At 69.9% G+C, this 111,029-nt stretch carries 109 protein-coding genes and 1 riboswitch (2 of these 110 only partly in view); of the genes, 64 read left to right on the top strand and 45 right to left on the bottom strand.

Features of this window, described 5'->3' with window-relative positions:
- The 7 genes from HLB44_RS01850 to HLB44_RS01820 form a co-directional block, all read left to right on the top strand.
- Window positions 1–120: the end of an aspartate/glutamate racemase family protein gene (locus HLB44_RS01850; RefSeq protein WP_173120007.1), read on the top strand. It extends 603 nt beyond the left edge of the window; the window shows 120 of its 723 coding nt (coding positions 604–723); its start codon lies off the left edge, out of view; the stop codon is at window positions 118–120.
- Window positions 121–141: 21 nt separating this feature from the next.
- Entirely contained in the window at window positions 142–354 is a 213-nt protein-coding gene (locus HLB44_RS01845) for a hypothetical protein (RefSeq protein WP_173120005.1), read from the top strand.
- A 101-nt stretch (window positions 355–455) separates the two neighbouring features.
- Window positions 456–1,439 (top strand): Bug family tripartite tricarboxylate transporter substrate binding protein, encoded by a 984-nt coding sequence (locus HLB44_RS01840; RefSeq protein ID WP_173120003.1) that lies wholly within the window; start codon window positions 456–458, stop codon window positions 1,437–1,439.
- A 99-nt stretch (window positions 1,440–1,538) separates the two neighbouring features.
- The gene (locus HLB44_RS01835; protein WP_173120001.1) at window positions 1,539–2,819 is read left to right on the top strand and encodes a toll/interleukin-1 receptor domain-containing protein; all 1,281 of its coding nucleotides are present in this window, start codon (window positions 1,539–1,541) and stop codon (window positions 2,817–2,819) included.
- Window positions 2,820–2,845: 26 nt separating this feature from the next.
- Window positions 2,846–3,817 carry an AAA family ATPase gene (locus HLB44_RS01830; RefSeq protein WP_173119999.1) on the top strand — a complete coding sequence of 324 codons (972 nt, stop codon included), beginning with the start codon at window positions 2,846–2,848 and terminating at the stop codon, window positions 3,815–3,817.
- A 2-nt stretch (window positions 3,818–3,819) separates the two neighbouring features.
- Complete coding sequence (locus HLB44_RS01825; protein WP_173119997.1) at window positions 3,820–7,797, top strand: DUF7379 domain-containing protein; 3,978 nt, start codon at window positions 3,820–3,822, stop codon at window positions 7,795–7,797.
- Between the two features lie 2 nt (window positions 7,798–7,799).
- The gene (locus HLB44_RS01820) at window positions 7,800–9,020 is read left to right on the top strand and encodes a DUF2252 domain-containing protein (protein ID WP_173119995.1); all 1,221 of its coding nucleotides are present in this window, start codon (window positions 7,800–7,802) and stop codon (window positions 9,018–9,020) included.
- Here HLB44_RS01820 and HLB44_RS01815 read toward each other — a convergent pair.
- Window positions 9,010–9,975, bottom strand: a complete 966-nt coding sequence (locus tag HLB44_RS01815) for a LysR family transcriptional regulator (protein ID WP_173119993.1) — start codon at window positions 9,973–9,975, stop codon at window positions 9,010–9,012. The genes HLB44_RS01820 and HLB44_RS01815 overlap by 11 nt on opposite strands.
- Before the next feature lie 143 nt (window positions 9,976–10,118).
- Between HLB44_RS01815 and HLB44_RS01810 the strand changes: the two genes are divergently transcribed.
- Window positions 10,119–10,868 carry a hypothetical protein gene (locus HLB44_RS01810; protein ID WP_173119991.1) on the top strand — a complete coding sequence of 250 codons (750 nt, stop codon included), beginning with the start codon at window positions 10,119–10,121 and terminating at the stop codon, window positions 10,866–10,868.
- 12 nt (window positions 10,869–10,880) lie between these two features.
- Complete coding sequence (locus HLB44_RS01805; protein WP_173119989.1) at window positions 10,881–11,492, top strand: class I SAM-dependent methyltransferase; 612 nt, start codon at window positions 10,881–10,883, stop codon at window positions 11,490–11,492.
- A gap of 36 nt (window positions 11,493–11,528) precedes the next feature.
- Here the strand turns inward: HLB44_RS01805 and HLB44_RS01800 are convergent, their stop codons facing one another.
- The gene (locus HLB44_RS01800) at window positions 11,529–12,404 is read right to left on the bottom strand and encodes a GGDEF domain-containing protein (protein WP_173119987.1); all 876 of its coding nucleotides are present in this window, start codon (window positions 12,402–12,404) and stop codon (window positions 11,529–11,531) included.
- A gap of 222 nt (window positions 12,405–12,626) precedes the next feature.
- On the opposite strand from HLB44_RS01800, the gene HLB44_RS01795 reads away from it, so the two are divergent.
- The 9 genes from HLB44_RS01795 to HLB44_RS38105 all read left to right on the top strand — a co-directional run bounded on the left by HLB44_RS01795 (window position 12,627) and on the right by HLB44_RS38105 (window position 23,254).
- On the top strand, window positions 12,627–16,238 hold the full coding sequence (locus tag HLB44_RS01795; RefSeq protein WP_173119985.1) for a PAS domain-containing protein: 3,612 nt from the start codon (window positions 12,627–12,629) through the stop codon (window positions 16,236–16,238).
- Between the two features lie 58 nt (window positions 16,239–16,296).
- Window positions 16,297–17,481, top strand: a complete 1,185-nt coding sequence (locus tag HLB44_RS01790; RefSeq protein ID WP_173119983.1) for an EAL domain-containing response regulator — start codon at window positions 16,297–16,299, stop codon at window positions 17,479–17,481.
- Window positions 17,478–18,428, top strand: a complete 951-nt coding sequence (locus HLB44_RS01785; RefSeq protein WP_173119981.1) for a sigma-70 family RNA polymerase sigma factor — start codon at window positions 17,478–17,480, stop codon at window positions 18,426–18,428. The genes HLB44_RS01790 and HLB44_RS01785 overlap by 4 nt, the downstream gene beginning before the upstream one ends.
- Window positions 18,428–18,883, top strand: a complete 456-nt coding sequence (locus tag HLB44_RS01780; RefSeq protein WP_173119979.1) for a hypothetical protein — start codon at window positions 18,428–18,430, stop codon at window positions 18,881–18,883. Before HLB44_RS01785 ends, HLB44_RS01780 begins: the two co-directional genes overlap by 1 nt.
- A gap of 251 nt (window positions 18,884–19,134) precedes the next feature.
- Window positions 19,135–20,964 carry a GAF domain-containing protein gene (locus tag HLB44_RS01775; RefSeq protein ID WP_173119977.1) on the top strand — a complete coding sequence of 610 codons (1,830 nt, stop codon included), beginning with the start codon at window positions 19,135–19,137 and terminating at the stop codon, window positions 20,962–20,964.
- Window positions 20,943–21,158, top strand: coding sequence for a hypothetical protein (locus HLB44_RS01770; RefSeq protein ID WP_173119975.1), 216 nt, complete (start codon window positions 20,943–20,945; stop codon window positions 21,156–21,158). The genes HLB44_RS01775 and HLB44_RS01770 overlap by 22 nt, the downstream gene beginning before the upstream one ends.
- A 143-nt stretch (window positions 21,159–21,301) precedes the next feature.
- Complete coding sequence (locus tag HLB44_RS01765) at window positions 21,302–21,460, top strand: hypothetical protein (RefSeq protein WP_173119973.1); 159 nt, start codon at window positions 21,302–21,304, stop codon at window positions 21,458–21,460.
- Window positions 21,461–21,500: 40 nt separating this feature from the next.
- Complete coding sequence (locus tag HLB44_RS01760; RefSeq protein ID WP_173119971.1) at window positions 21,501–22,580, top strand: hybrid sensor histidine kinase/response regulator; 1,080 nt, start codon at window positions 21,501–21,503, stop codon at window positions 22,578–22,580.
- Window positions 22,581–22,588: 8 nt separating this feature from the next.
- Window positions 22,589–23,254: a response regulator gene (locus HLB44_RS38105; RefSeq protein WP_173119969.1), complete on the top strand. Its 666-nt coding sequence runs from the start codon at window positions 22,589–22,591 to the stop codon at window positions 23,252–23,254.
- Here HLB44_RS38105 and HLB44_RS01750 read toward each other — a convergent pair.
- Entirely contained in the window at window positions 23,251–23,472 is a 222-nt protein-coding gene (locus HLB44_RS01750; protein ID WP_173119967.1) for a hypothetical protein, read from the bottom strand. The two genes, HLB44_RS38105 and HLB44_RS01750, sit on opposite strands and share 4 nt — an antisense overlap.
- Before the next feature lie 290 nt (window positions 23,473–23,762).
- Between HLB44_RS01750 and HLB44_RS01745 the strand changes: the two genes are divergently transcribed.
- From HLB44_RS01745 to HLB44_RS01700, 10 genes are all read left to right on the top strand, one after another.
- Window positions 23,763–25,886 (top strand): putative bifunctional diguanylate cyclase/phosphodiesterase, encoded by a 2,124-nt coding sequence (locus tag HLB44_RS01745; RefSeq protein ID WP_173119965.1) that lies wholly within the window; start codon window positions 23,763–23,765, stop codon window positions 25,884–25,886.
- Between the two features lie 27 nt (window positions 25,887–25,913).
- On the top strand, window positions 25,914–29,303 hold the full coding sequence (locus HLB44_RS01740) for a bifunctional diguanylate cyclase/phosphodiesterase (protein ID WP_246312005.1): 3,390 nt from the start codon (window positions 25,914–25,916) through the stop codon (window positions 29,301–29,303).
- A 119-nt stretch (window positions 29,304–29,422) separates the two neighbouring features.
- Entirely contained in the window at window positions 29,423–29,845 is a 423-nt protein-coding gene (locus HLB44_RS01735) for a hypothetical protein (RefSeq protein ID WP_173119964.1), read from the top strand.
- On the top strand, window positions 29,842–31,329 hold the full coding sequence (locus HLB44_RS01730; RefSeq protein ID WP_173119963.1) for an ATPase domain-containing protein: 1,488 nt from the start codon (window positions 29,842–29,844) through the stop codon (window positions 31,327–31,329). Before HLB44_RS01735 ends, HLB44_RS01730 begins: the two co-directional genes overlap by 4 nt.
- Window positions 31,322–32,488 (top strand): sensor histidine kinase, encoded by a 1,167-nt coding sequence (locus HLB44_RS01725; RefSeq protein ID WP_173119962.1) that lies wholly within the window; start codon window positions 31,322–31,324, stop codon window positions 32,486–32,488. Before HLB44_RS01730 ends, HLB44_RS01725 begins: the two co-directional genes overlap by 8 nt.
- Window positions 32,489–32,708: 220 nt before the next feature.
- Window positions 32,709–33,383, top strand: coding sequence for a Crp/Fnr family transcriptional regulator (locus HLB44_RS01720; protein ID WP_343051228.1), 675 nt, complete (start codon window positions 32,709–32,711; stop codon window positions 33,381–33,383).
- Window positions 33,384–33,475: 92 nt separating this feature from the next.
- On the top strand, window positions 33,476–34,066 hold the full coding sequence (locus tag HLB44_RS01715; protein ID WP_217283501.1) for a hypothetical protein: 591 nt from the start codon (window positions 33,476–33,478) through the stop codon (window positions 34,064–34,066).
- Entirely contained in the window at window positions 34,063–34,476 is a 414-nt protein-coding gene (locus HLB44_RS01710; protein ID WP_173119961.1) for a hypothetical protein, read from the top strand. Before HLB44_RS01715 ends, HLB44_RS01710 begins: the two co-directional genes overlap by 4 nt.
- A 139-nt stretch (window positions 34,477–34,615) precedes the next feature.
- On the top strand, window positions 34,616–35,893 hold the full coding sequence (locus HLB44_RS01705; protein ID WP_173119960.1) for a c-type cytochrome: 1,278 nt from the start codon (window positions 34,616–34,618) through the stop codon (window positions 35,891–35,893).
- Between the two features lie 206 nt (window positions 35,894–36,099).
- A complete protein-coding gene (locus HLB44_RS01700) occupies window positions 36,100–36,585 on the top strand; it encodes an SPFH domain-containing protein (RefSeq protein ID WP_173119958.1) in 486 nt (161 codons plus the stop codon).
- 20 nt (window positions 36,586–36,605) lie between these two features.
- On the opposite strand, the gene HLB44_RS01695 is transcribed toward HLB44_RS01700, so the two are convergent.
- The 4 genes from HLB44_RS01695 to HLB44_RS01680 form a co-directional block, all read right to left on the bottom strand.
- On the bottom strand, window positions 36,606–37,211 hold the full coding sequence (locus HLB44_RS01695) for a DUF6064 family protein (protein ID WP_173119956.1): 606 nt from the start codon (window positions 37,209–37,211) through the stop codon (window positions 36,606–36,608).
- An 18-nt stretch (window positions 37,212–37,229) separates the two neighbouring features.
- Window positions 37,230–38,123 (bottom strand): aldo/keto reductase, encoded by an 894-nt coding sequence (locus tag HLB44_RS01690; protein ID WP_173119954.1) that lies wholly within the window; start codon window positions 38,121–38,123, stop codon window positions 37,230–37,232.
- 19 nt (window positions 38,124–38,142) lie between these two features.
- The gene (locus HLB44_RS01685) at window positions 38,143–38,535 is read right to left on the bottom strand and encodes a VOC family protein (RefSeq protein ID WP_173119952.1); all 393 of its coding nucleotides are present in this window, start codon (window positions 38,533–38,535) and stop codon (window positions 38,143–38,145) included.
- A 134-nt stretch (window positions 38,536–38,669) separates the two neighbouring features.
- The gene (locus tag HLB44_RS01680; RefSeq protein WP_173119950.1) at window positions 38,670–39,185 is read right to left on the bottom strand and encodes an Lrp/AsnC family transcriptional regulator; all 516 of its coding nucleotides are present in this window, start codon (window positions 39,183–39,185) and stop codon (window positions 38,670–38,672) included.
- Between the two features lie 140 nt (window positions 39,186–39,325).
- Between HLB44_RS01680 and HLB44_RS01675 the strand changes: the two genes are divergently transcribed.
- From HLB44_RS01675 to HLB44_RS01655, 5 genes are all read left to right on the top strand, one after another.
- Entirely contained in the window at window positions 39,326–40,342 is a 1,017-nt protein-coding gene (locus tag HLB44_RS01675; protein WP_173119948.1) for a 1-aminocyclopropane-1-carboxylate deaminase, read from the top strand.
- A 110-nt stretch (window positions 40,343–40,452) separates the two neighbouring features.
- Window positions 40,453–40,995: a hypothetical protein gene (locus HLB44_RS01670; protein WP_173119946.1), complete on the top strand. Its 543-nt coding sequence runs from the start codon at window positions 40,453–40,455 to the stop codon at window positions 40,993–40,995.
- Window positions 40,992–41,567: a DUF4123 domain-containing protein gene (locus tag HLB44_RS01665; protein WP_173119944.1), complete on the top strand. Its 576-nt coding sequence runs from the start codon at window positions 40,992–40,994 to the stop codon at window positions 41,565–41,567. Before HLB44_RS01670 ends, HLB44_RS01665 begins: the two co-directional genes overlap by 4 nt.
- Window positions 41,561–41,797, top strand: coding sequence for a hypothetical protein (locus HLB44_RS01660; RefSeq protein WP_173119942.1), 237 nt, complete (start codon window positions 41,561–41,563; stop codon window positions 41,795–41,797). The genes HLB44_RS01665 and HLB44_RS01660 overlap by 7 nt, the downstream gene beginning before the upstream one ends.
- A gap of 3 nt (window positions 41,798–41,800) precedes the next feature.
- The gene (locus HLB44_RS01655) at window positions 41,801–43,318 is read left to right on the top strand and encodes a hypothetical protein (RefSeq protein ID WP_173119940.1); all 1,518 of its coding nucleotides are present in this window, start codon (window positions 41,801–41,803) and stop codon (window positions 43,316–43,318) included.
- A gap of 10 nt (window positions 43,319–43,328) precedes the next feature.
- Here HLB44_RS01655 and HLB44_RS01650 read toward each other — a convergent pair whose 3' ends face one another.
- On the bottom strand, window positions 43,329–44,129 hold the full coding sequence (locus HLB44_RS01650; protein WP_173119938.1) for an IclR family transcriptional regulator: 801 nt from the start codon (window positions 44,127–44,129) through the stop codon (window positions 43,329–43,331).
- Window positions 44,130–44,217: 88 nt separating this feature from the next.
- Between HLB44_RS01650 and HLB44_RS01645 the strand changes: the two genes are divergently transcribed.
- The 8 genes from HLB44_RS01645 (at window position 44,218) to HLB44_RS01610 (ending at window position 52,784) form a co-directional block, all read left to right on the top strand.
- A complete protein-coding gene (locus tag HLB44_RS01645) occupies window positions 44,218–45,171 on the top strand; it encodes an MBL fold metallo-hydrolase (RefSeq protein WP_173119936.1) in 954 nt (317 codons plus the stop codon).
- Window positions 45,172–45,183: 12 nt separating this feature from the next.
- On the top strand, window positions 45,184–46,935 hold the full coding sequence (locus tag HLB44_RS01640; protein WP_173119934.1) for an FAD-dependent oxidoreductase: 1,752 nt from the start codon (window positions 45,184–45,186) through the stop codon (window positions 46,933–46,935).
- A 17-nt stretch (window positions 46,936–46,952) separates the two neighbouring features.
- Window positions 46,953–47,147, top strand: coding sequence for a DUF2783 domain-containing protein (locus tag HLB44_RS01635; protein WP_173119932.1), 195 nt, complete (start codon window positions 46,953–46,955; stop codon window positions 47,145–47,147).
- Between the two features lie 38 nt (window positions 47,148–47,185).
- On the top strand, window positions 47,186–48,160 hold the full coding sequence (locus HLB44_RS01630) for a Bug family tripartite tricarboxylate transporter substrate binding protein (protein ID WP_173119930.1): 975 nt from the start codon (window positions 47,186–47,188) through the stop codon (window positions 48,158–48,160).
- Window position 48,161: 1 nt separating this feature from the next.
- Window positions 48,162–49,466 carry a homogentisate 1,2-dioxygenase gene (hmgA, locus tag HLB44_RS01625; protein ID WP_173119928.1) on the top strand — a complete coding sequence of 435 codons (1,305 nt, stop codon included), beginning with the start codon at window positions 48,162–48,164 and terminating at the stop codon, window positions 49,464–49,466.
- Window positions 49,463–50,791: a fumarylacetoacetase gene (gene fahA / locus HLB44_RS01620; RefSeq protein ID WP_173119926.1), complete on the top strand. Its 1,329-nt coding sequence runs from the start codon at window positions 49,463–49,465 to the stop codon at window positions 50,789–50,791. Before hmgA ends, fahA begins: the two co-directional genes overlap by 4 nt.
- Window positions 50,792–50,799: 8 nt before the next feature.
- Window positions 50,800–51,330 (top strand): hypothetical protein, encoded by a 531-nt coding sequence (locus tag HLB44_RS01615; protein ID WP_173119924.1) that lies wholly within the window; start codon window positions 50,800–50,802, stop codon window positions 51,328–51,330.
- Window positions 51,331–51,419: 89 nt separating this feature from the next.
- Entirely contained in the window at window positions 51,420–52,784 is a 1,365-nt protein-coding gene (locus HLB44_RS01610; protein ID WP_173119922.1) for a HipA domain-containing protein, read from the top strand.
- 7 nt (window positions 52,785–52,791) lie between these two features.
- Here HLB44_RS01610 and HLB44_RS01605 read toward each other — a convergent pair whose 3' ends face one another.
- Genes HLB44_RS01605 through HLB44_RS01580 form a run of 6 tightly spaced genes read right to left on the bottom strand, consistent with a single transcriptional unit; the run spans window position 52,792 to window position 57,302 of the window.
- Window positions 52,792–53,286, bottom strand: a complete 495-nt coding sequence (locus HLB44_RS01605) for a GNAT family N-acetyltransferase (RefSeq protein ID WP_173119921.1) — start codon at window positions 53,284–53,286, stop codon at window positions 52,792–52,794.
- A 22-nt stretch (window positions 53,287–53,308) separates the two neighbouring features.
- The gene (locus HLB44_RS01600) at window positions 53,309–53,794 is read right to left on the bottom strand and encodes a DUF456 domain-containing protein (RefSeq protein WP_173119919.1); all 486 of its coding nucleotides are present in this window, start codon (window positions 53,792–53,794) and stop codon (window positions 53,309–53,311) included.
- Window positions 53,791–54,426 (bottom strand): ABC-type transport auxiliary lipoprotein family protein, encoded by a 636-nt coding sequence (locus HLB44_RS01595; protein ID WP_173119916.1) that lies wholly within the window; start codon window positions 54,424–54,426, stop codon window positions 53,791–53,793. Before HLB44_RS01595 ends, HLB44_RS01600 begins: the two co-directional genes overlap by 4 nt.
- Window positions 54,423–55,412: an MlaD family protein gene (locus tag HLB44_RS01590; protein ID WP_173119914.1), complete on the bottom strand. Its 990-nt coding sequence runs from the start codon at window positions 55,410–55,412 to the stop codon at window positions 54,423–54,425. Before HLB44_RS01590 ends, HLB44_RS01595 begins: the two co-directional genes overlap by 4 nt.
- A complete protein-coding gene (locus tag HLB44_RS01585) occupies window positions 55,402–56,175 on the bottom strand; it encodes an ABC transporter ATP-binding protein (protein WP_343051198.1) in 774 nt (257 codons plus the stop codon). The genes HLB44_RS01590 and HLB44_RS01585 overlap by 11 nt, the downstream gene beginning before the upstream one ends.
- Window positions 56,172–57,302: an MlaE family ABC transporter permease gene (locus HLB44_RS01580; RefSeq protein ID WP_173119912.1), complete on the bottom strand. Its 1,131-nt coding sequence runs from the start codon at window positions 57,300–57,302 to the stop codon at window positions 56,172–56,174. The genes HLB44_RS01585 and HLB44_RS01580 overlap by 4 nt, the downstream gene beginning before the upstream one ends.
- Before the next feature lie 118 nt (window positions 57,303–57,420).
- Between HLB44_RS01580 and HLB44_RS01575 the strand changes: the two genes are divergently transcribed.
- A complete protein-coding gene (locus tag HLB44_RS01575; RefSeq protein ID WP_173119910.1) occupies window positions 57,421–58,389 on the top strand; it encodes a peptidoglycan-binding domain-containing protein in 969 nt (322 codons plus the stop codon).
- Between the two features lie 23 nt (window positions 58,390–58,412).
- Window positions 58,413–59,582, top strand: coding sequence for a patatin-like phospholipase family protein (locus HLB44_RS01570; RefSeq protein ID WP_173119908.1), 1,170 nt, complete (start codon window positions 58,413–58,415; stop codon window positions 59,580–59,582).
- 70 nt (window positions 59,583–59,652) lie between these two features.
- Here the strand turns inward: HLB44_RS01570 and HLB44_RS01565 are convergent, their stop codons facing one another.
- Window positions 59,653–61,686 (bottom strand): tetratricopeptide repeat-containing protein, encoded by a 2,034-nt coding sequence (locus HLB44_RS01565; protein WP_173119906.1) that lies wholly within the window; start codon window positions 61,684–61,686, stop codon window positions 59,653–59,655.
- Window positions 61,687–61,841: 155 nt separating this feature from the next.
- On the opposite strand from HLB44_RS01565, the gene HLB44_RS01560 reads away from it, so the two are divergent.
- Complete coding sequence (locus HLB44_RS01560) at window positions 61,842–62,933, top strand: ComEC/Rec2 family competence protein (protein ID WP_173119904.1); 1,092 nt, start codon at window positions 61,842–61,844, stop codon at window positions 62,931–62,933.
- Window positions 62,934–62,938: 5 nt separating this feature from the next.
- Window positions 62,939–66,445, top strand: coding sequence for a CHAT domain-containing protein (locus tag HLB44_RS01555; protein WP_173119903.1), 3,507 nt, complete (start codon window positions 62,939–62,941; stop codon window positions 66,443–66,445).
- Between the two features lie 16 nt (window positions 66,446–66,461).
- Here HLB44_RS01555 and HLB44_RS01550 read toward each other — a convergent pair whose 3' ends face one another.
- The gene (locus HLB44_RS01550; RefSeq protein WP_173119901.1) at window positions 66,462–66,824 is read right to left on the bottom strand and encodes a DUF1428 domain-containing protein; all 363 of its coding nucleotides are present in this window, start codon (window positions 66,822–66,824) and stop codon (window positions 66,462–66,464) included.
- Window positions 66,825–67,008: 184 nt separating this feature from the next.
- On the opposite strand from HLB44_RS01550, the gene HLB44_RS01545 reads away from it, so the two are divergent.
- Both HLB44_RS01545 and HLB44_RS01540 read left to right on the top strand, forming a co-directional pair.
- Complete coding sequence (locus HLB44_RS01545; RefSeq protein WP_343051197.1) at window positions 67,009–67,854, top strand: class I SAM-dependent methyltransferase; 846 nt, start codon at window positions 67,009–67,011, stop codon at window positions 67,852–67,854.
- Between the two features lie 32 nt (window positions 67,855–67,886).
- Window positions 67,887–68,207: a hypothetical protein gene (locus tag HLB44_RS01540; RefSeq protein ID WP_173119897.1), complete on the top strand. Its 321-nt coding sequence runs from the start codon at window positions 67,887–67,889 to the stop codon at window positions 68,205–68,207.
- Window positions 68,208–68,217: 10 nt separating this feature from the next.
- On the opposite strand, the gene HLB44_RS01535 is transcribed toward HLB44_RS01540, so the two are convergent.
- The 15 genes from HLB44_RS01535 to HLB44_RS01465 all read right to left on the bottom strand — a co-directional run bounded on the left by HLB44_RS01535 (window position 68,218) and on the right by HLB44_RS01465 (window position 83,886).
- Window positions 68,218–68,901, bottom strand: a complete 684-nt coding sequence (locus tag HLB44_RS01535; protein WP_173119895.1) for a tetratricopeptide repeat protein — start codon at window positions 68,899–68,901, stop codon at window positions 68,218–68,220.
- A 77-nt stretch (window positions 68,902–68,978) separates the two neighbouring features.
- On the bottom strand, window positions 68,979–69,908 hold the full coding sequence (locus HLB44_RS01530) for a DMT family transporter (protein WP_173119893.1): 930 nt from the start codon (window positions 69,906–69,908) through the stop codon (window positions 68,979–68,981).
- A 43-nt stretch (window positions 69,909–69,951) separates the two neighbouring features.
- Window positions 69,952–70,746: a helix-turn-helix transcriptional regulator gene (locus HLB44_RS01525; RefSeq protein ID WP_173119891.1), complete on the bottom strand. Its 795-nt coding sequence runs from the start codon at window positions 70,744–70,746 to the stop codon at window positions 69,952–69,954.
- Between the two features lie 24 nt (window positions 70,747–70,770).
- Complete coding sequence (locus tag HLB44_RS01520) at window positions 70,771–71,199, bottom strand: VOC family protein (RefSeq protein WP_173119889.1); 429 nt, start codon at window positions 71,197–71,199, stop codon at window positions 70,771–70,773.
- 19 nt (window positions 71,200–71,218) lie between these two features.
- Window positions 71,219–72,700 (bottom strand): RNB domain-containing ribonuclease, encoded by a 1,482-nt coding sequence (locus HLB44_RS01515; RefSeq protein WP_217283500.1) that lies wholly within the window; start codon window positions 72,698–72,700, stop codon window positions 71,219–71,221.
- 74 nt (window positions 72,701–72,774) lie between these two features.
- Window positions 72,775–73,179, bottom strand: coding sequence for a hypothetical protein (locus tag HLB44_RS01510; RefSeq protein ID WP_173119887.1), 405 nt, complete (start codon window positions 73,177–73,179; stop codon window positions 72,775–72,777).
- A gap of 207 nt (window positions 73,180–73,386) precedes the next feature.
- Complete coding sequence (locus HLB44_RS01505) at window positions 73,387–75,186, bottom strand: feruloyl-CoA synthase (RefSeq protein ID WP_173119885.1); 1,800 nt, start codon at window positions 75,184–75,186, stop codon at window positions 73,387–73,389.
- Window positions 75,187–75,211: 25 nt separating this feature from the next.
- Window positions 75,212–75,961, bottom strand: coding sequence for an ABC transporter ATP-binding protein (locus tag HLB44_RS01500; protein ID WP_173119883.1), 750 nt, complete (start codon window positions 75,959–75,961; stop codon window positions 75,212–75,214).
- 15 nt (window positions 75,962–75,976) lie between these two features.
- Window positions 75,977–76,723 carry an ABC transporter ATP-binding protein gene (locus tag HLB44_RS01495; RefSeq protein WP_173119881.1) on the bottom strand — a complete coding sequence of 249 codons (747 nt, stop codon included), beginning with the start codon at window positions 76,721–76,723 and terminating at the stop codon, window positions 75,977–75,979.
- Window positions 76,716–77,735 (bottom strand): branched-chain amino acid ABC transporter permease, encoded by a 1,020-nt coding sequence (locus HLB44_RS01490; RefSeq protein WP_425500756.1) that lies wholly within the window; start codon window positions 77,733–77,735, stop codon window positions 76,716–76,718. The genes HLB44_RS01495 and HLB44_RS01490 overlap by 8 nt, the downstream gene beginning before the upstream one ends.
- Window positions 77,736–77,738: 3 nt before the next feature.
- The gene (locus tag HLB44_RS01485; protein WP_173119879.1) at window positions 77,739–78,620 is read right to left on the bottom strand and encodes a branched-chain amino acid ABC transporter permease; all 882 of its coding nucleotides are present in this window, start codon (window positions 78,618–78,620) and stop codon (window positions 77,739–77,741) included.
- A gap of 82 nt (window positions 78,621–78,702) precedes the next feature.
- Window positions 78,703–79,878 carry an ABC transporter substrate-binding protein gene (locus HLB44_RS01480; protein ID WP_173119877.1) on the bottom strand — a complete coding sequence of 392 codons (1,176 nt, stop codon included), beginning with the start codon at window positions 79,876–79,878 and terminating at the stop codon, window positions 78,703–78,705.
- Window positions 79,879–79,919: 41 nt separating this feature from the next.
- Window positions 79,920–80,714: an alpha/beta fold hydrolase gene (locus tag HLB44_RS01475; protein ID WP_343051196.1), complete on the bottom strand. Its 795-nt coding sequence runs from the start codon at window positions 80,712–80,714 to the stop codon at window positions 79,920–79,922.
- Window positions 80,711–82,324 carry a benzoate-CoA ligase family protein gene (locus tag HLB44_RS01470; protein WP_173119875.1) on the bottom strand — a complete coding sequence of 538 codons (1,614 nt, stop codon included), beginning with the start codon at window positions 82,322–82,324 and terminating at the stop codon, window positions 80,711–80,713. Before HLB44_RS01470 ends, HLB44_RS01475 begins: the two co-directional genes overlap by 4 nt.
- Window positions 82,325–82,338: 14 nt before the next feature.
- On the bottom strand, window positions 82,339–83,886 hold the full coding sequence (locus HLB44_RS01465; protein WP_173119873.1) for a 3,4-dehydroadipyl-CoA semialdehyde dehydrogenase: 1,548 nt from the start codon (window positions 83,884–83,886) through the stop codon (window positions 82,339–82,341).
- A 75-nt stretch (window positions 83,887–83,961) separates the two neighbouring features.
- Here HLB44_RS01465 and HLB44_RS01460 point away from each other — a divergent pair, with 75 nt between their 5' ends.
- The 4 genes from HLB44_RS01460 to boxA all read left to right on the top strand — a co-directional run bounded on the left by HLB44_RS01460 (window position 83,962) and on the right by boxA (window position 89,405).
- Complete coding sequence (locus tag HLB44_RS01460) at window positions 83,962–84,909, top strand: shikimate kinase (protein WP_173119871.1); 948 nt, start codon at window positions 83,962–83,964, stop codon at window positions 84,907–84,909.
- A 91-nt stretch (window positions 84,910–85,000) separates the two neighbouring features.
- Window positions 85,001–86,659 carry a 2,3-epoxybenzoyl-CoA dihydrolase gene (boxC, locus tag HLB44_RS01455; RefSeq protein WP_173119869.1) on the top strand — a complete coding sequence of 553 codons (1,659 nt, stop codon included), beginning with the start codon at window positions 85,001–85,003 and terminating at the stop codon, window positions 86,657–86,659.
- Window positions 86,660–86,671: 12 nt separating this feature from the next.
- Window positions 86,672–88,099 (top strand): benzoyl-CoA 2,3-epoxidase subunit BoxB, encoded by a 1,428-nt coding sequence (gene boxB / locus HLB44_RS01450; protein WP_173119867.1) that lies wholly within the window; start codon window positions 86,672–86,674, stop codon window positions 88,097–88,099.
- 10 nt (window positions 88,100–88,109) lie between these two features.
- Window positions 88,110–89,405: a benzoyl-CoA 2,3-epoxidase subunit BoxA gene (gene boxA, locus HLB44_RS01445; protein ID WP_173119865.1), complete on the top strand. Its 1,296-nt coding sequence runs from the start codon at window positions 88,110–88,112 to the stop codon at window positions 89,403–89,405.
- A gap of 9 nt (window positions 89,406–89,414) precedes the next feature.
- Here the strand turns inward: boxA and HLB44_RS01440 are convergent, their stop codons facing one another.
- The 3 genes from HLB44_RS01440 to HLB44_RS01430 form a co-directional block, all read right to left on the bottom strand.
- Window positions 89,415–90,035 carry a cation efflux transmembrane domain-containing protein gene (locus HLB44_RS01440; protein ID WP_173119863.1) on the bottom strand — a complete coding sequence of 207 codons (621 nt, stop codon included), beginning with the start codon at window positions 90,033–90,035 and terminating at the stop codon, window positions 89,415–89,417.
- 85 nt (window positions 90,036–90,120) lie between these two features.
- Window positions 90,121–90,465, bottom strand: a complete 345-nt coding sequence (locus tag HLB44_RS01435; protein WP_173119861.1) for an antibiotic biosynthesis monooxygenase family protein — start codon at window positions 90,463–90,465, stop codon at window positions 90,121–90,123.
- Window positions 90,462–90,809 (bottom strand): NIPSNAP family protein, encoded by a 348-nt coding sequence (locus HLB44_RS01430; protein ID WP_173119860.1) that lies wholly within the window; start codon window positions 90,807–90,809, stop codon window positions 90,462–90,464. Before HLB44_RS01430 ends, HLB44_RS01435 begins: the two co-directional genes overlap by 4 nt.
- Before the next feature lie 108 nt (window positions 90,810–90,917).
- On the opposite strand from HLB44_RS01430, the gene HLB44_RS01425 reads away from it, so the two are divergent.
- Window positions 90,918–91,655: an ArsR/SmtB family transcription factor gene (locus HLB44_RS01425; RefSeq protein WP_173119858.1), complete on the top strand. Its 738-nt coding sequence runs from the start codon at window positions 90,918–90,920 to the stop codon at window positions 91,653–91,655.
- 3 nt (window positions 91,656–91,658) lie between these two features.
- Here the strand turns inward: HLB44_RS01425 and atpE are convergent, their stop codons facing one another.
- Together atpE and HLB44_RS01415 are read right to left on the bottom strand one after the other, a co-directional pair.
- Entirely contained in the window at window positions 91,659–91,904 is a 246-nt protein-coding gene (gene atpE, locus HLB44_RS01420) for a F0F1 ATP synthase subunit C (protein ID WP_173119856.1), read from the bottom strand.
- A gap of 37 nt (window positions 91,905–91,941) precedes the next feature.
- Window positions 91,942–92,364, bottom strand: a complete 423-nt coding sequence (locus tag HLB44_RS01415) for a hypothetical protein (RefSeq protein ID WP_173119854.1) — start codon at window positions 92,362–92,364, stop codon at window positions 91,942–91,944.
- Window positions 92,365–92,465: 101 nt separating this feature from the next.
- Between HLB44_RS01415 and HLB44_RS01410 the strand changes: the two genes are divergently transcribed.
- Window positions 92,466–93,296, top strand: a complete 831-nt coding sequence (locus tag HLB44_RS01410; RefSeq protein ID WP_173119852.1) for a helix-turn-helix domain-containing protein — start codon at window positions 92,466–92,468, stop codon at window positions 93,294–93,296.
- 26 nt (window positions 93,297–93,322) lie between these two features.
- Here HLB44_RS01410 and HLB44_RS01405 read toward each other — a convergent pair whose 3' ends face one another.
- The 3 genes from HLB44_RS01405 to ribD form a co-directional block, all read right to left on the bottom strand.
- A complete protein-coding gene (locus HLB44_RS01405; protein WP_173119850.1) occupies window positions 93,323–93,886 on the bottom strand; it encodes an H-NS histone family protein in 564 nt (187 codons plus the stop codon).
- A 151-nt stretch (window positions 93,887–94,037) separates the two neighbouring features.
- The gene (locus tag HLB44_RS01400) at window positions 94,038–94,238 is read right to left on the bottom strand and encodes a heavy-metal-associated domain-containing protein (protein WP_173119848.1); all 201 of its coding nucleotides are present in this window, start codon (window positions 94,236–94,238) and stop codon (window positions 94,038–94,040) included.
- Entirely contained in the window at window positions 94,235–95,362 is a 1,128-nt protein-coding gene (gene ribD / locus HLB44_RS01395; protein WP_246312003.1) for a bifunctional diaminohydroxyphosphoribosylaminopyrimidine deaminase/5-amino-6-(5-phosphoribosylamino)uracil reductase RibD, read from the bottom strand. The genes HLB44_RS01400 and ribD overlap by 4 nt, the downstream gene beginning before the upstream one ends.
- A 142-nt stretch (window positions 95,363–95,504) precedes the next feature.
- Here ribD and HLB44_RS01390 point away from each other — a divergent pair, with 142 nt between their 5' ends.
- Window positions 95,505–95,675 carry a hypothetical protein gene (locus tag HLB44_RS01390; protein WP_173119846.1) on the top strand — a complete coding sequence of 57 codons (171 nt, stop codon included), beginning with the start codon at window positions 95,505–95,507 and terminating at the stop codon, window positions 95,673–95,675.
- Between the two features lie 74 nt (window positions 95,676–95,749).
- Here HLB44_RS01390 and HLB44_RS01385 read toward each other — a convergent pair whose 3' ends face one another.
- Window positions 95,750–96,790 carry a tyrosine-type recombinase/integrase gene (locus HLB44_RS01385; protein ID WP_173119844.1) on the bottom strand — a complete coding sequence of 347 codons (1,041 nt, stop codon included), beginning with the start codon at window positions 96,788–96,790 and terminating at the stop codon, window positions 95,750–95,752.
- A gap of 228 nt (window positions 96,791–97,018) precedes the next feature.
- On the opposite strand from HLB44_RS01385, the gene crcB reads away from it, so the two are divergent.
- From crcB to HLB44_RS01365, 4 genes are all read left to right on the top strand, one after another.
- Window positions 97,019–97,408, top strand: a complete 390-nt coding sequence (gene crcB / locus HLB44_RS01380; protein ID WP_173119842.1) for a fluoride efflux transporter CrcB — start codon at window positions 97,019–97,021, stop codon at window positions 97,406–97,408.
- Between the two features lie 32 nt (window positions 97,409–97,440).
- Complete coding sequence (locus HLB44_RS01375) at window positions 97,441–97,806, top strand: YciI family protein (protein ID WP_173119840.1); 366 nt, start codon at window positions 97,441–97,443, stop codon at window positions 97,804–97,806.
- Between the two features lie 122 nt (window positions 97,807–97,928).
- Window positions 97,929–98,345, top strand: coding sequence for a YciI family protein (locus HLB44_RS01370; protein WP_173119838.1), 417 nt, complete (start codon window positions 97,929–97,931; stop codon window positions 98,343–98,345).
- Window positions 98,346–98,357: 12 nt separating this feature from the next.
- Window positions 98,358–99,671 carry an RNA polymerase sigma factor gene (locus tag HLB44_RS01365; RefSeq protein ID WP_173119836.1) on the top strand — a complete coding sequence of 438 codons (1,314 nt, stop codon included), beginning with the start codon at window positions 98,358–98,360 and terminating at the stop codon, window positions 99,669–99,671.
- Window positions 99,672–99,681: 10 nt separating this feature from the next.
- Here HLB44_RS01365 and HLB44_RS01360 read toward each other — a convergent pair whose 3' ends face one another.
- On the bottom strand, window positions 99,682–100,299 hold the full coding sequence (locus HLB44_RS01360; RefSeq protein ID WP_173119834.1) for a thioredoxin family protein: 618 nt from the start codon (window positions 100,297–100,299) through the stop codon (window positions 99,682–99,684).
- A complete protein-coding gene (locus HLB44_RS01355) occupies window positions 100,296–102,548 on the bottom strand; it encodes a protein-disulfide reductase DsbD family protein (RefSeq protein WP_173119832.1) in 2,253 nt (750 codons plus the stop codon). The genes HLB44_RS01360 and HLB44_RS01355 overlap by 4 nt, the downstream gene beginning before the upstream one ends.
- Window positions 102,549–102,676: 128 nt before the next feature.
- Between HLB44_RS01355 and HLB44_RS01350 the strand changes: the two genes are divergently transcribed.
- From HLB44_RS01350 to HLB44_RS01335, 4 genes are all read left to right on the top strand, one after another.
- Window positions 102,677–103,036, top strand: a complete 360-nt coding sequence (locus HLB44_RS01350; RefSeq protein WP_173119830.1) for a cupin domain-containing protein — start codon at window positions 102,677–102,679, stop codon at window positions 103,034–103,036.
- Window positions 103,037–103,043: 7 nt separating this feature from the next.
- On the top strand, window positions 103,044–105,941 hold the full coding sequence (locus tag HLB44_RS01345) for an adenosylcobalamin-dependent ribonucleoside-diphosphate reductase (protein WP_173119828.1): 2,898 nt from the start codon (window positions 103,044–103,046) through the stop codon (window positions 105,939–105,941).
- Window positions 105,942–106,000: 59 nt separating this feature from the next.
- A riboswitch (yybP-ykoY riboswitch) is annotated at window positions 106,001–106,181 on the top strand.
- A 14-nt stretch (window positions 106,182–106,195) separates the two neighbouring features.
- On the top strand, window positions 106,196–106,753 hold the full coding sequence (locus tag HLB44_RS01340) for a TMEM165/GDT1 family protein (protein ID WP_173119826.1): 558 nt from the start codon (window positions 106,196–106,198) through the stop codon (window positions 106,751–106,753).
- 114 nt (window positions 106,754–106,867) lie between these two features.
- Entirely contained in the window at window positions 106,868–107,293 is a 426-nt protein-coding gene (locus tag HLB44_RS01335; protein ID WP_173119824.1) for a PXPV repeat protein, read from the top strand.
- On the opposite strand, the gene HLB44_RS37710 is transcribed toward HLB44_RS01335, so the two are convergent.
- The 3 genes from HLB44_RS37710 to HLB44_RS01325 are packed head-to-tail and all read right to left on the bottom strand — an operon-like array spanning window position 107,290 to window position 109,370.
- Complete coding sequence (locus HLB44_RS37710; RefSeq protein WP_281375074.1) at window positions 107,290–107,412, bottom strand: hypothetical protein; 123 nt, start codon at window positions 107,410–107,412, stop codon at window positions 107,290–107,292. The two genes, HLB44_RS01335 and HLB44_RS37710, sit on opposite strands and share 4 nt — an antisense overlap.
- A gap of 18 nt (window positions 107,413–107,430) precedes the next feature.
- Window positions 107,431–108,420, bottom strand: a complete 990-nt coding sequence (locus tag HLB44_RS01330) for an isopenicillin N synthase family dioxygenase (RefSeq protein WP_173119822.1) — start codon at window positions 108,418–108,420, stop codon at window positions 107,431–107,433.
- 23 nt (window positions 108,421–108,443) lie between these two features.
- A complete protein-coding gene (locus HLB44_RS01325) occupies window positions 108,444–109,370 on the bottom strand; it encodes a LysR family transcriptional regulator (protein ID WP_173119820.1) in 927 nt (308 codons plus the stop codon).
- A gap of 82 nt (window positions 109,371–109,452) precedes the next feature.
- Between HLB44_RS01325 and HLB44_RS01320 the strand changes: the two genes are divergently transcribed.
- Both HLB44_RS01320 and HLB44_RS01315 read left to right on the top strand, forming a co-directional pair.
- Window positions 109,453–110,403, top strand: coding sequence for a 3-hydroxyacyl-CoA dehydrogenase family protein (locus tag HLB44_RS01320; RefSeq protein ID WP_173119818.1), 951 nt, complete (start codon window positions 109,453–109,455; stop codon window positions 110,401–110,403).
- Window positions 110,400–111,029 carry the 5' portion of a beta-keto acid cleavage family enzyme gene (locus tag HLB44_RS01315; RefSeq protein ID WP_173119816.1) on the top strand. It continues 198 nt past the right edge of the window, so 630 of the gene's 828 nt are visible here — the first part of the coding sequence; the start codon lies at window positions 110,400–110,402; its stop codon lies beyond the right edge, outside the window. The genes HLB44_RS01320 and HLB44_RS01315 overlap by 4 nt, the downstream gene beginning before the upstream one ends.

Below are 111,029 nucleotides of genomic sequence, written 5' to 3'. Positions count from 1 at the left end.
TGCACCGAGATCCCGCTGCTGATCGACGACGGCAATTCGCCGCTGCCGACGCTGGACTCGACGCGGCTGCTGGCGCGCGCGGCGCTGCGGCGGGCGGTGGCTGCGACTAACGACGCATAACTCGGCGGCGCCGCCGCGTGCATGCTGCCGATGCCTTACGCGCCGCTGCCCGGCGGCGAAGTGCCCGCGCGCAGCTTCGAACCACCGCTGCCGCGCCCGCCACAGCGCCCGGCCTGCGAGGCGGCGCTCGCGTTCTGGGCGCACGCCGCCGCCGACACCCGCATCGGCGCCGACTTCCGCGCGATCTGCGCCGCAAACGGCCGGCGCCTGCGGGTCGTCGCCGAGCACGCCTGACTTCTCCGCCCGGAAAGCCCGCCTTCGCCAAATACCGCTTGCGACGTTGCGCGGATTGCCTAGAGTGGGGCGGATAAATACACCCCCTCCGGAGACACCGCATGAACCGCTTCGCCCCTCCATTGACCCGCCGTCGCACGCTGCAGGGCCTGGCCGCGCTCGGCGCTGGTGCGCTGCTGCCAGAGGCCCGGGCGCAGGACAAGGTGGTCAAGTTCATCCTGCCGAATGCCACCGGTTCGGGCGTCGACGCGATCACGCGCGCGGCGCAGAACGCGCTGGGCAAGGCGCTCGGCGCGTCGGTGATCGTCGACAACCAGCCCGGCGCCGGCGGCATCGTCGGATTGCAGGCGCTGGCGCGTTCGGCGCCCGATGGCACGACGCTGTCGGTGGTGTCGAACAACGTCGTGATCTTTCCCAGCGTCTACAAGTCGCTGCCCTTCAACATGCCGGGCGACTTCACGCCGATTGCCATCTGCGGCTTCACGCCGGTGGTGCTGGTCGTCAACCCGAAGGTGGCGGCGAGCAACGCGAAGGAGTTCACCGCGCTGTTGAAGGCCAAGCCCGGCGAGCTGAACTTCGGCTCCGGCGGCAACGGCACGATCCTGCACCTGGCCGCCGAGATGTACCTGGACGCAGTCGGCGCGAAGGCGCGGCACATTCCGTACAAGGGCGTCGGGCCGATGGTCACCGACCTGATCGGCGGCCAGATCGAATTCGGCACCGTCGCGCTGCCGAGCGTGCAGGGACACCTGAAGAGCGGTGCGCTGCGGGCGATCGGCGTCGCCACGCAGCAGCGCATTCCGGCCGCGCCCGAGATCTCCACCTTTGTCGAGCAGGGCGTCCCGAGTTACGTCGTCGAAGCCTGGTTCGCGGTGATCGGGCCGAAGGGCCTGCCGGCCGCTGAAGTCAAGCGCGTGCACGACGCCGTGGTTGCGGCCTTCGCCGCGCCCGACGTCAAGGAAACGATGGCCAAGCAGGGCAATGTGATCGACGTCAGCAGCACGGAGTACGCCCAGCAGTTCTTCAGGAGCGAGCTCGCGAAGTACGCGGCGCTGGTGAAGAAGGCGGGCGTCGAGTTGCAGTGACGGCGTTGCCGCGTCGTACGAACGGCTGACGCCGCGGCAGCGCCGCGCCGCACGGCGCGCGGCACCGCGCCTACACTCGGGCGCGCCTGGTGCCGCGCGATGAAACCGGTCGTCTTCCTCAGCCACTCGTCCGACGACAACCCGCGCGCCATCGCCTTGCAGCAGGCGCTGGTGGCCGCCGGTTGCTTCGACACGGCCTTCGACGTCCAGAACCTGCGCCAGGGCGTCGAATACCGCCCCGAGCTCTACCGCTGGATGGCGCGTTGCCACGGCGCCGTGTTGCTGATCACCCAGGCCGTGATGAACCGGCCCGACTGGGTGCTGCAGGAAGCCACGCTGCTGCGCGCACGCACGATGCTCGAAGGCGCGCAAGCGTTCCGGCTGTTCCTGCTGGTCGATCAGCCGGTGCTCGCGCACGAGGTGTGGACCACCCGCTTCGCCCCGCTGGAGCTGGATGCGCTGCAGCGCGCGACGCTGGCCGCGCCGGCCGACTCGATCGCCGCCTTCGTGGCGCAGGTCAACGCCGGCATGCAGGAGGTGGCCGTCTTCGGCAGCGACCACCAGGCGCGGCTGGCCGAACTGATCTTCGACCGGCTCGAGCCCTTCATGGCCGAGCGCGCCGGCGAGCGCGTGCTGGCCGAATGCCTGCAGGTCGACGACGCGTTGTGGCGCGGCATCGTGCCGGCGGAGCGGGCGCTGCAGGCGCTGTACGCGCGGCGCCTGGCCTCGGGCGACCTGTGCGCTTTCGGCGGATTGGAGCGGCTGTTCGAGAAGCTGCAGGACAAGGCCGATCGGTCCAAGCGGCTGCAGCTGCTGAACGCGCTGCGCAGCCATTGGGTGCCGCTGGCCAATGCCGCGCGGCTGGCCGACGCGCTGGCGCGGCTGCGCCAGCCGCAGGACGACGAGCCGCCCGGCAACGTGCTGGTGCTGCACACCGAGTACAGCGCCGCCGACAAGGTCGCGCTGCTGCATCGCGACCGGCGCTTCCAGCCCTTCGGCGAGCTCGGCCACTGGATCCCGGTGACGCCGGGCAACGAGACCGCGCCGATGTTCGCGGCCAAGCTGCGCCAGGCCTTGCAGGCCCATCTGTTCCCGGACGAACCGGAGATCAGCGCCAAGGACATCATCGAGGACCTGGCCGACGACCTCGCCGCCGGCAAGCGCTGCTTCGTGCACCTGGCGGGCGTGCAGTCGATGCAGCACGTGCTGCCGGTGGTGCGCGCGTACTGGCCTTGCCTGTTCCTGATCACCGCGCGCGCCGACGTCTGCGAACGCCTGTCGAGGGAGTTGCAGATCGCGCCGATCGCGCCGCCCCATGCCGACGAAGTGCGCCGCATGCGCGACCTGGGCAAGGCCCAGGCCCACATCGGCGCTGCCTAGCCGATCCGCTTCGAGGAGGACCCGACATGCAATTCAATCGCCAGCTGTTCCCCGGCCTCGCGCCCCCGCCGGGCTGCCGCAGCGAGCCGGACGGGTCCTTGATCACGCACTTCACGCCGCCAGGTGCTGCGGCATCGACCTACGTTTACGACCCGCGGCTGGTGCTGGCGCTGAACGTCGCGCTGGCGACCGGCCGGCCGCTGCTGGTGGCGGGTGAACCCGGCAGCGGCAAGACAACGCTGGCCTACAACGCCTCGCTGGTGCTCGGCTGGGCCAGCTACCGCTACACCGTCAGCTCGCGCAGCCAGGCCTCCGAGCTGCTGTGGGAGCTCGACACGCTGCGCCGGCTGAACGACGCCTACGACCCCGACCGCCGGTTGCTCGGCGAGGATCGTTACGTCGAGCCCGGCATGTTGTGGTGGGCGCTGGCACCGGCCTCGGCGCGCCGGCGCGGCCTCGATGTCGAGCCCGAAGATGCCGCGATCGCACCGCCCGGCCACCGCGATGCCGGCGGCGCGGTGCTGCTGATCGACGAGATCGACAAGGCCGAGCCCGACGTGCCGAACGACCTGCTGGAGGTGCTGGACACGCGCAGCTTCTCGGTGCGCGGCCGCAGCGTGCAGGCCGAACGCGAGCAGGTGCTGGTGATCATCACGACCAACCTCGAACGCGAGTTGCCCGGCGCGTTCATGCGGCGCTGCGTGGTGCACCGCCTGCCCGAGGCGGTGCCGCCGTGGTTCAGCCAGATCGCGGCCGAGCGCTATCCGGAGATCTCCGCGGCCCTCGCGCAGACGCTCGAGAAGCGGCTGGTGGTCTACCGCGACGAAGCGCGCCGCCGCGGCACGCGCTTGCCCGGCACCGCGGAATACCTCGATGCGCTGCAGGCGCTGGTCAAGCTCGACGTGCTCGACGTGCAGGCCGCCGACCAGAATCCCGCCTGGGCGCAGATCGAGCGCTGCGTGTTCGGCAAGCAAGCGCAGCTGGAAGCCGCTGGCTGACCATGCTCACGCGCGAGCCCTGGCTCGGCGACGCGCTGCGCGCGCTGGCGGCCGTGCAGCCGGCGGACGATGCCACGACGGCCGCGGTGCTGGAGCTGCTGTCGCTGCCGCAGGCGCGGCGGGTGGTGGCCGAGCCGGTGCTGCAGCCGGACGGTCCCGTGGCACCCACCGATCAGCCGCACCGAGCGGACGAGGACGGCGTGCGCGACGAGGCGCCGCCGCCGCCCTCCCCCGAGCCGCCGGACGATGCCGGCAGCCACCGCCTGCCGAGCGCGTTGCAGTCCACCGAGCCGGCGCCGACGGTGTCGCCGCCGCCGTGGCTGGGTTCGGTGGCCGCGCTGCAGATCGATCCGGCGCTCGCGCCGCAGCCCGTCCCGCCGCTGCTGCCGCGCCAGCGCCGGCGCGCGATCCTCGCCGCAGCGCTGTCGACGCAGGTGGCCGAAGGGGCGCCGGACTTGCGACGCGTTCTTCGCGAGTTAGGCCACGGTCGCCCGCTGAAGCGCGTGCCGCGCCTGCCGAGGCGCACGCTGCGGCACGGTGCCGAGCTGCGCATCGATCGCGCGCCGTGGCTGCGCCCGTTCCACGAGGACCAGCTGCAGCTGCGCGATGCGCTGATCGCGCTGCTCGGCGCCGAGCGTCTGCACACCGTCGTGCTCGAAGGCGGCCCGCAGCCGCTGGCGCCACGCCCGCGCCGCCGCCGCGAACGCGCGGCCGAACCGGTGCCGCTGCCCGAGCGGCCGCCGGGCGCGCCGACGCCGGTGCTGGTGTTGAGCGACCTGGGCTCCGGCTGGCGCGGCGACGGCGAGCCACCGGCGCCGTGGTCGAGCTGGCGCGATGCCTTCGCAGCCTTGCGCCGGCAGGGGCGGCATGCGGTGGTCTTCACACCGCTGCCCGATGCGGCCTTGCCGCCGCTGCCCGGCCTGGCACTCGTGGCGTGGAGCGAACGCACCTCGCTGGGCGATACGCTGCGCGCCCGCGGTGGCCAGGGTCTGGCGCCGGTGCGGGCGGTCACCGCGGCCGACCTGCTGGCGCTGGCGCGCGAGCTGAGCCCGGCCGTGGTCGTCGAGCCGGCCTTGCTGCGGCGGGCGCGACGCGAGCTGGCGCTGCCGCCGCGGGCCGAAGCCGAGCTCGCCGCCAGCGACCTCGTGCACAGCCACGGCGGCGGCGGGCTGGTCTTCGATGCAGAGGTGCTGCGCAGGCTGCGCGCCGAACTGGCCGAGAGCCCGCAGCGCGAGCGGGCGCTGCGGCGCATCGAAGAGCTGCGCGGCGCACGCCGCGACGGCACGGCGATCGAGGAGGCGCTGATCGCGCTGGCGCTGCGCGGCAGGCTCGACGGCGAGGCGGTCGATGAGGTGCTGCGGCCGGCACTGAAAGCCCTGGCCGCCGGCGGCGACGGCGCGGCCGAGGTGGCCAGCTGGGCCGCGCACGCGTGGACGCGCATGTCGCCTGAAGTGCGCGAGACCGAGGCCGCGCGCGCGCTGGCGTTTGCCGCCAGCCGGCACACGGCGCAGCCCGGCTGGCTGCACGGCGGTGACGGCGACGGGCCGGCGCTGCCGTCGGCGCGCTGGTTGTTCGGCGCCGGCGTGGCGCGGCGTGTCTTCAGCGTCGAGTTGCGGCGTTACGGCGATGGCTCGACGAACCTGGTCTTCGGCCCCGAGCAGCCGGCCACCTGCGCGCTGCACCGCGTCGAGCTGCCGGCCGGGGCCGCGGCGTGGCTGCAGGTGGAGCATGCGGGGCGTCGGCAGGTGCTGGCGTTGCCGGCCGAGGGGTCCGTGCAGGTGGACCTGGCGCCGTTCGAGATCGATCAGGCGATCGTGCTGCGGACCCTGGCGGGCGAGCAGGTCGAGATGATGCCGCTGGGATCGGTGCGGGAGGGGTTGCAGGCTTCGGTGCTGCGCTGGGGCCTGATGGGCGACAGGGCGCTGCTCGTCGCGCCCGACTTGGCGCTGGCGGTCGTCGAGAACGACAACCCGTCGCGCTGGCCCCAACCGGGCGAGCGCCTCGAAATGCGCTTCGGGGAGATGCCCGAGGACATGCTGACCTGCGTGGGCCGCGTCGTCAGCGAGAAGGACAGGCTGCCCGTTGTGATCACGCTGGTTGAACCGCCCCTGCCGATCACCCCACTCGACGGCGCCCTGGGTATCGCGGGTCCGGGGGACGACGTCTTGGAGATTGAGAGCGAAGGCGCGTTGGTCGAGAAACGGTACCAGCACCACACGCCGGCGCCATTCATGCATCGCGGCGAGCTGAAGCTGATGGTGGCGCTGCTCCGCAGCGATGCAGTCGCCAAGACGGCCGACGCCTTCGCACGCCACGGCTTCAGGCCGCCCCTACCGATCAACTGGTGGGTCGACGTAGCCGAACGCACGGCGCGACGTCAATGGCGCTGCCTGATCGTGCCGACTGTCAATGGTCGGCGCGCGGCGGACGAGTTGTCGTACCAACTGAGCAAAGACGGCATGCCGAATTGGCGCGTGGCCTATGTCCCCGACGGCCGTTCGCCCGACTTGTCCGAAGCGATGGCCGAGTTCGCAGGACGCTTCGCCGTGCTGCTGTTGGTCGGCGTCGGTCCGCTGCACGAGGCCTGGCTCGACGTTGCGCAGCACGCAGCGGCGGCCGGCCGAACCATCGGCTGGGCGCCGGATGCCGACGCGACGAACGAGGAGCTCGAGCGCAGCCTGGCGGCCTGGCCGCCGGAGGTCGCAGACGCTGTCCGGCGGCGCCAATGGTTCCGCCTGATGCCGCCGGACATGCTGGCGCGCGCAGTGGCCTCTTGGTCGCCGTTCGCCGACCCGTCGGCCGTGGTGGAGCAGCAAACCACACCTCCACCCGCAACAAGCGAAGCGCCCGCGGCCCCCCCACCCCGCCCGCCCGGCCCCTTGTCCAGCCTGCGCGCCCGCCTGATCGCCCTGCTCGAAACCCGCGAGGAAAGCGCGCTGGGCCTGTTCACCATCGATCTCGCCCGCCGCGGGTTCGAGCTGAAGCGCACCGAGCCGCAGCCGGCGATCAGCCCGGAGCAGCCGATGCTGCTCTTCCTCCACGGCACCTCCGGCGACGTCGAGATGAACTTCGGTGCGCTGCTGAAGGACGACCGCGTGCAGCGCCAGCGCCTGCACGAGCGCTACGCTGACGCGTGCTTTGCGTGGCAGTACCGCAGCCTGACGGTCGGCCCGCTCGCCAACGCCGTGGCCTTGATGCGCGCGCTGCCCGCGTTCGCGCGCCTGCACCTCGTCACCTACTCCGGCGGCGGCATCGTCGCCGAGCTGCTGTGCCGCGGCATGCGGCCCTCGCGACCGCCGGCCTTCGATGAAGACGACTTCGCGCTGCTCGACGCACAGGCGTCGATCGAGCCCGACCATCGCCGCCTGCTCGCCGAGCTGAACGAGCTGCTGCAGGCCAAGGCGCCGACGATCGAACGCTTCGTGCGCATCTCGGCCCCGATCGAAGGCTCCAGCATCTACCGCGGCGGCGGCCGCACCAGCGTGCGGCTGGCGCGCGCGATGCCGTGGGTCGGCGGCGTGCTGTCGGTGCTGCCGGGCATCGACGCGCTGCTGACCGATGCCAGCGTGGTGCCCGGCCCGGCCGCGCTGGTGCCCGGCGCCGGCGTGCAGCCGCTGCTGACGCGGCGCGTCGAGGTCGAGGCGCCGCTGACGGTGATCACCGGTATCAGCGAACCCGGCGGCCTCGTCACGCGGATGAACGACTGGATCGCGCGCACGCTCGGCTCCCCCGACGACGACAGCGAGGGCGACCATTGGGTCTCGGTGGCCTCGGCCTTCGGCGGCATGGAGCGTACGCGCGGCGTCGACTACCTGATCGAACGCGGCGAGCAGGTCGAGCACGCGGCGTACCTCGGCATCGAGCGCCTGCGCCGCGCGGTCGTCGACGCGCTGCTGAACGAGTCCACGCCGCCCGGCTTCGGGCATTCCCGCACCCTCGGCGAGCTGCAGCAGCGCTTCGCCGCTCACAAGGCACCCTGACCATGGCCACAACGTCCGCACTCGACGTCGTCGAGACGATCCGCAGTTTCAACGCCGGGCGCGACGCCGAGCGCTTGGCGATGAAGTACGCGGCCATGCATCGCGATCCCTTCACCTTCCTGCGCGGCAGCTGCCACCTGTCCTGCGACCGGCTGGCGGCGCTCGGCCTCGATGTCGGTGCGCCGCCCGCCTGGTGCTGCGGCGACCTGCACCTGGAGAACTTCGGCAGTTATCAAGGCGACAACCGGCTCGTCTATTTCGACATCGCCGACTTCGACGAATCCGCGCTGGCGCCGGCCCAGTGGGATGTCGTGCGGCTGCTCACCAGCCTGCTGGTCGGCGCCGACACCTTGTCGCTGAAGACCGGCGAGGCGAAGGCGCTGTGCCGCGACGCGCTCGCCGCCTACGCCGAAGCCCTCGCCACCGGCCAGGCGCGCTACCTGGAGCGCGACACGGCCCAGGGCCTGGTCAAGCGCTTGCTCGTCGACCTGCGCGACCGCGACCACGCCGACTGGCTGGACAAGCGCACCGAACGCCGCAAGCGCCGGCGCCGCCTGCGCAGCGACGGCAAATACGCGCTGCCGGTGAATGAACGCGGCCGCGCGCGCGCCGAAGCGCTGGTGCGGGCCTTTGCCGCGACGCGCGACGATCCGCGCTTCTTCGAGGTGCTCGACGTCGCGCGCCGCATCGCCGGCACCGGCTCGCTCGGCGTCGAACGCTACGCCGTGCTGATCCGCGGCAAGGGCGGCGCCGACGGCCAGCGGCTGCTCGACGTCAAGCAGGCGCTGCCATCGGCGCTCGGCCGCCATGCGGGCATCGCGCAGCCGGACTGGCATTCCGACGCGCACCGCATCGTCGCCGTCGAGACGCGCATGCAGGCGCTGCCGCCCGCCTTCCTGGCGCCGATCGCGCGGCGGAGCAAGTCCTACGTGCTGCGCGCGATGCAGCCGAGCAAGGACCGCGTGGCGCTCGACGCGCCGCGTGTCGCCACCACCGACCTGCGCCGCGCCGTGCTCGACATGGCGCGCCTGCTGGCCTGGGCGCAGCTGCGCAGCGCAGGCCGCCAGGGCTCGGCGACGGCCGATGCGCTGATCGACTGGGGCAGCGCGCGACCGCGCTGGCAGCGCGCGCTGCTCGACGCCGCGCGTGACTGCGCGAAGCAGACCGAGCGCGACTGGCGTGCCTACGCAGGCGCCTTCGATCGCGGCGCATTCAAAGAGTGATCCGCGCTCGGAGGCCAGCGAGCCACGGGTCGCCTTCGCCGCCGCCGAAGTGCTCGATGAGGAAGTCGACGAAGGCCCGCGTGCGGGCCGGCAGGTGCCGGCGCGTCGGCATCGCGGCGTAGATCGTCAGCGCGCCGCCATGCCAGTGCGGCAGCACGCGCTCGAGCCGGCCATCGCGCAACGCGGCGGCGGCGAGAAAGCTCGGCAGCCCGGCGATGCCGAGGCCGGCCAGCGCGGCGGCGAGCAGCAGCTCGAGCTGGCTGGTCGACAGCACCGCGCGTGGTGCCGGCAGCTCGACCAACGGCGGCATGGCCTTTGCGCTGGCCGCTGATTTGTCGTGATAGAGGCGCAGGCCTTGGCGCACCGCGTCGACCGCCGGCAGCAGCCCGGCGTGCGGCAGCAGCGCGTCGGGCGCATCGGGCCGGCCGTGGCGGTCGAGGTAGGCCGGCGCCGCGCACAGCACGAAGGTCGACACAGCCAGCCGACGCGCGATGAAGTCGCCCTGCAGCGGCTGCTGGCCGAGCGAGACGATCGAGACGTCGAAGTTCGCGTCGGCCGCTTCGACCGGACCCGGCGTCGCCACGTCGAGCACCAGCTGCGGATGGCGCGCGCGCAGCGCCGGCAGCAGCGGCGCCAGCTGGTGCACCGCGAAGGCCGGCGGCGCCAGCACGCGCAGGCTGCCGTGCGCCTGCGCGCTCGCCGCGCCGGCCTCGGCGTCGGCCTCGTCGAGTTCGGCGAGGATGCGGCGCGCGTTCGCCAGGTAGTTCTCTCCCGCCTCGGTCAGCGCGAGGCGGCGCGTGGTGCGGTGCATCAGCCGCGTGCCCAGGTGCGCTTCCAGCTCGGCCAGCGTGCGGGTGACCACGGCCGGAGCGAGGTCGAGCACGCGTGCGGCGCCGGCCAGGCTGCCCTCGGCCGCCACCTGCACGAAGACACGCAATGCGCGCAATTGATCCATCAGGGGAACGCAGTGAGCGGGGGGTCGGTCATGTCGGCGATTCTTCCATTGCCGTCAAGAGTGCCTTCGCCGGCTACGGCTGGGTGCCGGGCGGGCAGCTGCCTACAGTGGCGGCACCGATCCACGACACCCCCATGCACGCCATGACCACTGCCCTGACCGATGCCGCCGCCACCCTGCTCCACACGCTGCACGAGGCGCCCGACGCGGCCGGCGCGTGGGTCTACGACGGGGAGGTCTTCCCGCGTGGCGTCGCGGCTCCCGACACGGCGATGCTGTTCAGCTACCAGCGCCGCGTGCGCGAGACGCCGGACGGCCTGGGCGCCTCGCACATCACGCGCGACGGCCGGTTGCCCGGCGGCGCACCGATCATCGTCGAGTCGGCGCGCATGGGCAGCGACTACACGTTGCGCCGTTTCGACGCGGTGAACGGCCAGCAAGGCTTCAGCGGCTCGGTCGAGGTCAGCGCCGACGGGCGGCAGCTGCACTACCGGCTGCAGCGCGGCAGCCGGTTGCGCGAGTCGACCGAACGCATCGACGCACCCGCCGTCAGCGGCCCTTCCTTGCACGGCCACATCCTCGCGCACTGGGACGCGCTCGCCGCTGGCGAGGTGTCGACAGTGCGCATGATCGTGCTGGCGCAGCGCACGAGCTACGCGTTCCAGATCCGCCAGGATCCCGCGGCCGCGCGTGGACGGCGGGCGTTTACGATCACGCCGGCGCGCTGGTGGGTGCGGCTGGCGGTCGCGCCGTTGCGCGTGGCGTTCGACGAGTCCACTCGCCAGGTGCTGCGCTACGAAGGCCGCGTGCCGCCGCTGCGTGCGGTTCGCGGGCGGCTGAAGGCCTTCGATGCCTGCGTGAACTACCCGCGACATGCCGCGCACTATCGCTGATAGCAACTGCCGATGACCGACGACGACCGCTGGCTGGACCCCTGGCTCCCGACCCTCGCGCAGCATGCCGCCGGACGGCCGCTGCTCGAGCTCGGCTGCGGCGATGGCCGCGACAGCCGTACGCTGTCGCGCGCCGGTTTCGAGGTGCAGGCGATCGACCGCTCTGCCACCTGGCTGATGGCCGCGCGCTGGCGCGTGCGCGGCTGGCGCTGGTGGAATCGACGCGGCGTGCACTTCCATCGCCGTGACCTGCGCGACGCCTGGCCGCCCGGGCCGTTCGGCGCGGTGCTGGCGAGCCTGTCGCTGCACTACTTCGACTGGCCGATGACCGAGACCCTGGTGCGACGCATCGCTGCGTCATTGGCGCCGGGCGGGCTGCTGTTGTGCCGCCTGAATTCCACCGCTGACCACCACTTCGGCGCCAACGGTCACCCGCGGCTCGACGATGGCCATTTCTACCTGGTCGACGGCCAGCCGAAGCGCTTTTTCGACCGCGCGGCCGTCGAGCGGCTGTTCGACGAGCGCCGCTGGCAGCGCCTGGCGCTGGAGGAGCAGGTGATCGATCGGTATCGGCAACCCAAGGTGGCGTGGATGCTGGCGGCGCGGCCGATCGCCGGCACCTGACAGTCCCCCCGGATCCTTGCCAGGCGCTCGCCGCCGTCAGTCCGCCTGTTGCCGCGAAGCCGCGCTCGAAGCCATCGATGGATCGAAGAATTCGCAATGGCTGCGAAGCTGCTTGGCCCGGTACATCGCGGCGTCGGCATGGGCGATCAGCGTCTGCCCGCTCATGCCGTGCTCGGGATAGAGCGCGATGCCGATACTCGGCGTGATGGCGAATTGCAGTGCACCCACATCGATGGGCGACTCGATCGCCTGGCGAACCAGGCCTGCGATGCGCGCAACGGTCTTGCGACCCGTCGGATTGATCAACAGGTACAGGAACTCGTCGCCGCCATTGCGGCAGACGGTGTCCTCGTCGCGTGCATTGCGCATCAGGCGTTGTGCCACGACCGTCAGCACGCAGTCGCCGGCGGCATGGCCATGGGTGTCGTTGACGAGCTTGAAGCGATCGAGGTCCAGGAACATCACCGCGAGCATCCAGCCATGGCGCTCGGCGCCTGCAATGGCCTGCGCCAGACGGTCATCGAACAGCGTGCGGTTGGGCAAACCCGTCTTCTGATCGTGCATGGCAAGCTGGCTCGCGGTGCGCTCGGCGTTGCGGGACACCTCCAGCGCAGCCTCCGACTCTGCCAGCGCCGCGCGTGACCGGTTCAAGGCCTGTTCCACCGCCTTGACCTCATCCACGCCGTGGGCCAGGTTGTCCGTCACCTGCTGCAAATCGTCGGCACAACTCTGTACCCTGCGTTCGACGGCCAGACCGTTGCGCAGCGCCTGCGCGGCGGGCAGCGCGCTCGCCCCACCCGCGATTCGAGCTTTCACGAGCGCGTTCGCCGATGCAAGATCGTCGGCACACCCCTCCACCTCGGCCTTGACCTCGTGGCTCTGGTCGAGCGCCGTGTCCAGCGCGTGCAGCATGCGAGAGGACGTGGCAGCGTCGGGAATCTGCTGGGTCATACGTTTGGGACGATAGACGCTGGCGCCGGCGGCGTCTGTGCGGCAGGGCGCAAATCCTCGCGCGCGCGGACGCGGCTGCACCACGGCTTGCGAGCGCTAGCGCACAGACGACGCGGACTGCGCCGCTTACTTTGCGCAAAACGTCCGGTGCGAACACCTGCGATCGGGCAGCAAGGGAGTTCCATGAGTCATCCTGCGGGCGATCCGGAGAGGGATGCAGCGCCTTGGGCGCCGGCCCTCGAGCCGACCGCGCGCGGCACGCCGACGCCCCCCAGCGCGCCACCGCAAGAGCGCAGGCTGCTGCGCACGCTGATCGAGGCGCTGCCGGACATCGTCTACACCAAGGACGCGGCCGGGCGCTTCGTGTTGTGCAACCGGGCCGCGCTGGTGCTGCTCGGCGCCGACCGCGAACGGGAGCTCGCCGGCAAGACCGTGTTCGACATCCTCGCGCCCGACGTCGCCGCGGCGCTGCATGCCGACGACCTGCGGGTGCTGGGCGGCCAGAAGGTGGTGGATCGCGAGGAACGCAGCACCGATCCGGCCGGCGTGCCGCAATGGCACCTGACGACCAAGATACCGCTGCGCGATGCAGCCGGCGAGGTGACCGGCCTGGTCGGCATCAGCCGCAACATCACCGAGCGCAAGCGGGCGCAGCAGGAGTCGCGCGAGCTTGTCGAGCGCCTGGGCAGCACGCTCGAGGGTCTGAGCGACGGCTTCTGCACGCTCGATCACAACTGGCGCCTCACCTACGTGAATCGCCAGGCCGAACGCATGCTCCGGCGGCCGCGCGCGGAGTTGCTCGGTCTCGTGGTCTGGGAGCGCTTCCCGAAGCTGGCTGGCAGCCCTTTCGGTCCGGCCCTGCGGCGGGCGCTGGCCGACGGCGCCGACGTCCAGCTGGTCGCGCCCTTCGGACCGCCCCGCCGCTGGTTCGAGGTGCGCATCCACCCGTCGCGCCGCGGCTTGGGCGTCTACATGCGCGACGTCACCCGCCAATGCAGGCTGGCCGAGCAACTGAAGGCGGAGCGCAAGCAGGCCGAGCGCGAGACACGCGAGCTCGCGGCGCGGCTGACCACCACGCTGGAGAGCCTGACCTCGGGCTTCTACATGCTGGACCGGGACTGGCGGTTCACCTACGTCAACGGCCAGGCCGAACGCATGCTGGCGCGGCAGCGCGAGGGCCTGCTCGGCCGCGTGCTGTGGGATGAATTCCCGCTGCTGCGGGGGACCGAGTTCGAACACGGCTACCGATACGCGATGGCGCACGGCAGTGCGACCACGGTGGAAGCTTTCTACGCGCCGCTGCAGGTCTGGGTGCGGGTCAACTGCTACCCGTCCGAGGAAGGCCTGGGGGTGTACTTCCGCAACACCTCGACGGAACGCGCCGCGCGCCAGCGGCTCGAGCTGCTGGAGGCCAGCGTCTCGCAGCTCAACGACATCGTGCTGATCACCGAGGCGGCGCCGTTGACCGAACCTGGCCCGCGCATCCTGTTCGTCAACGACGCCTTCCTGCGCGTCACCGGCTACGCACGCGAAGACGTGCTCGGCAAGTCGCCTCGGCTGCTGCAGGGCCCGCTCACCGACCGCGTCGAGCTCGAGCGCGTGCACCGGGCCCTGGCTCGCCTGGAGCCGGTCCACACCGAACTGGTCAACTACACCAAGCGCGGCGAGCCCTACTGGATCGAGATGGACATCCTGCCGGTGGGCGCGCAGGGCGATGGCTACTCCCATTTCGTGGCGGTCGAGCGCGACATCACCGGGCGCAAGCGCGACCAGGACGCGCTGCGCGAGCTGAATGCGCAGCTGGAGGCCCGTGTCGATCTGCGCACCGTCGAACTGACCCAGGCGCGCGAAGAGGCCGAACAGGCCAATCAGGCGAAGTCGGCCTTCCTCGCCACCATGAGCCACGAGATCCGCACGCCGATGAACGGTGTCATCGGCATGATCGACGTGCTGCACCAGACCAGCCTCGAAAGCCACCAGCTGGAGATGGTCGAGCTGATCCGCGAGTCGGCGTTCTCGCTGCTGAGGATCATCGAGGACATCCTGGACTTCTCCAAGATCGAAGCCGGCCGGCTGCGTGTCGAGCGCGAGCCGATGCAGCCCGGCCGGGCGATCGAAAAGGTCTGCGCCATGCTGGACCCCATGGCGACCGACCAGGACGTCCGGCTGACGGTGTTCGTTGATCCGGCCATTCCGCAAACGGTCCTGGGCGACGCGATGCGCCTGCGCCAGGTGCTCGTGAACCTGGCCGGCAATGCGATCAAGTTCTCCAGCGGTCGCGCGGTGCCGGGGCGCGTCTCGGTGCGGGCCGTGCTGGCGCAGCGCCTCGCGCAGAGCGCGACGGTGGAGCTGTCGGTCGCCGACAACGGCATCGGCATGTCGCCGGCGACGGTGGCCCAGCTGTTCACGCCGTTCACGCAGGCCGACGCCTCGACGACGCGGCGCTTCGGCGGCACCGGCCTCGGCCTGGCGATCTCCGACATGCTGGTGCGGGTGATGGGCGGCGACATGTCGGTGCGCAGCGAACCCGGGCTCGGCTCGGTGTTCAGCGTGCGCCTGGTGTTTCCGCTGGTCGAGGCCGTCGACGCCAGCGCCCCGCCGCCGGCGTCGCCTCCGCAGCTGCCGCCGGGGCTGCAATGCCGCATCGTCGGCAGCGAGTTGCCGCTGGCCGCCGATCTCGCCACCAGCCTGTCGGCGGCCGGCGTGCGCGTCGAGCGCTCGGCCGACCTCGCCGCCGCGTCGGCGTCCCCGCCGGCGCGCGGCCAGTGGCTGTGGCTGATCCTGCCGGGTGAGCAGGCTCCCGGCCTGCCCGAGTTGCGCAAGATGGTGACCGCGCCCGAGGCGCTGCGAACGCGTTTCGTCGTGCTCGGCTGGGGCCGGCGAAGGCGGCCGCGCGTCGAAGCGCTCGAGCTGGTCTGCCTCGATGCCAATGCGTTGCTGCCCCGGGTCCTGTTCAAGGCGTTGATCCTGGCCTCGCGCAGCGAACGTGATGACACCGAAAACGAGCACGCCGACTCGGCGTCTGGGCCCCTACCCCTGTCGGTGCAACCCGCCGCCCGACATCCAGGCCCGCCGATCCTGGTGGCCGAGGACAACGCCACCAACCGCAAGGTGATCCAGCAGCAGCTGCACCTGATCGGCTACGCCGCCGATGTCGTCGGCAACGGCCGCGAAGCGCTCGAACGCTGGCGCAGCGGCCATGTCGCGCTGGTGCTGACGGATCTGCACATGCCCGAGATGGACGGCTATGCGCTGGCAGCGGCGATTCGCAAGGAAGAACGCGCTGCGCAGCACACGCCCATCATCGCGCTCAGCGCCAACGTGCTGCGCGACGAAGAATTGCGCTGCCGCGCGGCGGGCATGGATGCCTACCTGCGCAAGCCGGTGCTGTTGCCGCAGCTGAAAGCGGCCCTCGAACGCTGGCTCGGTCCGGGCGCACCCGAGCCCGCCCCCGCGCCTGCGCCGACCCCACCGGTGAACCTGAGTGTGCTGGTGGCACTGGTGGGCAGCGATGAGAAGGTGCTCGACGACATCGTGCAGGCCTTCCGCGTGACCGCCGCGCAATCGAGTGCGGAAATGACCCGCGGCGTGCTCGCCGGCTCGGCGCCGGCGGTGGCGGCCGTCGCGCACAAGCTGGTGTCCGCCGCCCGTGCGATCGGCGCGCTGCCCCTGGGCGATCTCTGCGCCCGGCTGGAGCAGGCCGCCCGGGCGGGCAAGACCGATCTGCTGAACGCCATCCTGCCGTCGCTCCAGGCCGAGATGCAGGCCGTGCAGCATTTCCTCGCCGCGAGATAGCGGCAAGCACGCGATGTCATCCCTCATGCACGCCCTGCGGTCCGAACCGGGCATCCTGATGCTTGACGACGACCCCTTCATGCTCGGCGTGTTATCGAGCATGTTGCGCAGCATGGGCTACGGGCAGCTGCGCACGGCGGATTCGGCCCAGGCCGCGCTGACGCTGATGCAGCAGGAACCGAGGGCGGTCGATGTGATCGTCTGCGACCTGAACATGCCCGGCATGGACGGCATCGAGTTCCTGCAGATCCTGAACGCGCGCGGCCAGCACTGCAGCGTGATCCTGCTGAGCGCCGAAGGGGCCCGCATCATGCACACGGTGCAGCGGCTGCTGGCCGGCGGCCACCTGCTGATCCTCGGCGCGCTGGAAAAGCCCGCCGCGCGCGCCTCGCTGGGCGCCTTGCTCGACTGCTGGCAGCCCTTGCACGCGGCGGCGCCCGTCGCGACCCTGCCCTTGTTCACCGTGCCCGAGGTGATCACCGCCGGCCACGAGCAGCCGTGGGTGCTGCACTACCAGCCCAAGGTGGACCTGCGAAACGGCGCGCTCACGGGTCTGGAGGCGTTGGTGCGCTGGAACCACCCGATGCATGGGCTGGTGCTGCCCGACCGGTTCATCGGCCTGGCCGAGGACTGCGGGATCATCGACAGCCTGACCGACTGGGTGCTGCACGAGGCGCTGCGCCAGCTGGCGCAATGGCAAGCCCAGGGCTGGCCGGTCACGATGGCGGTCAACCTCTCGATGGAGAACCTGCGCTCGCCGGGCTTCGCGGAACGCGTCGCCGGCTGGGCCCGCGACACCGGGGCCGCGCCGCAGGACGTGACGCTGGAGCTCACCGAGAGCCGCCTGCTGTCCCCGTCGCCGATGCCGCTGGAAAGCCTGGTGCGCCTGCGCCTGCAGCGTTTCGGCCTGTCGATCGACGACTTCGGCACCGGGCACTCGTCGCTGGTGCAACTGCGCGACATCCCGTTCACCGAGCTGAAGGTCGACCGCGGCTTCGTCAGCGGTGCGCGGCACAACCAGATCATTCGCCCGATTCTCCAGGGCAGCATCGGCATCGCCAAGCAGATGGGCATGGCCGTGGTGGCCGAAGGCGTCGAGACCGAGGACGACTGGCAGCTGCTGCGCCAGCTCGAGTGCGATCTCGCGCAGGGCTGGTTCATCGGCCGCGCCATGGCACCGGACCAGGTGCCGTCGTGGCTGGAAACCTGGCGTTCACGAACTCGAGGGCTGGTCAACTCATGATCTCCATGCAAGGCGTCAGCTCGGCGCTCATCGCACGCAACGCGTCCTGGGTGCGCAAGCAAGCCAACACCTTGGCGCGCCGGATGCCTGCCAACGTGCAGAGGGCGGACCTGATCCAGGCGGGCCTGATCGCCGTGGCGCAGGCGGCGCTGGGCTTTCGCTGGGAGGGTGACCGCGATACCGCCGAAGCGCGCGACGCCTTCTTGCGCTACGCGAGGATGCGCGTCAAGGGCGCCATGATGGACGAGCTGCGCCAGATGGATCACCTGGGGCGCGAGCAGCGGCGCAAGTGCACGGTGCTTCAGATCGCGCGCGAACGCTGGCGTTCGCTCAACGGTGCGAGTCCGCGGCTGTCCGAACTCAGCGGCGTGACCGGACTCGGGATCGACGAGATCGCGAGCCTCGATCTGGCGGCATGGTCGGCGCAGGCGGAAAGCCTTGTCCAGGACTCGAACCCGGACGATCACCCGGTGGCACAGCAACCGGCGACGGAAAGGGACGAGGTGGAGGCCCGCGTGGACACCGCCATCGTCCTGCGGCGGCTGGAGACGTTCTTCGCCACACTGCCCGAACGTGACCGCCAGGTGATCGACGCGTACCTGGGCGTTGGCATGAGTCCGGTGGAATTGGCCGGCAGCCTGAACGTGACCGTGTCACGCGTGTCGCAGCTGTACAAGAACGTGTGCGGCCGCGTCGCGCGGCATTTCGGGCACGCCGAACGGCGCTCGCTCGACCGGCCGGGCGCCGCTGCCACCGTGGCCTTCGACGAACTGGTCGTGTCGCGGGAAGCGCAACTTGCGCGATCGACGGCGGCGCCGCCGTGGAGCGAACTGGTGGAAGCGGCCCTCACGACACCCGACGAGCGCTTCAGCCCGCGCGTCCCCGCAGTCGCAGCAGTCCGGATTCCCGCCGATCGCATCACCCGCAAGTTCAAGGAGCCGACCTGATGGCCGCTCCGCGGCGCAAAGCACCCTGGCCCGACTACGATCGCCGCGACATCCACGAGGGCGACAGGATCGTGCATCCGTCCGGCCAGCGCGGGACTGTCGTATTCCTCGCCGCGGGGATCGACCCGTGGCGCGTCGACTATGGCGATGGCCTGCTGAGCCGGCTCGTGCTGCAGCTGGGCATCAAGGGACGCGCCGTCGTCGTGATGGAGCATTACGCCACCCAGAAGGCCGCCGATGCAGCCCTGGAACCCGTGCTGACGGACGAGTTCCTGGCGATTCTGGTTCGCGCGGCCCGCACGGTCGGCTGGGAATGCGACCACGTCGCGACGTGCGACTTCGTTCGCAAAGCCTTCGGGATCGCCGCGAAGCCGGAGCCCCAGCGCGATGACCTGGAACCCTACATCGAGACAGCGAGCCAACGCGATGAAGCCCGGCGTCGAACGAAGCACTGAAACTCCATGCTGCCGCCCATGAAACCGCCGTTCGTCCTCGCCGTCTGCGGGCAAGTTTCTGCAGCGTCTGCGCCAGACCAGGGAAGGTTCGGCGCGATGGCTGCATCCGTCGTCGGTCCTCCAGCCGGTTAGGAATATTGCCTAGCCGGCCTTGCGCAATCGCCTCAAGGCCGCAGTCGCCGCCGGCCACAAGCTGCACTGGCGCAACACGCAAGCCTTCCAGGATGCAATACCGCCACGTGGACACCCCAATGGAACCAGCGACACCCGACATCACCCGGCGACGGCAGCCAGGCTTTCTCGACGAGGGCCGCACGTTGCACAGCACGGCGCTACTCGTGGGCATGATGGTGTGCACCCTGGGCTTGATGCTGATGAGCGGGGGGAGCCCGCACGCGTTGCAGGCGCTGTTCTCCCGCGGCCTCTCGGCACCCGTGGCGCTTGCGCCGGCGCTCGGCATCACGCTGCTCGGCGGCGCTGCGCTGCTGCAGCTTGTGCGCCGCCCATTCGCGGCGGCATTGCTCGCGCTGCCGGTACTCGCGTTGGCGTCGATGACCTTGCTGCCGTGGATGCTGAACGCCGTCGTGCCGGCCGGCTGGCCGTCGACGAGCGGCCACTCGCAGAGCCCCATCGAGCCCGTGCTCGCGTCCCTGCGCATGGCACCCGATGCGGCGTTCCCGATGGCACTGCTGGCGCTGGCCGCCGTGGCGGGGCTCGGCAAGCGCCTGCCAGCCCGGCCGGCCGCGCTCGCGTTCAGCCTGCTCGCCGCTGCCCTCGCGCTGCTCGTGCTGACCGGCTGGCGCGGCGGCGCGACGCCGGCAACCGCCACCGCCACAGTCTCCACCGCAACTGCCGCTTCGCTGCTGGCACTGAGCCTGGCCTTCGCGGTCTCGCTGAGCGTACGTCGAGTTCCCGTACCGCCACCGATCGAACGCTCGGTGGCCGGGCTCGCGCTGGTCGGCACGGTACTGACGCTCGGGATCTGGGTGAGTCTTTCGGGCGCACAGCCCAGCGGCCTGGTACTGATGCTCGGGCTGGTGCTGACCCTGGCCCTCGCGATGTCGAGGCGACTCAGCGTTGCGTCCACTTGCCGCATCGAACGCGCATTGCGTGTCCAGAACAACTTGCGCGCCGAGACCCAGCGACACGAAGTGACCCGCGTCGCGCTCGATCAATCCGAGGTCCGCCTGCACCACACGCTGGGGCACATGGGCGAGGCCCTCTATGTGCTCGATCGCGACTGTCGCATCAGCTTCGTCAATGCGGCCGCGGCGCAGCTCCTGCAGCGCCCGGCGAGCGAACTCGTGGGACAAGTCGTGTGGGACGAGCTGCCGGTCGCTTGCGCGACCGCATTTCGCAGCCGCATTCTGCAGGCCATGGCGTGCGGCGAACCGTTCACCCTCGAGCAAGCCGACGAGCCTGGGCAGCGCTGGTTCGAAGTGCGCGGCTTTCCGAGCCCGAACGGCCTGGAGATCTTTCTCCGCGACATCACCTCGCAGCGCTTCAACGAGCACCTGCAGCGCACGCAATCGGAGGTGCTGGCGCGGATGGTTGCCGGCGCAACGCTGCACGAGACGCTGGCCGCCGTGGCCGACATCTGCGCCTACTATCCGGGGCGGCTCGGCTCGGTATTGGTACTCGATGCGGTATCGGGAACATGCTACGTGGGCGCCGCGCCCAACATGCCTGCGGCCTACAACCACGCGCTGGCAGGCTTGCTGCCGGGCCCGAACGGCGGCTGCTCGTGCCTCGCTGCCATGCACCGCAAGGCCGCGGTTCTCGTCGAAGACATCGCCACCGACCCGCTGTGGCAGGGCTATCGGCAGCTCGCGTTGGCGTACGGCCTGAGGGCCTGCTGGTCGGTGCCGGTCCTGGATCGCACCGGCCGTGTGCTCGGCTGCATTGCCGTCTACAACGACCACCCCGCGTCGCCGGGCAAGGACGATTTCGCCGTGATGGCAGCGGCGGCGCGCCTCGCTGGGTTGGCGATCGAACGCCATGGCCTGGCCGCTCGGCATCGCGGTGTGATCGTCTCAGCCAGCGGCGAGAAAGGAATGTCATGGAAACCAGCGTGGGTCTGACCGGCCACCTGCGAGCCAATCGAATCTGCAGGCTTCTGGCGAAGGTGGCTGAGCTGCCGATCCGGCGTGCCCCGAGGGCGGCTCTGCTGACGGACTTTCGCGAATTGCGTTTCTTGATGCGCGACATCGAACAGGAGCTGCAGGCCTTCGAAGTGGCCACCGACCACGCCCCTTCGGACGAGGCATGCGGATGACTCTGTCGTCCGCGATGTCGGCCGGCCGAAGGTGTCATCGGAGCGCTACCGCACAGACGCGATCCTCGTCGGCGACTTATCCCTGCAGCAGCGCAACAGCAACCGACGATCCGTCATTCGACTCCGCCACGCGACCTCAGACGATGAACCTCAATCTGCCCCTCCCGCGTACATTGCTCGGCACGCTCGAGCGCATGCTCGAGCGCAGGACCGCGCGCGAGCTGCTGGCCCGCAACGCGCGGCTCGAAGCCACGGTGGTGGAACACGCCGCCGAGCTGGCTCGCCGTGAACGGCCGGCATGACCTGCTGGCTCGAGACCGATCTCATCGGTCAGATGTGATCATGGCCGCCGTGATGCTGCGCATCATCTGCATCGAGGACGAACCGGACGATGTCGAACTGATCCGGCTCGCACTCGCACGGGCGGGCATGCCGGCCACGCTGACCCGGGTCGACAGCGAGGCAGCGTTGCTTGGCTGCCTGCCCCCGGCAGCGGCCGAGCCCGATGTGCTTCTGTGCGACTGCTGCATGGCGGGCTTTACGGCCGAGCGCGCACTGGCGATGCTGGACGAGGGCGTTCACGACGTGCCGCTGGTGTTGGTGACGGGGGTGATCGACGAAAACGCGGTGGTCAATCTGTTTCGCGCCGGCGCGAAGGACTATGTCGCCAAGCACAAGCTGGCGCTGCTGCCGGCGGTGATCGAGCGGGTTCTGCGCGACCGCCGCTTCCTGCTCGAGCGCCTGCGCAGTGCCGACACGCTGGCGCGCGCCAACTCGCGGTTGCGCCTGCTGTCGGCACGCCTGGTGGGGGCTCAGGAGCGCGAATGCACGCGCATCGCTCGCGAGCTTCACGACGGGCTCGGTCAGGTGCTCACGGGCATCGTGATGCAGCTGCACGCGGCCAAACGCAGCGCCTCTGCCGAGCAGACATCGCGCTGCCACGAGAGCGCGCTCGAGCTGGCGCAGCACGCCATCCAGCAGATCAAGTCGATGTCGTTCCAGCTGCGCCCGGCGCAGCTCGAGCTGCTGGGATTCGTGGCCGCCGTCAAGGCCACGCTCGACCGCCAACGCGACGCCACCGGTCTGCAGAGCTTCGTTCGGCTGCGCGGCACTCCGCCGCAGCGCGTGTGGCCGACGCATGGGGTGGCGCTGCGCATTCTGCAGGAAGCCGTCACCAATGTGCTGCGGCACGCCGGCGCAGGCCGCCTGGTGGTGCGGCTGCGCTTCACGGGCGGCGAACACCTGGTGATGACGGTCGGCGACGATGGCCGCGGTTACGACGTTCGTGCCGTGCTCGCAGGTGGCATGAGCGAGAAGAACATCGGCCTGCACGGCATGCTCGAACGCGCCGAGCTGATGGGCGGACGCCTGCGCTTCCGCTCCAGCCTGAACCGCGGCAGCGTCATGAGGTTGTCGCTGTGAACCCCGCCGTGCCACTTGCGCACGACACCCGCGAGGCCGTGCGCATCGTGCTTGCCGATGACCACGAGCTGGTGCGCTCGGGCCTCAAGCTGCTGCTCGAGATGGTGGCCGGCGTCACCGTCGTCAGCCAGGCGCGCAACGGCGAGGAGCTGCTCGCCGACGTGCGGCGCCACGCACCCGATCTGGTGGTCACGGATCTGTCGATGCCCGGCATGGACGGCCTGACGGCGCTGGCCGAGCTGCGCGCGATGGCCAAGCCGCCGAAGGTGCTGGTGGTGTCGATGCACGACTCGCCAGACTTCATCCGCCGCGCGCTGCAACTCGGCGCCAGCGGCTACGTCATGAAGGAGAGCTCTCCGCTCGAGCTCGAGCACGCGGTGCGTGCAGTGATGGCCGGCCTGCCGTACTACAGCGCTCAGGTCTCGAAGCGCCTGATCCAGGCGCGCGAACGCGGTCCGGAAGAAATGCTGACCGGCCGCCAGCTCGAGATCCTGGTGATGATCGCCCGCGGCCAGGCCGCCAAGGAGATCGCCTTCACGCTCAAGCTCAGTTCAAAGACAGTCGATGTGCACCGGGCACGCATCATGGAACGGCTGGGCATCAACGATCTGCCCGGGCTGACGCTGTACTGCGTGCGCCATGGACTGGTCGACTCGATGCGCGAAGCGCTCTAAGAGGGCGTCGTGAACGAGCCCAGGATGTTGGGATTCATGCGCAGGAACCTCGCCATCTCGCCAGCCTTGGCGCGATTGGCGGCCAACTGCGCATCCAGGTCCGCGGTTGCCTCGCCGCGGCCCTGGCGGGCGTTGATCAGGGTGGCAAGTCGGCATTTGGTCGCATGCAAGGCAATCAGGATGTCGATGTTGGTCTCGCGACGATCAGGCAGGTCCATGAATGGCATATGGGGGTGAAACCGCCATCGACCATGCGTGAGTGTGACCGAACGTCGATTCCGTCGCGCCAGCAGAGCCAGGTAAGGGAAGCTCGTACCTGCGCCATCTCGAGTCCCTGACTGGTGCGAGCGCCGAGCGTCCTCTACAGTCCTCTGGAGACTCGTGGGCCTTGGGCTCTCGAAGTCATTTCCCTGAACCAGGTCGAGCCGCCGTTCAGCCTAACAGGGCCACACCGAGCATCATGCCGAGTGCGCCCATTGCGGTTCCTCATCGCCTGCGAAGGGCCACCATGTTCCATCCGAAATCCGTGACGCTGGCCACCGTGCTTGCGCTGTTCGCTATCGGGGCGCTGAGCTGGGAGGCCCACCGAGACTACCGCCATGCCGAGGTGCAGCTGCCAGCAATAGCCCGCATGGAAAAGACCCGGGCCGACATCGTCCATTTCGACGAGGTCCTGACCATGTCGGCACGGATGGCCGCGGCCACTGGCAACCCGGCTTGGGAGGCGCGCTATCGCCGGTTCGAGCCTCGATTGGACGAGGCCATCAAGGAGGCAATGCGCCTCGATCCGGACGGGCTTCAGGGCTCCGCTGCTGCGAAGACTCACGCTGCCAACGTTGCGCTTGTCGCCATGGAACATCGCGCATTCGAAATGGTACGACGAGGGGAAACCGGGGAGGCGCAACGACTCCTCTCGGCCGCGGAATACGAGGGCTACAAGGGGATCTACGCGGCCGGCATGACGGAGTTCAACCGGCGCCTGTCGCAAGCCAGCGGCTCGATGCGTTCGCAACGGGAGGCAAACATGCGCCGCAGCGCCATCGCAACCACCGCCCGCGCTGTGTTCCTGATCCTCGGCGCGTCGTATGTATTCGTGCTGGTGCGCAGATGGCAGGCTTTCATTGTCGAGCGCAACCGGCAGTTGAGCGACAAATCGGCGGCATTGACCGAGATGAACGACCAACTCGACAGGAAGGTGAGCCAGCGAACCAACGAGCTCACCGAGGCCGTTCGACAGCACAAGCTCACGGCCGAGCACGCCGAGTTTCTCGCTTATAACGACAGCCTCACCCTGCTGCCGAATCGCAGCATGTTCAGCAAATTGCTGAACCAATCGGTCAGCCTGGCACAGCGCGAGGGCAAACAACTGGCTGTGCTCTTCGTCGATCTGGACCGCTTCAAGAACGTCAACGACACCCTGGGTCACGAGGCCGGCGACCTGCTGCTTCAGGAGATGGCGGCAAGACTCAAGTCATGCCTCAGGGCAACCGACTGCGTGGCCCGGCTTGGCGGGGACGAATTCGTCCTCATGGCACCGAGCTTGAACGGCACGGAACAACTGGCGGCGCTGGCACACAAGATCCTGGGTGCCGTGGCCCGGCCGTTCACCTTGCGCGACCATGAGTTCCATGTCACGGCCAGCGTCGGGATCAGCGTGTACCCGAGCGATGGCGATGACGAGCGTACGCTGATGAAGAACGCCGACATTGCCATGTACCAGGCGAAGGAAGAAGGGAAGAACACCTTCGCGTTTTATTGCGCCGAACTCAACACGCATACGCTCGAACGTCTGGCCTTCGAATCGAGCCTGAGGCGGGCGCTGGAGGGGCAGCAGTTTCGGGTCCATTACCAGCCGAAAGTCGACTGCAAGACCGGCCACATCATCGGTGTGGAGGCCTTGCTGCGCTGGAAGCATCCGGACTTCGGACCGGTGCCGCCGTCGAAATTCATTCCCGTGGCAGAGGAGAACGGCCTGATCGTGCCCATCGGCCGCTGGGTTCTCGAGACCGCGTGCCGGCAACATGTGTCGTGGCGCGAAATGGGACTTCCCCCGTTGCGCATGGCCGTCAACCTGTCGGCGCGCCAGTTCTATCATGAAGCGCTGTTGTCCGATGTGCGCTCGATCCTCGCGGAGACGGGGATGGCCCCCGCGTTCCTCGAGCTCGAGATCACCGAGAGCATGCTGATGCGCGACGCGGGCAAGGCCAGCGAGGTGCTGCGGGCCTTCAAGACGCTGGGCATCCGCTTGTCGCTGGATGACTTCGGGACGGGCTACTCGTCGTTGTCCAACCTGAAGCGGTTTCCCATCGACACCATCAAGGTCGACCGCTCGTTCGTTCGCGAACTGCCCTCCAACGCGGAAGACCGGGCCATCACGGATGCCGTCATCGCGATGGGAAAGACCTTGAACATGACCATCGTGGCCGAGGGCGTGGAGACGCAAGGGCAGATCGAGTTCCTGAGGGACCACGCCTGCGATGAATTCCAGGGCTACTACTTCAGCAAGGCGGTGCCGGCGACGACGATCACCGACTTGTTGGCAGCCCAGCCCAGGACCAATCCGCACGGCACGCTCGCCGTCTGGGATGTCAAGAGCGAGTTTGCCGATTCGGCGTTCGCGATGGCTTCGTGAAGCGAACGCGCCAGGATCGTTCTGCGATTGCCGTACCTCATCGACGTTAGGGAGTTGGTCATGCCCCAAAGAACCCGTTCGGAGCAGTACAAGTTCTTCCTGCCGCTGATGGTGCTTGCCCTCGGCACGGCGCTGTCGATCGGCCTCGGCTTGGCCGCCCACCAGGAGATCGCACGCAGTGCCCAGCAGCGTTTCGACGCGGCAGCCCTGGCGGTGGCACGCAAGGTCGAGGGCCGCTTCGACAACTACGTCGAGGTCCTCACCGGGCTGCGCGCGCGCTTCAACAACTCGGCCCCGCTCACGCGCAGCGACTTCCGGGACTATGTCGATGGGCTGGGCCTGGCAAAGAGCTATCCGGGCTTCCAGGCCGTCAGCTATGCCCCTTACGTCGAAGCGGCCGACAGGGCACGATTCGAAGAACGGTTCCGCGGCGACAGCAGCCTGGCCCCGGGCGTCGCGGCCGGCTTCGCGATCAAGCCGCCCGGCGATCGGCCCGGCTACTACCCGTTGACGTTCATCGAGCCGCTGGCGGGCAACGAGAAGTTGCTGGGCAATGACCTGGGCGCCATGCCCAACCGCGGCGACGCACTGGAGCAGGCTCGCGACACCGGCGGGCTGGTGTCGTCCGGTCGCCGGATCCGCATCGGCGGCCGCGAGTCCGACGTCGGACTGGGGATCCGGTTGCCTGTCTATCGCCCGAAGATGCCGCTCGACACCATCGATCAGCGGCGCGCCGCCTACGTCGGCTCGGTCGGGGCCGGATTCAGGGTCGCCGCAATGATGCAGGACGTGCTGGCGGGCGACGCCGGGGCCCCGGGCATGCGCCTGTTCGACGGCGGGCCCGGCAAGGCACCCATCGGCAGCCGCGTGGAGAGCCGGTTCGTCATCGTCGACGCCACGGCCGGCCACCCGCTGCTGTATGACAACCGGGCCCAGTCCGCTGCCGCTGCCGCAGGCGCCTCGGCAGCGCAACCACGCGCTGCACGCGTCGAGGCCGCTGCGCGCTTCGTGCGCACGCTCGCATTCGAGCTGGGCGGCCGCTCCTGGCTGGTCGAAGTCAGTGCCGACCCGTTCATCGGCCGGCTCGAACGGGCCACTCCGTGGCTCATCGCCTGCGGTGGCCTGGCCATCAGCCTGCTGCTGGCCGGCATCGGCTATTCGCTGAGCACCGGCCGCCGCCGCGCCCAGGCCCTGGCCACCGCGATGACCCGCCACCTGCGCACCAGCGAACGGCAACTGGACGAGGCCCAGCATCTGGCCAGCCTGGGCAGCTGGATCCTGGATGCCGAGACCGGGGAACTGGTCTGCTCCGACGAGGCGCGGCGCATCCTGGGCTTCGACACCAACCACCTGGTACCCGGCTTGCCGGCGCTGCTGTCGCGCGTGCCGGCCGACGGCCTGGCCGCGGTCGAACAGCACATGGCCCAGGCCTCGGCTTCGGGCCAGCGCTGTGAATTCGAGCATCGGCTCGCCTTGCCCGATGGCACCGAGCGCTGGGTTCACGTCATCGTGCAGTCGAGCGACGAGGGCGGCAAGGTGCTGCTGCGCGGCACGGTGCGCGACGATACGCAGCGCCACAAGGGTGCGCTGCGCCTGAACCTGGAACACGACATTGCCCGCCTGCTGGTCGGCGATTCGGAGACCGCGCCCGTGATGGCGCAGGCGCTGGCGGCGGTGTGCACGCGCCTGCGCTGGGACTGCGGCGCCGTGTGGAGCGTGCACGCCGACGGCCAGGTGCGCTGCGACGCGGCCTGGCATGCCGGCGACGAGCCGGCGCTGGCGCAGTTCGTCGACCTCAGCCGGTCGCTCGGCTACCGCCCGGACGAAGGCTCCTTCGGCCGTGCCTGGGCCGAAGGCGACGCCCTGCATGTGAATACGCGCGACGTCCAGCACGGTTTCACGCGCGATGCGCTGGCATGCCAGGCCGGGCTGACCGTGGGCCTCATCGTGCCGATGGTCGTGGCAGGCCACAACACGGTGCTCGAGTTCTTCAGGCGCGATTCGCGGGCGGCCGACGCCGATGCGCTGGAATCGCTGCGCGTGATCGCGCTGCAGGTGGCCCAGTATGCGCAGCGCAAGCGGGCCGAGCGGCGCCTTCGCTTCGTCGCCGACCACGACGACCTGACGGGCCTGCCCAATCGCGCGGCGCTGAAGAACGGCCTGGTCCGCGCGATCCAGCGCAGCAGCCTGCAGCAGAAGCGCTTCGCGGTGATGTTCATCGACCTGGACCGCTTCAAGCAGATCAACGACACGCTGGGCCACGGCGTCGGCGACGCGATGATCAAGGCCTGCGGCGAGCGCCTCTCGGCGATGCTGCGGGAGCACGACACCGTCGCGCGATTCGGCGGCGACGAATTCGTGCTGCTGTTGGAGAACCTGTCCGACGCCAGCGATGCGGTGGTGCTGGCCGAACGGGCCCTGACCTGCTGCGCCGAGCCTTTCATCGTCGACGGGCAGGAATTGCACGTCGCCGCCAGCATCGGCGTCAGCGTCTATCCCGAGGACGGCAGCGATGCCGAGACGCTGCTGAAGAATGCCGACACGGCGATGTACCGTGCCAAGGACAAGGGCGGCTCCTACCAGTTTTACGTGCCGCAGATGAACGCCCTGGGCAACGACCGCCTGGTGCTCGAGGCTGCCCTGCGCCGCGCCCAGGAACGCGGTGAGCTGGAACTGCACTACCAGCCGAAGATGAACCTGAGCACCCAGCGCATCGTCGGCGTCGAGGCGTTGATGCGCTGGCGCCATCCGGTGATGGGCCTGATCGCGCCGACGCGGTTCATCCCGATCGCCGAAGAGACCGGGTTGATCGAATCGTTGGGAAGGTGGGCCTTGGCCCGCGCCTGTGCCGACGCCCACTCATGGCAGCAGTCCGGCCTGCCGGCGGTGCAGATGAGCGTCAACCTGTCGCCGCGGCAGCTGCTCAGCCGCACGCTGATTGCCGACATCGGCGAGATCCTGGAGACCTCGGGCCTGCATCCTTCGCTGCTCGAACTGGAGATCACCGAGGGCGCGATGATGAAGAACCCCGAACACGCGGCCGGGCTGCTGCAGGAAATCCGCGACATGGGCATCGGTCTGGCGATCGATGACTTCGGAACCGGCTATTCCTCGCTGTCGTACCTGAAGCGTTTTCCCTTGACGGCGGTCAAGATCGATCGCTCGTTCATCCACGACCTGCCGCTCGATGCCCATGCGCAAGCGCTGACCGAAGGCATCATCACGCTGGCCCACGGCCTGGGGATGAAGGTGGTGGCCGAAGGCGTGGAAACCGCCGCGCAACTCGCCTACCTGCGGCTGCGCGGCTGCGACGAGATCCAGGGCTACTGGCTGTGCAAACCCGTGCCGGCGGACGAGGTGTGCAGCTTCATGGCACGGCACATGCGCAACCAGCTTGCTTCGCCGATGGCGGCCTGAGGGTTCGAACAGCCCGTCTGCCAACTCCGCAAGAGCGCGGCCAGCACATCATTAACTGACCGCCCGATCGTCCGCAAGCGTACTATCGGGCACCCATCCCAAACGGTCAGGGACAAGTCATGCAAAGCCGGGTGAGCCGTCTGATCGCTCCCCTGGCACAGCGGGTCGGGGAGGACGCGAGTGCGGCCCAGATCGCTGCTGCGGTGATCGCGACCTGGCGCGAGATCGACGCCGCACTGAGCCCCATCATTGGAACGCGCGGCGTGGCCGCCCTCTACCGGCGCAGCCTGCATCTCACGGCCGCAACGCACCGGTGGATCACCGTCCAGCCCGAAGTGTTGCCGCCGGAAATGGACCTCGCAGGGCTTCAGTCGATGATCGCGCTGCAGAGCAGCGCCGACGCCGCCGCCGGCAGCACGGCACTGTTTCAGGCCTTTCACGAGCTGCTGGGCAGCTTGGTCGGTCCCGCCCTCACCGAGCGCCTGCTGCGCACGGTATGGGCAGACGCTTCGAGCGGCTCGCCCGCACAGGACATCCGATGACCACCAAAGTGACGATCAACCGCCTGGCCACCGGCGTGCCGGGGCTGGACGCGGTGCTGGGCGGCGGCCTGCCCGAGTTCTCGTTCAACCTGATCGCCGGCACCCCCGGCAGCGGCAAGACCACGCTGGCCCACCAGATGATGTTCGCGCTGGCGACGCCGGAGCGGCCGGCGCTGTACTTCACCGTGCTCGGCGAGCCGCCGCTGAAGATGCTGCGCTACCAGCAGCAATTCGAGTTCTTCGACAGCGAGGCCATCAACCGTTCGGTGCGCTTCATCAACCTGGCCGACGAGACCCAGGCGGGCGACCTCGACAAGGTGTTGACCCGCATCGTCGCCGAGGTCGAGGCGCACGGGCCCGGCCTGGTCTTCGTCGACTCCTTCCGCTCCGTCGTGCTGGCCAGCAGCGACGGCGGCAACCCGCACAACGAGCTGCAGCAGTTCGTGCAGCAGCTGGGCATGCTGATGACCAGCTGGCAGGCCACCACCTTCCTGATCGGCGAGTACTTCACCGACAGTGACACCAACCCGGTGTTCACGGTGGCCGACGGCCTGATCTGGCTGCGCCAGAGCGTGCAGCGCAACTCGATGGTCCGCAAGATGGAGATCATGAAGATGCGCGGCCAGCCGACGCTGCCGGGGCTGCACACGTTTCGCATCGGCAGCGCGGGGGTCGAGGTGTTCGCGCCGGCCGGCCTGGCGGCCGATGTGGCTGCCCCCGCCGCGCCCGCCGATGCCCGGCTGCTGACCGGCGTGCCGCCGCTGGACCAGATGCTCGGCGGCGGCGTGCCGCAAGGTTATTCGGTGCTGGTCGCCGGACCGTCGGGGTCGGGCAAGAGCATCCTGGCCGCATCCTTCCTGGCCGAGGGCGCGCGATGCGGCGAGAACGGCGTGGTTGCCGTCTTCGAGCCGCACCCGCGCCGATCGCGCAACAGGATCCTGGCCGAGCTGATCGACAGCGGACGCGTCGGGCTGGTCGACAGCCGCGCGCCCGACCTGTCGATCGACGAGATCGTGCAGCTGCTGCTCACCGAGATCCGGCGCCTGAAGGCGCGCCGCGTGGTGATCGATTCGCTGTCGGGCTTCGAGCTGGCGCTGGCGCCGACGTTTCGCGAGGACTTCCGCGAATCGCTGTCGCGCCTGGTCACCGCACTGGCGGCCGCCGGCGTCACGGTGCTGATGACCTCCGAGCTGGAAGACCGCTACACCGACCTGCGCTTCAGCCCCTACGGCACGGCCTTCCTGACCGACGCGATCATCGTGCAGCGCTACATCGAGGTCGACAGCCGGCTGCTGCGCGTGATGGCCGTCGTCAAGGTGCGCGCCAGCGCGCATTCGGACGAGCTGCGCCTGTTCAGCATCGACGCCGACGGCATCCGGATCGGCGAGCGGCTGGCCGACCAGGAGGGTTTGCTTGGTGGACGGCCGACCCGCAAGCCGGGTCCTGCGCGATCGAGGTCAGCCAGCGCTGCTGGCGATGACTGAGCACGTCCCCGTGAATTCGGCCGCAGCTTCGGATCGCGACGCCATGCACGGTGCCGCGCGGGAGCTTGCGCGGCTGCGGGGCGAAGTCGAACAGGCTCGGGACCAGCTGGTACAGCTACGCTCGGACCTGGGACAGGCCGAGAGTCAGCTCGGCAGCCGCCTGGCGGCTCAGCTGCTGGAGGCCAATGAGCATCTGGTGCTGTCGGCCTTGCGCGCTCATTCCGACGCAGAAACCGCTACCGCGGCACTGCATGAAGCCGCGGAATCGGCTGAACTCGATGCGCTGCCGCGGCCAGACGAGCTTTCAGCGACGACGCTGCACGCGCTGCCGCCGCCGCTGGTCCCTCACGACCCGGGCCAGGTGGAGCAACGTCATGCCGCGCTGCGCGAGGCAAACGAGAACCTGGTGATGGCCGCGCTGACAGCCCAGGATGTCCAGGCGGCCGCCCAGCGAGCCGAGGCCCGGCAGAGGGACATCCTGACGCTGGTGGCGCATGAGTTGCGCAACCCGCTGATGCCCATGCGCACCGCAGCCGACCTGCTTGGCATGGAGCGCCTCGACCCCGCGCTGCTGCAGAACGTGCGCGGTGTCATCGAAAGGCAGGTCACCCGCATGACGCGTCTGGTCAACGACCTGCTCGACGTTTCCCGCGTCAAGACCGGCAAGCTCACGCTCGATCGCCGGACGGTGGACATGGCCGAAGTCATCGACACGTCGGTGCACTCCTGCCGACCAGCGATGGATGCGTGCCGGCAGCGCTTCACCGCTTTCGTGCCTCCCGGCGCACTGCTGGTGGACGGGGACCCTGGGCGCCTGACGCAGGTGCTGTGCAACCTGCTCGACAACGCATCCAAGTACACGCCGAAGGGCGGTGAGATCAACCTGTCGGTGTTGGTGGCGGATCAGGACCTGGTCATCACGGTCAGCGACAACGGCATCGGCATCACTGCAGAGGCCCTGCCAAGGGTCTTCGAGCCATTCGTGCAGGACGTGCATGCAGTCGGCTTCAACGCCAGCGGCCTGGGCCTCGGGCTCACCGTGGTGCGCGAACTGGTCGAGGCGCATGACGGCGTGGTGGTCGCCAGCAGCGGCGGCCCGGGATTCGGCAGCCAGTTCGTCCTCACGCTGAATCTGATCGATCACCGATCAAGGCCTTGACTTTCCGCGTCATCCCATCAGTCGCAGGCACAGCGCGGTCGCGTCGTCAGTGAGCGCGGCGCTCTTCGGCGGAGGGTGCGCCAGCGAACAGACCGACCTGGCCGACGCGCCCAGAGTGCGAACCATGGGACCGACGTGCGCGATCGAGCGCGCCCCGCAGCTGGACACCCTCGTGAGTGCCGTGCTGCCCGGCCCGCACGACAACCAGTTGCTCGCAGCCTTGCCGGCTGCGGAATGGCAACGCTGGCGCCCGCGGCTCGAGTACGTCGAGTTGCCGCTCGGCAAGGTGCTCTACGAATCGGGCATCGAGTTGAGCCACGTGTACTTCCCGACCACCGCGATCGTCTCACTGCTCTACGTGATGGAGGACGGCGCGTCGGCCGAAATCGGCGTGGTCGGCTTCGAGGGGCTGGTCGGCATTTCACTCTTCATGGGCGGGGGCACGACACCCAGCCGCGCCGTCGTGCAGAGCGGAGGCCATGCCTGGCGCATGCCCTCGCGCACGCTGAAGGACGAGTTCGACAAGTCCCTTCCGGTGATGCACCTGCTCTTGCGCTACACCCAGGCGCTCATCACCCAGATGGCCCAGACCGCGGTGTGCAACCGCCATCACTCGCTCGACCAGCAACTTTGCCGCTGGCTGTTGCTGAGCCTGGACCGGCTCTCCGGCAACGATCTCGTGATGACGCAGGAACTGATCGCGAACATGCTCGGTGTGCGACGCGAGGGCGTGACCGAGGCTGCGCTGAAGCTCCAGAGGGATGGGCTGATCCGATATGCGCGAGGACACATATCGGTGCTCGACCGACCCGGCCTCGAGCAGCGCACCTGCGAGTGCTACGCCGTGGTCAAGAAGGAGTACGACCGGCTGCTGCCGGCAAGCATCGCCAGCTGACGACGTGAGTTGGATGGTGCCCAGACCGGCGCGCCGCCGGCCTGGATTCGTGGAACGTCAGCACGGATGGCTATCAAGATTCGGAGACTCGCATGGACACGATGAACACGCAGACATGGATCATCCTCGGCCTCGCCGTGGCGACCGTATTGGTGGCACTTGCCGCCTACCTGCTCTACCAAAAGAAGCAATCGCACCGGCTTGAACAGCGCTTCGGCCCGGAATACGAGCTGGCTGTGAAGGAACTCGGCAGCCGAACAAAAGCCGAGTCGGAACTCAAGACGCGCGAAAAGCGCGTCGATCATCTCGACATCACTCCGCTGATGCCGGCCGAGGCCGCCAGGTTCAGTCAGGCGTGGAAAGAGTTGCAGGGCAACTTCGTCGACAACCCCAAGGGGGTCGTCGTTCAGGCGGATCGCCTGGTTCGCGAGTTGCTCCTGAAGCGCGGCTACCCGATGGGCGATTTCGAACGCCGGGCGGCCGACATATCGGTCGATCACCCTGACGTGGTGAACAACTATCGAGCGGCGCAGGCCATAGCGGCCCGCGACCAACGCGGCGAAGCCGACACCGAGGACCTTCGCAAGGCGGTGATGCACTACCGCGCGCTGTTCGATGAATTGCTCGAGGTCGCGGAAGTCGAGCAACCCCCGTCGGCAAAGCAAATGGTGGCGCAATCATGAACATCGAACTGGCAGAAAAGAATCTCACCACGGCAGATCTGGCAGCCGCCACAGAGGCGCCGGATTCCCCACCAGTGGTCAGCGCGGAACTCGAAGAGCCCGCCAGCGAAAAGCAGGAGTCCGCTGCGATCAGCGAAGAGCTCGCCCCACTCTTCTTTCCGGACGTGAGCAAGGATTTCCGAGCTCGGTGGGACGCGGTCCAGATCGGCTTTGTCGATGACCCGCAGCGGGCAGTGCGAGAAGCCGACGAACTGGTTGCCCAGGTGATGAAGAGCTTGGCAGAAACGTTTTCGAAGGAGCGCGCCAAGCTCGAAGGGCAGGTGGACCAGACGGAACAAGCATCGACGGAGAACTTGCGCGTTGCCCTGCGCCGCTATCGGTCGTTCTTTCAGCGGCTGCTGTCGCTCTAGGACTGCACGCGCCAACCCGGGGCCGGGCGATAGCCCTGCTGTCTGGCGAGGGCCGGACGAGACCGCGCTGCGCGTGACGTGGTGGCCCGTCGTGACCATCGATGCCGGCTTCTGTAACGCCGGGCGCTGAAAGGTTCATATGACGCACCGCTTGCCAATTTCATCCGAGACGCGGCTCGCCTGCGCGTCGCGGTGTGTCGCGGTGTGCAGCGTGACCTTCGCCGCAGCCTTCGTCATGGTGGCGTGCGGCGGCGGCTCCTCGGACAATGGCTCAGCGAGCCGGCGGGACGAACTCGGCGCGAAAGGCAAGGAGACCGCACTTGCCGCACAGGGGAAGCACATCTTCCGCTTCGAGACCTTCGGCGACGAGGCGAAGTGGACTGACCTGCTGAGGATGCACGAGGTGATCAGCGCATCGGTGGATCCCGTGACCGCGCTATCGGTGGGGTTGAAGGTCGATGCAGATGCACTGCCCGCGGCGGTGGTCCAGGGTATCCGAAGTGGGCGCGTCGACCTGCACAGCCCGGCCACAACGATTGCTCTGCTCAAGCTCGACGCGGTGGTGGGCCTGAAGGGCACTGTAGAGACTGTCCGCGGCGTGGATCGCTTGACCCGCGTGGGCATTACCTGTGCGTTGTGCCATTCGACGGTGGACAACTCGTTCGCGCCGGGCATCGGCAAGCGCCTGGACGGTTGGGCCAATCGAGATCTCAATGTGGGTGCCGTCATTGCATTGTCACCGGCGCTCGATGCGGCGACGAAGTTGGTATTCAATTCCTGGGGCCCGGGCAAGTACGATCCGCGCTTCAACATCGACGGCGTGAACAAGCCCGTTGTCATTCCACCGGCCTATGGCCTGGCGGGCATCCACAGCATCACCTTCACCGGCGACGGCGAAGAGATTGCCTACTGGAACCGGTACGTCGCGGTGACCCAGATGGGCGGTCAAGGCACGTTCACCGAGCCGCGGCTGAACCTGAGCATCACCAACGGCACGCAGGACCTGGTGAGCAGCAAGCTACCCGCCTTGCAGGCCTATCAGCTGTCTCTTTCCGCGCCATCGGCACCGCCCGGAAGCTTCGACGCGGCCGCCGCGGGACGCGGCAAAGCGGTGTTCGAGACCCGCGGCAAGTGCGTGACTTGCCACAGCGGAGCGAGCTTTACCGATGCGAACTTGACGCTGCATCCACCGTCCGCCTCGATGGCCGAACCCGAATCGCCGAGCTACGCGGCGCGCTCGGCCACCAAGCTCTACCGAACCTCGCCGCTGCGGGGTGTGTGGCAGCACGCACCGTACTTCCACGACGGCTCGGCCGCCACGCTCGAAGACGTCGGGCGCATCTACAACACCAAGCGTTCGCTTGGCCTCAGCAGCGACGACATCAGCGACCTCGCCCAGTATCTCAAGTCGCTGTGAACGAAGGCGAGGACGGTTGGAAATTGCCGTCTCGAGGAAGCAGGTTCTGCACCACGTGATGGCCCCGACGAGGGTCGGGTGGGAGCCTGCTGAAGAGCAAGTGGGACAACGTACAGACACGAGCTTCAGTCTGTACGCACCATCGCGCAGGGCAATGCCTGACCAAGCCACCAAAAGCTGGTATCGAGGATCGATTGGAGTGCGACATGACTGCACACGGAACAGTGCGGCACGACGACGCCGCGGATGACAAACGCTCGCTGGCCGCGGCCCCCGCCGCCGTGAGGCCTCGCTGCCGGCTTACCGCTCTCCATGTGGAACACCAATCGACACGCGACGCGGTGGCGCTGGATGTCGCTGCCGTCGTCTGCTGGCACGTGCACGACGTGCAGCAAGCGACCGTGGCGTTCCAGCGCGGGCGGTTTGACGTTGCCAGCGTCGCACTGGCCGCGCTGCGCACGACGGTCGTCACGTCGATGCTGGCGTCACTCTTGTGCGAGCGCTGCACCGTCGACCGGAGCATGCGCTTGACTATTCGGCGCAAGACCGCCAGGGCGGGCATCACCGTGCACAGCGCCGAGATTCGCGAGGTCAACGTTCCCGCGGATGTGCAGGCCCGCTGCGATGCAGCGCTGCTCGCCGAGCTATGGCGGTGTCGCTCGAGCCGCGCCGGCATCGCCGTCGCCGCCTGAGCGCCGACGGCCGTGTTCTGTCACGGCGCGTGCATCGTCCATTGCAGCAGCACGGCGAAAACGCACCACCCCAGCGGAAGGACCGAGCAGATCAGCCGCAGCCATCGGGCACCGTCGAGCAACAGCAGCACGCCGAGCGTCGCCAGCACCGTCGGATCCGGCGCCAGGCCGAACAGTTCGGCTTGCCTCCAGGAGCGGCCGGTCGCCGGCGCGAGCAGCGGAAACAGGAGCACCGCCGCTGCGATCAGGCCGAGGCCCACGAGCCGACGCGAACCGGCATCGGATCGCCATTGCAGCCCGGCATGGCGCACGGCCAATCCGATCCACAGCAGCGCCTGCAACAGGAAGGCACCGGCAAACCAACTCGCGGCCCAATTGATCGTCACGAAATGCCGCCCATGGAAAACCACGCCGACCCAGGCCCAGGCGAAGGCCAGCAGCCCAAAGACCCAGCGCGGCGAGGCCGCCCGGCCGCGCCATGCCAGCACGAGCAACGTGGCACCGGCGGCCAGCGCCACCAGCTGCGCCGGCCAGACCGCGGCGTTGTAGAGCTCGATCAAGCGGTAGTACGTGCGCGGCGCGAACATCAGGAAGTCCGACGGCCGGTAGGTCCACCACTCGCTCATGCGTCCGTCGCCTTCGAGTCACAGCGCCGCGACAAACGCTGCCATGCGCCGCCGCATCGCCTCGTCCGGCAAACGTCCGCGTGCGGCGCCCAGGTTCTGCCGCACATGATCGACGTTGCTCGTGGCGGGAATGGCGCAGGTGATCGCCGGGTGCGAGACGATGAACTTGAGCGCGAACTGCGCCCAGCCGTCGCAATCGATCTCGGTACTCCAGGCGGGCAGGCGATGCCGGGCCAGCGCGCGCAGCAGCGCACCTTCGCGGAACGGCCGGTTGGCGATCACCGCGATGCCGCGCTCCTGCGCCAGCGGCAGCAGGCGCTGTTCGGCCTCGCGGTCGAGCGGGTTGTAGGTGAGCTGCACGAAATCGATCGGCTGCGTGCGCATGATCTGCTCGATATCGGCATGGCGCCGGCCTTCGGAGGTCGTGATGCCGACGTAGCGCAACCGGCCGGCCGCTTTCATCGCCAGCAGCGCCGGCAGGTGCTGTTCCCAGGCGAGCAGGTTGTGGACCTGCAGCAGGTCGAAGCGCGGGATGCCCCACAGCCGGCGTGATTCCTCGACCTGCGCCGGGCCGCGCGCGCCGGAGCCGATCCACACCTTGTCGGCAGAGAAGATGCGCTGCGCGCCACCGATTCGCGCCAGCCCCTCGCCGATCACCGCCTGCGACGAGCCGTACATCGGCGACGAATCGATCACCCGCCCGCCGCCATCGACGAAGGCACGCATCACCTCGGCGCAGTCCGCGCGCGCCGCGGCATCGTTGCCGACGTTGAAGGTGATCCAGCTGCCGAGCCCGATCGCTGGGATCGGTTCGCCGCTGGACGGAATGCGGCGCAGCATCAGCGGGGGTTGGGCACCGGCCGCCAGTGGCAGCAGTGCCAAGAGGGCTCGGATGCTGTGTCGGCGTTTCATGTCGCCGTGGCGCAGGGATCTACTTGGGCCGGTGGAGCGCGCAGAGCTTGTTGCCGTCTGGATCGCGCACATAGGACAAGTGCAATGCACCGAGCTTGCCCTCGCGCAATCCTGGCGGGTCTTCGATCGATGTTCCCCCGTGCGCAACGGCGACATCGTGGAACTGCCGCACTTGCTCCGGCGAGCTGCACTTGAAGCCGATGGTGCCGCCGTTTGCGACGGTGGCCGACTCGCCGTCGATCGGTTCGCTGACACAGAACGTTCCGCCATCGTGCCGGTAGAACAGCCGGACTTGACCCGTGCCGTTCTGATTTCGCATCGGCTCCCCGGCCCCGAGCACGCCGAGCACGGCGTCATAGAACTGCTTGGAGCGATCAATGTCGTTCGATCCGACCATGACGTGGCTGAACATTCAGTTTTCTCCTGTGCTGAGGGCTTGGCTTGCGATGATGACTTGCGTGTACGCGGGCGACAGCGCCTTGTGCCGCCCAACGTGATTGGAACATCAGCGCTTGCGCCGAAAGCCGACGCGCCAGGTGCTTCGTTTCAAACCACCAGCTGCGTCGTCGACAGCACCTGCTTCAGCGCGATGAACGAGCGGATCTGCCGCACGCCCGGCAGCTGCAAAAGTTGCTCGGCGTGCAGGCGGTTGAAGCTGTCGTTGTCGCGCGTGCGCAGCAGCATGAAGTAGTCGAACTCGCCGGTGATGACGTGGCATTCCATGCAGCCGGAGACCTTCGCGGCCGCCTTCTCGAAGTCGGCGAAGGAATCGGGCGTCGAGCGGTCGAGCACGACGCCGATCATCACCAGCATGCCGGCATCGAGCGCCGGCGGGTTCAGCAGCGCGACGATGCCGGTGATCAGGCCGGCAGCCTTCAGCCGTTCGACGCGGCGCAGGCACGCGGGCGGGCTCAGGTGCACCTTGGCCGCCAGCGCGACGTTCGACAGCGACGCGTCGCGCTGCAGCTGGCGCAGGATGGCCTTGTCGGTGCGGTCCAGCGGCGTGGTCGGCGGCGGCAGCGCGGCCGTCGTCGAGCGGGCGCGAACTTTTGTTGCGTTCATCGGTGATCGTGTGCAATGCGGGTGGCTGTGAATGGCGAAACAGGTTAACGAAGCCTGCCTGCAGGCGCCTGATTTTGCAACCCTGTGAACCGCCCGCCTGCCTAGCATCGCATCACCTCCTTCCCGATGCGAGCCCCGCGATGAACCTCGAACGTTTCCCCCGCCATTCGCTGACCTTCGGCCCGAGCCCGATCCAGCCGCTGAAGCGCCTGTCCGCGCACCTGGGCGGCGAGGTCGAGCTGTACGCCAAGCGCGAGGACTGCAACAGCGGCCTGGCGTTCGGCGGCAACAAGACGCGCAAGCTCGAGTACCTGATTCCGCAGGCGCTGGCCGAGGGCTGCGACACGCTGGTGTCGATCGGCGGCGTGCAATCGAACCAGACGCGGCAGGTCGCGGCGGTGGCCGCGCACCTGGGGCTGAAGTGCGTGCTGGTGCAGGAGCACTGGGTCGAGCACAACGATGCGGTGTGCGACCGCGTCGGCAACATCCAGATGTCGCGCATCCTCGGCGCCGACGTGCGGCTCGACCCGGCTGGCTTCGACATCGGTATCCGGCCGAGCTGGGAAGAGGCGCTGGCCGATGTGCGCCGCGCCGGCGGCAAGCCGTTCCCGATCCCGGCCGGCTGCTCGGAGCATCCGCTCGGCGGCCTCGGCTACGTCGGCTTCGCCGAGGAAGTGCGGGCGCAAGAGGCGGCGCTCGGCTTCAAGTTCGACTACATCGTCGTCTGCTCGGTCACCGGCAGCACGCAGGCCGGCATGGTCGTCGGTTTCGCCGCCGATGGCCGCGCCGATCGGGTGATAGGCATCGACGCCTCGGGCACGCCCGAACAGACGCACGCGCAGATCCTGCGCATCGCGCAGTCGACCGCCAAGCTGGTAGAGCTGGGGCGCGAGATCCGCGCCGAGGACGTCGTGCTCGACACGCGCTACGCCGCACCGGCCTACGGCCTGCCGAGCGAGGACACGCTGGAGGCGATTCGCCTGTGCGCGCGCCAGGAAGGCATGCTGACCGACCCGGTCTACGAGGGCAAGTCGATGCACGGGATGATCGACAAGGTGCGGCGCGGCGAATTCCCGGCCGGCTCGAAGGTGCTGTATGCGCACCTGGGCGGCGTGCCGGCGTTGAACGCCTACAGCTTCATCTTCCGCAACGGCTGAGCCGTGCCGCCGCGCAGCGACATAGTTCATATTGAGCGCGGCCGCTGCCGCGCCTAAAGTTCCCCGCAACGAGGCCGCGCGCTTGGCGCCGGACGCTCGAAGGGGGAGCGATGGTGCTGAGCGTGCGCTTCGATGACTGCGGCCGCGAGTTCGAGCTGCGGCCCGCCTGGGCAGCCGTCGCGCTGCCCGTGCCGGACGGCTTCGACCGTTTCGAGTGGTCCGAGGGTGTGTCGTCGCCCTGGTCGGCGGCGCCGCGCTGGCTGCTGCGCTGCGACGCGCGGCGGCTGCGTGCGCTGGCCGAGGCGGCCGATGGCGGACCGGGCCGGCTGCCTGAGCCGCAGGTGCATGCCGCCGTCGCCCGCCTGCTGCAACGCGGCCGGCTGCGCCTGGTCGAGCTGAGGCGCCGGCGCTTGGTCGACGATCAGCGCGCCGAGCGCGCGTGGGTGTCGTCCTTGGTGGTAACGCCGTCGATGCTCCGCTCGGCGCGTTCTGCGGCGGCTGAGCCGGCGCCCACGCCGTCGGCCGCGCCGGCGCTGCCGGTGGCTGTCGACGCGGATCGCCAGGCCGCCGTGTTGCGGCGGGCGGCCGCGCTTGGCACGCCGTTCTGCGAGGAGTGCGAACGGCGGCGAGCGGTCGCGCTGGAGCCCGCATGACTTCCCCGGCGACCCTGACCGCCGCGCAGGTCGATGCGCTGGTCGCGCGCCTGTGGCCGCAGGGTGATCGCCTCGACGCGCCGCAGGTGCATGCGGTGATCGACGCCGCGCGCGATCCGCGCATCATCGGCCTGATCGACGCCACCGGCCTGGAGCGCTGCTGCTTGTTCGCCGGCGCACTGTCGCCGTCGCTGCGGGCGGCGGCACCGCACCTGGTTCACCTGGCGCCCGATGTGCGCTTCACGCGGGAGTTCCTGCAGCACGGCTGGGGCCGCAGCTGGGGCGTGCTGACGGTCGCGCCGCCGGACGTCACGCTGCAGCAGTTGCGCAAGCACCTGCGCACGCTGCTGCGCGTGCGCGACGAGGACGGCCGCCTGCTGATGTTCCGCTTCTACGATCCGCGCGTGCTCGGTGCCTACCTGCCGACCTGCACGGCCGCGGAGGCGTGCAGCGTGTTCGGGCCGGTGCACAGCTATGTGCTGGAGTCTGCGAACCCCTGTGGCGTGCAGCACTTGCGCCGTTCGGATGTGGTGGGACCGCATGCGGCGAACCGGGAAGCCCTGCCGTGCTGATCATCCGGCGCGCTCAGCTCGATGCGCTGGAGCAGTCGGTCCAGGCGCCGGTGCGGGCCCGCCTGCAGGCGATGCTGATCGAGCGCCATGGCGCCGTGAGTGCACCGGCGGAACCCTTTGAACGTGTCGTGCGCGAGGCGATGCGGTTGGCCGCCAGCCGCGGCACGCGCTACGTGCCGGATGTGCTGGCGCTGGCCGAGCATCTGCTGCTCGGCGCCGAGGCGGACTGAACCGTGTACGAGCTGAGGGAAGTCTGGCTGGTGGCCGAAGGCCGGCCGCAGCAGCTGATCTGTCGTTGGGTCACGCTGCCCCGGATGGCCAAGTCCGCGCACGGCAGCGCCCTCGCGTGGGCGGCGGCGGAGAAGGCATGCACCGTCCGCTTCACCCGCGATGTGCGCGTGATCGCCGAAGGCGAGCTCGCGGAACTCATCGCGGCGCACGTCGGCGCGCAGGGCGCGTTCGAGTTGCGCAGGGGAAAGGACAACGTCACGGGGCCGGCGCGGGAAGGCACGCCCTTCGAGCTCCTGATGGGCGGCGGTGTCTTCGGCAAGGGAGTGCTCGTGCTGCTGGAGGGCGACACGGCGGTCGCCGAGGCCAGCTGCCAAGGCGAGCCGATGGTGCCCGCAACGACGACGGTGTTCACGCTGAAGGCCGCGTCCCAGGACGCGGATCTGCCTTGTTGCCTGCGCGTGGGCAGCATCGAGCGGGGCGGCGAACCGCTGCGCCTGGACGTGCTGCCGAGTGTGGTCGAGTCCTGCCCGACGGCGGTCGCGGCCGGCTACTGGCCACTGCTGGCGATCTACCTGCAGCAATCGCTCCAGGACCTCAGGGCGGCGGTCGAATTCGCACTGGCACAGACCGGGTGCAAGGCGCGGTGCATCCCGCTGCCTGACGGCAAGGGCAATTCGACCTTCGCACGCGACTACTGGATCAACCTGTGCGGCAGGAAGGCGCTCGTCAGCCTGGGAACGAGCAAGTACATCGGCGGCTCGTGGGTCGGCGACTCGCCGCCAGGTGCCCTGCTGTCGCGGCTGCCACCGGGCGACACGCAGGAAAGCCTGGGCTTCGGCGGCAATTTCCTGACCTGCGAAGGGCGCGGCCAGTCGTTTCTCGTCAGCGGCACCTGCGGCCACGGACGGAACCGCACCGGCGTGCTTGGCGCCCTCGCGAGCCAGCTCGCCGGCAGCATCGACGCGATCTTGCTCGACACCGGCTGGCTTTGCGTCGGCCACGTCGACGAGATCGTGAGCTTTCCGAAGAAGGGCGTGGCGTTCGTGGCCAGTCCCGATGCCTTCAAGGAAGCCTGTGGCGCGGCGCCGGGGTCGTTGCCCGACGACGCATTGAACACCACGGCGCAGGCCAAACTGACGGCGATCGCTGCGCTGTTGAAAGACACCGCCGGCCAGACCATCGTTCACCTGCCGGTCTGGTTCAAGCGCGGTCCGAAGGGGCGCCTGACGACCGTCAATGGCAATGCCGTCAACTGCATCTACATCGGCAAGCCCCTGGAGATGGGTGCGTCCGAGGGCCCGCCGCCCATCGCCATCCATGCCTGCAGCGGCTTGACGCTGGCCGCGGCTGATCAGCACGAGCGGTTCGGCCCGCGCAATGCCGTCGACAGGATGGTTGCCGATCGCTTGAAGGCGCAGGGCTTCATCAGCCTGTTCGTCGACATGCACGTGCAGAACAACGAAGAAGGTGCCGGCGGCAACGTGCACTGCGCCACCTACACCGTGCACGAGATGCAGTGAGCGACCGCGGTCAGGTGGGCGCGGCCGGACGCGCGCCCATGCGCCGCGACAGTCCCTCCGCGCAGCCGATCAAGGCCTGTGCCGCCGCACCGTCGCGCGACGGATCCAGGATCGCGCTCGGTCCGATCGCCGTCAGCGCAATCACCATCTCCCCGAAACCGTCGAACACCGGCGCGGCCAGTGCGGTGATGCCGCGCACCGTGCCGTCGACGATGCTCGAGAAGCGCTGCTCGCGCACGCCTGCGAGCTCGGCCTCGAAGGCCGGCTCGATGCGCACGGCCTTGCCGGCCTCGGCGCGCAGCGTGGCCAGCACCTCGTCGCGCGGCATGAACGCGGCGAAGAGCCGGCCCGACGCGGTGCCGCGCACCGACACCACCGTGCCGTGGCGCATGTTCACGTGCACGGCGGTCGGCCCTTCTTCCAGCCGCACGAAGGTGGGCCCGCGGTTGCCCCAGATCGCGATGCCCACCGTCTGGCCGACCGCCAGCGCCAGCGCCGGCAATTCGGCCGATGCCAGCCGCACCGGATCGCTTTGCTGCAGCCCTATCAGGCCCAGCTGCAGCGCCAGCGCGCCCAGGCCGTAACGGCCGCTCGCCGGGTCCTGCTCGATCAGCTTCAACTTGCCGAAGCTCACGAGGTACGGGTGCGCCTTCGCCGGCGTCATGTCGGCCTCGCGCGCCAGGTCCTTCAGCGGCATGGGCCGCCCTGCGTGCACCAGCGCCAGCAGCAGCCGGCCGCCGACTTCGATGCTCTGGATGCCGCGTGATTCGCGGGCCCCCTCCGGGGTGTCGTCGTCACCGTTTTCAGCCATGCGTACTTCTACTTAACAAAATGAGTTCGACATTATCGAACTTGTTGACTAAGATCAACACACTTTCACATTACCAAACGCGTTCGTCATGAGCAAAGCATTCGCCAGCCAAGCCGACCTGGAAGAGAAGCAAGTCAGCTTCACCAAGTTGTCCGACAACGCCTATGCCTACACGGCGGAAGGCGACCCGAACACCGGGGTCATCGTCGGCGACGACGCGGTGATGGTGATCGACACGCAGGCCACGCCGGTGATGGCGCAGGACGTCGTGCGCCGCATCCGCGAGGTCACCGACAAGCCCATCAAATATGTGGTGCTGAGCCACTACCACGCGGTGCGCGTGCTCGGCGCCTCGGGTTATGCGCCGCAGCACATCATCGCCAGCCGCGACACCTTCGACCTGATCGTCGAGCGCGGCGAGCAGGACAAGGCGAGCGAGATCGGCCGCTTCCCGCGCCTGTTTCGCAACGTCGAGTCGGTGCCGCCGGGCCTGACCTGGCCGACCATCACCTTCGAGGGGCGGATGTCGATCTGGCTGGGCAAGCTGGAAGTGCAGCTGATCCAGCTCGGCCGCGGCCACACCAAGGGCGACACCGTCGCCTGGCTGCCCGAGCAGAAGATCCTGTTCTCCGGCGACCTGGTCGAGTTCGACGCCACGCCGTATGCCGGCGACGCGTATTTCAAGGACTGGCCGCAGACGCTGGACAACATCGCCGCGCTGCAGCCGCGTGCGCTGGTGCCGGGCCGCGGCGCCGCGCTGACGACGCCGGATGCGGTGGCGCAGGGCCTGGCCGGCACGCGCGCCTTCGTCGCCGACATGTACGCCAGCGTGCAGGCGGGCGTCGCCGCCGGCAAGGACCTGAATGCCGTCTATCGCGACACGTACGCGGCCCTGAAGCCGAAGTACGGGCACTGGGTGATCTTCGACCACTGCCTGCCCTTCGACGTCACCCGCTGCTACGACGAAGCGACGCAGTATGCCGACCCGCGCATCTGGACCGCCGAGCGCGACGTGGCGATGTGGAAAGCGCTGGAAGCCTGACGGGGGCCGGCCGTGGACTACCAGCAGCTCACCTTCGCCTACCGCCGCTCGGCGGACCAGGACGCCGCGGCGCCCAAGCGCCATCCGGTCATCGTCGTCGGCGCCGGACCGGTGGGCCTGAGTCTGGCGATCGACCTCGCGCAGCGCGGCCAGCGCGTGGTGCTGCTGGACAACGACGACCGCCTGTCGACCGGTTCGCGGGCGATCTGCTTCGCCAAGCGCACGCTGGAGATCTTCGACCGGCTCGGCGTCGGCGAGCGCATGGTCGACAAAGGCGTGTCGTGGAACCTGGGCCGCGTCTTCTTCCACGAGCAGCAGGTCTATGAATTCGACCTGCTGCCCGAGCATGGCCACGAGCGGCCGGCCTTCATCAACCTGCAGCAGTATTACGTCGAGGGTTATCTCGCCGAGCGCGCGGCCGAATTGCCGCTGATCGAGTTGCGCTGGAAGAACAAGGTCGCCGGGGTCGAGCAATTCGCCGACCACGCGCGGCTGACGGTCGAGACGCCTGAGGGCCACTACGCGATCGAAGCCGACTACCTGATTGCCTGCGACGGCTCACGCTCCGCGGTGCGGCAATTGATTGGTCAGGAAAGCCACGGCCGCACCTTCAAGGATCGCTTCCTGATTGCCGATGTGCGGATGGCGGCGGCGAGGCCAGCGCCGGGCCGCTCCCAAGCGGCCGAGAGCCCCCTCGGGGGGCAGCGCCGCGGCGAAGCCGCAAGCGTGGGGGCTGACAGTCTTCCGGCCGAGCGCTGGTTCTGGTTCGATCCGCCCTTCCATCCCGGCCAGAGCGTGCTGCTGCATCGCCAGCCCGATGGCGTCTGGCGCATCGATTTCCAGCTCGGCTGGGATGCCAATCCCGACGAGGAGAAGAAGCCCGAGCACATCATTCCGCGCGTCAAGGCGCTGCTGGCGGCATCGGCGAACCCGGCCCTGCGCGAGGCGGAGTTCACGCTCGAATGGGCCAGCGTCTATACCTTCTCGTGCCTGCGCATGGACGCCTTCCGCCATGGCCGCGTGCTGTTCGCCGGCGACTCGGCGCATGGCGTGTCGCCCTTCGGCGCGCGTGGCGCCAATTCGGGCGTGCAGGACGCGGAGAACCTGGCGTGGAAGCTGGCGGCGGTGCTGCAGTCGGGCGCCCCGGACGCGCTGTTGGACAGTTATGCCACCGAGCGTGAATTCGCCGCCGACGAGAACATCCTCAATTCGACGCGCGCGACCGACTTCATCACGCCGAAGAGCGAGATCAGCCGCGTGTTCCGCGATGCCGTGCTGCAGCTGGCGCGTGAGCATGGATTTGCGCGCACGCTGGTCAACAGCGGGCGCTTGTCGGTGCCGGCGACGCTGCGCGACTCGGCGCTGAACACGCCCGATCGCGATGTCTTCGCCGGCCGCATGGTGCCGGGCGCGCCGGCGGTCGATGCGCCGCTGCGCGGGCCCGACGGCCACCCGGGCTGGCTGCTGCGCCAGCTCGGCGATGGTTTCACGCTGCTGCTCGGTGACGGGCCGGACACCGCCCGCATCGCCACTGAGTTGCGCGCCGCGGCCGTTGGTCTCGCGCCCCTGAAGCTGCTGACCATCGGCGCCGCCGGCAGCGACGCACCCTTCATCGACAGCGAAGGCTGCATCGCGCAGCGCTACGACCTGCAACCGGGCACCGCCGTGCTACTGCGGCCGGACCAGCATGTCTGCGCACGCTGGCGCCGGCCCGACGGCGATGCGCTGCGTGCGGCACTGCGCCGTGCACTGGCGTCGGCCTGAAGCGAGGCGAGGACCATATGGACCACCTGATCACCACCCCGCACCTCGACGCCCCCGACGACTTCTACGAAGCGCTGATCGACGCCCACCGCGGCCTCGACAGCGCGCAAAGCCAGGCGTTGAACGCTCGCCTCGTGCTGCTGCTTGCCAACCACATCGGCTCGCTCGCCGTGCTGCGCGAAGCGCTGCACGCCGCGCGCGACAGCGCCTGATCCCCTTGCTCTTCCTTCCAACGAATCGGGACAACCGCATGACCCTCGCCTCCCCCCTCCGCCGCACGCTGCTCACCTCGCTGTTCGCGCTGCCGCTGCTCGCCGCGGCCCAGGATTCGCGCCCGATCGAGTGGGTCGTCGGGTATGCCGCCGGCGGCGGTTCGGACACCGTCGCGCGCACCGTTGCCGAGCAGATGACGAAGAACCTCGGCGGCCAGGGCTTCGTCATCAACAACAAGCCGGGTGCTGCGACCAACATCGCGGCCGACTACGTCGCCAAGGCCAAGGACCCGAGTCACGTGATGCTGACGGCCGACTTCGCGACGCTGGCCGCGAACCCGACGCTGTTCTCGAAGCTGCCCTACAACGCGGAGAAGGATTTCGCGCCGGTGGGCCTGCTGGCGCGCTTTCCGCTGATCCTGGTCGTCGGGCCGAACGTGCCGGCGAAGAACTTCAAGGAGTTCGTCGCCTGGGCCAAGTCGAACGCCGACGGCACGCCGTACGCTTCCGCCGGCGCCGGCAGCCCGCACCACCTGGCGACCGAGCTGCTGCGCGAGCGCACCGGCCTGAAGCTGAGCCACGTGCCCTACCGCGGCGCCGCGCCGGCGGTGCAGGATCTCCTCGGCGGCCAAGTGCCGTTCGGCCTGATGGACAGCGCGAGCGTTCAGCAGTACATCGGCACGGGCGGCAAGCTGCGCGCGATCGGCGTGGCCAGCCCGAAGCGCCTGCCAACGATGAACGAGATCCCGACCCTCGCCGAACAAGGCCTCACCGGCTTCGAAGCCTATGCCTGGCAAGGCCTGGTCGTGCCCGCGGCGACGCCGCCCGAGCAGGTGGCCAAGCTGAACAAGGCGCTGATCGCCGCGCTCGAATCGACGCCGGTCAAGGCGCGCTTCCAGACGCTGGCGCTCGAAGCGTTGCCCGGCACGCCGCAGCAGATGGCCACCTACGCCCGCGCCGAGCGCGAACGCTGGGGCCAGCTGATCCGCGCCAACAACATCAGACTCGACTGACATGACCGACGACACCCGCCGCTACCAGAGCGGCTTCGGCAACGAATACGCGACCGAGGCCGTGCCCGGCGCGCTGCCGCAGGGCCGCAACAGCCCGCAGCGCGCGCCGCTGGCGCTGTATCCGGAGCTGGTCTCCGGCACCGCGTTCACCGCGCCGCGCGCCGAGAATCGCCGCAGCTGGCTGTATCGGCGCCAGCCCTCGGTCGTCAGCGGCAGCTACGCGCCGTATGCGCAGCCGTTCTGGCTGACCGGTGCGGCCTCCGGTGGGGTCCTGCCGCCCGAGCCGCTGCGCTGGGGGCCGTTCGAGATCCCCGCCGAGCCGGCGGACTTCATCGATGGCCTGCGCACCGTCGCCGCCAATGGCGATGCCGAGGCGCAGACCGGCATCGCCGCGCACGTCTACCTCGCGAACCGCTCGATGGAGCGCCGCGCGCTGGTCAATGCCGATGGCGAGCTGCTGATCGTGCCGCAGCAGGGCCGCATCGTGCTAACCACCGAAATGGGCGTGCTCGACGTCAAGCCGGGCGAGATCGCGCTGGTGCCGCGCGGCGTCGTCTTCAAGATCGCACTGCCCGACGGGCCCTCGCGCGGCTACGTCTGCGAGAACTACGGCGCGCTGTTCCGGCTGCCCGAGCTGGGCCCGATCGGCTCGAACGGCCTGGCCAATGCACGCGACTTCCAGGTGCCGGTCGCGGCCTACGAAGACGGTGACGGCGGCTACGAGATCATCAAGAAGTTCGGCGGCCGGCTGTGGCGGGCAGCGATGAAGCAGACGCCGTTCAACGTGGTCGCCTGGCACGGCAACCTGGCGCCGGTGAAGTACGACACCGCGAACTTCATGACCATCGGCTCGATCAGCTTCGACCATCCGGACCCGTCGATCTTCACGGTGCTGACCTCGCCCAGCGACACGCCCGGCACCGCGAACTGCGATTTCGTGATCTTCCCGCCGCGCTGGATGGTCGCCGAAGACACCTTCCGCCCGCCCTGGTACCACCGCAACCTGATGAGCGAGTTCATGGGCCTGGTCTACGGCCAATACGACGCCAAGCCCGAGGGCTTCCGCCCCGGCGGCGCATCGCTGCACAACTGCATGGTGCCGCACGGGCCCGACGAAGAAGCCTTCGAGAAGGCGTCGACGGCGCCGCTGCAGCCGCACAAGCTCGACAACACGCTGGCCTTCATGTTCGAGAGCCGCTACCGGCTGGTGCCGACCGAATTCGCGATGAACGGCGGCGCGCTCGATGCGGCCTATGCCGAGTGCTGGCAGGGTCTGAAGGACCAGTTTGCGAAAGGCAAGGCATGAGCGCTGAACTCGACACCACGCACGACCCGGCGCTGCGCAGCTGGGTCGAATCGGCCAATGCGGCGGACGCTGACTTTCCGATCCAGAACCTGCCGTACGGTCGCTTCCGCCGGAACCACACCGACGAACCGTGGCGCATCGGCATCGCGATCGGCGACCAGGTGCTGGACCTGAAGCTCGCGGCCGAGCAGTGCCCGTGGCCGACGGATGTCGCGGCGCTGCTGCAGCCGCTGGCCGCCGGCGACCTGAATGCCTTCATGGACCTCGGACCCGATGCGCGCCGCACGCTGCGCACTGCGCTGTCGCAAGCCTTGACCGAAGGCAGCGAGCAGGGCCCCTTCCTGGAGCTGTGCCTGGTGCCGCAAACCGAGGTCGAGCTGAGCGTGCCCTGCCGCATCGGCGACTACACCGACTTCTACACCGGCATCCACCATGCCACCACCGTCGGCAAGCTGTTCCGCCCGGACAACCCGCTGCTGCCGAACTACAAGTGGGTGCCGATCGGCTACCACGGCCGCGGCTCGTCCATCGTCACCAGCGGCCAGGGTTTCAGGCGGCCACGCGGCCAGTTCAAGGGCCCGGACGATCCGCATCCCAGCTTCGGCCCCTGCAAGCGCCTGGACTACGAGCTCGAGCTCGGCGCCTTCATCGGCGGCAGCAATGCGATGGGCGAGCCGATCGACATCGAGGACGCCGAGGACCGGCTCTTCGGCGTGGTGCTGCTGAACGACTGGTCGGCGCGCGACGTGCAGGCCTGGGAGTACCAGCCGCTCGGCCCCTTCCTGTCGAAGAGCTTCGCGACGACGATCTCGCCGTGGATCGTCACGCCTGAAGCGCTGGCGCCGTTCCGCGTCGCCTTCGAGCGTTCGGCCGACGACCCGCAGCCGCTGCCCTACCTGGACAGTGCAGCGAATCGGGCGTCGGGCGGCCTGGACATCATCCTCGAGGTCTGGCTGCAGACCGCGGCGATGCGGGAGGCCGACCAGCCGCACCAGCGCCTGATGGCCTCGAACTTCCGCGACTCGTACTGGACGCTGGCGCAACTGATCACCCACCACGCGAGCAACGGCTGCAACCTGGCCAGCGGCGATCTGCTCGGCTCGGGCACGCAGTCCGGGCCGCAGCCGGGCCAGGGCGGCTCGCTGCTCGAGCTGAGCGCGGGCGGCAAGCAGCCGCTCGCGCTGGCCAGCGGCGAGCAGCGCACATTCCTGCAGGACGGCGACAGCGTGCTGCTGCGCGCGTACTGCGAACGCGGCGGCGCGCGGCGCATCGGCTTCGGCGAATGCGAGGGCACGGTGCTGCCGGCGGTGGCCCCGCGCGGCTGAGTGTTTTCTTGAGCGGCGCCGATCAACATTGCCAGTCGCTGGCCAGCGCGGCTGGCGCCGGCGCCAGGACCTGGCGCGCCTACCTGAGCACGCAAGCCAAGGACGGCGTGCCGGTGGCCAATGCGCGCGACCGCATCGGCAGCGGGCAGTGGCACAACGCCAAGGGCGTGCAGATCGGGCGCGATGTCAACGACCTGCACAGCGCGGCGAACAACATCAACAAGCAGACCGCGCTCGACGAGAAGGGCGCGGTGGTCGCGGGTCGCGGCGACACGCCGAACCGCCACGACATCCTGACCGGCACGCGGGCCGACGGCACAGCCTTCTCGCCGAACGATCCCGACCTGACCTGCGGCAACTGGACGCGCAGCGGCGCCGAGGGCGCGGTGATCGTCGGCCACCACGACAAGACCGGGCCGACCACCGACCCCTGGGCGACCTCGTGGAACTCGTCGCACCAGTCACGCGGCGGCTGCAGCCTGGCGGCGCTGAAGGGGACCGGCGGCGACGGGCTGCTGTACTGCTTCGCGGCGCAGTGAACAGCTTCAGACAATCCATTCAAGATCTATTCAGCTACTATTCATGGATGAGCCGGTTACCTGTGTAGATCGGCCCGGTTCATCCATTCATGGATCCACTCGAAACTGACCGGCTGGCGGTCCTGGCCGCGCTCGCCGCGCGCGGCGGCGTCGCCAGCTCCGCGCAGCTGCAGGCGGCGCTGCGCAAGAGCCAGCCGACGCTGTCGCGGCTGCTGGCCGCGTTGTCGTCGCAGGTGCTTCCGCTCGGGCGCGGCCGCCGCGCGCGCTACGGGCTGGCGCGAGCGATGCTCGGCCGGGCGGCGCAGCAGCCGCTGTGGTGGATCGCCGAGGACGGCAGGCCGCAGCGGCTGGGCACGCTCAGCCTGCTCGGCGAGGGGCGCACGCTGCACGTCGATGCCGGCGCGCTCGACGCGCTGCAGCACGATCGCCTGCCCTGGTACCTGGCGCCGTTGCGGCCGCAGGGCTTTCTGGGCCGCCTGCTCGCGCAGCGCCTCGCGCCGGCCGGGCTCGATGCGAACCCGGAGCGCTGGACGCTGGAGATGCAGCTCTTCGCCGCGCTGCAGCTGCACGATGCCCCCGGTGCGATCGTGCTCGGCGAACCCGCACCGGCCGAGCCGCTCGCGCACGCGCTCCCGCTGCCGGCCGAGCCTGCGCTGGCCGTGGCGCAGCTCGATCTCCTGGCCGAGGACGTCGCGCGCACCTTGCCCGCCGGCTCGTCGGCCGGCGGCGAGCAGCCGAAGTTCCTGGTGCGCGCGGCCGATGGCACCGCGCTGGTCGTCAAGTTCACGCCGCCGCGCGGCACGCCCTTCGGCGAGCGCTGGCACGACCTGCTGCATGGCGAGGCGCTGGCCGCGGCCGTGCTCGCCGGGCATGGCGTCGAGGTGGCGGCAGCGCGCATCGTCGAGTCATCGCGGCGCAGCTACCTGCTGTCGCCGCGCTTCGACCGCATCGGCGCGGCCGGCCGCCGCCACGCGGTCGCCGTGGCCGCCGTGCACGACGGCCTCGTCGGCGGGCCCTACGGCGGCTGGGCGGCCAGCTGCGAGGCATTGGCGCGGCAGGGTCGGCTCACCGCGCTGGATGCAGCACGCGCGCGGGCGCTGTCGGACTTCGGGCGCCTGATCGGCAACACCGACATGCACGGCGGCAACCTGAGCCTGTTCGTCGAGCGCGCGTCGACGGCCGGGCCGCACCAGGCCTTGGCCCATCCCGGCCAGGCCTTGGCCTATCCCGCCTTCACGCTGGCGCCGGTCTACGACATGCTGCCGATGCGCTGGCGGCCCGACGTGCTGGTCGGGGGCGCGGCCGACTACAGCCCCTTCGAGCCCGACCCCGCGGCCGCCGCCGGCCCGGCCCGCGGCCCGGCGCGCGTCTTCTGGCAGCGCCTGGCCGCCCATGCCCCGGTCGCCCGGCCGTTGCGCGCCGTGGCGGCCGAAATGGCGCGGCGGCTGGGTTGACGACCCTTCAGCCCTGCCCTCGGTCCCGCGTCGGCCGCAGATCCAGCGCCAGCACCTCTTCGCCCTCGTCGACCTCGCCGGTGAAGACGAAGCCCAGCGATTCGTAGAACGGCCGCGGCGTGCCGGGGCCTGGTACGCAGGAGGTCAGGAAGCGCTCGAGCGTCGGATGCGTGCGCCGCACGTGCTCGATCACCAGCCGCAGCGCGGCGCGGCCGTAGCCTTTGCGCTTGTGCTGCGCGTCGATCATGAAGCGCCACAGTCCCACCTCCGGCTCGGCGGGTGGCTCGGGCAGCAGCGCGCTGTCGTCGAGCATCACGAAGCCGACCAGCTCGTCGTCGGCGTAGACCGCGCGGAACCAGGCATTCGGATGGAAGTGGGCCTGTGCGATCGACATCGCGTTCGGCGCGACGAAGCCGCTCGGCTCAGCCGTCAGCTTGCACACCGCGCGCACCGTGTCGGCGGTGATTTCGCGCAGGCTGATCGTGCGCGTCGTTTCCTGCATGCGAGGCTCCCTTGGATGGCGTTCAGAACAGCAGCGCGACGATGAACACGCCGATCATCATGAAGGCGATCACCACCTTGGCGATCATGCCGATCATGATGCCGACCCAGGTCGCGATGCCGACCTTGACCGCGCGGCCATGGTCCTTCTGCGCGATGTATTCGCCGATCGCCGCACCGACCAGCGGCATGAACAGCACGCCGACGATGCCCATCAGCAGCCCGGCGACGGTGCCGATCGCGGCGCCGAGCAGCGCGAGCTTGCTGGCGCCGGCCTTCTTGGCGCCGAGCAGCCCGGCCGCGTAGTCCAGCACCCAGGCGATCACCGCCATCACGCTGACCAGCGCGACGACGCCCCAGCCGACCCGCGTGAAACCGTCGATCCAGGCGCCGAGCACGATGCCGGCGAGCACGAACAGCGTGCCCGGCAGCGCCGGCAACACCGTGCCGGCGACGCCGAGCACGATCAGCGCGACGCTGAGCGTCCACCACAAAACATCCGTGGTCATGACGACGTCGCCGCTTGCTGCAGGCTGGTCTCCAGCCACGGCAGCAGCGCATCGAAGACCTGCGTCAATGCTGCCGAGAGGCCCTGCGCCGCGGCCGTGGAATCGGCACGCGCGACCACCACCGCGGCGTCGAACGAACGCCGCGCGACGCGCTTGCGCTGCCGCCGGTCGACCAGCTCGGCGCCGATCGCCAGCCGCGCGCGGCCCGGGCTGTCGCTCACATCGTGGTATAGCGCGTCGAGCGACAGCGTCAGCAGCCAGTCGGCGCGCAGCGGATCGCCGAGCACGCCGACCGCCTGCGCGACGCCGCGCGCTTCGAGCCGCCGCTGCAGCAGCCGCGGCACCAGCCGCACCGGCCGCTCGGTCCACGAAGCGAGTTGGTAGAAGGCGTACTGGTGCGGCTGGCGCGAGTAGGCGATCGACGCGGTCTCGGCCAGCGCATCGGCCGGCAGCGCCTGCACCAGCAGCGCCGGCACCAGCGGCTGCGCGCGCCGCTCGCCGCGGCCGTCGTCATGCAGGCCGAGATAGGTGTGCGCCGGCGCGTCCTGGCCGATGTCGACCGACACGCACGAGGGCAGGCAGGCCGGCAGCAGTGGCAGCAGCGCGGCCGTGAAGTGGCGGCGGGTGGTCATTTCAGGCTTTCCCCGGGCCCGAGCTGGCGCTTGGCCGGTCCCAGCAGCGCGGCGCGCGGCTCATGCAGGCGTTCGAGCACGCGGGTCGCGGCGTCGATCGACAGGCGCAGCTCGGCGGCCGTCGATTCGAGGCGGTCGTCGGCGGTGGCGGCGGTGTCTTCGAGGCGGCGTGCGGTGGCGACGGTCTGCTGCTGCAGGCTGTCGGTGGCTTTCGACAGCTGCGCCAGCGCCTGCCGCGCTTCGGTCAACGTGCGCTCGGCTTCGACCAGCGTGGTGTCCAGGCGCTCGCTGCCGCGCTCGGCGACGGTGGCGATGCGCTCGCCGGCCGTGCTCAGGCGCGTCACGGCACCGCCCACCTCGTCGGCCGCGCGGCCGACCTGCGTCAGCGTGCCGTCCAGCGTCTGCAGCCGGCTGTTGAGGCCCGCGCTCAGCGTGCGCAGGTTGCGCACCGTGCCCATCAGCGCCTCGCGGTTCTCGGCCTGCAGCAGCTGGTTCAGGCTGGCGAGCACCGCGGTCGCCATCTCGCCGACCTGGTTCACGCGGCCGGTGATCTCCTCGAGGTTGGAGCGGCCTTCGGCGATCACCGGGTACTCCTCGCCGGGCGGCGCATCGATCAAGGGCTTGCCCTGCGGGTCGGCGTTGACCAGCGAGATCGCGGCGATGCCGGTCAGCAGGTTGCGGGTGACGACCGCGACCGTGTTGGTGCGCACGGGCGCACGCCGGTTGACGCGCAGGTCGACGCGAACGCGGTTCGCGCCGTCGCCGGCGAGTGCATAGTCTTCGACGCGGCCGACCTTGATGCCGCGCAGCTCGACATCGGCGCCGATCTGCAGGCCTTCGAGCGACTGGTGCTCGAAGTGGATCGTGTAGTAGGTGTAGTCGCGCTGCGCGCCGACGTTGCGCAGCCAGACCAGCGAGCCGACCAGCGCCACCACGAGCAACAGGATCGCCGCGCCGACCCACGTATAGCGCGCTTCAGCTTCCATTCACTCCTCCTGTCGCAACCATTCTACGAACCGAGAAATAGTCGCGAAGCCACGGATCGTCGACCGCCATCACCTCACTGACGCGGCCGTCGGCGATGACCCGGCCCCGCGCCAGCACGATCAGCCGGTCGACGACGCCGAGCAGCGTGTCGAGGTCGTGGGTGACGAGGAACACCGTCAGCCCGAGGTCGTCGACCAGCGAGCGCACCAGCCGGTCGAAACCGCGCGCGGTGATCGGATCGAGCCCCGAGGTCGGTTCGTCGAGGAACAGGATCTCGGGCTCGAGCGCGATCGCGCGGGCAATCGCCGCGCGCTTGCGCATGCCGCCGGAGATCTCGCTCGGCCGCTTCGCCGCGGCCTCCGGCGGCAGCCCGGCCTGCTCGAGCCGCAGCGCGACCAGCGCGTCGATCGTCGCATCGGACAGCGTGGTGTGCTCGCGCAGCGGCACCGCGACGTTCTGCGCCACCGTCAGCGACGAGAAGAGCGCCCCGTCCTGGAACAGCATGCCGAAGCGCTGGCGGATGGCGTCACGCTCGGCGTCGGAGGCCGCCCACATGTCGGTGCCGAGCAGGCGCACACTGCCGGCGGTCGGCCGGTGCAGGCCGATCATTTCGCGCAATAGCACCGATTTGCCGGTACCGCTGCCGCCGATCAGCGCGACCAGCGTGCCGCGGTTGACGCTGAACGTCACGCCGTCGTGCACGCGCTGCGCGCCGAACGCGCTGACGATGCCGTCGACCTCGATGACCGGAGCGGCGCTCACCAGTCCAGCCCCTGCAGCAGCACCGCTGCGATCGCATCGAGCACGATCACCGCGACGATCGCCTGCACGACGGTGGAGGTGGTGGCCAGACCGACGGCACGCGTATCGCGGCCGACCGTCATGCCCATGCGCGTGCCGATCAGCGCGATCGCCAGCGCGAAGACCGGTGCCTTGCCGAGGCCGATCAGCACGTGGCGCAGCTCCAGCGCCTCGCGCAGGCGCGTGAGGAATGCGGTGGGTCCGAGGTCGAGCATCGGCCGCGCGATCGCCAGCGAGCCGGCGAGTGCGGCTGCATCACCGGCGAAGACCAGCAGCGGCAGCACCAGCATCAGTGCCAGCACGCGCGGCACCACCAGCACCTGGTCGGGCGACAGCCCGAGCGTGCGGATCGCGTCGATCTCCTCGGCCAGCCGCATGGCGCCCAGCTGCGCCGCAAACGCCGCGCCGGAGCGGCCGGCGACGATCACCGCGACGATGATCGGCACCAGCTCGCGCGTCGCGCCGATGCCGACACCGTCGACGACGAAGATGTTGGCGCCGTACTTCTCCGCCTGCAGCCCGAGCAGGTAGGTGAAGACGACGCCGATCAGCGCGCTGACCAGCATCACCACCGGCACCGCATCGAGCCCCGACTGCTCGATCTGCACCACCAGCTCACGCATGCGCAGGCGGCGCGGCGCGCGCAGCAGCTCGCCGAAGGCGGCCATCAGCCGGCCGAAGAACTGCAGGTGGCCGAGCAGCAGCGCGCCGACGTCGACGCCGCGGCGGCCGAGGCGCGACAGCGGGTTCGAACGCCGCTCGGGCGCCGGCAGCGGCTCGATGCGGCGCGCCCGCAGCGCCGCCAGGATGCGCGCGTGCGCCGGCGCGAAGCCGATGAACCCCGGCTCGGCCTCCCCGAGCGCACGCAGCAGCACCAGCCCCGCGGCGCTGTCGAGCTCGGTCAGCGCACTGCCGTCGACGACGGCCGGCACTCCGGCGACGCCGGCCAACGCGCCCTCGATCGGCACCAGGTGCGCCAGGCGCCAGGCGCCGGACAGGCGCAGCACGCGGCCGCGTTCATCGCTCGTCAGCGTGAGCCAGGGTGTTTCGGGCGGGAGGGTGTCGGCAGCGCCGGCGGGAGGGGCCATGGGCCCGTATTGGAGCGCACTTGCCGCCGGGCGCGGCCCCGCGTCATCCGAAATGACGATGCGCCGATCGGCAGACGGGCGCGCAATCCGGAGATTGCCTTCCACATGAGGAGCTGCCATGGCGGTCTACAAGCTCGGCTCGAGCGGCGACGAAGTTCTGCGGCTGCAGCGCAAGCTGGCGGAGCTCGGTGTGTATGCAGGCCCGGTCGATGGCCAGTTCGGCGGCGGCACCTTCGCTGCAGTGACGAAGTACCAGCGCGAGGTCGGGCTCGAGGCCGATGGCATCGTCGGCGCGCTGACGTGGCAGCGGCTCTTCTCCGAGGAGATCCGGCCGCCGGTGCGGGTCACCGATTCGGACCTGGGCCGGCGTTGCCTCGCGCTGACCGGCTCCTTCGAAACCGGCGCGGGTGAGCCGGAGTGCTTCTGCGGCCTCAGCGGCGATTTTGATGGCCAGGGCATCAGCTTCGGCGTGCTGCAATGGAACTTCGGCCAGGGCTCATTGCAGCCGCTGCTGGCGGACATGTTCACGCAGCATCCGAACGTGCTCGGCGACATCTTCGGCGGGCACCTCGAGGCGCTGAAGCTCGCACTCGACTCCGACAAGGACGAGCTGATGGCCTTCGCGCGCTCGGTGCAGCATCCGGTCAAGCACACGGTTCACGAACCCTGGCGCGGCTTCGCGAAGTCGCTGGGCAGGACGCCGGAGTTCCAGGCGATCCAGACCCGGCACGCCGGCAAGCGGCTCGATGCCGCCGCCGCGCTGTGCAGGGAGTTCGGGCTGACGAGCGAGCGGGCGCTGGCACTGATGTTCGACATCGTGGTCCAGAACGGCAGCATCAGCGCGATCGTCAAGGCGCAGATTCGTGCCGACGAGCGAAACCTCGGCCCGGGCCTGGCGCCAGACAGGCGTGAGCTGGCGCTGATGGAGATCGTCGCCAATCGCCGCGCGCAGGCGGCCAATCCGCGCTGGGTGGACGACGTGCGGTCGCGCAAGCTGTGCATCGCGCGCGGCGAGGGAACCGTGCACGGCATCCCCTACGACCTGGAAAGCCAGTTCGGCATCGGCCTGCGCGATGCCGTGCGTTGACCTCGACTGACAAAGGACCCCCCATGAGCACCGGTTTCCGCAGCTTCGAACAGCATCTCTCGCCCGCGCCGGCGCCCAAGCGCATCCTCTCGCTCGACGGCGGTGGCCTGCGCGGCATGCTGAGCTTGCAGGTGCTGCGCAAGATCGAAGCGCTGCTGAAAGAGCGCGTCGGCGCCACCTGCCTGGGCGACTACTTCGATCTGATCGCCGGAACATCCACCGGTGCCATCATTGCCGGCGGCTTGTCGCTCGGCATGACGGTCGATCAGATCGAGGAGCACTATCGCGCGCTCGGCGCCACGGTGTTCAAGCGCAGCTTCTGGCGGCGCGGATTCGTGAGCGACAAGTTCGATGCCAACAAGGTTGCCGCGGCGCTGCAGGGCGTGTTCGGCACGCGCACGCTCAACTGCACCGACTTCCGCACCGGTCTGCTGGTGGTCGCCAAGCGGCTCGACACCGGCAGCACCTGGGTGCTGACGAACAACCCGCGGGCCAAGTACTTCAAGCCCGGCGACGACCGCAGCACGACCATTCCGAACGGCGAGTACCCGCTGTGGCAGGTGATCCGCGCGAGCACCGCGGCCCCCACATTCTTCGAGCCGGAGCTGATCTCCATCCATTCGCCGGACCGGCCCGACCGCCGGGACACCACCGGCCACTTCGTCGACGGCGGCGTCAGTCCGCACAACAATCCGAGCCTGCATGCGCTGATGGCGGTGACGATGGGCGGCTACGAGTTCGGCTGGCAGACCGGCGCCGACAAGCTGCTGCTGGTCTCGGTCGGCACCGGCAAGGCCAGCCCGACGGTGGACATCAGCAGGCTGGCGGCACTGCAGGGCGTGGCGGCGCTCAACAGCCTGATGGAGGACTGCGGCGATCTCGTCGAAGCGATGCTGCAGTGGCTGTCGGTCAGCGACACCGCGCGCCGGATCGATCGTGAAATGGGTTTGGCTGGGCCGGTGCTGGGCAAGACCCCGATGCTGACCTACCAGCGCTACAACGCGCTGTTCGACAGGGACTGGTTCAAGTCGGCACTCGAGCGCGATGTCTCCGACGACTACCTGCGCGGCATGGAGGTGATGGACGAGCCCGGGAACCTGGACGAGCTGAAGAAGATCGGCCAAGCGATCGCCGAGCGCCAGGTGCAGGCCGCTCACTTTCCGCCTGTATTCGACAAGGACGAGCCGGCCTGATCGGGCGCGAGGGTCCTGGGCGCGAACCGCCGGCCGGGCATTGGCGCCCGACCGGCGCGGCGGTGCGAGCCTATGGCGAGGCCAGCGGCGTGGCGTCGATCGTGCTGATCTCGAAAGCGCCGATGCGGGCCAGCCGCACCATCTGCGCCGTGCCGGCCGTCGAGCCGTCCTGCTCGTTGCGATCCCACAGCGCGAGCAGCGTGCGGCGTTCGCAGTCCCAGGACTCGGCCAGGTGCATCATCCATCGGCTGCCGCGCTCCCATGGCGTCAGCGTCTCCCGACGCGCGAGCCAGCGCGGCAGGCCAGCGCCGCGCTGCAGCACCAGGCGGCGCCCCTTCGCATGCGCTGCCCACAGCGCCAGGAAGCGGTTGCGCCAGGTGTCGTCGTAGTGGCTGAACACCTCCCGGGCGACCGCGTCCTTCTCCATCGGCAGACACAACCAGGTGTCGATGCCCTCGGCTGCACAGGCTTCCAGCGCCAGGATGTCGGCCCCGGGGGCTGCCGACACCAGCACGACCAGCGGCTCGCCGTCGGCCTTCAGCTTGCGCAGGCCATCGACGATCAGCGTGCGCGCGAGGTCTTCCCGGCCCTTCGGGAAACGAGGCCGGATCGCGTCGCCCCGGTCCACGGTGTGTCCGCTGAAGACGACCAGACGCGGCTTGCGCGTGCCGCCCGTTGCGGGCGGTCCATCCAGGCGTTCGATGACGGCGTTTGCCATGGCACCGCGCAGTCCCAGCTGCTCGAACAACTTCAGCTGGCCTCGGGCAGCGTTCCAGTAGAAGCCGGAGCGTGGCACCGCCGCCTCGTAGGCCTGCACGGTCGCGCTCGCCCCGGCGTCAGCCTCGTCGCCTTCCGTCAGGAACAGCAGGTCGGCGGCGCTGATGGCCGCCCAGGTCGCGGTCTCGCTGTCGCTCGCGCCGGGGGTCAGCGCGCGCTCGATCGACGCCCGCACGACGTGTTCCAGGGCGGTGAGCTGGCCGCCGAGGTCTTCGCGGTAGCGCTCGGCGGCGAGCTTGCGGTTGCCCAGCGTGAACAGGTTCTGGAACCTGGGGCTGTCGGCGATGGACTGCAGGATGCGGCCCATCTGGTAGGCCGCGATGCCCGGGAAGAAGTTGTTCAGGTCGATGTTGAATGCATCGCGGTAGGCCTCGAACGACTGCTTCAACTGGATGTCGAGCGCCCGCTCGCGGCGCTGATCGAGCGTCTCCAGCGGGTCGAACTTCAGGCGCCACAGCGTCTTCAGGTTGCGGCCCTCGAGCGCGAGCGCCTCGGAGCGCTGCTTGGGCATCAGGTTCTGGCGGTCGAGCACCTTCTGGATCGCCTGGTTCGATTGCTCCAGCAGCACGGGATCGAGCTCCCGCTTGTAGAGCCGTTCGTAGACATTGGCCAGCGCCAGGTTGGCGTCGAGGTCGAGCGGCGACCGCTTGCGCACCGCCTCCCACGTCGCGCGGGCGCCTTCGAAGTCGGTCACCGACCATTGCGCACGGCCGATCAGCTTCGAGCCTTCCCACTCGAATGACTCGCCGCGCACGTCCTCGGCCAGCAGGCGCAGCCAGCCCTTGTCGCGGCTCGCTTCGGCCTGCTGAACCTCCTCGACGAAGTCCAGCGGCACGATCGTCACGACGCTGGTGTCCGCTTCGGGCAGGCGCGGCAGCATCAGGAAGATCGGGCTGTCGGTTTCACGGTAGCCCGAGCGTGCGGCCTCGATCGCGGCGACGAGCGCGTCCACCTGCGCGCCCGGTTGCGCCACGGCATAGGCGAGGTAGCGGTTGCCGCCGATGTCGAACGGCGTCTTGTCGGCCGACGGGCTGCCCTTGATCAGCACGGTGTGCTTCTTGCGAAGGGCATGGCGCACGCCGAGCTCGTAGAAGACGTTGGCGTTGTGCACCGTGATGTCGCACACCACCAGGTCCGCCTGCAGCAGGAGGCGGAACATGTCCTCCTGGATGTTGCCTGGCTCCACCACTTGCGTGGTCGTGCCGCCGGCGATGCCGCACTTCTGCAGGGCCGGTTCGATCAGCTCGCGGTGGATGCGATCGAAGTCGATCTCGCAGCCATCCGAGTCGCGCTTGACGCCGAAGCCCCTGACCACGAAGCAGTTCATCGTCGCCCCCTGTCGATCGTCGATCGCGCCAGCCTAGTGCGCTTCGGCCCGCTGCGCGTCATGCGGCTTGAGGAGAGAGCAGCCCGGTTCCAAACTGGCGATTGACGCGGCGCGCGATCTGCGTTGCAGTGGCGCCCTGTCCTTTTGGACGAGACATGCTCAGCCTGACGCTGCTGCCCGCCGCCCACGGCGACGCGATCTGGATCGAATACGGTCCGGCGCGTGGCCGGCGCCGGGTGTTGATCGACGGTGGCCCGGCGCACACCTATGCCGGCCTGCAGGCGAAGCTCGAGAAGCTGAAGCCGGCGCAACGCAAGCTCGAGCTCTTCGTCGTCAGCCACATCGACGCCGACCACATCGACGGCGCGCTGATCCTGCTGCAGGACCGTGCCCGCCTGGGCCTGGCGATCAACGAAGTCTGGTTCAACACCTGGGCCCATCTGCCGGCGAACGAGCGCGATGTCTTCGCGCCGCTGCAGGGTGAGTTCCTCGGCGCGCTGATCGGGCTCGATGCGGCGCTGGCGAAGACGCTGAACAAGCGCTTCGGCCAGCGCGCGGTCGTCGTGCCGCCGCCGACCGAGGCCGCGCCGGCGCTGCCGGTGGTGGAGCTCGCCGGCGGCGCGCGGTTGACCTTGCTGGGGCCGAACCCGTCGGACCTGAAGCGGCTGCGCGCACGCTGGAGCGCGGCGATCCGCGATTTCACGCCCGGCGATGCCGAGGAGGCGCACCGCCGCCTGCTCGAACGCCGCGAGTACCGGCCGCCGACCGGGCCCGCGGTGTTCTCCGCACGCGCCTTCGGCGACGACCGGGCGCCCGCCAACGGCTCGAGCATCGCCTTCCTGTTCGAGGCCGACGGCCAGCGCGTGCTCTTCGGCGCCGATGCGCATGCGCGCACGCTGGCGACCAACCTGGCGCGGCTGTGCCTGGAGCGCGGCGTGCCCCGGGTGAAGCTCGACGCGGTGAAGCTGCCGCACCACGGCAGCATGGGCAACGTCAGCGCCGAGTGGCTGGCGCTGGTCGACTGCGAGCGCTGGCTGGTGTCGACCAACGGCGCGGTGTTCGGCCATCCGGATGTGCAGACCGCCGCGCTGGTGACGGCCAGCATGCCGGCGCGCAAGGTGCCGAGCTTTCACTGCAACTACCAGTGCGAGACGACCGAGCGGCTGCGCGACGGCGCGGCGGCCGGCGGCTGGAAGGTGGTCTTCCCGCCAAAAGACGCGGCCGGGCTGACGCTGCAGCTGGGATGAACACCATGTTGCCCGCGTCATCGACCCTGCCCGACGACGACGCCGGCGGCAGCGAATTCGAGCCCTTCGACGTCACGATCAGCCTCGGCCCCGAAGGCCTGCCCTGGCTGTCGGCGCAATCGAGCGCCGGCTTCGTGCACGGCATCCCGCGCCGCGATGCCGCACTGCCTTCGCTCGACGAGCTGCTCGACCTGGTCTGGGACTATGCCGACGCGATCGCCTTCGCCGAGCCCGAGCCGAACCCCGAGCTCGCCGCGCACCTGAAGACGCTGGTCTTCGGCGATCAGATGGTCGTGCAGCTGTTCCAGGCCACGCGCGGCATCGCAGCCGATCGGCGGCGCAAGATCCTGTTCCGCGTGCTGGCGTCGCCGCACCTCGCCGCGCTGCCCTGGGAGCTGCTGCCCGACCCGATCGCCCCGCCGCAGCCGCTGGCGCCGCGTTTCCTGGCGCTGGCGCCGGACGTGCAGATCGTGCGCCAGGCGCGCGGGCGCAGCTATTCGTCGCGGCCACGCACGGTGCGCCCGCCGCTGCACCTGCTGCTGGTGCTGTCGAGCCCGCGTTTCGCGGCCGATCAGGAAGGGCGTCATGAGTTCGATGTCTTCGAGGTCAAGCGCAGCCTGCTCGCCGAGCTGGCGCCGCTGCAGCGCGCCGGGCTGCTGGAGGTCGACGTCGAGGACCGGCCGACGGTCGACCGCCTGCGCCGGCGCATCGCGTCGCGGCCGCGCGGCTATCACGTCTTCCACTACGTCGGCCATGCGCTGCCCGACCAGCTGATCCTGGAGGACGACGGCGGCCACGCGCTGGAGGTGGAGAGCGCGCGGCTGATCGAGCTGCTGCGGCTGTGCCCGGACCTGCGGCTGGCGATCTTCGCCGGCTGCGAGACGGCGCGCGCCCGCGACGACCCGCTGGCCTTCGCCAAGGATGCCGCCGTCGGCTGGCGCGACCTGCTGAGCCTGGCCGACCGCTGCGTGCAAGGCGCCTGCCCGATCGTCATCGGCATGCAGGCGGTGCTGCCGCTGACGACCGAGCGCGTCTTCACGCGCTACCTGTACCAGGGGCTGGCCTCGGGGTACTCGGTGGTCGATGCGCTGCGCATCGCACGCGGGGCGGTGCATGGCGATCCGCGCCACGGCTCCTTGCTGCTCGACTGGTCGGTGCCGGTGCTCTTCGTCGGCGGCGAGGACCCCGGCCCGCTGCTGCCGCGCGGCGCGCTGCCGCAGCCGGTCGAAGAAGTGCGCCGCATCGAGCTGAAGCTCGGCCTGCGCACCTCGGGCGGCCGCTTCCTCGCGCGTGACCTGGCGCTGCGCCAGGTGGTCGAGATCCTCGGCGGCGCGGCGCGGCAGCGCGTGGTGGCGATCACCGGGGCCACGGGTACGGGAAAGTCGACGCTGGTCGAGCGCGCGCTCGAGGAGCTGGGGCCGGACGTCGGCATCGTGCTGTTCGTGCATGCGCGCACCATCGCGCCGGTGCTCGACGAGGCCTGTGCCGCCGCCGAGACGCCGCAGGGCCCCGACCCGCAGGCGCTGCTCGCGCAGCCGGCCGACGGCCTGGTGCTGCGCATGTGCGGCATCGTCGAGGAGCTGCTGGCGCGCGCCGGCGATCGGCCGGTGCGCCAGCCGCAGTGGAGCGCGCTCGACTGGTGGGAGCGCCTGGTCGGCGACCTGGCGCGGCGGCGCTGCGTCATCGCGCTCGACGAGGTGGGGCAGATCGACGTGCTGCAGCGCGGCCTGCTGCGCGCCGCCGTCGGGCTGTGGCTGCGTGAGCTGATCGCGCAGCGCCGCGAGAGCGCCGACGAACCGCGCATCGAGCAGGACCTGGAGGTGCTGCTGGCGAATGTGCAGCTGCTGCTGGAGGACGCCGAGCAGGCCGGCCAGCCCGGCGTCGATCGCCGCAGCGGCGGCGATGGCCTGCGGCCGCCCATCGAGCGCCGCGACCCGCTGCACGGGCTCGGCGACGGGCTGGCGCAGCTGGCTGAAGCGCTGGCCGGCCTGCCGCCGCGCTGGCGCGAACAGCTGGCCGAAGCGCTCGGCCAGGTGCTGCTCGACGTCTCGGCGCCCGACGACGCGATGGCCAGCATGGCGCGCCGCAGCGGCGCGGTGAGCGCGCCGCCGAGCTTCGAGCAGCGCTTCGAGCGGCTGGCGCACCAGCTCGCCGGCTGCGACGACATCCCGACGATCCTGCAGCTGATCAACCACCTGGAAACGATGCGGCGCGCCTCGGTCGCCGCGCTGCAGCTGCTGGTCGATCGGCGCGGGCTGATCCGCGTCGCGCTGGTGGCGCCGCATTCGCTGCGCGGTTTCCTCGAGCTCGATGCCGACGAGCTGTTCGAGCTGCGGCTGGCGCCGATGACCTGGAGCGACAGCTGGCGCTGGATCCGCCGCAGCCTGCCCGGGTTGCTGCGCTATGGCGAGGAGTTCCTATCGCGGCAGTGGATGCGCCTGGGCGCGCGCGCCGAGCTGTGGGAGGAGCTGGAACGCCGCGTGATCCGCCAGCGCGGCGGCACGCTCGACCTGGAGCGCGAGGTGCAGCAGATCGCCCCGCCGGCTTCTGCCGCATTCGTCAATGCGCGGCCGGCGCAGCGCTGGCGCCGCGGCGAGCGGCCGCTGCGCATCGCCGTCGCCGGCCCGCACCTGATCGGCCCGAGCGAGACCGCCGCGGCGCTGACGCAGACGGCGATCAACCACGGCGTGGCCGGCCGCGTCGTCTCCGATGGCCTGGCCGAAGGCGCGCTGGCGATGGTCGTCGACGAGCCGATGCCCTTCGACCCGGACGGCAGCATCAGCGAATCGCAGGTGCTCGAATGGCTCGAGCGGCTGTTCCGCAGCCGGCCCGACGTCGTGCTGCTCGACTACGGCCAGGAGATCGCCATCAACGCGCTGCAGGCCTACCAGCGCGAGGACTACCAGGCCCACCTGCTGCGCGGCATGACGCACCGCAGCCTGCTGATCGGCGCCGGCGGCAACGAGGGCGCGGGCGCGGCGACGATGCCGGTGCCCGGGGCCTACAGCGCGGTGCTGCAGGTCGGCGCAGCCAGCGCCGAGGGCGTGGTGCGGCGTTATGCCAGCTGGTCGGCGCGGCTCGGCAAGCCGGACCTTTTCATGGACGACGCGCTCGACAACACGCCGCTGGCGGGCGCGCTGCGGCGCCCCGCGCCGAGCACCACGGCGCCGCTGCGCGGCAGCAGCTTCGCCGCGCTGCATGCGGTGGCCGCCGCGGTGCTGGCCTGGTCGCTGCTGCCGACGCTGACGCCGCTGGGCGTGCGCCGCCTGCTCGAAGCCGCGGCACGCCCCGCCGGCCGGCCGGGGCAGCAGTTCCTGACCATCGACGCCGCGGTCGCGCTGGCGCGGCAGCGGCTCGTCGAGCGCGCGCTGCGCTCGGGCCCGTGCACGCTGGCGACGCTGAACGCGCTGACCGGCATCGAGCCGCCACTGCTGCTGCAGACCATCCGCGCGCTCGGCAGCCGCGTGATGCTGAACCAGGCCGGGCGGCTCGAGCGCTACGAGTGGGTGTGAGCCGCGGGCGTGGGGCTCAGAGCTCGACGATGCCCTTGAAGCCGCCCCAGAACATGCGCTTGCCGTCGAAGGGCATGTTCTTCGGGTCCATCATCGACGCCAGGCGCGGGTCCTTCATGACCTTGGCGTTGACGCTGTCGCGCTGGCGGCGCGACTTGAAGACGATCCACGCGAAGATCACGACCTCGCCTTCCTTGAGTTTGACGCTCTGCGGGAACGAGGTCCACTTGCCGGGCTTGACGTCGTCGGCGACGCACTCGACGTATTCGAGCGCGCCGTGCTCGCGCCAGATCTTGCCGGCCTTGCGCGCCATCTTGCGGTACTCGGCCAGGTTCGCCTGCGGCACCGGCAGCACGAATCCATCGACATAACGGGCCATGCGGGTCTCCTCGGTTGGGCTGAAGGCGCGCATCTTTGCCGAAATCGGCCGGCAGCGCGAGCGGAGCGCCTGACCCTAGCGCCGAAAAGCCATGGCCGTCGCGGGCCGATGCGCCATGGGGCGCCTGTGGGGCTGGCGTTTCCCTGACGCAGTGGACTAGAGTCGGCTTCCGATGACGCTGCGCGTGCATCACCCCCCCGAACCGGACTGCCCTCGCCTGCCCGCCGCGTTGGGCGCTGTCGCGTCGACGCTGCTGATTCCGCTGGCTGCGCGGGCCTGCGGCGATGCCCTCTTCCCCGAGGTGGCGGTGGGCGACCGGCATGCCGCGCGGCTGCTGCACGCACTCGGCGCCGAGGTCCAGCCCTTTCTCAACGACCAGCCGACGCTGTATGGCGTGCTGGCCCGCACGCAGGTGTTTCGCGGCCAGGCCGAAGCCTTCCTGCACGACCATCCACGCGCGCTGGGCATCAGCCTGGCCTGCGGCCTCGCGCACTACTTCCAGTGGCTGGACAACGGCCGCAACCGCTGGATCGATGCCGACCTGCCCGAGGTCACCGCGCTGCGCGAGCAGCTGCTGCCGAGCGAGCCGCGGCGCCGCAACGTCGGCTTCGACCTGTCGCAGCCCGGCTGGTGGCAGCGCCTGGACCTCCCTGGGCCGCACGCGCGCACGCCGCTGCTGCTGATCTGCGAGGGCGTGCTGATGTACTTCGAGCCGGCGCAGGTGGCCGCGGTGCTGCGCGAGATCGGCGACAACGCGCCGCCGGGCTCGCTGCTGCTGTTCGATTTCATCTGTGCCCAGGCGGTCGGCCAGGCGCAATGGCACCCGAGCGTGCGCCACACCGGGGCGCAGTTCCGCTGGGGCCCACGCCGCAGCGATGAGCTGGCCACGCTGCATCCGCGGCTGCAGCTGCAGGCGGAGCACCGCGTGATGCAAGGCTACGGCTGGCCGTTCGCGACGCTCGATCCGTTCTTCCGCTGGTGTTTCGGCGTGCCGCTGTACGGCGTCGCGCAGATGCGCGTGGCCCCTTGACGCGACGGGCACATCGCTTGCCGCGGTGGTGCATGTCCAGCAGCGGCAAGCCAGAAATCGAAGCGGCCTACGACGGGCTCGAGAAGGAGGTCCCGGACCGGGTCGCGCGCTGGATCCACTGGCTGCGCGATCCGAAGGCGCGCTGGGTGCGCTGGCCCGTCGGCCTGCTGCTGATCTTCGGCAGCTTCCTGTGGTTTCTGCCGATCATCGGCCTCGAATGGCTGCCGATCGGCCTGCTGCTGATCGCGCAGGACGTGCCCTTCCTGCGCAAGCCGGTGGGCCGCATGATGCTCGCGCTCGAGAGCGCCTGGCGGCGCCTGGAGCGCTGGTGGAAGGAACGGCGCCGGCGCTGAAGCCCCGCCTTCAGCGCACCTGCATGCGTTCGAGCAGGCCGAGGTAGGTTCGCACGTCACGTGCCACGGCGTGGCCCGGGTAGCGCTTCAGCAGGCGCCGCAGCAGCGTGACCGCCTGGTCGTGCCGGCGGCCGTAGTCGTGCATCAGTTGCGCGCCGAGGAAGAACACGCCCGGCAGGTCCTCGTGCTCGGGAAAGCGCTTGTCGAAGCCCTGCAGCAGCTGCACCGCCAATGCCTGGTCACCATGCTTCACGGCGGCCTGGGCCAGCGGCAGCACGGCGCGGCCTTCCTGCACGATGAACCCGGGATCGATCTTCTGCAGCGTGCGCCAGGCGGCCAAGGCCTCCTTGCCGCGCCCGGCGAGGGCCCGCGCGGCCAGCCATTGCTGGCCCTGCGCGAGCACCGACACCGTGTCGCCGACCTCCTGGTACAGCGCATGCAGCTGGTCGTTGAAGTCGGGATCGAGCGGCGTTTCGCGCAGCGTTTCGTTCAGCGCGGCGATCGCCTCGCCGTAGCGGCAGTCGTCGAGCAGCGCGTGCAGCCGCTGCTCGAACTCCGCACGTGCGGGCGCCGGCGCGAGCGGCGCTGCCGACGCAGGCCGGTGTCTGCGCAGGCGCCACATCAATGGCAGCCGGCGCCAGAACGGCGCGCTGCGCCGTGGCGGGTGCTGCACGTCCAGCGCCTTGTCCCTCATGCCCATTCCCTCGCGTCGAGCGCGGGATTCTTCCATGGGCGGGGTGGGCCGGCGGCACCCCTGATCGCGGGGGGCGCTCAGGCGACGGCGTCGGCCAGCGCGCGCCGCCGCAGTGCCAGCGCACCGCTGGCGAGCGCGACGCCAGCGACCGCGGCGGCGACCGCCAGGCCGTCGACGAGCCCCAGCGCCTCGCCCAGCCACCACCAGCCGCCGAGCGCGGAGACCACCGGCGCCAGCGCGCCGAAGGCGGCGGCGCGTGCCGCGCCGAGGCGGTCGATCGCCGCGGAGAAGGTCCACAGCCCGAGCACACCGGCAATCACGCCTTGCGACAGCGCATGCCACGCGAGCTCGGCAGCGGGCAGCGCGAACAGCGCGCGCGGCACCGCATCGAACAGCAGCGCCGCCGGCAACAGCAGCAGCACCGACCAGGTGTTGACCAGTGCCGCGCCCTGCCACGGCGTCAGCCCCGAGCGGCGGAAGGCCAGCGTGTAGCCGGCCCAGAGCAGCGCCGCCAGCAGGAGCAGCGCATCGCCGCGCCAGACCTGCGAGCTGCCGAAGTCCGCCATCGAGCGCGCGCCCAACAGCGCGACGCCGGCGCCCATCAGCAGCAAGCCGAGTGCGCGCGCGGCGCCCGGCCGCTCGCGCCACAGCGCCCAGGCCAGCAGGCTGGCGAAGAGCGGCGACGCGCCGGCCATCAACACCCCCATGTGCGCGGCGGGCGCGAACCGCGTGCCGCTCATCGCGACGAGCCCGAAAGGCAGCCCGGCGCCGGCGAGCATGAAGAACGCGTGGTGCAGCGCCAGCGGTTTCGGAAACAGCCCGCTGCGCCAGGTCAGCGGCAACAGCAGCAGCGCCGGGATGCCGTAGCGCAGCCAGACCAGCTCGGCCGGCTGCAGCGTCGTGGTCACCGCCTGCCGCGTCACCACCTGCCAGCTGCCGCCGATCAGCGCGGCAGCGAGGCCGAACAGCAGGCCGGCGAGAAAGCGGCGGTCGGTGGAGTCGGTCATCGGTCGTCGGGTGCGGTGGCAGGGGTCCCGACGAGTGTGCGGTTCAGCCGGGCGGCGGCGCTGTCGAAAACGTGCGCATTGCGCTCGGCGTCGCGCCAACCGTGCGCCGGAACGCGGCGCTGAAGTGGCTGTGGCTCGCGTAGCCGAGGTCGAGCGCCAGGCGCGTCAGGTCGCGCTCGCCCTGCGCCAGGCGCTGCAGCGCCAGCGTGATGCGCAGGCGTGTGCGAAAGCCGTGCAGGCTGGCGCCGGTGTGGCGGCGGAACTGGCGCGCCAGGTGGAAGGGCGAGGCATGCACCGCGCGCGCGATCTCGGCCAGCGTGTCGCCGCGCGCCGGATCGCTGGCCAGCAGCTCGCGCGCACGTTCGACGGCGCGTGGCACGCCGGTGCCGTCGTCGGCCGGCGCGTCGAGCAGGTGCTGCAGCAGGCCGAGCAGCGCTTCCTCGACTGCCAGCGGCTCGGCCTGACCCGTGAAGAGCGCCTGCTGCCAGCGCCGCAGCGCCAGGTGCTGCGACAGGCTGACCTTGCGCCGGCCGGCCGCCGCCGCATCGGCGCCGTGCAGGCACAGCAGGTGGCTGCGCTGGCCGGCGCGCGGCTGGCGCATTCGGTAGCTGCGCGCCGGTGTCAACCACAACGCGGCGGCGCTGTCGCAGACGAAGCGCGTGCCGTGGCCGCTGCTTTCAGGTGTCAGCGCGCATTCGAAGCAATCCGACACCGGCAGCAGCAGGCGCGCGCTGTCGGGCCGGTAGTCGGCGCTCCAATGCGGCAGCGCTTCCTGCAGCCGCAGCGTCTGCCAGGTCAGCAGCGGCGTCGCGAAGAGGGTGCGGCGGTCGTAGGGCATTGCTCGCCCTTTGAAGTGCTCGGCCTACTTCGCGAACAACTGGTCGAGGTTCGCGAAGGCCTTGATCTCGATCGCGTTGCCCGACGGATCGAGGAAGAACATCGTCGCCTGCTCGCCGGGCTCGCCCTTGAAGCGCACGTAGGGCTCGATGACGAACTCGGTGCCGGCGGCGCGCAGCTTCGCGGCCAGCGCCTCCCATTGCGGGATCGTCAGCACGGCGCCGAAGTGCCGTACCGGCACCTGGTGGCCGTCGACTGCGCTGGTCGAGCGGTGGCCGCATTCGTCGGGCGCCAGGTGGGCGACGATCTGGTGGCCGAAGAAATCGAAGTCCACCCACTCGGGTGCGCTGCGGCCTTCGGGGCAGCCGAGCAAGTCACCATAGAAGCGGCGCGCGGCGGCGATGTCGTGCACCGGAAAGGCGAGGTGGAACGGGGGCATGGTCGGGGTGCTCATGACCACCGAGTCTAGTGCGCTAGGCGCGCTCGAAGTCCAGGTGCCCCTGCTCCGCCGACACGGCGACCAGCCGCACGCGCAGCGCATCGCCGACATCCAGCCCCTCGAAGCCGCGCACGAGGCGCCCTTCGACCATCGGCCGAGCGATGCGCACGAAAGTGCCCTTGCTCGGCGCGCCGGTGACGATGGCGTCGAAGACCTCGCCGATGCGCTCGTGCAGCAGCAGCGCGGCAGCAGCCTTCAGCACCTGGCGCTCGACGCGGTTGGCGTTGTCTTCCTGCAGCGTGCAGTGGCGCGCGATCAGCGCCAGCTGCTCGGCGTCGTACGGCGGTGTCTCGCCGGCGAGGGCCGCCTTCAACAGGCGTTGCGTGATCAGGTCCGGGAAGCGGCGGTTCGGCGCGGTGGAGTGCGCGTAGTCGTTGACCGCCAGGCCGAAGTGGCCGCGGGTGGTGCCGTTGGTGGCGCCATTGCCCTGCTCGGCCGCGTATTCGCCCGAGCCGAGCAGTTTCACCACCGCCAGCGACAGGTCGGCGAAGCCCGCGGGGTCGGCGGCGCGCTGGGCGGCGAGGAAGCGGTCGAGTGCCAGCGCGTCGGGCAACGCAGGCAGCGTGCTGCCGTGCGACGCCGCCAGCGCGACGATGCGGTCCCAGCGCCGCGGCGCCGACAGCATGCGGCGCAGCGACGGAAAGCCCTGCTGCGCGAGGAAGCGCGCGGTCGCGCTGTTGGCCGCGATCATCAGGTCGGCGATCAAGTCCTTCGCGCGGTTCTTCTCGTCGGGCCGCAGGTCGACCAGCCGGCCGTCGTCATCGAACACCGCCCGCGCCTGGCTGGTGCGCACGCTCAGGGCGCCGCGCCGCACGCGCCACTGGCGCAGCTGCTGGGCGATGCTGTCGTGCAGGCGCAGTTGCGCGGCGAGCTCCGGCACGCCCTGCAGTGCGTCGGTGAGTGCCGGCGGCGCGCTGGCCGGCTCGGCGAGCCAGGCGGCGACGGCGTCGTAGGTCAGCTTCGCGCGATTCAGCACCGTCGCGCGGTAGAGCGTGCTGCCGACCACCGTGCCATCGGCGGCGAGGCTCATGTCGACCACCAGCGCGAGGCGTTCCTGGCCTTCGTGCAGCGAGCTCAGGTCGGTCGACAGCGCCAGCGGCAGCATCGGAAAGACGCCGGCCGCGGTGTAGACGGAGGTGGTGTTGGCGGCGGCGTGGTTGTCGATCGCCTCGCCCGGCGCGACGAAGGCGTCGACATCGGCGACGGCGACCAGCAGCCGCGCGCCGCCATCGGGCAGCGGCTCGGCCCAGCTCAATTGATCGAGGTCGCGCGTGTCGTCGTTGTCGATCGAGAACCAGGGCAGGCCGCACAGATCGCGCAACTCACCAGGCTGCGGCCGCGGGCCGCTGCGGCGCAGGCTCTCGGCTTCGGCGAGCGCCTGCGGCGCGAAGTGCTCCAGCAGGCCGCGGGCCTGCATCGCCTCGGTTGCGATGCGCTGCAGGTCCGTGGGGGTCAATGGGGCACCCTACGGCCTCCGGCCGGTCCCGCCGAGCGGGAGCGAGCCCCTCCGGGCGGCCGCGCGGGGCTCAGTCACTTCCATTCCCAGAGCTGACCCTTCGTATTGCCCTGCGGGTCGATCTCGAACTCGAAGACGCCGGCGATCGAGTTCAGCTTCTGCCATGCCGGCGAGGCCGACTGGTAGTACACCGCGCCGCGGTAGCTGATCGCGCCGTCCTTCTTCATCGTACCGACGCCACCGCCCTTCCAGGTGGCGGTTTCGCCGGCCTGGCCCATCAGCAGGCCCTGGCCTTCGCCGTAGAGGCTGCCGTCGGGCCGCACGCAGGCCACGTAGGTGCCGAGGTCGGTCGCCTTGACGCCATAGATCGCGCCAGCGGCCTGGAAGGAGGTCTCGATCCGCGGCGCGCCGCCTTCGGACGGCAGCACGCGCTGCGACGTGATCTTCCCGATGTCTTCGCCTATGCGTTCGCCCAGCATTCGATGCTCCTTTCCAACCCGACGGGTTGTCCTGACCTCGACCGTTGCGCTCCGGGCACCGTGTCCCGAGGGGGCTGCCGCGGCGCAGGGGGCGCCACCGCATGGCGCGTTCCAGCGATGGGAGCGCGCCATGTGGCGGCAACGATAGTCCTCGGGCGCGCGGACCGCAATGGGGGCGATGCGCGCAATGGGAGCGACGCGCGGCGTTCAGTCGGCGCGAATCACCCGCGCATCGTCCGGGCTGGCATGCAGCGCAGCGACATCGGCCGCGCGCCGCGCCAGCACCGCACGCTGGTTGACGTAGCCCTTGTCGGTGATCTCGCCGGCATCGGCGCTCGGCGGCTCGGTCAGCAGCAGCACGCGTGCCGGGCATTGCGACGAACCGCCGCCCTCCGCGCGCAGCCGCTGCAGCGCCATGCGGAGGGCAGCGGCGACGGTCTCGGGCGAGGCGGAAGCGGCGGCCGGGCTCGGGAAGATCAAGGCGCCGAGCTCGTCGCCGCCGTGCCCGGTCAGCACGACGTCCTGCGCATACGGCGCGAAGGCGGAGACCAGCTTGATCCGCAAGGTGCCGACCGAGACCCAGGTGCCGCTGCCGAGCTTGAAGTCCTCGGCGACGCGGCCGTTGAACATCACGCCGCGTTCGGGCCGCTCGGGATCGGCGAGATAGCCGGCATCGCCGATGCAGTAGAAGCCCTCGTCGTCGAAGGCGGCGGCGGTGAGCTCGGGGGCATTGCGGTAGCCGGGGAAGACGGATACGCCGCGCACGCGGATCTCGAGCTTTTCGCCGTTCGGTACCAGCTTCAGGTCGATGCCCGGCAGCGGCGCGCCGATGTTGCCGGCGCCCTCGAGTTTCCAATGCGCGCTGGTGGCGGCCGGCGACGTTTCGGTCGAGCCCCACGACGTCGTCAGCCACAGCGGCTGCTCGCGTACTTTGGACGCTATCGCTTCGAGCCGCTGCCAGCTCGCCGGCGGCAGCGCGGCGCCGGCGTAGAAGATGAGCTGAAGGCGCGACATCGCGTCACGCGCCAGCTCATGATCGGCCTCGAAGGTCGGCAGCAGCATGTCCAGGCCGCGCGGCACGTTGAAGTGCAGCGTCGGCTTCACGTCGCGCAGGTTGCGCACGGTCTTTTCGATCAGCCCGGGCGCGGGCCGGCCTTCGTCGACGTACAGCGCGCCGCCGTGGCACAGCACGAGGTTGAAGTTGTGGTTGGCGCCGAAGGTGTGGCTCCACGGCAGCCAGTCCAGCAGCACGGGCTTGGTGTGCTGCAGGAAGCGCCAGACCTGGCTGATCATTTGCTGGTTGGCGCACAGCATGCGATGGGTGTTGATGACCACCTTGGGCTGTCCGGTCGAGCCGGAGGTCAGCAGGTATTTCGCATGGTCGTCGGGCTGGATCGCTGCGAAGGCTTTCATCACCGCCGGCGTTTCGGCCGTCTTCAGCAGTGCATTGAAGTCCACCGCGCCATTCACGTTCTCGGCGCCCCGGCTGTAGACCACCGGCGCATTCACATCGCAGGCCGCGATCGCCGCGCCATACACCGCCTGGTCGGCGGCGTAGATCAGCCCCGGCTGCAGCGCCTGCAGGATGCCGCGCAGCTTCGTGTGGTCTTTCGTCAAGCGCGAATACGCGCTCGACACCGTGCACACCGGCCGGCCGACGTGCATCCCCGCGAGCATCAGCAACGCATGGTCGACGGCGTTGTCCGACAGCACGACCACCGGCTGGCCCGGCGGCAGCTTCATGTCGAGCAGCGCTTGCGCGAGCGCACCGACATCGCGGCGCAGCTCGCGATAGCTCAGGCGCCGCCAGTCGCCTGATGCATCGCGCTCGGCCAGTGCCAGCGCGTCGGGCGTTTCATGCGCCCAGCGTTCGAGCCACTCGCCGATGCAGCGCGCGTAGTGCCCCAGCGGCTCGGGCGAGCGCAGCAGCAGGCTGCCGTCGGGGCGGCGGGTGCACAGCGTGCGCGGCGGCGCGAGTTGTTCGGGGTCGTCGAAGAAGTCGGCCATGGTGTCCTCGCGATCGAACCGGGGTTCACACGCCCAGGCAGCCGGCCAGGGCCGGATGATTGTTGACCTCGGCGGCCGTGCCTTGCAGCATGACACGCCCCTTCTGCAGCACCAAGGCACGATCGCAGCGCGCCAGCACCTTGCGGTAGTCGCGGTCGACGATCAGCGTGGCGATCCCGCTGGCGCGGATCTCGCCGATCACGCGCCAGATCTCGGCGACGATCAGCGGCGCCAGGCCTTCGGTCGCCTCGTCGAGGATCACCAGCGACGGGTGCGTCATCAGCGCGCGGCCGATCGACAGCATCTGCTGCTCGCCGCCGGAGAGCTGGCCGCCGAGGTGGTTCAGGCGTTCCTGCAGGCGCGGGAAGGTCGTCAACACCCGACCGAGCGTCCACGCGTCGCCCGGGTGCGTGCCACTGCTGGTGAAAGCGCGCGGTGCGCCGCCCTTGCCGGGTGCTCGCGCGGCCATCACCAGGTTCTCGCGCACCGTCAGGTTCGGGAAGATGCCGCGGCCTTCCGGCACATAGGCGATGCCCTGTCGCGCCACCTCGTGCGGCTTCGCATTCGACGCGTCATGCCCGAACAGCGTGATGCGCCCTTCGCGCTGCGTCACGTGGCCGAGCAGCGTGCGGATCAAGGTGCTCTTGCCCATGCCGTTGCGGCCGAGCAGGCCGAGCGTCTCGCCGCGGCCGATCTGCAGATCGATGCCGTGCAGCACGTGGCTGGAGCCGTACCAGGCATGCAGCCCGCGCGCGTCGATGATCGAGTCGGTCATGCTGGAACCTGTGAGTCAATGGCCGCCGAGGTAGGCCGCCTGCACCTGCGCGTCGGCGCGCACTGCCGCCGGCGTGTCGCTGCAGATCACCGCACCGTTGACCATCACGGTGATGCGGTCGGCGATGCGGAAGACCGCGTCCATGTCGTGTTCGACGAGCAGGATCGCGTGATGCGCCTTCAGCTCGTTGAGCAGCGCCAGCATGCGCTCCGTCTCCTCGGCGCCCATGCCGGCGAGCGGCTCGTCGAGCAGCAGCACCTCGGGGCCGGTGGCCAGGCACATCGCGATCTCGAGCTGGCGCTTCTGGCCGTGCGACAAGCTGCCGGCTTGGGCGGCGAGCAAGCCGTTCAGACCCGCGCGCTGCGCCGATGATTCGGCTGCCGCGCGCGTCTGATCGCAGCCGGTCGCCGGCTGCCACCAGGCCCAGGGCTTCTGGCGCCGCGCCTGCGCCGCGAGGCGGCAGTTCTCGAACACGCTGAAGGCCGGATAGATCGTATTGCGCTGGTAGCTGCGGCCGAGGCCGGCGCGGGCGCGCCTGGGCTGCGGCCAGCCGGTGATGTCGGCGCCGAGCAGCTCGACGCGGCCGCCCGAGGGCGGGATCTCTCCCGACAGCAGATTGATCAGCGTCGACTTGCCGGCGCCGTTGGTGCCGATCACCGCATGCACGCTGCCGCGTTCGAGCGCCAGCGAGACGCGGTCGACGGCAACGAGGCCGCCCCAGCGGCGCGTCAGGTCGTGGGCGCGCAGAAGGATGTCAGGCATCTTGGACCTCCGCACCGATGACATTCGGCGAAGCGTTGCGACCGACCAGCCGCGCCCGCCACTGCCCCGGCAAACCCACCAGGCCGCGCGGCAGCAGCGCGACGCTGGCGATGATCGTCAGCCCGAGGCCCAGGTGCCAGTGCTTCGCGAAGTTGCCGAAGATCGCCTCGGACTTGAAGAACTCCTGCAGCAGCGCGAACGCGAACGCGCCGATCAGCGCGCCGCGCAGATGCCCCAGGCCGCCCAGGATGATCATGATCAGCACCGCGCCGCTCAGGTGCCAGCCCATCAGCTCCGGGTTGACGAAGCCGTCCTTCACCGCGAACAGGAAGCCGGCCAGCCCGGCGATGCCGCCCGACAGCGTGAAGGCGGCGAGCTTGTACGGATAGGTCGAGAAGCCGGTGGCGCGCATGCGCTGCTCGTTGGCCTTGATGCCGGCAAGTGCGCGGCCGAAACGCGAACGGCCGACCAGCGCCAGCAGCACGAACACGGCGACCAGGCAGCCGAGCGTGAAGCCGTACATCACCAGCGGCCGGTCGAGGTCGATCAGCGCGCCGAGCGCCGGTTTGGCGCTCAGGTAGATGCCGTCCGTGCCGCCGCCCAGCGGCGTGTCGTGCACGACGTAGTACGCCATCTGCGCGAAGGCCAGCGTGACCATGATGAAGTAGGCGCCCTGCGTGCGCAGCGACAGCGCGCCAACGACCAGCGCGTACAGCCCCGCCGCGATCACTGCGGCCGGCAGCAGCCAGGCGATCGACGCGGGCTCGACGCCCGGCGCGAGCAGCGGCACCGCATAGGCGCCGATGCCGAAGAAGGCCGCCTGGCCGAAGCAGACCAGGCCGGTGGTGCCGACCAGCAATTCGAGGCTCAGCGCGAAGATCGCGTAGACCATGATCTTGCCGACCAGGTCGAGCCCGTAGGCGCCCGAGAAGGCCGGCCACGCGGCGAGCGCCGCGAACACGGCGCCGGTGAAGAGCAGCTTGCCCCGTTCTTCGATGTCCATCGTCTTCATGAGTTAGGCCGCCTTGAACAGTCCCTGCGGTTTCCACAGCAGGATCAGCGCCATCAGCACATAGACCAGCACGCCGGCGGCTTGCGGCAGGAAGACCTTGCCGAAGGTGTCGACGATGCCGATCAAGAGGGCTGCGAGCAGCGCGCCGCGGATCGAGCCGATGCCGCCGATCACGACGACGACGAAGCAGACGATCAGTACGCTGTTGCCCATGCCGGGATACACCGACGACACCGGCGCGGCCAGCATGCCGGCGAGCACGGCGATCGCGACGCCGGCGGCGAAGACGACGCGGTACAGGAACTGGATGTCGATGCCGAGCGACTGCACCATCTCGCGGTTCGTCGCGCCGGCGCGGATCATCATGCCCAGCCGCGTGCGGCCGAGCACCAGGTACATGCCGAGCGCGAGCACCAGGCACATCACCGAGACGAAGAGCCGGTAGACCGGGTAGCTCATCAGCTCGCCCAGCGGCACGCTGCCGGCCAGCAGCGGCGGCGGCTGCACGCCGTGCACGTCGTCACCGACGAGCAGGCTGCGCAGCTCCTCGAAGACGAGGATCAGGCCGTAGGTCATCAGCACCTGCTGCAGGTGCTCACGCTGGTACAGGTAACTGAAGAACGCCCACTCGAGCACGTAACCCAGCAGCACCGACAGCACCAGCCCGGCGGCCAGCGTCGCGAAGAAGCCGCCGCCGAAGGTCGAGCCGACGATCGGCGCCAGCGCGTACGCCATGTACGCGCCGATCATGTAGAAGCTGCCGTGCGCCAGGTTGATCACGCCCATGATGCCGAATATGAGCGTCAGTCCCGAGGCGACCAGGAACAGCAGCAGGCCGTACTGCAGTGCATTGAGGCACTGGATCAGGAAGGTGGCGAGGTCCATCGGGCAAAGCTTTCCCACGGCGGCCGGCGCGGGGCGCGGCCGTCAGTTCGAGAGTGACGCGTGCGGCTTGAGCGGGGGTGGGCTACATCCTGCAGCCACGACCCGGGTCGGCGAGCGCCTTGCTCGCGACGCCGATCGACTTGTTCTCCTTGCCGCTGACCTGGCGCAGGTAGATGTCCTGCACCGGGTTGTGCGCCTTCGACAAGGTGAACGGGCCGCGCGGGCTGTCGATCTTGGCCTTGCGCAGCGCGTCGGCGAAGCCGTCCTTCTTCGTCGCGTCACCCTTCACGGCTGCCAGGCCGATGCCCAGCATCTGCGCCGCGTCGTAGCCCTGCACCGCATAGACGTCGGGCTGCAGCTTGTAGGCCTTGGCATACGACAGGCGGAAGGCGTTGTCGCGCGGCAGCCCGAGGCTGTCGGCATAGTGCAGCGTGGTCAGCAGGTCGGCCGCGTCGGCGCCCTGCGCTTCGAGGGTGCCGTCGGTCAGGAAGCCGGCGCCATACAGCGGGATCTTGCCCTTCAGCCCCGCGGCCGCGTAGTCCTTGACGAACTTGACCGCGCCGCCGCCGGCGAAGAAGGTGTAGACGGCATCGGGTTTCGCCGCGGCGATCTCGGTCAGCAGCGCCTGGAACTCGACGTTCGGGAACGGCAGGCTCAGCTCCTTGGTCACCTTGCCGCCGCCCTTCTCGAGCGCTTCCTTGAAGCCCTTGACCGATTCATCGCCGGCGGCGTATTTCCAGGTGATCGTGACGACGTTCTTGTGGCCCTTCTTGGCCACCACTTCACCCATCGCATACCCCGGCTGCCAGTTGGAGAACGAGCTGCGGAAGATGTTCGGCGCGCACATCGGGCCGGTCACCGCATCGGCGCCGGCGTTGGGCACGATCAGCAGCGTGCCGGTCTCCTTGGCCGCCTTGGCCATCGCCATCGCGACGCCGGAGTGCACCGTGCCGACGAGCACGTCGACCTGGTCGCGCTTGATCAGTTTGTTGACGTTGTCGGTGGCCTTCGACGGATCGGACTCGTCGTCGACCTTGAAGACCTCGATCTCGCGCCCGCCGAGCTTGCCGCCCTGCTCGGCGACATAGAGGCGGAAGCCGTTCTCGATCGCTGTGCCGAGCGCGGCGAAGGTGCCGGTGTAGGGCAGCATCAGGCCGACCTTCAGCTTCGGTGCGGCGGGCTGCGCCGACGCTGGGCCGGCAGACATCGCAAGGGCGGCGGCGATCGACGCCGTCAGGGTCAGGACACGCAATTTCATCGAGGTCTCCATCTCGGTACCAAGCGCCGAATGCTTTAACTCTAAAGTAATTTTGCGAAGCTGCCAACTGCCGCGATGAGCGCCTCGGGTTGGTCCCGATGCGGCGAGTGGCCGCAGTCGGCCAGCTCCAGCAGGCGCGTCTGCGGCACGCGGCGGGCGATGCCGCGGATCTGTTCCAGCGTGCCGTACTGGTCGTCCAGCCCCTGCACCGCGAGCACGGGGCACTCGATCGCGCCGATCTCGCCTTCGATCGACCATTCGCGGAACGGCGGGTGCAGCCAGATGCGGTTCCAGCCCCAGAACGCCGAGTCGGGATCGTCGTGATGGCGCGCCAGCTTGTCGCGCAGATCGGTGTCGAGGTAGGCCTGGCGCGTGGCCTCGATGCTGCGCAGGCCCATGTCCTCGACCAGGATGTGCGGCGCCAGCACCACCAGCCCGGCGGTCTGGCGGTGGAAGCGCGCCGCGTACAGCAGCGCGATCGAGCCCCCGTCGCTGTGGCCGAAGAGCCAGGGCGGCGTCTGATCGGCAACGATGCCGAGCGCGCGAAGCAGCGCCGGCAGCACCTCGTGCGCCTGGCGGTGCATGAAGTCGAGCTGCCAGGCTTCCTCGGCGTCGCGCGGTGTCGAGCGGCCGTAGCCGGGGCGCGAATACACCAGCCCGCGCCAGCCGAGCGCGTCGACCAGCTGCTGCGGAAAGTCCTTCCACATCGACAGCGAACCGAGGCCTTCGTGCAGGAAGACCATCAGTGGCTTCTCACGCCGTTCCGGCGCCAGCCAGCGGTGCTCGATGCGCACCGGTCGGCCGGCCCAGTCGATGTCGACGAACCCCACCGTCACGATGCCGAGTCTCCCGCTGCCGCGGCCGCTTCACGTTCACGCAGCCGGAAACGCTGGATCTTGCCGGTGGCGGTCTTCGGCAGCTCGGCGATGAACTCGATCGAGCGCGGGTACTTGTAGGCCGCCAGCCGCTCCTTGACGAAGGCCTGCAGCGCGGCCATGTCGACCGACGCGCCGGGCTTCAGCACGACGAAGGCCTTGGTCTTGATCAGCCCCTCGCCATCGGGCGCGCCGATCACCGCGGCTTCGAGCACCGCGGGGTGCTGCATCAGCGTCGACTCGACCTCGAAGGGCGAGACGTAGATGCCGCTGACCTTCAGCATGTCGTCGCTGCGGCCGGCATAGGTGTAGCTGCCGTCGGCGTTGCGCAGGTACTTGTCGCCGCTCTTGGTCCAGCCGCCCAAGAAGGTGTCGCGCGACTTCTCGCGGTTGCCCCAGTACATCAGCGCCGCGCTCGGGCCGCGGATGTAGAGGTCGCCGGTGTCGATGGAGCCGTCGTCGTTCGGCGTCAGCGGCCGGCCATCGTCGCCGCGCAGCTCGATCTCGTAACCCGGCACCGGAACACCGGTGGTGCCGTAGCGCACCTCGCCGGGGCGGTTCGACAGGAAGATGTGCAGCATCTCGGTCGAGCCGATGCCGTCGATGATTTCGCAGCCAAAGTGAGCGGTGAAGCGCTGGCCCAGCTCGGCCGGCAGCGCTTCACCGGCCGATGAACCGAGCCGCAGCGCAACCTGCCCGCGTGAGGGCAGGTTCGGCGACGCCAGCATGCCGGCATAACCGGTCGGCGCACCGAAGAACACGGTCGGTTTCGGCTCGGCGGTCCAGCGCTTGAAGACGGCGTCGGGCGTCGGCCGCTCGGCCATCAACACGGTCGTTGCGCCGACGCTCAGCGGAAACGTCAGCGCATTGCCCAACCCATAGGCGAAGAAGAGTTTCGCGGCCGAGAAGCACAGATCGTCTTCGCGCAGGCCGAGCAGCGCGCGGCCGTAGAGCTCGGCCGTCCAGTACGGATTGGCGTGCGTGTGCACGGTGCCCTTGGGCTGGCCGGTCGAGCCGGACGAATAGAGCCAGAAGGCGGGGTCGTCGGCCAGCGTGTCGGCCGGGGCGGTGAGTGGCGCGTGGGCTTCGAGCAGCGCGTCGAAGTCCTGTGCGCCGTCAGGCAATGCGGCGCTGGGGCGCGAGACGAGGACGGTCTTCACTTCGTGGCCACCGGGCGCCGCATCGAGGGCGGCCTGCAGCGTCGGCAACAGGGCGGCCGAGACGATGGCGGCCTGCGCGCGGCTGTGCTGCAGCATGTAGGCGTAGTCGGCGACGGTCAGCAGGGTATTGACTGCGACCGGCTCGATGCCGGCATACAGCGCACCCAGGAAGCTGACCGGCCAGTGGTTGTTGTCGTGCATGAGCAGCAGCACACGCTCTTCGCGGCGCAGGCCGATGGCGCGCAGCGCGGCGGCACAGCGGCGAATGCGCTCCGCGAGCTCGCCATAGCTCAAGCGGCCGTGGTCGTCGATGTAGGCCGTCTTCGTGGGCCGCTCGGCATTGCGCGCGATCAGGTGCTGCGCGAAGTTGAAGTGCTGCGGCGGTGGCGTCACGTCGGGCATCGTGCTCATCGTCGGCTCCTGGTTCACAGGCCGGCCAGCACGGCGGTGCTGGCCTGTACCGCCGCGCGGCGGTGGTAGAAGTTCAGCGCGCGCACGCCCCCCAGCTCCTCGCCGCCGCCGGCGCGGCCCGGGCCGCCGTGCAGCGATTGCGGCATCACGTTGCCGTGGCCGGTGTGCAGCGCGGCGACCTCGGGCGAGATCACGTGCACGCGGCCGTGGCTGTCGGCGAGCTCGGTGGCGGCTGCCGCCAGCGCGGTTGCATCGCTGCCGTAGAGCGATGCGACCAGCGAACCTTGGCCGCGCCGGATCAGCGTTAGCGCATGTGCGGTGTCGCGGTAGGGCAGCAGCGTGGCGACCGGGCCGAAGACCTCGGTGTCGTGCACGATGGCCGCGGCGTCGGCATCACGCGCACCGAGCAAGGTCGGACCGACGCAGCAGGCGACTCCCGGATCGGCGTCGACTGGCGCATGGCTCGCGCCGTCGTGCAAAGTCTGCGTGTGCTGCTGCAGCGCGGCCAGGCCTTCACGCACCGCAGCCAGCTGCGCGCGGCTGACCAACGCGCCCATGCGCACCGTCTCGTTGCGCGGATTGCCGACGCTGGTCTTCGCGAGCTTCGCGCCGATCGCCTGCGCTGCCGCGTCGTAGAGCGCTTCGGGCACGAGGATGCGCCGGATCGCGGTGCACTTCTGGCCCGACTTGACGGTCATCTCGCGCACCACTTCCTTGACCAGCAGGCCGAAGGCCTCGCCGTCGGGCGCTTCGCCCGGCAGCAGCAGGGCAGAGTTGATGCTGTCGGCCTCGATGTTCACGCGCACCGAATCGTGGGTCACTGCGCGGTGGGCGCGGATCGATGCCGCGGTGGCGGCCGAGCCGGTGAAGCTCAGCACGTCGAAGGGCTGCAGCGCATCGAGCAGCCCGGCCGGGCTGCCGCAGACCACCGACAGCGCCCCCGCCGGCAGCACGCCGGCGTCGACGACATCCTGCACCATGCGCTGTGTCAGCCAGGCGGTGGCGGTGGCCGGCTTCACCACCACCGGCACGCCGGACAGCAGCGCCGGCGCGGCCTTCTCCCACAGGCCCCAGGACGGGAAGTTGAAGGCGTTGATGAAGAGCGCTAGCCCGCGGATCGGCACCTGCAGGTGCTGCGACTGGAACAGCGGATCCTTCGCCAGCCGCGCGGGCTCGCCGTCGAGCAGCGTGCGGCGGTCGCCGAGCGCCTCGCCCCATTTCGCGTACTGGCCGAGCGTGTAGAACGCGCCGTCGATGTCGATCGCCGAGTCGTTCTTCACCGTCCCGCTGTTGGCGGTGGCGATCTCGTAGTAGGCATCGCGGTGCTGCTGCAGCACCTTCAGCACGGCCGCCAGCAGGCCAGCGCGTTCGCGGTAGGTCAATGCGCGTAGTGCTGCGCCGCCTTGCTCCCGCGCGAAGCGAAAGCCGTCGGCCAGGTCGAGGCCGGTCGCATCGACGCGGGCCAGCTCGGTGCCGAGCACCGGGTCGAACAGCAGCGTGCCGTTACCGCGGCCGGCGACTGTTCGCCCGCCCATGACATTGCTCAACAGGGGAGTCGTCATCGTCGTGTTCCGGTTGCAGTTCGAGGCTTGATGAATTATTGTGCTTGCTATGCACGATAGGTCGACGGAGGATGCGTGTCAAGCACTATAGTTCACGAGAACGGGTTAACCCCGAGCCCGGCCGGCAGTGAATTGGCCCCGGAGAACGGCGACAAGAATCCGTTCCTCGTCGCGCTGGGCGAACGCGTGCGTGCGCTGCGCGCGCGACGCGGCATGACGCGCAAGGCGCTGGCGGCAGCGGCCGACGTCTCGGAGCGCCACCTCGCCAACCTCGAATACGGCATCGGCAATGCCTCGATCCTGGTGCTGCTGCAGGTGGCGCAGGCGCTGCAGTGCAGCCTGGCCGAGTTGCTCGGCGACGTGACGACCGGCTCGCCCGAGTGGCTGCTGATCCGCGAGCTGCTCGAGCAGCGCGACGAGGCGACCTTGCGCCGCGTGCGCATGGCGATCGGCGAGCTGCTGGGCACCGGCGGCGGTGCCGCGCCGGCGGTGCGCCATTCGCGCATCGCTTTGGTCGGCCTGCGCGGCGCGGGCAAGTCGACGCTCGGCGCGCTGCTCGCCGACGACCTCGAATTCCCCTTCGTCGAGCTGAGCCGCGAGATCGAGAAGTTCGCCGGCTGCAGCATCTCGGAGATCCAGGCGCTGTACGGCACCAACGCCTACCGCCGCTACGAGCGGCGCGCGCTGGAGGAGGCGATCCAGATCTATCCGGAAGCGGTGATCGCCACCCCCGGCGGCCTGGTGTCGGACGCCGCCACCTTCAACCTGCTGCTCGCGCATTGCACGACGGTGTGGCTGAAGGCCGACCCGGAAGACCACATGCAGCGCGTGATCGCCCAGGGTGACATGCGGCCGATGGCCGCCAGCCCGGAAGCGATGGACGACCTGCGCCGCATCCTCGCCGGCCGCGCCGCCTTCTATTCGAAGGCCGACCTGCAGCTCGACACCAGCACGCAGCCGTTGGCGCCGACCTTCGAGGCGCTGCGCACGATCGTGCGTGAGAGGCTGCACCGCCCTGCATGAGCGCCGAATGCAGAAAAATGCACTTCAGTGCTTGACGATTCGCATGACGGTGCACTATGCTGCCTATCAATCCCTCCTGGAGCGCTGAACGATGACCACCCCCGCCCCGGTCGACTACCGCACCGAACCCTCCCGCTACCGGCACTGGAAGCTGCGCTTCGAAGGCCCGGTGGCGACACTCGCTGCCGACATCGACGAGAACGCCGGCCTGCGTCCCGGCTACAAGCTCAAGCTCAACAGCTACGACCTGGGCGTCGACATCGAGCTCAACGATGCGCTGAACCGCATCCGCTTCGAGCACCCCGAAGTGCGCTGCGTCGTCGTCACCAGCGCGCGCGACAAGGTGTTCTGCTCCGGCGCCAACATCTTCATGCTCGGCGTCTCCAGCCATGCCTGGAAGGTGAACTTCTGCAAGTTCACGAACGAGACGCGCAATGGCATCGAGGACTCGTCGGCGCATTCGGGGCTCAAATTCATTGCCGCGGTCAACGGCGCCTGCGCCGGCGGCGGCTACGAGCTGGCGCTGGCCTGCGACGAGATCATCCTGGTCGACGACCGCTCTTCCGCCGTCAGCCTGCCCGAGGTGCCGCTGCTCGGCGTGCTGCCCGGCACCGGCGGCCTGACGCGGGTGACCGACAAGCGCCGCGTGCGCCACGACCTGGCCGACGTCTTCTGCACGACGACCGAAGGCGTGCGCGGCCAGCGTGCGAAGGACTGGCGGCTGGTCGATGAGATCGCCAAGCCGCAGGTCTTCGCGCAGAAGGTGCAGGAGCGCGCATTGCAGTTGGCGGCGCGCAGCGACCGGCCCGCCGATGCCCCCGGCATCACCTTGACGCCGATCGAGCGCCGCGACGACGCCGATGCGCTGCACTACGCCCACGTCAGCGTCGAGATCGACCGCGCGAAGCGCACCGCGAGCTGGACCGTGCGCGGCCCGGGCGGCGCGCAGCCGACCGACGTCGGGACCATCGTCGCCGCCGGCGCCGCCTGGTATCCGCTGCAGCTGGCGCGCGAGCTCGACGACGCGATCCTCGTGATGCGCACCAACGAGCCCGAGATCGGCACCTGGCTGATCAAGACCGCCGGCGACACGGCGGCAGTGCTGGCGCTCGACGAGACGCTGGCACGGCACGCGGCGCATTGGTTCGTGCGCGAGACGATCGGCGCGCTGCGGCGCACCTTCAGCCGCTTCGACGTCTCGTCGCGCAGCCTGTTCGCGCTGGTCGAGCCGGGCTCCTGCTTCGCCGGCACGCTGCTAGAGCTGGCCCTGGCCTGCGACCGCATCTACCACCTGGCGCTGCCCGACGACGAAGCGCGCGCGCCGAAGATCACCCCAGGCGACCTGAACTTCGGCCGCTATCCGATGGCCACCGGCCAGAGCCGCCTCGCGCGCCGCTTCTACGACGAGGCGCCGGCGCTCGACGCGGTTCGCGCGCGCATCGGCAGCCCGCTCGACGCCGACGCGGCCTTCGCGCTGGGCCTGGCGACTGCCGCGCCCGACGACATCGACTGGGCCGACGAAGTGCGCATCGCGATCGAGGAGCGCGCGGCGATGTCGCCCGACGCGCTGACCGGCATGGAAGCCAACCTGCGCTTCAACGGCGTCGAGACGATGGCCACGCGGGTCTTCGGCCGCCTCACCGCCTGGCAGAACTGGATCTTCCAGCGGCCGAATGCGGTGGGTGAGCACGGTGCGCTGAAGGTCTACGGTTCCGGCCAGAAAGCCGGCTTCGATTGGAACAGGGTCTAGCGGGTAAAACACATGTCCACGATCGATTACGGCGAGAAGATCCCCAACAACGTCAACCTGGCCGAGGACCGCACGCTCAAGCGCGCGCTCGAGCAATGGCAGCCCAACTTCATCAACTGGTGGGACGACGTCGGCCCCGAGGGCTCGACCGACCACGAGGTCTACCTGCGCACGGCGGTCAGCGTCGATCCGCAGGGCTGGGCGCAGTTCGGCCACGTGAAGATGCGCGACTACCGCTGGGGCATCTTCCTGAATCCGGGTGATGCGAACCGCGAGATCCATTTCGGCGACCACAAGGGCGAGAAGGCCTGGGACCAGGTGCCCGGCGAGCACCGCGCGAACCTGCGCCGCATCATCGTCACGCAGGGTGACACCGAGCCGGCCTCGGTCGAGCAGCAGCGCCACCTGGGGCTGACCGCGCCGTCGATGTACGACCTGCGCAACCTGTTCCAGATCAACGTCGAGGAAGGCCGCCACCTGTGGGCGATGGTCTACCTGCTGCACCGCTACTTCGGCCGCGACGGCCGCGAGGAAGCCGAGGCGCTGCTCGAGCGCCGCTCGGGCGACGAGAACAACCCGCGCATCCTCGGCGCCTTCAACGAGAAGACGCCGGATTGGCTGGCCTTCTTCATGTTCACCTACTTCACCGACCGCGACGGCAAGTTCCAGCTCTCGGCGCTGGCCGAAAGCGCCTTCGACCCGCTGGCGCGCACGACGAAGTTCATGCTGACCGAAGAAGCGCACCACATGTTCGTCGGCGAGAGCGGCGTCTCGCGGGTGATCCAGCGCACGGCGCAGGTGATGAACGAGTTGAAGACCGACGACCCGGGCCGGGTGCGCGCGGCCGGTGCGATCGACCTGCCGACGATCCAGCGCTACCTCAATTTCCACTACAGCGTCACGATCGACCTGTTCGGCGCCGACCAGTCGAGCAATGCGGCGATCTTCTATTCGTCGGGGCTGAAGGGCCGCTACGAGGAAGGCAAGCGCGCCGACGACCATGTGCTCAAGGGCCAGACCTACAAGGTGCTCGAGGTGCAGAACGGCGCCTTGGTCGAGAAGGACGTGCCGATGCTCAATGCGCTGAACGAGGTGCTGCGCGACGACTTCATCAAGGACTCCGTGGCGGGCGTCGGCCGCTGGAACAAGGTGCTCGAGAAAGCCGGCCTGCCGCAGCGCCTGCAGGTGCCGCACAAGGCCTTCCATCGCAACATCGGCGCGCTGGCCGGCATCAAGATGGCGCCCGAGGGCCGCGTCGTCAGCGACACCGAATGGCAGGCGCGCCAGGGCGAATGGCTGCCGAGCGACGAGGACCGCGCCTTCGTCGCCTCGCTGATGGGCCGCGTCGTCGAGCCCGGCAAGTTCGCGCACTGGATCGCGCCGCCGGTGATGGGCATCAACCGCCAGCCGGTCGATTTCGAGTACGTGCGCTTCGGCTGAAAGAACCATCATGGACATGCCGGTGGCCGGCCTGATCAGGCAGCACCTGATCGACCCCGAGATCTGCATCCGCTGCAACACCTGCGAGGCCACCTGCCCGGTCGGCGCGATCACGCACGACGACCGCAACTACGTCGTGATGGCCGACAAGTGCAACCAGTGCATGGCCTGCATTGCACCCTGCCCCACCGGCTCGATCGACAACTGGCGCACGATGCCCGTGATTCGCGCCTACAGCATCGACGAGCAGCTGGGCTGGGACGAGCTGCCGACGGAGTGGACCGCGGAGCAGCTGGCCGAGGCCGGTGTCGGCGCGGCCGAAGTGGCCGAGACGGTCGCCGCGGTCGAGCTGCCGCCGACGCCGGCGACGGTGGTGATCGAGCAATCGACGCAGGTCTTCAATGCGGCGCAGTACGGCACCACGCTGCCGCCGTGGTCCGCGGCGCACCCGTATTGCAATCTCTACGGCCCGAAAGCGGCGCAAAAATCGATCACCGCAACGGTCACCGGCAATGTGCGCGTCACCGAGGTCGGCACCGACTACGACACGCACCACATCGTGCTCGACTTCGGCGCGATGCCCTTCCCGGTGCTCGAAGGCCAGTCGATCGGCGTGCTGCCGCCGGGCGGGGATGCACAAGGCCGGCCGCACCATGCGCGCCAGTACTCGATCGCCAGCCCGCGCAATGGCGAGCGGCCCGGCTACAACAACGTCTCGCTGACGATCAAGCGCGTGCTGGAGGACTACCAGGGCCGGCCGGTGCGCGGTGTCGCATCCAACTTCATGTGCGATCTGCAGGTCGGCGACAAGGTGCAGGTGATCGGGCCGTTCGGCGCCAGCTTCCTGATGCCCAACCATCCGAAGAGTCACATCGTGATGATCTGCACCGGCACCGGCTCGGCGCCGATGCGGGCGATGACCGAATGGCGGCGGCGCCTGCGCCAATCGGGCAAGTTCGAGGGCGGCAAGCTGCTGCTGTTCTTCGGCGCGCGCACGCGCGAAGAGCTGCCCTACTTCGGCCCGCTGCAGACGCTGCCGAAGGATTTCATCGACATCAATTTCGCGTTCTCGCGCGAGGCCGGCAAGCCCAAGCGCTATGTGCAGGACCTGATGCGCGAGCGCGCGGCGGACGTTGCAGCGCTGCTCGCCGATCCGAATGCCTGCTTCTACGTCTGCGGATTGAAGGCGATGGAAGAAGGCGTGGTGCTCGCGCTGCGCGACGCCGCGCTCCAGGCGGGTCTCGATTGGGAAACCACCGCCGCCGCGCTGAAGCGCGACGGGCGGCTGCACCTCGAGACGTATTGACGTGTCAGCTCAGGCTGCGGCCAATTCGCCGCGCGCCTGCCGCACGACGCTGAACGCGGCTGTCAGCGCCAGCACCGCCATCGTCGCCGCGACGGCCAGATCCGGCCAGCGCGTGCCGGTGCCGAAGACGCCGGCCGCGGCGGCCAGCACCGCGAGGTTGCCGATCGCGTCGTTGCGCGTGCACAGCCACACCGAGCGCATGTTCGCGTCGCCGTCGCGGAAGCGGTAGAGCAGCAGCGCGACGCTCACATTGGCCGTCAGCGCCAATGCGCCGATCAGGCCCATCGTCAGCGGGTCGGGCACGCGGCCGGTGGCGGCGCTCCACAGCGCGTGCACGAGCACGGCCGCACCGTACAAGCCCATGGTCCAGCCCTTGAACAACGCGGCCCGCGCGCGCCAGGCGAAGCCCAGACCGAGCACCGCCAGCGACAGGCCGTAGTTGACCGCGTCGCCGAAGAAGTCCACCGCGTCGGCGAGCAGCGACACCGAGGCCGACTGCAGGCCGCCGGCGATCTCGATCGCGAACATCGCGGCATTGACCGCCAGCGCAATCCACAGCACACGCCGGTAGCGTGCGCACGGGCCGCGCGGCGCATGCGGGGTTTCATGGTGGCAACAGGCTTGTCCCATCGGGCATCTCCATCCGTGATCTGGTTCGATGCCGCGATTGAAAAGCCTGAAGCGGCTACGGAGTCAAGCGCAGGGGCGAGGATGGCTACGCGTGGCGTGCGCGCGAATCGGCCGGCGCCTCGTCCCGTTCACGCAGCCCGTAGTCGCGCAGCACATGCGCGACGCGCAGCCGGTAGTCGGCGAACGCGACTTCGCGCCCGAGTTGCTGCGTGCGGCGATGCGCTTCGAGATTGCGCCATTGCGCGACGGCGGCCTCGTCGCGCCAGAACGACAGCGACAGCAGCTTGTCAGGATGGGTCAGGCTCTGGAAACGCTCGACCGAGATGAAGCCATCGATCGCTTCGAGTGCCGGGCGCAGCGCGGCCGCGGCGTCCAGGTAGGTCTGCAGGTGGCCTTCCTGCGGAATCACCTCGAAGATCACCGCGATCATCGTGCGGCCTCGATGGCTTGCGGCAGGCCGTTGAAGGTGCCTTCGACCAGCTCGGTGAACGTGCGCTCCTCGCGCAGGATGAAGCGCTCGCGCTGCGCGGTCTCGAAATTCGCGCGGCCCTCGGGGTCGGTCTTCAGGCGGCGGCGGTAGGCTTCGTAGTCGGCGAGGCTCGGGAAGCCGATCAGCCCCCAGGCGATGTCGTTGGTGCCTTCGCTGGGCAGGAAGTAGCCGAGCAGGTGGCCGCCGCAGCGCGGGATGATGCGGCCCCAGCGCTCGGCATAGGCGGCGAAGGCCTCGCGCTGGAACGGGTCGATCTGGTAGCGGATGAAGACGGTGATGCTCATGGAGGTGCTCGGTGCGTTGCGGGAGCCCGCATCGTCGCCGCGAACGGCCGCTCGATGCTTCGTTGCAGGGCGAAGTGTCGTGATCCCGGGCGCTGCTAAGGTGAGCGCATGAATACCAACGACATTGCCCGCATCGCGCAGCTGGTCGGCGAGCCGGCGCGCACCGCCATGCTGCTGGCGCTGATGGATGGCCGTGCATTGACCGCGCTGGAGCTCGCGAACGCCGCGCAGGTGACCGCGCCCACCGCCAGCCGGCACCTCGCACTGCTGGTCGACGCGGGGCTCCTGCAGCTGGCGCGCCAGGGCCGCCATCGTTATCACCGGCTCGCCTCGCGCGAGGTCGCGCAGGTGCTCGAAGGCATCATGCAGCTCGCCGCCCGCCATGCGCCCGTTCCGACCAGCCGGCTGGCCACCGGCCCGAAGGACGCTGCGCTGCGCTTCGCCCGCAGCTGCTACGACCACCTCGCGGGCAGCCTGAGCACGGCCATCGCCGAGACGCTGCAGGCCGACGGCGCGATCGTCTTCGACGACGACAGCGGTCGCCTGACCGAGCGGCTGCCGGCCGCGCTGCAACGCCTGGGTTTCGCGGCCGATGCGCTGGACGCCGCCAGCCGCCGCCCCGGCTGCCGCCCGTGCCTGGATTGGGGCGAACGCCGGCCGCATGTCGGCGGCCGGCTCGGCGCGCTGATCCTCGACCAGTGCCTGCAGCGCGGCTGGTTGCGGCGGCAGGCCGATTCGCGCGCCTTGCTGCTGACGCCCCCCGGCGCGGCCGCGCTGCAGCCGTGGATTGGCGCCGAACGCTGGCGGCGGCTGGTGGATCAGCCGCCGCCCTGGCGCTTCAAGTGAGCGTCAACGGGCGAACGGGTTGGCGATCGCGAACCACAGCCCGATGCCGGTGGCAATGATGAAGGCGCCGTCGGTGACGCCGACCGCCAGGAAGTACTTGGTCTGCAGCGTCGGGATCAATTCGGGCTGGCGCGCGGAGCTCTCGAGGAACTTCATCGTCGCCAGGCCGATGCCGAGGCAGGAGCCGAAGGCCGGGATGCCGATCAGCAGTGCGACGGCCAGCGGGAGCAGGTCGATGCCGGTGTTCATGGTGTCTCTTTCAGAATCCGTTTGTCGTGGCGAGTGCTCAGTGCGCGGTGGCCAGCGGCGCGCGGTCCGCGACACGCGAGGCGCGCAAGCCCAGCCCTTGCAGGGTCGCGAAGAGCAGCACGCTGGCGGCGTGCACGGCCAGGAAACCCAGGCCCCAGCCCGTCGGCGTCACTGCGCCGGTGGCCCACAGCGCCGCGCAGCCGAGCGCCCAGCCGACGTTGCCGATGGCGATGACGCCGATCAGCGCCGACCAGACCCGGGCGCTGCGCGCCAGCACGACCAGCAGCACGGCGTAGCCGGCCATGAAGAGGCCACTCTCGACGAGCAGCATCCGCGGCAGCTGCAGGGCATCGGTCAAGGCAGAGGATGCGGCCAACTGCAGCAGCGCCATCGCGCCGGATCCAGCCGCGTCGAGCAGCAGCGCGAACTTCAGCAGCGGGGACGGATGAATGGTTCTCATCGCGAAACTCCTGGGGTCGTTGAGGGATTGACGCCAGTGTCGCGAGCGCGCGCGCGCTTGGCGATTACGTCGGAGGTAGTGCGGTGCTATCGTGCGGCCCGATGCAGGATCGACAGCACGCCTCCGGGCAACCCACCCTCGGCCCGCTCTTGCGCCAATGGCGCTCGCAGCGGCGGCGCAGCCAGCTCGACCTGGCGCTGGACGTCGGTATTTCGGCGCGCCACCTGAGCTTCATCGAGACCGGCCGCTCGCGGCCCAGCGCGCAGGTGCTGATGGCGCTGGCGCAGCAGCTGGAATTGCCGCTGCGCGAACGCAACCGGTTGTTGCTGGCGGGCGGTTATGCGCCGCGTTTTGCCGAGCGCGAGTGGCAATCGGAGAGCATGGCGCCGGTGCGCGCCGCACTGCAGCGGCTGCTCGATGCGCACCATCCCTATCCGGGTGTGGTGCTCGACCGGCAATGGAATGTCGTGATGGCCAATGGCGCGGCGAAGGCGCTGGTGACGCTGCTGCCGCCGTGGCTGATGACACCGCACCTGAACGTTTTTCGGGCCAGCCTGCATCCCGAAGGCATGGCGGCCTTCACGCTGAATTTCGCCGACTGGGGCACCTACCTGCTCGACGCCTTGCGCCGGGCGGTACAGGTCACCGGCGATCGCGCGCTGATGGAGCTCGAGGCCGAGGTGCTGGCGTATCCGAACGTCGCGCCGCTGCGCGAGGCGGCCGAGCGCCAGACCGCGGCGGCCGCGCCGCCGCTGCTGGTGCCCTGCGTGATGCAGATGCCCTTCGGCCGCCTGTCGCTGTTCACGACGCTGACGACCTTCGGCACGCCGCGCGACGTGACGCTCGAAGAGCTGTGCGTCGAGCTCTTCTACCCCGCCGACGAAGCCAGCGAGGCCTTGCTGCGCGCGCACGGGACTTCAGCCGAGCGCTGAAGCCCCGGGCTGCGCGAGAAGCGCTGTCAGGCCGCGGCCGGCGTGGCCTGGTCGCCCGACTCGGCGGGCGTTCCGGCCTTGCGGCCCGCGCGCTTGCGCCCAGCGGGCGCGGCGGCAGCCTTGCGGCCGCGCTTGAAGCCGGGCTTCGGGCCGCGCTTCTTGGCCGGGGCGGCCTCGGCTGCCGGGGCCGCGGGGGCGGCAGCTGCCGCGCCGTCGATCAGGAAGGGCGTGCGGTCCTTGGCGCCGACGATCCACAGCGGCGGCTTGCCGCGGCCGGTCCAGGTCTTGCCGGACTTCGGATCGCGGTACTTCGCGACGCCGACCGTCAGCGTGCCCTTGCTGGCAGGGGCGGCCACGCGCGCGCCGCGCTTGGCGCGCGGTGCCTTCGGCGCGGCCGTCGCCGCGGCCTTGCCGGCGGAGGTCGCCCCACCGCCGAAACCGAGATCGGTGGCCGTCAGCCCATAGGCGGCGATCGCATCGCGAATGCGCTCGATCACGCCCGGGAGCTCGGATTTGCGCAGATTCGCAGCACGCTGCTGCAAACGCTCAATCTCGGCCAGAACCGCGCCATACGTTTCAACCTTCTTCATTGGGATCACCCTCTTCTAATCGACTACCCCGATTGCGGGCCGGCAAAGGCACTGCAATCGCCGCAGGCATAAATGCCTGGGGCGAGGTTTTACATCAATTCGAAGGCAATTTGAATTCGAAACCGAAAATAAACCGCCCGCGCCGATCGCTTCAGGCCGGCTTTGGGGTATAGCCGGCTTCTCGAATCGCGGCGTCGAATTGCCCGGCATTGGCCGTGCGGCTGTCGATTTCGACGCGATGCGCATCGAGGTCGATACGCAGTTGCGCATCGGCATCGACTGCCTTGACCGCCTGCGTGATGGCCGCGCTGCAATGCGCGCAGCTCATGTCGTCGACCTGGAAAACAATCATCGAACAGTCTCCGAGCGGGGCACGGGGCGCGCGCGCAGGCGCAGATCGGCACCGACGCACAGTGCCTCGATGAAATGGAAGCGCCGCGCGTCGGCCAGCTGCGCGAGCGCGGGCAATGCCGCCAGTGCACGCCCCGGGCCGATCAGCAGCGGCGCCTGGTAGATCAGCAATTCGTCGACCAGGTCGGCTTCGAGCAGCGCGGCATTCAGCCGCGGCCCGGCTTCGACATGCAATTCATTGATACCGCGGTCGCCCAGCGCCAGGATCAGCGCGGGCAGGTCGATGCGGCCCTGCGCATTGGCGAATGCACGCACGTCGGCGCCGCGTGCGCGCAATGCTTGCGCGGCGGGGCCTTCGGCGCTCGCGGCGACGATCAGCACCTCGCCCGGCGGATCGAGCAGGCGCGCATCGGGCGGGGTCTGTAAGCGCGCATCGGCGATCACGCGCAGCGGCTGGCGCACGGTGGGCACGTCACGCACGTCCAGGCGCGGGTCGTCGGCGAGCACCGTGCCGATGCCGCTGAGCACCGCGCCAGCGCGCTTGCGCCACTGGTGGCCGTCGGCGCGTGCTTCGGGGCCGGTGATCCAACGGCTTTCGCCGTTGTCGAGCGCGCTGCGGCCATCGATCGATCCCGCCACCTTCAGGCGCACGAAGGGCCGGCCGCGCTCGATGCGCGACAGGAAGCCGATGTTCAACTCGCGCGAATCATCGCCGAGCAACCCGACCTGGACCTCGATGCCCGCCGCGCGCAGGCGCCGCAGGCCCTCGCCGGCGACTTGCGGATGCGGATCGCCGGACGCAACCACGACGCGCCGCAGGCCGGCCTCGATCAACGCGTCGCAGCACGGCGGTGTGCGGCCATGGTGCGCGCAGGGTTCGAGCGTGACATAGGCCGTCGCGCCGGCCAGTGCGTGGCCGCGCTCGCGCGCCATGCGCAGGGCCATCACCTCGGCATGCGCCTGCCCGGCCGCCTGCGTATGACCTTCGGCGACCCAGCCGTCGCCGACCAGCACGCAGCCGACGCGCGGATTCGGGTCGGACAGGCCGATGGCCTCGGCGGCGAGCTGCAAAGCGCGCCGCATATGACGTTCGTCGTTGGCCGAAAAGCTGCCTGAAACATTCATGCGGTGATTGTGCCGCTGCGCCTGTCGCTTGCGGGACAACAAAGCAGTCGCACGGGTTGTGCGCAAATCACGCTGGCACGCGTGGCGAATGCCACGAACGAGGGGTTACCGCGGCAGGCCGCGTGCGTAAGATGGACTGACGATGGACGGGCGACTCGACACCAGCGGACGATTCAGCAACAGCGGGCTGTTCTGGCCCAGCGACCGGCATTTGTTCCGCCGCCGCCGCTCCGCGGCGCTGCGCCTGCTCGGCGCGCTGCTGGTCGTCGGCTCGGCGGTGCTGCTGGCATTCGGCCTCGGCATCGTGCACTGACCGGCTTCGCCGGTCATCGCGCGTTGCGACCGGGTGCGCGCAGGTCAGATCACCTTGTCGACCGGCCGCGCCGGTCAGATCACGTCGTCGACCGGCGCATACAACACGCGCTGATAACGTGACATTGACGCGGCATCGACGATGCCGAGCCAGCGCGCCACTTCGTCGACCGATCGCCCGCGCCGCAGCTGCCGCAGCGCAAAAGTGTGGCGCAGGCGAAACGAGCCGCCGCGCACCACGTCGTGGTCGAAGCCCGCCGCGCCGAGCACCTGCTTGACGGCCTGGTACTGCGCCACCTTGCCCCAGGGCTTGCCGCTCTTGGTCGACGGAAAGAGCTGCTCGCCGGCAATGCCGTTGTGCGCCCGCACCTCGAGCCAATGCCGCAGCAGCAAGCCGGCCCAGGCGGCGATCGGCGCTTCATGCGCCGGCGCACTGCCGGTGGCCTCGACCTGCAGCTTCCACGGCAGGTCCTTGCGGCGGCCGCCGGCGATCACCACCGACGACAGCGTCAGCCCGCGCACGTCGCCCGGCCCGAGCCCGGCGCCGAGCTGCAGCGCGACGGCGCAGCGGTTGCGCAGCTCCTGCCAGCCCTGCACCGCGGGCCGCTGGCCGGCCCGCGGCCGCGCCTGCGACAGGTGGTCGACCAACTGTCGCGCCTGGGCCGCGTTCAGGTGCTCGGGCAAGGGATCGGCATCGCTGGCATTTGCGTAGCGCCAGTCCGGCCGGCTGTCGAGCAGCTCGGCGGCCGCCAGATTGGCCGGCCGCGCAAGCCGCCGGCCACGCTGGTTCAGCACGCGGTCGACGAGGTGCAGCAGGCGCCAGACATACCGCGGCGACAGCTCCTGGTCCGGCCCCTCCGCACCGCAGCGCGAGGCGATGAAGGCCTCGAGGTCGGCGGCGGTCAGCGTCTCCAGGTGCAGCGGCGGGTTCTGCGACACGCACCACTTCGTCAGCACCGACCACAGGTGCCGGTAGACCTCTTCCGACGAGTCGCGCGCCAGCGTGCCGGCATGGCGCGCCTGAGCCAGCCAGCGCTCGAAGCCATCGCGAAAGGCGGGCAGCGGCGAATCGCTGCGCTCGAACAGGTCACCAGTTTGAGAATGAACCAACGGCATGCGCTTGATCTTACACAACCCACCCACTTCCACCAACTTCACGCCCGCCCTTCCCAGCACCTGCGTACCGCTCATCCGCCATACCCACCTCAATCCCACTCCCATCCCGAAACCCTGAATGCCGCCTTGACCACCAACCGCCGGCCGTTGGTTCATTCTTGAACGATGGCGGCATTCGGCTAGGCTGCCCGCCGCAGCGACCAAGCGCGAGTGAACGGGGAACGGCAGATGAGCGGCATCGGATTCATGGTGGTTTTTGTCGGTGCCGGCCTCGGCGCCTGCCTGCGCTGGGTGCTCGCGCTGTGGCTGAATCCGCTGCTGCCGACGCTGCCGCTCGGCACGCTGGCTGCCAATCTGGTCGGCGGCCTGCTGATCGGCATCGCCGGGGCCTGCCTCGGTCCCGGCGGCCTCACGGCACCCGAGTGGCGCCTCTTCGCGGTCACCGGTTTCCTCGGCGGCCTGACGACCTTCTCGACCTTCTCGGCCGAGGTGGTCGGATTGATCGAGCGCCAGCAACACGCCTGGGCATTGGCGACCGCCTCGACCCATCTGGCCGGGTCGCTGGCACTGACGGCCCTCGGGCTGCTGCTCGGGCGAGCCTGCATGGGGGCTCGTTAACATCCCCGCTGGTCTCGAACCGGAGTTCTCCGATGTCCGCCTACATGCTGCTGGTGCTCGAACCGCCCGGCCAACGCCGCCAACGCAACGAAACCCAGGCCCGCGAGGCCTGGGACCGCATGACCGGCTTCGCTGGCGACCTGAAGCGGCGCGGGCTGCTGCAGGCCACCGAATCGCTGCGCATCGACGACCAGATCCGCCGCGTCGAGAAACGCGAGGGCCGCGCCCGCGTGCTCGACGGCCCGTTCGCCGAGGCCAAGGAAATCATCGGCGGCTTCTTCCTGCTGAATTGCGATACCCAGGAAGAGGCGCTGGCGCTGGCGCGCGAATGCCCGGCCGCCGAGTGGGCCAGCGTCGAAGTGCGCCGCATCGGCGCCTGCTTCGAAGATTCGCTCTGACGCGCCAAGGGTTTCCACCGAGGTGATGGCGTGTCGATCGGACGCGTGGTCGTTCGTCGTGTGAACAGCAGCCGCTGAAACCCGCGGCGCTCCGCCCATCCCAGGCCAGTTGGAGAAACACGATGCGATTCATGATCATGGTCCGCGCCAACGCGGAATCCGAGAGCGAGACCAGCCCGGTCGCCGATGAGGCGCTGATGGCCGCGATGGCCGACTACCACGAGCAACTGGTGCAGGCCGGCGTGCTGCTCGATGCCAACGGCCTGCAGCCGAGCGCCAAGGGCTGGCGCATCCGCTACCACCACGGCAAGGGCACGGTGGTCGACGGCCCGTTCGCCGAGTCCAAGGAGCTGATCGCCGGCTACACGGTCATCCAGGTGGCCTCGCGCGAAGAAGCGCTCGAATGGTCGCGCCGCTTTCCGTCGCCGTTCGGTGCGTCGGATTGCGAGATCGAAGTGCGCCAGTTGTACGAGCTGGAAGACTTCGGCGAAAGCAAAGAGGTCGAACGTTTCCGCGAAATGGGCGTGGGCCGAAGCTAAAGCCCGCGGCCGATGGTCTCGTCCCAGCCGACCCACCGCGCGATCGAAGCCGTCTGGCGCATCGAGGCCGCGAAGATCGTCGCCGTCGTCGCGCGCATGACGCGCGATCTGGGCGTCGCCGAGGAGCTGGCGCAGGACGCACTGGTTGCGGCCCTCGAGCACTGGCCCGCGACCGGCGTGCCCGACAACCCGGGCGCCTGGCTGGTGGCCACCGCGAAACGCCGCGCGCTCGACCACCTGCGCCACCGCCAGCTTCAGGAGCGCAAGCATGAAGAGATCGGCCATGACCTCGAGGCGCAGGAGGCGCTGATCGTGCCGGACTTCGTCGACGCCCTCGACGCGGCGCGCGCCGACCGCATCGGCGACGACCTGCTGCGGCTGATCTTCACCGCCTGCCACCCGGTGCTGTCGACCGAAGCGCGCGCCGCGTTGACGCTGCGCCTGCTCGGCGGCCTGACCACCGACGAGATCGCCCGCGCCTTCCTGGTGCCGGAGCCGACGATCGCGCAGCGCATCGTGCGCGCCAAGCGCACGCTGGCGGCCGCGAAAGTGCCCTTCGAGCTGCCGCGCGACGAATCGCTGGCGGCGCGGCTGGCCTCGGTGCTCGAGGTGCTGTACCTGATCTTCAACGAGGGCTACACAGCGACCGCCGGCAGCGACTGGATGCGCCCGGCCTTGTGCGACGAGGCGCTGCGGCTGGCGCGTGTGCTCTGCGGCCTGGCACCGAACGAGCCCGAGGTCCACGGCCTTTGCGCGTTACTCGAGCTGCAGTCGTCGCGCGCCGCCGCGCGCACCGATGCCACCGGCAAGCCGGTGCTGCTGCTGGAGCAGAACCGCGCGCGCTGGGACCCGCTGCTGATCCGACGGGGGCTGGCGGCGCTGCAGCGCGCCGAAGTGCTGGCGGCCGCCGCCGGAGCGCTGGGGCCCTACGCGCTGCAGGCCTCGATCGCTGCCTGCCATGCGCGTGCCCGCACCGCCGACGCGACCGACTGGCCGCGCATCGCGGCGTTGTACGACGCGCTGGCCCAGCTCGCGCCGTCGCCGGTGGTCGAGCTCAACCGCGCGGTCGCGGTGGCGATGGCCTTCGGGCCGGCGGCGGGACTGGAGCTCGTCGACGCGCTGGTCGACGAACCGTCACTGGCGCAGTACCACTGGCTGCCGAGCGTGCGCGGCGACTTCCTGATGAAGCTCGGCCGCGCCGCCGAGGCGCAGCACGAGTTCGAACGCGCCGCAGCGCTGGCGCTCAATGCGCGCGAACGCGAGCTGCTGCATGAGCGCGCGTTGCAGGCGGCCGCCGCTGTCGCAACGCCCGCCACGCGCCACTGAAGCGACGCGCTCAGCCGGCGCTGGCGTACTTGATCGAGCAGCCGTAGGCCTGCGTCGTCGGCTGCGACACCGGCTTGCCGGCGAACACTTCGTCGAGCGCCTGGCGCACGTAGTTCGTCGCGCTCTTGATGTCGGCCGGGTTGGCGGTCGGCTTGCTGTCGATCGCGCCGGCGTAGACCAGCTTGCCCTGCGGATCGATCACGTACATGTGCGGCGTCGTGCGCGCGCCGTAGCTGCGGCCGATCTTGCCGTCATCGTCCATCAGGGTCGCCGTCGTCGCCGCGGACTTCGATGTCAGCCAGCCCGCCAGGTCGGCCGGCGGCCGGTAGTCGCCGGCCTCCTTGGCGGTCGACGACACTGCGAGCCACACTGCCCCCTTCGCCAATGCATCCTTCTGCGTCGCCGGCATGTTGGCGCTGTTGTAGTGCTTCTGCACGAACGGGCAGCCGGGGTTGACCCATTCGAGCACCACGTACTTGCCCTTGAAGTCAGCCAGCTTGACCGTCTTGCCGGTGGCGTCCTGCACGCTGAAGGCCGGTGCGGGCTGGTTGACGGCGGCTTGCGCCATGGCCGCCGAGCTGCCCGCCAGGCCCAAGCCCACGGCGACCGCCGTGATCCATCGTTTCATTGTTCGCTCCTTGATGACGTGCCGGCGTCTGCCGCCGTGGCGACCGGCGTGCCCGCCGGCTTCGAATCCGGTGCCGACGGCCAGGCGGCGATCGCCTCGCGCACCTCGGCCACCGACAGCATTTCGGACAACAGCCGCGGCGCGGCTTCGCCCGGTCCGTACAACGCATAGACCGGCACGCCGCTGCGGCCCAGCTCATTCAGTGCCGCGGTGATGCGCGCGTCCTTGCGCGTCCAGTCGGCGCGCAGCAGCAGCACACGCTTGCGCTCGAAGTCGGCCATCACCTCGCGCTGCGCCAGCACGACCCGCTTGTTGAACTGGCAGGTGACGCACCAGGCGGCGGTGAAATCGACGAAGACCGGCCGGCCGGTCGCCTGTGCTTCACGCACGCGCTGCGCGCTCCATGGCTGCCATGCGGCGGCACTGAGCGCCGCGGGCAGCTTGGCGCCCGCGGCCTGCAGCTGCGCTTCATCGCGCAGCAGCCACGGCGCGGTCCAGCCCGCGGCCACCACCAGCAGCGCCAGCGCGCCACCGCGCCAGGCCCAGCGCCGCGCGCCGCCGCGACTGATCGAGAAGATCCAGGCGACGAACGCCACCAGCACCAGCAGGCCGAGCAGCGCCGCGGCGCCATCGACGCCGACCTGCTGGCCGATCACCCACAGCAGCCAGACGACGGTGGCGAACATCGGAAAGGCCATCGCCGCCTTGAAGTGCGCCATCCACGGCCCCGGTCGCGGCAGCCAGTCGGTCAGGCGCGGCCAGGCAGCGATCAAAAGGTAGGGCGCCGCCATGCCGGCGCCCAGCATCGCGAACAGGCCGAGCGCGATGCCCGCCGGCTGCGTCAGCGCCGCGCCGAGCGCTGCGCCCATGAACGGCGCCGTGCACGGCGAAGCGATCAGCACCGCCAGCACGCCCGTCAGCGCGTGGTCGACGAGCGGCCGGCGCGCGCGTTTCGTGCAGACGCTGTCGGGCGCGAACTTGCCGAACTCGAACACGCCCGCCAGGTTCAGCCCGAGCATCGTGAACAGCAGCGCCAGGCCGGCGACGAAAGCGGGCGACTGCAGCTGGAAGCCCCAGCCGAGCCCGGCCCCGGCGGCGCGCAGCATCAGCAGCAGCGCCGCCAGCCCGACGAAGGACGTGATCACGCCAGCCGAATAAGCCAGCCCGCCGGCCAGCAACGCGCGGCGCTGGCCGACGTCGTGCGTGAAGCCGAGCACTTTGAGCGATAGCACCGGGAACACGCAAGGCATCAGATTCAGCAGCAGCCCACCGGCAAAGGCGAGCACCCAGGCCAGGGCGAGCGACATCCCTTCATCCGCCGGCACCGGCTGCTCCGACGCCGCGGTCCCAGGCGCCGCGACCGCCGGTGCGGCCGCCCCCTGCGGCGCGGCGCCCGGGGCCGGCCACGCGCCCTCGACGCGGAAGCCCACCTGCACCGCGTCGGCCGCACCGGGCCGCGCCAGCACGGCATCGAGCAGCGCCGGACTCGCGCTGCGCTGCGCCGACAGCGGCACGCGCAGCAGCAGCCGCTCGCCCTGCCAGCGCGCTTCGATGCGGCCGGCATGTTCGATCAAGCCGGCATCGGCGGCGAAATACTCGACCGCCTGGCCGCGCCAACCCGCCGGCAGCCCGTCGACCTGGAGCGCCAGCGCGGCGCCGTCGACCCGCGCGGTGGCGCGCGCGTTGGCCAGCGGCCGCGGCTGCGCGGCACGTGCGGCCTCGAACAGCGCACCATGCGCGGCGGTAGCCGCCTGCGCCGGCAACTGCAGCCGGAATTCGCCCGACTCGGGAATGCAGACTTCCTTGCACACCAGCCAGTCGGCGCGCAATCCGATCGTCAGGTTCGCACCGGCCGGTGGCTGGGTCACCTGCACCGGCACCGGCAGCAGCAGCCGGCCTTCGTAGCCGTAATTGACCAGCGGTCCGACCGGCAACCGGTGCGGTCGCGGCCATTGGATCTCACCCGCCGCCAGGCCCGCCGGCAGCTGCCACGTGAGTGTCGTCGGCAAGCCCGAATCGCCGGGATTGCGCCAATAGGTGTGCCAATGCGGCTGGTGCTCGATCAACAGCCCGAGCATCAGCGGCTTGCCGGGCGCAACGCCCTCCGGCGCATGGGCCAGCAATTCGGCGCGCACCTGATCGGTCCGCACCACCGCGCTGTCGGCGGCCCACGCCGGCGCGCATGCCGCGGCGATGCCGCAGGCCCCACCCAGGGCCGCAGCCCATCGCCACCACGAAATTTTTTGCATGCGGATCGCACTCTAAGCCCCGCCCGCCGCCGCCGCCGGCCGAAGAACCCCACGCGCACCGGGGGATTGCGCCGCGGCCCGACGTCCGAGCACGATACGGGCTTCCGAATTGCTCCTGCCCACCCACGATGGCCCTGATCCATGCCAAACCCGGCCAGCCGATTGCCATCGCGCCGCTGGGCGCCGACCTGCGGCAGGCCAGCACGCATGCGCTGCTGAAGACGCAGTCGCTCGAGTTGATCCGGCTGGTGCTGCGCGCCGGCGAGGCGCTGCCGCCGCACCAGGTGCGCGGCGAGCTGACGCTGCTGTGCCTCGAGGGCGAGGTGGAGGTCGCGATGGACGGCCGCGTCTGCCTGCTGCGCGCCGACGAGCTGCTGCTGCTGTCGGCCGACGTGCAGCACTCGGTGCGCGCGCAGCAGGACAGCTCGCTGCTGCTGACGATCCAGCTGCCGGCGGGCACGCCGGGCAGCGCCTCGTCGACCGGCTGACCGAAACATGCCGCGCCGCGACAGCGTCATTGCGCCGGCCGTGGCGGCCGCGCCCGCTGGAGCGCCGCTGCCGCCGCAGCCGATCAGCGACGAGGTGTTGCGCGAGAAATACGCCAAGGGCGATGAACGCGGCATCGACGACGTGCGCCGGCGCGTCGCCGATGCGCTCGCCCAGGCCGAGGCACCGGCCGAACGCGCCGACTGGGCCGCGCGCTTCCTGCAAGCGCTGCGCTCAGGCTTCATCCCGGCCGGGCGCATCAATTCCGCCGCCGGCACAGAATTGACGGCCACGCTGATCAATTGCTTCGTGCAACCGGTCGGCGACGCGATCTCCGGCGACGACGACGGCCACCCCGGCATCTACACCGCGCTGGCCGAAGCCGCCGAGACGATGCGGCGCGGTGGCGGGGTCGGCTACGACTTCTCGCGCATCCGGCCGCGCGGCGCCTGGGTGCGCACGATGCAGTCGCAGGCCTCGGGGCCGGTGTCGTACATGCGCATCTTCGACCGCTCCTGCGAGACCGTCGAATCGGCCGGCGCGCGGCGCGGCGCGCAGATGGGCGTGCTGCGCTGCGACCATCCGGACATCGAGGAGTTCATCCACGCCAAGGACCGCGGCGACCTGGCGAACTTCAACATCTCCGTCGGCCTGACCGATGCCTTCATGCAGGCGGTGCAGGACGATCGCGAGGTCGCGCTGGTGCACCGCGCCGAACCCGGTCCGGCGCAGCGCGCCTTGGGTGCTGCGCAGCGCGACGACGGCCTGTGGGTCTACCGGCGGCTGCCCGCGCGCGCGCTGTGGGACCAGATCATGCGGTCGACCTACGACCATGCCGAGCCCGGCGTGCTGTTCCTCGACCGCATCAATGTCGACAACAACCTGTCGTATTGCGAGACGATCGCCTCGACCAACCCGTGCGCCGAAGAGCCGCTTCCCCCCTACGGCTGCTGCTGCCTCGGCTCGATCGACCTGACGCGCTTCGTGCGCGATCCGTTCGAGCCGAACGCCGCCTTCGACGAAACCGGCTTCGCGCAGCTGGCGCAGACCGCCGTGCGCATGCTCGACAACGTGCTCGATGTCAGCTACTGGCCGCTGCCGCAGCAGGCCGACGAAGCGCGCAGCAAGCGCCGCATCGGCCTCGGCTTCACGGGGCTGGGTGATGCGCTGGTGATGCTGAACCTGCACTACGGCAGCGACGCCGCGCGCGCCGCGGCACGGCGCCTCACCGAGGTGCTGCGTGATGCCGCCTATGAAGCGTCGATCGAGCTCGCTGAAGCGCGCGGGCCCTTCGCGCTCTTCAATGCCGACCTGCTGTTGTCGCGCGGCACCTTCGCGTCGCGGCTGCCGGCGGCATTGAAGGAGCGCATCCGCCGCTACGGCCTGCGCAATTCGCACCTGCTGGCGATCGCACCGACCGGCACGATCAGCCTGGCCTTCGCCGACAACGCGAGCAACGGCATCGAGCCGGCCTACGCCTGGCGCTACACGCGGCGCAAGCGCGAGGCCGACGGCCGTTGGCGCGAGATCGCGGTCGAGGACCCCGCGTGGCGGCTGTACCGGCATCTGAAGGGACCCGACACGCCGCTCACCGAGGCTTTCGTCAGTGCGCTGCAGCTGAGCGCACGCGAGCACCTGGCGATGGTCGCCGCGGTCGCGCCCTGCATCGACACGGCGATCTCGAAGACCGTCAACGTGCCGGTCGACTATCCGTATGCCGATTTCCAGCATCTGTATTTCGAGGCCTGGCAGGCCGGGTTGAAGGGCCTGGCGACCTACCGGCCGAACCCGGTGCTCGGCTCGGTGCTGAGCACGCCCGTCAGCGTGCCGGCGACCGCCGCCGAAGCCGCGCCGGCCGACCGGCGCCTGACGCTCGCGCATGCGCCGCAGCCGGTGCTGGCCTCGCTGCGCTGGCCGGGCCGGCCCGATTTCCCCGGCGGCAATCCGTCGTGGAGCTTCATGCTGCGCCACCCGTACGGCGAATTCGCGCTCTTCGTCGGCGAGCACGACGACGGCGCCGGCGCGCGGCCCTTCGAGGTGTGGGTCAACGGCGCCGAGCAGCCGCGCGGGCTCGGTGCGCTGGCCAAGACGCTGTCGATGGACTTGCGCGCAAAGGACGCGGCCTGGGTCCGGTTGAAGCTCGACGCGCTGGCCACGGTGCAGGAGGAGCGCAACTTCGAGATGCCCTTCCCGCCGCACGGCGAGCCGCGGCGCTTTCCCGGCGTCGTCGCGGCCACCGCGGCGGTGATCCGCTGGCGCTGCGAGCAGCTCGGGCTGTGGTCCGCACAGGACGACGCCACGCCGGTGCTCGACGCGATGTTCAGCCGCGACGAACCGCAGACCGGCCCCGACGGCACGCTGGCCTGGGTCGCCGACCTGCACAACCCGGCCAGCGGCGAAGCGCTGACGCTGATGCTCAAGGAAGTGCTACTGCCGCAGCCGGGTGAGCTCGGCAGCGTGACGCGGCCCTGCGCGATCGCCTTCTCGGGCAACTACCCGAAAGCGCTCGACGGCCTGGCACGCATCCTGTCGCTCGACATGCGCGTGCTCGATCCGGCATGGATCGGCATGAAGCTGCGCAAGCTGCTGAGCTATGCCGAGCCGCTCGGCCACTTCATGGCCTTCGTGCCGGGCGAGAAACGTCAGCAGACCTGGCCCTCGACGGTGGCCTACCTGGCGCGGCTGATCATCCACCGCTACGCGATGCTGGGCGTGCTCGATGAACAAGGCTTCCCGCTGCGCACGATGGGCATCCTGCAGGCCCCCGAATCGACCCCCGCGCTGGCCAATGCGACCCCCGATGAATCGAGCGGCGAGCGCTGCCCCGAATGCGGCAATGCGGCGCTGATCCGCCGCGACGGCTGCGAGTTCTGCACCGCCTGCGGCTACGTCGGCAGTTGCGGCTGAGGCGGCGGCGCGGGACGTCTCCGACTTGATCCACCGCAAGTCGGCGGGCCATGGCCCCTCCTACAATCGCGCCGTCTTAGGGGAGTAGCCGCCTCCATCAGCGAGGGCCCGACGTCAACACACTTGGTCGCAAGACCATGGCGCGGGCGGCACCAGCTTGGCGAGACCTTTGACTTCGTTGTCCACCAGCGGGGGCTGGCGTTGGGCGGCGAGGTCATCGGTTCTCAGCTCGCCGGCCCCATCGGACACACCTCGTGGAAGCTCTGCTTGCTTCGTTCAGCCTCGTCGCGCTTGCCGAGATCGGCGACAAGACCCAATTGCTCTCGTTCATGCTCGCCGCCCGGTTCAAGGGCCGGCAGGCGGCGCTGATCCTCGGCATCCTGGTGGCCACGCTGGCCAATCACGCCATGGCCGCATGGCTCGGCGATGGGGTCGCCGCGCACGTTGGACCGCAAGTCATGCGCTGGGTCCTCGCCAGCGCGTTCCTCGCGTTTGCCGGCTGGGCGCTGATTCCGGACAAGCCCGGCGTGCAGCCCTCGGGCAGCCGCCACGGCCCGTTCGTGACCTCGGCGGTGGCGTTCTTCATCGCCGAGATCGGTGACAAGACACAGTTCGCGACGATCGCGCTCGGCGCGCAATATCCGAGCCTGGGCGCGGTCGTCCTGGGCACGACCTTGGGCATGATGGTGGCCAATGTTCCTGCCGTGCTGCTGGGCGAGCGCCTGGCACATCGCGTCCCGCTCGGCGCGATGCGCTATGTCGCCGCCGCGCTGTTTGCGGGATTCGGCGTGCTCGTTCTGTTCGGCCTGTGACGCGTGCCTCACGCCGCTTACACAGCGTTGCCGCAGCGCCGGTGAACGGCGCGCCGCGCCAGGCGTTGGCCAGGCATGGGCATCCGAATGCCGCGAAAGCAGGAGTACGAATCCATGATCAAGAGCAAGCTGTTCATCGCTGGCGCGCTGGCTGTGGCGGGCGTGCTGGGGACCGGAGTAGCCCGGGCCGGTCACGCCGATGTGCGCTGGTCGGTGACGATCGGCACGCCGATGCCGGTCTACACCGTGCCGGCACCGGTCTACGCGTATCCGGCACCCGTCTACGTCCAGCCACGGCTGGTCTACCACGAGCCGTCGTATCGCCCGTGGTACGGCGACCCGTATCGCCGCTCGCACGGTCATCATCGGTACTACCGCGAGCCGACACACTGGGATCGCGACGGCGATGGCATTCCGAACCACCGCGACCGCGTGTACAACCCGCGCTGGGACATCGACGGCGACGGCGTTCCCAACCGCCATGACCGCGATGTCGATGGCGACGGCATTCCGAACTGGCACGAGCGCGGCCGCCGCTAGGCGCTGCCGCCCATGATCGGGAGCAGGCCGCCCAGGATCACCGCCACCTCGCCTTCGGTCGCATGCGCCGGCATGGTTGCCGCTGTGGGCACGATCAGCCGGCTTCTGCTGCCGTGCATGACCCGTCGTCCGGCGTTTCACCTCGGACGCTCGAGCACCGCCTGCTTCAACTGCGGGAACACCTTGCCGACCTTGGCCAGCACGTAGTCGCCGTAGGTGCCGTCGAAGGCGTGCACGCTGGCGCCATCCCAGCGCGTGGTCGGGTCGTCGGTCGCGGCGCTGCGGATCGGCTCGATGCGTGCGGCCATGTTCGGATCGAAGAACAGCGGGAACGACAGGCGATCGCGGCCGCTCACATTGAGCCGCACGCGGTGCGGTGTGCTGTGGTACAGGCCGCCGGTCATGCGGTCGAGCATGTCGCCGATGTTGCAGACGAAGGCGCCCGACCGCGGTGGCGCCTCGATCCAGCCGCTGGGGGTGCGCACTTGCAGCCCGCCGACATCGTCCTGCCGCAGCAGCGTCAGCAGCCCGTAGTCGGTGTGCTCGCCGACGCCGTCGCGCACGTCCAGCTGCGCCGGCGCCGGCCGGCTCGGGTACAGGAAGATGCGGAACAGCACCAGCGGATCGGCGGTGTAGCGGGTGTGGAAATAGTCCTCCGGCAGTTCGAGCGAGCGCGCGATCAAGGCCATCACGCGGTGGCCGAGCGCGCTGACCTCGTCGATGGTTTCGAGCACCGTGTCGCGAAAGCCCGGCAGCACGTCGTCGCCGGGCAGCAGGTTGCGACCGTGCAGCGGCAGGCCGGCCAGCACGCGCGGATCGTCGTCGGGCAGTTCGGTGCCGAGGTAGAGACCCTCCTTCCAGTCCGGCCGGCCCGAGGTCAGCTCGCCGCCGAGCGGGAACCAGCCGCGCCAGGCGCGCCCGCCCTGCGCCATCGCCCAGCGCTGCTTGACGTCTTCGGGCAGTGCGAAGAAGCGGTGGCTCAGCGCCTCGAGCCGCTGCGCGCGCGCTTCGTCGCAGCCATGGCCGACGAGGTAGAAGAAGCCCTGCGCGCGGCAGGCCTCGCCGATGCGCCGCGCGCTCTCGGCCGGCGGGTCGCGCAGATCGATCAGCGGCAGCGTCGTGTCCATGCGGACCAGTATCCCGCGGCGGGTCAGCGGCGCGTCACCCGCGCGCTGACCAACCGCTCGATCTCCTCCTTCAGCAGCGCCACCATCGCGGCGGCCGCCGGCGACAGGCTGCGGCCCTGCGGCGTCACCAGGCCGATCGGCCGCGGCAGGTCGGGATCGACCAGGCGGCGCTGCGTCACGCTGTTGCCGCGTGCCACCAGCGCCGCCAGCTCCGGCAGCGCCGCGACGCCGAGGCCGGCGGCGACCATCGCGTTGATCGTCGCCAGGTGCTCGACCTCGTAGCGCGGCTCGAAGCGCCGGCCGTGGTGCAGGAAGGCCGCGTCGGCGTACTGGCGCACGCTGGTCGGCTGCGGCATCGAGATGTGCTCGAGCTCCACGGTGTCGATCCAGCGCAGCGGCCGCCGCCCGCGCGCGAGCCGGTGCGCCAGCGGCAGCAGCAGCACGAAGCGGTCGGCGACCAGCGGCGTGTAGACCAGGTCGGCATAGTCCGGGTTGGCCGCGGTCAGCGCGAAGTCGACCTGGCCGGCGCGCACCAGGTCGAAGGCCGGGCTGGACAACGTGTCGAGCATCTCGAGGCGCACCAGCGGATGCGCGGCGGCGAAGCGCGCGATGGCCACCGGCGCGGCGGTGGCGGCCAGCGACGGCAGCACGGCCAAGCGCACACGGCCCGAGCGCAGCTCGACCACGTCGCGCACCGCCTGCGCCGCGGCATCGACGTTCGCGCGCAAGAGCCGCGCCTGCTCCAGCAGCGCCTGGCCGGCCGCGGTCAGTCGCACCGAGCGCGTGCTGCGGTCGAACAGCTTCGCCTCCAGGCTCTGCTCGAAGCGCGCGATCACGCCGGACACCGCCGGCTGCGACAGGTGCACGCGCTCGGCCGCGCGGCGGTAGTTCAGCGTCTCGGCCAGCGCCAGGAAGACGTCGATTTCGCGAATCGACCAATTGATCAACATCGGCGATCAATTTATCCCGAAATGCGAATGGACGTATCAATCACCCCTTCGTAGAGTGCCATCAACCCAGCAGGAGACCGCGATGGAAACACAGCCCCAACGCCCGCCGCAGCAGACCGTGATCGTCGGCGGCGGCACGATGGGCGCCGACGTCGCCGTGGTGCTGGCGCGCGGCGGCCACACGGTGACCGTCGTCGAGCCCCACGCCGACAAGCGCGCGCGGCTGGCACCGCACGTCAGCGACTGCCTGGCGCCGCAAGGGCTCGGCGCGCGGGCCGCGGGGGTCACGGCGGTCGCCAGCCTGGACGAAGTTCACTGGCCGGCGGTGCAACTGGTGATCGAATGCATCCCCGAGCAGCTGCCGGCCAAGCAGCGCCTCTTCGCCGAGCTGAGCCGACGCGCGCCGGCCGAGGCGCTGTTGGCCAGCAACAGTTCGAGCCTGCCGATCAGCACGATCGCGCAGGGCCTGGCCGGCCGGCAGCGCATGTACGGGCTGCACTTCTTCATGCCGGCGCACCTGGTGCCGCTGGTCGAGGTGGTGCTCGGCGCGAACAGCGACGAGGCCGGCGCCGAGCGGCTGATGACGCTGATGCGCGGCTGCGGCAGCGTGCCGGTGCTGGTGCGCAAGGACAAGCCCGGCTTCCTGGCCAACCGGCTGCAGCATGCGCTGGCGCGCGAGGCCTTCGCGCTGATCGACGAGGGCGTCGCCACGCCCGAGGATGTCGACGCGGCGGTGCGCTTCGGCTTCGGTTTCCGCTTTCTCGCCGCCGGTCCGGTGCTGCAGCGCGACCACGCCGGGCTCGACGTGCACTGCGCCGCCGCGGCGACGATCTACCCGACCCTCGCCAATGCCGGCGAGCCGGCGCGCGTGCTGCGCGAGCAGGTGCAGCGCGGCCGCCTCGGCATCAAGTCGGGCGGCGGCTTCTTCGACTGGCCGCCCGAGCGCGCTGCCGCTGAACGTGGTCGTTATGACCGGCTGCTGCGCCGCGGCCTCGAGCTGCTGGCCGACGAGCTGCCACCGATCAAGCCATGACTGCTCTCGACCCGCTGATCATCACCGTCGCGCCGAACGGCGCCTACAAGCAGGCCCGCGAGCATCCCGCGCTGCCGCTGACGCCGCAGGCGATCGCCCGCGAGGCGGCGCGCTGCCGCGACGCCGGTGCGGCGATGCTGCACCTCCATATCCGCGATGCCGACGGCCGCCACAGCCTGGATGTCGCCGGCTACCGCGCCGCGCTCGACGCCGTGCGCGCGGCCGTCGGCGACACGCTGGTGCTGCAGGTCACCAGCGAAGCGGCCGGCCGCTACCAGGCCGACGAGCAGATCGCGATGGTCCGCTCGCTGCGGCCGGAAGCGGTCTCGGTTGCGCTGCGCGAGCTCGACCAGCCGGCGCTCGGCGAAGCCGCGCTGGCCGCGTTCTTCGGCTGGTTGCAGCGCGAGCGCGTGATGACGCAGGTGATCCTGTACGACGCCGCCGACCTGGCGCGCTGGCAGCGGCTGCAGGCCGCCGGCACGCTGCCCGACGCGCCCTGGTTCCTGCTCTTCGTGCTCGGCCGCTACAGCCGCATCCAGACCTCGTCGCCGCGCGACCTGCTGCCGTTCCTGCAGGCGCATGGCGGGCCCGAGCCCTGGGCCCTGTGCGCGTTCGGCGCCGCCGAG

Source organism: Pseudaquabacterium terrae, assembly GCF_013266755.1.
GTDB lineage: Bacteria > Pseudomonadota > Gammaproteobacteria > Burkholderiales > Burkholderiaceae_C > Pseudaquabacterium > Pseudaquabacterium terrae.
This window is presented reverse-complemented; position numbering and strand designations above follow the sequence as displayed.

Coding starts and splice junctions, on each gene's coding strand:
- HLB44_RS01845 (WP_173120005.1), top strand. CDS start 142: ATGCTGCCGATGCCTTACGCGCCGCTGCCCGGCGGCGAAGTGCCCGCG.
- HLB44_RS01840 (WP_173120003.1), top strand. CDS start 456: ATGAACCGCTTCGCCCCTCCATTGACCCGCCGTCGCACGCTGCAGGGC.
- HLB44_RS01835 (WP_173120001.1), top strand. CDS start 1,539: ATGAAACCGGTCGTCTTCCTCAGCCACTCGTCCGACGACAACCCGCGC.
- HLB44_RS01830 (WP_173119999.1), top strand. CDS start 2,846: ATGCAATTCAATCGCCAGCTGTTCCCCGGCCTCGCGCCCCCGCCGGGC.
- HLB44_RS01825 (WP_173119997.1), top strand. CDS start 3,820: ATGCTCACGCGCGAGCCCTGGCTCGGCGACGCGCTGCGCGCGCTGGCG.
- HLB44_RS01820 (WP_173119995.1), top strand. CDS start 7,800: ATGGCCACAACGTCCGCACTCGACGTCGTCGAGACGATCCGCAGTTTC.
- HLB44_RS01815 (WP_173119993.1), bottom strand. CDS start 9,975: ATGGATCAATTGCGCGCATTGCGTGTCTTCGTGCAGGTGGCGGCCGAG.
- HLB44_RS01810 (WP_173119991.1), top strand. CDS start 10,119: ATGACCACTGCCCTGACCGATGCCGCCGCCACCCTGCTCCACACGCTG.
- HLB44_RS01805 (WP_173119989.1), top strand. CDS start 10,881: ATGACCGACGACGACCGCTGGCTGGACCCCTGGCTCCCGACCCTCGCG.
- HLB44_RS01800 (WP_173119987.1), bottom strand. CDS start 12,404: ATGCTGCACGCGCTGGACACGGCGCTCGACCAGAGCCACGAGGTCAAG.
- HLB44_RS01795 (WP_173119985.1), top strand. CDS start 12,627: ATGAGTCATCCTGCGGGCGATCCGGAGAGGGATGCAGCGCCTTGGGCG.
- HLB44_RS01790 (WP_173119983.1), top strand. CDS start 16,297: ATGCTTGACGACGACCCCTTCATGCTCGGCGTGTTATCGAGCATGTTG.
- HLB44_RS01785 (WP_173119981.1), top strand. CDS start 17,478: ATGATCTCCATGCAAGGCGTCAGCTCGGCGCTCATCGCACGCAACGCG.
- HLB44_RS01780 (WP_173119979.1), top strand. CDS start 18,428: ATGGCCGCTCCGCGGCGCAAAGCACCCTGGCCCGACTACGATCGCCGC.
- HLB44_RS01775 (WP_173119977.1), top strand. CDS start 19,135: ATGGAACCAGCGACACCCGACATCACCCGGCGACGGCAGCCAGGCTTT.
- HLB44_RS01770 (WP_173119975.1), top strand. CDS start 20,943: ATGGAAACCAGCGTGGGTCTGACCGGCCACCTGCGAGCCAATCGAATC.
- HLB44_RS01765 (WP_173119973.1), top strand. CDS start 21,302: ATGAACCTCAATCTGCCCCTCCCGCGTACATTGCTCGGCACGCTCGAG.
- HLB44_RS01760 (WP_173119971.1), top strand. CDS start 21,501: ATGGCCGCCGTGATGCTGCGCATCATCTGCATCGAGGACGAACCGGAC.
- HLB44_RS01750 (WP_173119967.1), bottom strand. CDS start 23,472: ATGGACCTGCCTGATCGTCGCGAGACCAACATCGACATCCTGATTGCC.
- HLB44_RS01745 (WP_173119965.1), top strand. CDS start 23,763: ATGTTCCATCCGAAATCCGTGACGCTGGCCACCGTGCTTGCGCTGTTC.
- HLB44_RS01735 (WP_173119964.1), top strand. CDS start 29,423: ATGCAAAGCCGGGTGAGCCGTCTGATCGCTCCCCTGGCACAGCGGGTC.
- HLB44_RS01730 (WP_173119963.1), top strand. CDS start 29,842: ATGACCACCAAAGTGACGATCAACCGCCTGGCCACCGGCGTGCCGGGG.
- HLB44_RS01725 (WP_173119962.1), top strand. CDS start 31,322: ATGACTGAGCACGTCCCCGTGAATTCGGCCGCAGCTTCGGATCGCGAC.
- HLB44_RS01715 (WP_217283501.1), top strand. CDS start 33,476: ATGGACACGATGAACACGCAGACATGGATCATCCTCGGCCTCGCCGTG.
- HLB44_RS01710 (WP_173119961.1), top strand. CDS start 34,063: ATGAACATCGAACTGGCAGAAAAGAATCTCACCACGGCAGATCTGGCA.
- HLB44_RS01705 (WP_173119960.1), top strand. CDS start 34,616: ATGACGCACCGCTTGCCAATTTCATCCGAGACGCGGCTCGCCTGCGCG.
- HLB44_RS01700 (WP_173119958.1), top strand. CDS start 36,100: ATGACTGCACACGGAACAGTGCGGCACGACGACGCCGCGGATGACAAA.
- HLB44_RS01695 (WP_173119956.1), bottom strand. CDS start 37,211: ATGAGCGAGTGGTGGACCTACCGGCCGTCGGACTTCCTGATGTTCGCG.
- HLB44_RS01690 (WP_173119954.1), bottom strand. CDS start 38,123: ATGAAACGCCGACACAGCATCCGAGCCCTCTTGGCACTGCTGCCACTG.
- HLB44_RS01685 (WP_173119952.1), bottom strand. CDS start 38,535: ATGTTCAGCCACGTCATGGTCGGATCGAACGACATTGATCGCTCCAAG.
- HLB44_RS01680 (WP_173119950.1), bottom strand. CDS start 39,185: ATGAACGCAACAAAAGTTCGCGCCCGCTCGACGACGGCCGCGCTGCCG.
- HLB44_RS01675 (WP_173119948.1), top strand. CDS start 39,326: ATGAACCTCGAACGTTTCCCCCGCCATTCGCTGACCTTCGGCCCGAGC.
- HLB44_RS01670 (WP_173119946.1), top strand. CDS start 40,453: ATGGTGCTGAGCGTGCGCTTCGATGACTGCGGCCGCGAGTTCGAGCTG.
- HLB44_RS01665 (WP_173119944.1), top strand. CDS start 40,992: ATGACTTCCCCGGCGACCCTGACCGCCGCGCAGGTCGATGCGCTGGTC.
- HLB44_RS01650 (WP_173119938.1), bottom strand. CDS start 44,129: ATGGCTGAAAACGGTGACGACGACACCCCGGAGGGGGCCCGCGAATCA.
- HLB44_RS01645 (WP_173119936.1), top strand. CDS start 44,218: ATGAGCAAAGCATTCGCCAGCCAAGCCGACCTGGAAGAGAAGCAAGTC.
- HLB44_RS01635 (WP_173119932.1), top strand. CDS start 46,953: ATGGACCACCTGATCACCACCCCGCACCTCGACGCCCCCGACGACTTC.
- HLB44_RS01630 (WP_173119930.1), top strand. CDS start 47,186: ATGACCCTCGCCTCCCCCCTCCGCCGCACGCTGCTCACCTCGCTGTTC.
- hmgA (WP_173119928.1), top strand. CDS start 48,162: ATGACCGACGACACCCGCCGCTACCAGAGCGGCTTCGGCAACGAATAC.
- fahA (WP_173119926.1), top strand. CDS start 49,463: ATGAGCGCTGAACTCGACACCACGCACGACCCGGCGCTGCGCAGCTGG.
- HLB44_RS01610 (WP_173119922.1), top strand. CDS start 51,420: ATGGATCCACTCGAAACTGACCGGCTGGCGGTCCTGGCCGCGCTCGCC.
- HLB44_RS01605 (WP_173119921.1), bottom strand. CDS start 53,286: ATGCAGGAAACGACGCGCACGATCAGCCTGCGCGAAATCACCGCCGAC.
- HLB44_RS01600 (WP_173119919.1), bottom strand. CDS start 53,794: ATGACCACGGATGTTTTGTGGTGGACGCTCAGCGTCGCGCTGATCGTG.
- HLB44_RS01595 (WP_173119916.1), bottom strand. CDS start 54,426: ATGACCACCCGCCGCCACTTCACGGCCGCGCTGCTGCCACTGCTGCCG.
- HLB44_RS01590 (WP_173119914.1), bottom strand. CDS start 55,412: ATGGAAGCTGAAGCGCGCTATACGTGGGTCGGCGCGGCGATCCTGTTG.
- HLB44_RS01580 (WP_173119912.1), bottom strand. CDS start 57,302: ATGGCCCCTCCCGCCGGCGCTGCCGACACCCTCCCGCCCGAAACACCC.
- HLB44_RS01575 (WP_173119910.1), top strand. CDS start 57,421: ATGGCGGTCTACAAGCTCGGCTCGAGCGGCGACGAAGTTCTGCGGCTG.
- HLB44_RS01570 (WP_173119908.1), top strand. CDS start 58,413: ATGAGCACCGGTTTCCGCAGCTTCGAACAGCATCTCTCGCCCGCGCCG.
- HLB44_RS01565 (WP_173119906.1), bottom strand. CDS start 61,686: ATGAACTGCTTCGTGGTCAGGGGCTTCGGCGTCAAGCGCGACTCGGAT.
- HLB44_RS01560 (WP_173119904.1), top strand. CDS start 61,842: ATGCTCAGCCTGACGCTGCTGCCCGCCGCCCACGGCGACGCGATCTGG.
- HLB44_RS01555 (WP_173119903.1), top strand. CDS start 62,939: ATGTTGCCCGCGTCATCGACCCTGCCCGACGACGACGCCGGCGGCAGC.
- HLB44_RS01550 (WP_173119901.1), bottom strand. CDS start 66,824: ATGGCCCGTTATGTCGATGGATTCGTGCTGCCGGTGCCGCAGGCGAAC.
- HLB44_RS01540 (WP_173119897.1), top strand. CDS start 67,887: ATGTCCAGCAGCGGCAAGCCAGAAATCGAAGCGGCCTACGACGGGCTC.
- HLB44_RS01535 (WP_173119895.1), bottom strand. CDS start 68,901: ATGAGGGACAAGGCGCTGGACGTGCAGCACCCGCCACGGCGCAGCGCG.
- HLB44_RS01530 (WP_173119893.1), bottom strand. CDS start 69,908: ATGACCGACTCCACCGACCGCCGCTTTCTCGCCGGCCTGCTGTTCGGC.
- HLB44_RS01525 (WP_173119891.1), bottom strand. CDS start 70,746: ATGCCCTACGACCGCCGCACCCTCTTCGCGACGCCGCTGCTGACCTGG.
- HLB44_RS01520 (WP_173119889.1), bottom strand. CDS start 71,199: ATGAGCACCCCGACCATGCCCCCGTTCCACCTCGCCTTTCCGGTGCAC.
- HLB44_RS01510 (WP_173119887.1), bottom strand. CDS start 73,179: ATGCTGGGCGAACGCATAGGCGAAGACATCGGGAAGATCACGTCGCAG.
- HLB44_RS01505 (WP_173119885.1), bottom strand. CDS start 75,186: ATGGCCGACTTCTTCGACGACCCCGAACAACTCGCGCCGCCGCGCACG.
- HLB44_RS01500 (WP_173119883.1), bottom strand. CDS start 75,961: ATGACCGACTCGATCATCGACGCGCGCGGGCTGCATGCCTGGTACGGC.
- HLB44_RS01495 (WP_173119881.1), bottom strand. CDS start 76,723: ATGCCTGACATCCTTCTGCGCGCCCACGACCTGACGCGCCGCTGGGGC.
- HLB44_RS01490 (WP_425500756.1), bottom strand. CDS start 77,735: ATGAAGACGATGGACATCGAAGAACGGGGCAAGCTGCTCTTCACCGGC.
- HLB44_RS01485 (WP_173119879.1), bottom strand. CDS start 78,620: ATGGACCTCGCCACCTTCCTGATCCAGTGCCTCAATGCACTGCAGTAC.
- HLB44_RS01480 (WP_173119877.1), bottom strand. CDS start 79,878: ATGAAATTGCGTGTCCTGACCCTGACGGCGTCGATCGCCGCCGCCCTT.
- HLB44_RS01470 (WP_173119875.1), bottom strand. CDS start 82,324: ATGAGCACGATGCCCGACGTGACGCCACCGCCGCAGCACTTCAACTTC.
- HLB44_RS01465 (WP_173119873.1), bottom strand. CDS start 83,886: ATGACGACTCCCCTGTTGAGCAATGTCATGGGCGGGCGAACAGTCGCC.
- boxC (WP_173119869.1), top strand. CDS start 85,001: ATGACCACCCCCGCCCCGGTCGACTACCGCACCGAACCCTCCCGCTAC.
- boxB (WP_173119867.1), top strand. CDS start 86,672: ATGTCCACGATCGATTACGGCGAGAAGATCCCCAACAACGTCAACCTG.
- boxA (WP_173119865.1), top strand. CDS start 88,110: ATGGACATGCCGGTGGCCGGCCTGATCAGGCAGCACCTGATCGACCCC.
- HLB44_RS01440 (WP_173119863.1), bottom strand. CDS start 90,035: ATGGGACAAGCCTGTTGCCACCATGAAACCCCGCATGCGCCGCGCGGC.
- HLB44_RS01435 (WP_173119861.1), bottom strand. CDS start 90,465: ATGATCGCGGTGATCTTCGAGGTGATTCCGCAGGAAGGCCACCTGCAG.
- HLB44_RS01430 (WP_173119860.1), bottom strand. CDS start 90,809: ATGAGCATCACCGTCTTCATCCGCTACCAGATCGACCCGTTCCAGCGC.
- HLB44_RS01425 (WP_173119858.1), top strand. CDS start 90,918: ATGAATACCAACGACATTGCCCGCATCGCGCAGCTGGTCGGCGAGCCG.
- atpE (WP_173119856.1), bottom strand. CDS start 91,904: ATGAACACCGGCATCGACCTGCTCCCGCTGGCCGTCGCACTGCTGATC.
- HLB44_RS01415 (WP_173119854.1), bottom strand. CDS start 92,364: ATGAGAACCATTCATCCGTCCCCGCTGCTGAAGTTCGCGCTGCTGCTC.
- HLB44_RS01410 (WP_173119852.1), top strand. CDS start 92,466: ATGCAGGATCGACAGCACGCCTCCGGGCAACCCACCCTCGGCCCGCTC.
- HLB44_RS01405 (WP_173119850.1), bottom strand. CDS start 93,886: ATGAAGAAGGTTGAAACGTATGGCGCGGTTCTGGCCGAGATTGAGCGT.
- HLB44_RS01400 (WP_173119848.1), bottom strand. CDS start 94,238: ATGATTGTTTTCCAGGTCGACGACATGAGCTGCGCGCATTGCAGCGCG.
- ribD (WP_246312003.1), bottom strand. CDS start 95,362: ATGAATGTTTCAGGCAGCTTTTCGGCCAACGACGAACGTCATATGCGG.
- HLB44_RS01390 (WP_173119846.1), top strand. CDS start 95,505: ATGGACGGGCGACTCGACACCAGCGGACGATTCAGCAACAGCGGGCTG.
- HLB44_RS01385 (WP_173119844.1), bottom strand. CDS start 96,790: ATGCCGTTGGTTCATTCTCAAACTGGTGACCTGTTCGAGCGCAGCGAT.
- crcB (WP_173119842.1), top strand. CDS start 97,019: ATGAGCGGCATCGGATTCATGGTGGTTTTTGTCGGTGCCGGCCTCGGC.
- HLB44_RS01375 (WP_173119840.1), top strand. CDS start 97,441: ATGTCCGCCTACATGCTGCTGGTGCTCGAACCGCCCGGCCAACGCCGC.
- HLB44_RS01370 (WP_173119838.1), top strand. CDS start 97,929: ATGCGATTCATGATCATGGTCCGCGCCAACGCGGAATCCGAGAGCGAG.
- HLB44_RS01365 (WP_173119836.1), top strand. CDS start 98,358: ATGGTCTCGTCCCAGCCGACCCACCGCGCGATCGAAGCCGTCTGGCGC.
- HLB44_RS01360 (WP_173119834.1), bottom strand. CDS start 100,299: ATGAAACGATGGATCACGGCGGTCGCCGTGGGCTTGGGCCTGGCGGGC.
- HLB44_RS01355 (WP_173119832.1), bottom strand. CDS start 102,548: ATGCAAAAAATTTCGTGGTGGCGATGGGCTGCGGCCCTGGGTGGGGCC.
- HLB44_RS01350 (WP_173119830.1), top strand. CDS start 102,677: ATGGCCCTGATCCATGCCAAACCCGGCCAGCCGATTGCCATCGCGCCG.
- HLB44_RS01345 (WP_173119828.1), top strand. CDS start 103,044: ATGCCGCGCCGCGACAGCGTCATTGCGCCGGCCGTGGCGGCCGCGCCC.
- HLB44_RS01335 (WP_173119824.1), top strand. CDS start 106,868: ATGATCAAGAGCAAGCTGTTCATCGCTGGCGCGCTGGCTGTGGCGGGC.
- HLB44_RS37710 (WP_281375074.1), bottom strand. CDS start 107,412: ATGCACGGCAGCAGAAGCCGGCTGATCGTGCCCACAGCGGCAACCATG.
- HLB44_RS01330 (WP_173119822.1), bottom strand. CDS start 108,420: ATGGACACGACGCTGCCGCTGATCGATCTGCGCGACCCGCCGGCCGAG.
- HLB44_RS01325 (WP_173119820.1), bottom strand. CDS start 109,370: ATGTTGATCAATTGGTCGATTCGCGAAATCGACGTCTTCCTGGCGCTG.
- HLB44_RS01320 (WP_173119818.1), top strand. CDS start 109,453: ATGGAAACACAGCCCCAACGCCCGCCGCAGCAGACCGTGATCGTCGGC.